This is a genomic window from Hymenobacter sp. DG25B (assembly GCF_000801315.1).
In the GTDB taxonomy this organism is placed as follows: domain Bacteria; phylum Bacteroidota; class Bacteroidia; order Cytophagales; family Hymenobacteraceae; genus Hymenobacter.
This window is the reverse complement of the sequence record NZ_CP010054.1, coordinates 2,241,919-2,357,261: the sequence shown is the minus strand read 5'-3', so window position 1 is coordinate 2,357,261 and position 115,343 is coordinate 2,241,919. Positions and strand designations below refer to the sequence as shown.

Genomic DNA, 115,343 nt, shown 5'->3' with positions numbered 1-115,343 from the left:
GTATCTGCGCCTCTCCCATGGCTTCCAGCGTAGCCACAGCCTCACCATTCAGCCGCAGCTCCCACGGGCCGGGCTTTACAGCCCCATCCAGATTGCCCACAATGAACACTTCTTTCGGAGACATTTGGATGATATCGAGGACTTGCATGGGCAGCTTTTTGGGCTTTAATTTCTATAGTAAGAGTGTGCTTTGGTGTAGTGTATATGAAATTGAACAGGCAAAAGCTCATTCATTCTCTTACAAACTTCATAAAGGCTCACTACTCTGTATTGGTAAATGTTTACAACTTTAACATCGTCTTTTTTGACGATAATAAATTGATAACTATCCAGATCAGTTGCTGTATTATAGCCCCGATAATGTTCTCGGAAGGCTGATAAATAAGTTTTGTCTAGCGGATTCAAGATTCTATTTCGTTCCGCTTTAGTGATGTTCCTATAAAACAGAGAATCTGTTGCTCCTGATTCATTTATCTTAACACGGATTGTACTATCAGTTATTACATATTTTCTATCTGAAAACATTGCTGACTCTTCTATCCGCAGCCTAGTAACACGTTGAGGTTTACGCTGCGCATAGCTATGTATATTTAACACAAGCAAAATCAGGCACATGAATAGTATTCTCATTTATTCCGGCTCTTCTGCCTTGATACGGTTATCAAAGCTAAACTCCTCCCAGGCTACAATCCGGATGCGTTTGAAATCCGGGTGGCGGGTGTGCAGAACGTAGTTGCTTTCCTGGGGGATGATGGACGAGGGCACGCGCAGCACGGCGGCTTGGCGCTGCTCATACCAGGCATCACCCAACGGCTGACACACGGAGTAGCTGCTGGCTTTTTCCCAGCCGGCGGGCAGTTGAGTGGGCTTTATTTCTTCGATGGGCAGGTCGTCGGGAATATCGATGACCAACACCCGGAACTGGTCGTTCAGGCCTTCGCCGCTCCGGTGCACTACGTTTTCCAGGCAAGCCAGGGCGCGCGTGGCGGCGGTGTACACTACAAATCTATCCTTACTGTTCCAGCGGGCCCGGCGGCCGGAGGCAAACAGGTCTTCGGCATATTTGGCCAGGCAGATGCGGTAGACGAGCATCGTTAGGCCAGGTCGCCGTAGGCAATGCGGCTCAGCTCCTCCTCTACCAGATCAATGCCGCCGCTGGTTTCCAGCAGGCGCAGCGGCACTTCGCCGTCCAGACCGTGGGCGGGCTTGCCCAGCCAGCGCAGAAACGCATCGGCTTCGCCAAACACTTCCACGCCCAGGTTGTAGAGGGCAATAATTTTCAGGGTTTTCTCGCTGCTGGCCGCGTTCAGCAGCTTTTTATCCTGCAGGTAGCTGCGCAGCGTTTTGGTAGAAAGGTCATAAATGGCCTCCAGCTGGCTGGGCTGCAGGTGCAGAGCCTCGGCTACCTCAAAAGCCGTAGCTGCCGGAATGCCCTTGCGCGCCGCCATCACCAGGGCAAACGAATCCTGGCCGGTGCGGCCCCACTGGGCCCACATGTTCTGCGGAGCGGCTTTAACTCGGGTTGCGGGGCTGGCCATGGTTTCTGGAATTGACGTTGACGAAGCTAGGGAAATTTTTCCATATAACGTGGAAATTTTTCCTTTGGTTTCTTCCTCCCGTCTACGGTCCTGGCCCGCTCGCTCCTATCTAAGCCTTCCGGCTAACGGGAATCCAGATTTCCTCTTCCGATGTTGGGTCATTGTTTCTGTACTTCGGCCCCAGGATTTCAAAATGCGGACGGTCATCTAATACATAACCAGAGGCCGGCAGCCAGGTGCCGAAAATGTACTGGAAGATGCTGGTATCCGTATTGAGCCCTCGGTAGAAGAAAACGGCGTACTGGCCGCCGGGGATTAGCACGGCTTCCATATCCGACGGCACTGTAGCAAAGTCCGTCACTTCCAGGCCGGCCCACTTTTCAAATTCTGCCGCCGAGTTAAAGTCGGTGAAAAAGCCCGGGGTATACTGCTGCATGGAGTACAGGTCCGCTCCTATTGCCTGCTGAATTTCGTGGCGCCGGGGCATAAAGCTCTTCCACAACTCCCCCGTGTGGTTATTGGCAAAAGACATGGTAAGCCGTTTGCCGATTAACTTTTTCTCAGCAATTACCTCTATTCTGGGTTGCAGCATGCAAGTCAGGTTTCATAATAAAGCCCGTCATGTCGAGCAGAGTCGAGACGTCTCGCTAGTTTGGTATACCCAGATAACGAAGCGGTAGAGATGCCTGCCTACGGCGACCTTCGGTTCGACAAGCTCAGCATGACAAATACTTTGACAACCTCAGCACGCGAGATGTCTCGACTTCGCTCGACATGACGCAATAATACTTAACGGATAAATAATTAACCGTTACGCCCCAATAGCGTGCAGCGGTACGGGGTGCAGGATCAGGAAAATCAGCTCCCGCAGGATTTCGCCATCGGTCATAGAGCCGCTTTCGATGCCTTTGCTTTGCAGGTCGGCGCGCCGGATGAGGTGCACGATGTCGCGGGTGCGCTCAAAGCTGAAGGCCTTCAGGCCGGTCTGGTAGTCGCGGCGCTGCACGGGGAAGCGCAGGCCAAATTTCAGCCAGTCAGCTTCCGAAATATTGGGAATCTGATGCAGGGCCAGCAGGCGGGAGAAATAGTTGAACAGCAGCGTGAGGTTCGGAATGAGCGGGTTGGCCTTGGGGTTGGCCTCAAAATAGAGCAGAATGCGGTTGGCCTTCAGCACGTCGCGGCGCACCAGGGCACTTTGCAGCTCGAAAATGTTGTACTCCTTACTGATGCCCACCATGCGCTGCACCAGGTCCTCATCAATAGGCTGCCCGGCCTGCAGGTTAATCAGCATTTTGTCTACCTCATTGGTGAGGCGGCCCAGCTCCGTCCCAATGTATTCGGAGAGAATAACAGTGGCCTGAGGGGTAATTTGCTGGCCTTTGCTGCGCACGTAGGCCGTGAGCCAGGCGGGTACCTGGTTATCGTAAATCTTGTTGCTCGTCATGAGCACCACGCCGGCAGGCGGGGGTGTTTTTTTGTCGCCGGTGAGCAACTTGCCCAGCTTTTTGCGGGCATCCAGCGTTTTGTGCTTGTAGCAGAACACCAGCACGGTGCTTTGCAGCGGGTTTTTGAGGTAGGCTTCCAGAAACGGCCACGATTTGTCGTTTTCCAGATCCACAATGGCCTGCGCTTCTTTGATGATGACCACCGAACGCTCCGCCATCATGGGAAAGCGCTTAGCCTGGTTCAGGATGGTGGCTACATCAACATCCTTACCATAGAGCACTACCTGGTTAAAACCCTTTTCATGCTCCTGCAGCACGGTTTTCTCCAGGATATCGGCGGCCAGATCCACATAGTACGGCTCTTCGCCCTGCAGGAAATACACGGGCGCAAACTGGCGCTGGCGCAGCTGGTTCAGAAGTTCGTCGGCGGAAACGGCGGGCATGGCGGGGTGGTCAGGGACGGATGGGTGACGCACGGGATTCGGGCTGAATCCACTGGCGTCCTTCAAAACGAAGCATAAAGGTACCGTTCCGGCGCGTTACCTTTGCTGTTCGGCCGGCGGATTTCCACGGTCAATTACAACGACTCTCTGACAACCAATACTTCCCGAATGGACCTGATTTCCGAACTGCGCTGGCGTGGAATGTTCCACGATATGATGCCCGGCACCGATGAGCACCTGCGCACCAATGCCCCCATCACCGGCTACATCGGCTTCGACCCCACGGCCGCATCCCTGCACATCGGCAACCTGGCCACCATTATGCTGCTGGTGCACCTGCAGCGCACCGGCCACCGCCCCCTGGCCCTGGTAGGCGGCGCCACCGGCATGATTGGTGACCCATCGGGCAAATCAGCTGAGCGCAACCTGCTGGACGAGGAAACCCTGCGCGCCAACCAGGCCGGCATCAAGGCGCAGTTGGAGAAGTTCCTGGATTTCACGGAAGGCCCCACCGGCGCGCTGGTGGTGAATAACTACGACTGGTTTAAGGACTTCGGGTTTCTGCAGTTCCTGCGCGAGGTAGGCAAGCACCTTACGGTGAACTACATGATGGCCAAGGACTCGGTGAAGCGCCGCATCAGCGGCAACGAGGACACCGGCGCGGAAGGCATCAGCTACACCGAGTTCAGCTACCAGCTGCTGCAGGGCTACGACTTCTTCCACCTCTACAAAAACCTAAGCTGCACCCTGCAAATGGGTGCCAGTGACCAGTGGGGCAACATCACCACCGGCACGGAGCTCATTCGCCGCATGACCGGCGGCGAAGGCAAAGCCTATGCCCTTACCGGCCAGCTCATCACCAAGGCCGATGGCACCAAGTATGGCAAGAGCGAAACCGGCACCGTGTGGCTCGACCCCACCATGACCTCGCCCTATCAGTTCTACCAGTTCTTCCTGAACGCCGCCGATGCCGACGTGCCGCGCCTCATCCGGGTGTTCACGCTGATGAGCCAGGAGGAAATTGAAGCGCTGGAAGCCGAGCATGCCCAGGCCCCGCACCTGCGGGTGCTGCAGAAAGCTTTGGCTAAAGACGTAACCACCCGCGTGCACTCCGCAGAGGCCTACGAAGCCGCCCTGGCTGCCTCGCAGGTGCTGTTTGGCGGTGGCGCCCTCTCCACCCTGGATGAAGCCACCCTGCTGGATGTATTTGCCGGCGTACCGCATATGGAAGTACCCCGGGCTCAGCTGGCCGAGCTGAATGCCGTGACCTTACTGAGCGAAGCCACTAATTCGGTCATCTTCCCTTCCAAAGGCGAAGCCAAAAAAATGATTCAGGCTGGTGGCGTAAGCCTGAACCGGGAAAAAGCCGGGCTGGAGCAGCAAGCCTCGGAAGTGCCCCTGCTGCTGGATAAGTACATGGTGGCCCAGAAAGGCAAGAAGAACTACTACCTGATTAAAGTGGTGTAACGAGCCCCAACAGGCCGGAAAGCAAAAGGGAGTCCGTCGAATGACGGACTCCCTTTTGTTTGTAAGCGGAAGCGGCAACCAAGGCCGCCCGACCTTACTTTTTCTTAGCTGGAGCAGCTTTCTTAGCAGCAGCCGGAGCAGCTTTCTTAGCAGCAGCTGGAGCAGCGGTGCCAGTAGCATCGTTCTTCATGTTCTGCACTTCCGAACGGATTTGCTGAGCCATGTTCTTCAGCTCCTGCATGCCTTTACGCACGCGGGTGCCGGCGGCCGAGTTGCTCTTGTCGTAGAACTTCTCGAAGTCGCCTTCCATAGCCATTACGAGGTCACGCAGTTTGCCAAAATTGTTCATGAGGGGGAGGGTTATGAGATGTGGAATAATGGGTTTGACCGGGCCTAATATACAGGGATTTCAAATACAAGCAATAGTTCAACTTTTTTTAAAAACCCTCTTTTCAGCCGCTATTCCCCGATTCGACCTCTAATTTGTCTAGTTAGCCTGTTCAGCTGGCTAAATCAATTCTACAGAAAGTCCTATAAAGCGCAAGCGCCGGAACCCTTGCGGGCTCCGGCGCTTGCTTAACAGCACCGGTTGCTTATACCGTTACCTGGCTTTTAGAGTACAGGCCCTTGTCGAGCTTGGCTGCCACGGCCTCAAAGGCCGTTATGGTCTCTTTCACGTCATCCAGGGAGTGAACGGCCGTTGGAATCAGGCGCAGCATAATCACGCCTTTCGGTACCACCGGATAAACCACGATAGAGCAGAAAATAGCGTGATTCTCACGCAGATCGAAGATTAGCTGCGTTGCGTCGCTGATTTCGCCGGCCAGCAGCACGGGCGTTACGGGCGAGGTGGTAGTGCCAATGTTGAAGCCTTTTTCGCGCAGGCTGCTTTGCAGGGCCCGTACCACGGTCCAGAGGTTATCCTTCAGCTCGGGTTGGGTACGCAGCAGCTCCAAACGCTTCAAAGCGCCCACCACAAGCACCATGGGCAAGGATTTGGCGAAAATCTGGCTGCGCATGTTGTAGCGCAAATATTCAATTACGTTCTCCGGTCCGGCCACGAAGGCGCCTATGCTGGCCATGCTCTTCGCAAACGTCGAAAAATAAAGGTCGATGCCGTCCTGCACGCCCTGTTCTTCGCCCGTTCCGGCGCCGGTAGCGCCCATAGTGCCGAAGCCGTGGGCATCATCCACGAACAAACGGAACTCATATTTCTCCTTCATGGCCACCACGCCGCGCAGGTCGCCCTGGTTGCCCGACATGCCGAAAACGCCCTCGGTAATGACCAGAATACCACCGCCGGTTTCATCGGTAATCCGCTTGGCACGCTCCAGCTGCTTTTCCAGGCTGGCCATGTCGTTGTGGGTATACACAAAGCGCTTGCCCTGGTGCAGGCGCACGCCATCAATGATGCAGGCATGTGACTCAGCGTCGTACACAATCACGTCGTGGCGGTTCACCATGGCGTCGATGATGGACACCACGCCCTGGTAGCCGAAGTTGAGCAGCATGCAGTCGGGCTTCTTAATGAAGTCGGCCAGCTCGCTCTCCAGCTGCTCGTGCAGGTTGGAGTTGCCGGACATCATGCGTGCGCCCATGGGCAGCGCCATGCCGTACTCAGCCGCCGCCTCGGCATCCGCCTTACGAACTTCGGGGTGGTTGGCCAGGCCCAGGTAATTATTCAGGCTCCAGGTGAGCACCTCTTTACCGCGGAAAATCATGCGGGGCTTGATTTCGCCTTCCAGCTTAGGGAATGAGAAATAACCATGTGCATAATGCGCGTGGCTGCCCAGCGGGCCGCGGTTGGCGGCAATCTTCTCAAATAGATCCACGAAGGAACAAGGTTAGATGTGAAAAGAAATCAGGGAGTTATGGACAAAATACCAGGACCCCAGAAGTACAAAGTTATGGCAAACCGCAAAGGTAACCTTCCCTCACGAGGCATCCAACTGAACCACCCGGGACTTGAAATTCAGAATACAGTTTTATAGAGCCGCTGGAATGGCGTTTCTTTGGACTACGGAACGTCCTGTTGAGTGGCGCCGAGACATCTTGCAGGCTGAGGTTGTGGTGGTAATTACTACACCAGCGAAATGTTTCGGCGCCACTCAACCGGACGGGCTTTCTACCTGTACTTTCCCCACCCTCTGCATGAAAAAAATCTCCAAGCTACTCGTTGCCAACCGGGGCGAAATTGCGCTGCGTGTGCTGCGCTCGGCTAAAGAAATGGGCCTGAAAACCGTGGCTATCTACTCGGAAGCCGACCGCAACGCCCTGCACGTGCGCTACGCCGATGAGGCCGTGTGCGTAGGCCCGCCCGCCAGCAAAGACAGCTACCTGCGCGGAGACAAAATTCTGGAAGTGTGCCGGCAGCTGGGCGTAGATGCCATTCACCCCGGCTACGGTTTCCTGTCAGAAAACGCCGAATTTGCCCGCCAGGTGAAAGAGGCCGGGCTCATTTTCGTGGGCCCCTCGCCGGAAGCCATGGAAATTATGGGCGACAAGCTCTCGGCCAAACAGGCGGTGCAGGCCTACAACATTCCGCTGGTACCCGGCACGGCCGAGGCCATCAGCGACGTGAACGAAGCCAAGCAGATTGCTCAGCAGGTGGGTTTTCCCATTCTGATTAAAGCGTCGGCCGGGGGTGGTGGCAAGGGGATGCGCCTGGTGCATAATGTGGAGGAGTTTGAGGAGCAGATGCAGCTGGCTATCAATGAGGCTGTGTCGGCCTTCGGCGACGGGGCCGTGTTTATTGAGAAGTTCGTCACCGGGCCACGCCACATCGAAATTCAGGTGCTCGGCGATGAGCACGGTAATATTGTGCATCTGTTTGAGCGGGAATGCAGTATTCAGCGCCGCCACCAGAAGGTGATTGAAGAAGCGCCCTCCTCGGTACTCACCCCTGAGCTGCGGGCCGAAATGGGCCGCTGCGCTGTAGACGTGGCCCGCGCCTGCAACTACACCGGCGCCGGTACCGTGGAGTTCCTCCTGGACGACCAGCGCAACTTTTACTTCCTGGAAATGAACACCCGCCTGCAGGTGGAGCACCCGGTAACGGAGCAAATCACGGGTCTGGATCTGGTGAAGGAGCAGATCCGCGTGGCGGAGGGCCAGCCCCTGCCCTTCCGGCAGGAAGACCTCACCATTACGGGCCACGCGCTGGAGCTGCGCGTGTACGCCGAAGACCCGCAGAACAACTTCCTCCCCGACATCGGAACCCTGACAACCTACGTGCGCCCGCAAGGCCCCGGCGTGCGGGTGGACGACGGCTTTGAGCAAGGCATGGACATCCCGATTTACTACGACCCCATGATTGCCAAGCTCGTTACCTTCGGCAAGGACCGGCAGGAGGCCATTGAGCGGATGCTGCGCGCCATTGACGAGTATCAGATTACCGGTATTGAAACTACCCTGGGCTTCGGCCGCTACGTGCTGCAGCACCCGGCTTTTGTAAGCGGCAACTTCGACACCAACTTCATCCGGGACCATTTCACGGTGGATTCTCTAAAGCCTGCCGCGGCAGATGAGGCGCTGGATAAGCTGGCCGCGGTTTTAGGCGCTATGCTGCTTTCGGAGAAGAAAGCTTCGGCCGTAACATCAGCTGATGCCCCAGCGGCCACGGGCTCAGCCTGGAAGCGGAACCGGCTGGGCGGGCGGTAACATTTGTACATTGGCCAAAAAAAGGCGGCTCCTATGCAGGAGCCGCCTTTTTTTGGCCAATGCTTTAAATCAACTCCATTACATCGCGCACGCCCAGTGGCCGTTCCCGGGTGAAGCCTTCCCCGAACTCCGCTCCTATCATGTGGCCAAACTCGCGGGCGCGAGCTTCCATGAAATTGGAGAATACGGGGGTAGAAAGATAGGTGGTAGGCTCGGTGCTTTCCGGGTCGTGGAACTGGGTGCGGTAAGCTTTAATAGACTCCCACTTTTTCGGCCAAAACTCGGTGATGTCAACTACAAAATCGGGCGCAATCTGGCGGTCCTGGATGTAGTGATACACCACGCGGGGTCGCCATTCGGGTTGGGGCAGGCCGTCGTCGCCCAGGGTTTCAATCATGCGCAGTCCGCTCAGGAAACAGGCTTCCGAAGCCAGCTGGGCGCCGCGGCCGTGGTCGGGGTGCCGGTCGTGGATGGCGTTGCAGAGTACTACTTCCGGCCGGTAGCGGCGGATGGCGGCAATAACGGGCAACTGGTGCTCCCGGTCGTTGCGGAAGAAGCCATCGGGCAGGCCCAGGTTTTCGCGCACGCTCAGGCCCAGGATTTTGCTGGCTACCTCGGCCTCGGCGGCGCGGGTGGCCGGCGTGCCTCTCGTACCTAATTCTCCCCGGGTAAAATCAACAATACCGATTTTCCTGCCCACCGCGGCCGCCGCCAGCAACGTGCCCGAACAGGACATTTCTACATCATCGGGGTGGGCACCGAATGCAAGTATATCTAACTTCATAGAAGAAAAAAGAAGAGCAGGAATAAAAGCAGTCATCCTGTAACGCTAGCTGGCAGCAGAGGCCGGGCAGCATTACAGGATGACAAATGTAACTTTCCTCTGCTTACTTAATGCGCAGCGTCCGACCCAGCTTCAGCGTGGAGGTTCCCTTGTTCAGGCGCTTGAGCTGACTAACAGACACCCCGTATTTCTGGGCAATTTCCGACAGGGTATCGCCGGAGCGGATGCGGTGCGTGACCACCCGCCGGGCTGCCGACGGCGCGCTACGGTGCGAGCTGGACGAACGAGCCCGGAGGGCGCGGCTGTAGTAATTGAAAAGCGCCGAGGTAATCTGGAAATTGTCGCCGCGCAGCTTGTAGTCCGGGAAGTCGTACATGCGTTCCGGGTCAATGGGGTTGCCCTCGTAGCGCACTTCAAAGTGCAGGTGCGAGCCGGTGCTGCGGCCGGTGCTGCCCCCTTTACCTATCAGCTGGCCGGCTTTTACAAAGGTACCCGGCGCCACCAGCGCTTTTTGTAAATGGCCATACAGGGTTTCAACGCCGTTGTAGTGGCGCACCAGCAAGTAGTTGCCGTAGCCGGAGCCGTCCCACTTGGAAATGCGCACTACCCCATCAAAAGCCGCTTTCACGGAGTCGCCGGTTTCCAGGTCCAGATCTACACCATAGTGCCAGCGGGAGCCCCGAAACCCGAAATCGGAAGTAAGCGGGGTAGATTCCAGGGGCATTTTAGCGAAGCGCTGCCGCGGCGGGTCAATCAGACGCAGGTTCAGAGTATCCTTAATCCGGCGGCCATCTACCCGGTAAGGGTTGATGTTGTGCGTATCCCAAATGGCATAGTAACCGGCCACTTTAATCCAGGAGCTATCAATCAGCACCTGTTCGGATATCTCCACAATATGCTGCCCGCCTTCGTTAAGCGAAGACGTATCCTCACTCACGATGGAAAGCTTTTTTGCCGGGTTAAAATAGATGGATTTGGCAGCTTCGGAGTCGTCGTCGGGCAAATCCTCCGTCTTGATTAGCACGGTCGTATCGGGCCGCACATACTTAATAACCGGCGACTTAAACCGAAAAAAGTCTTTCCGGTTTCCGCTGGAGCTGCCTTTAGCCCGCGTGGGGGCAGGTTTACGGCGTTGAGCCAGCGCGGAGGTGGGTGCTGCCAGCAGGGCTACCACCAAAAGCAGCGGCACCAGCCAGTATTTCACAAAGTTCAGCAACTGCAATAGGGTTAAAATTCAGGAAAGCCACGCTAGAAAGGCGAAGGGCTTTCAGCAAAGTATGCAACCAACGCACAAGCAAGCTCAACTGGTATATCGGGCCTGCTTGTGCGGGTTACTAGTGTACGCCCAGGGCGGCCAGATACCGCTCCGCGTCCAGCGCAGCCATGCAGCCGGAGCCGGCCGCGGTTACGGCCTGGCGGTAGGTGAAGTCCTGCACGTCGCCGCAGGCAAATACCCCGTCTACATTAGTTTTGGCCGTACCCGGAATGGTTTTCAGGTAGCCCATTTCGTCGTGGTGCAGGTAGGGCTGGAATATTTTGGAGTTCGGCTCGTGGCCAATAGCCACAAAAAAGCCTTTTACTTCCAGCTCGCGGGTTTCGTGGGTCAGTACATTCTTCACGCGCACGCCTTCCACGGCATGCTCGCCGAGGATTTCGTCGGTGGCGGTGTTGTATAGCACCTCAATTTTAGGGTTATCGGCTACCCGCTTCTGCATAATCTTAGAAGCGCGCATCTCCCCTTTCCGCACCAGCATGTACACCTTGTTGCAGAGGTTAGCCAAGTAAGTGGCCTCCTCGGCGGCAGTGTCACCGGCCCCCACAATGGCCACATCAAGGCCCCGGTAGAAGAAACCGTCGCACACGGCGCAGGCCGATACGCCCGAGCCATTCAGGCGTGCCTCCGACTCCAGGCCCAGCCATTTGGCCGAAGCCCCGGTAGCGATGATGACCGCATCGGCCGTAATTTCCTTGCTTTCGTCGATGGTTACTTTATGCGGGTGCTCGGAGAAATCAACGGCAGTAGCCAGGCCATAGCGAATGTCGGTACCAAAGCGGGCAGCCTGCTTTTTCAGGTCTTCCATCATCTCCGGGCCCATAATACCATCGGGGTAGCCGGGAAAATTCTCTACGTCGTTGGTAATCGTGAGCTGGCCGCCGGGCTGCAAGCCCTGGTACATCACGGGCGCCATGTTGGCGCGGGCAGCATAAATAGCGGCGGTATAACCGGCCGGGCCGGAGCCAATAATCAGACACTTTACGTGTTCCGGGGTAGTATTCTCCATGAGAAGGCAGTAGCAAAGGGCCCGCCAGGGCCCGACAAGTTGGGGTTGGGAGTGCAAAGGTAACTAGTAACACCAAGCTCAGCAGCCTGCGGCGGCTAATTGCCTTTTACAGAGCCGCCGGCCAAGCTCAAATATGCCTTAAAAGCATAAAAAAGGCGGCGGCTCAGTACTACAACAAAAAACCCCAACCGGTGGGTTGGGGTTTTTAAAGTGAGTAAAGCAATTACCCGAGGTAAGGCTTTAGGGCTTTGCTGCGCGAGGTATGGCGCAGGCGGCGAATAGCTTTTTCCTTGATCTGACGAACCCGCTCCCGGGTGAGGTTGAACTTCTCGCCAATTTCTTCCAGCGTGAGGGAATGCTCCCCATTCAGGCCGAAATACAGCGTGATAACGTCGGCTTCGCGCTTGGTGAGCGTGCTCAGGGCGCGCTGCACCTCCTTGCGGAGCGAGTCGTTCATGAGGCCCATGTCCGGGCTTTCCTCGTCCTCGTTCTCGAGCACGTCCAGCAGGCGGTTTTCTTCACCCTGCACAAACGGGGCATCCACGGATACGTGGCGGCCCGAGATTTTCAGGGTATCCACTACCTCGGAGGTCGTCAGCTCCAGAACTTCGGCAATTTCTTCGGGCGAGGGCTCCCGCTCAAATTTCTGCTCCAGCTCGGAGAAGGATTTGCTGATTTTATTCAGCGAGCCTACGCGGTTCAGCGGCAGACGCACAATGCGCGACTGCTCGGCCAAAGCCTGCAGAATCGACTGACGAATCCACCATACGGCGTAGGAGATAAACTTAAAGCCACGGGTTTCATCGAAACGCTTAGCGGCTTTGATCAGACCGAGGTTGCCCTCGTTGATCAGGTCGCCCAGCGAAAGACCCTGGTTCTGGTATTGCTTGGCCACCGACACCACGAAACGGAGGTTGGCCTTGGTCAGCTTTTCCAGCGCTTGCTGGTCGCCTTCTTTAATGCGTTGCGCCAGCGTCACCTCCTCATCGGGAGTGAGCAGATCCACTTTACCAATCTCCTGGAGGTATTTATCCAGCGACTGGCTTTCGCGGTTGGTTATCTGCTTGCTGATTTTTAACTGTCTCATTGCGGGCGCGGAAGTGAGTTGTGTTTGGTTACGTAGAACATCCGGATGGGTACGGGCGTCGGTGAGAATCAACCCGCCGACGCCCGATTAAGTTCAGCTAGCTTGGCTGCTCCTCCCCATTGCTGGCAGCGGCCTTCTCAGGCTTTGGCAGCAATACCTTGCGCGACAAGCGGTACTTACCGGTCTTCTTGTCGATATCGAGCAGTTTCACGTCAATTTCCTGCCCTACTTCCAGTACGCCTTCCAGCGTAGCCAGACGCTCGTGGGCCACTTCCGAAATGTGCAGCAGACCATCCTTACCCGGCATGATTTCTACGAAAGCGCCGTACGGTTGGATGCTGCGAACTTTGCCTTTGTAGGTCTCACCCACTTCCGGCGTGGCCGCAATAGCCCGGATCCGGTCAATAGCTGCCTGCATGTCTTCCTGGTTGGAAGCGTAGATGCTTACGTGGCCTTTCTCGTCCTTCTCCTCAATGATAACCGTAGCGTTGGTATCCTTCTGGATCTGCTGAATGACTTTACCGCCGGGTCCGATAACCGCACCGATGTACTCTTTATCGATGAGCATCTTGTGCGAGCGGGGCGTATGAGGCTTCAGCTCAGCCGCGGGCTCCGAAATGGTCTTGGCCATCTCGCGCAGGATGTGCAGGCGGCCTTCGCGGGCCTGGTGCAAGGCAGCCGTCATGATTTCGCTGCTCAGGCCCTGGATTTTGATGTCCATCTGGCAAGCCACGATACCTTTCTCAGTGCCGGTTACTTTAAAGTCCATGTCGCCGAGGTGGTCCTCATCGCCCAGGATGTCGGAAAGCACGGCGTATTCGCCGGTTTCTTTGTCCTGCACCAGGCCCATGGCAATACCCGAAACGGCCGCGCGCACTTTAATGCCCGCGTCCATCAGGGCCATAGAGCCCGCGCATACCGTCGCCATCGACGAGGAGCCGTTCGACTCCAGGATGTCCGACACGATACGGATGGTATATGGATTCTCGTCATCGGAAGGCAAAACCTTCTTCAAGGAGCGCATAGCCAAGTTGCCGTGGCCAATTTCCCGACGGCCGGGGCCGCGGTTAGGCTTTACTTCACCCGTAGAGAAAGCGGGGAAGTTGTAGTGCAGCATGAACTTGCTGTAACCCGAAGTCATGGCCGTATCGATGATTTGCTCATCGAGCTTGGTGCCGAGGGCCACCGTAGTCAGCGACTGGGTTTCGCCGCGGGTGAACAGGGCCGAGCCGTGGGCACCGGGCAGGTAGTTCACCTCGCTCCAGATGGGGCGAATTTCGGTCAGAGCGCGGCCATCGAGGCGGGTGCGCTCCTTAATCATCATGTCGCGGATGGCTTTCTTCTCTGCTGAAGAGTAGTAGCGGCCGAACATCTTCATGTCCAGCTCCGGCTGATCCTCAAGGATTTTCTCGCTCAAGGACTTCTTCACCTCACCAAAAGCCTCCTTGCGGCCGGCTTTGCTGGTGTTGCCCGACTGCGCGATTTTGTAGGCGTGCTGGTACACTCCTTCGTGAATGCGCTGCTTCAGGTCTTCGTTTTCGTCATACTTCGGATACTCGCGCTTCACGTGGGATTTCTCCACGGCGGCGGCCAGCTCCTGCTGCACGCGTACCTGCTCTTTAATGGCTTCGTGGGCGTAGGCAATGGCTTCTACCATTTCCTCTTCGCTCACTTCGTCCATTTCACCTTCCACCATGGCCACTGAGTCGGCGGTAGCACCTACAATCAGGTCCATGTCGGCGCGGGCAATATCGGCGGTGAGGGGGTTGATCTGCAGCTTGCCGTCGATACGGGCTACGCGTACTTCCGAAATCGGACCAGCGAAGGGAATATCGGAAATCGACAGGGCAGCGGAAGCAGCCAGGGCAGCCAGGGCATCCGGCTGCACGGTTTTATCGGCTGAAATCAGCGTAATCATCACCTGCACCTCGTAGTGATAGTCCTTGGGGAACATGGGGCGCAGGATGCGGTCTACAAGGCGGCAAACCAGGATTTCCTGGTCCGACAGGCGGCCTTCGCGACGCTGGAATGAGCCGGGAATGTTGCCGGCACCGCCGAATTTCTCCTGATAGTCTACCGACAGGGGCAGGAAATCCACGCCTTCGCGCTGGCTGGGCTGGGAAACAACCGTGGCCAGCAGCATGGCATCGCCCAGGCGCACCACTACGGCGCCATCAGCGAATTTGGCCAGCTTGCCGGTTTCAATGGAAATCTGCCGACCATCGGGCAGGGTAATGTGTTTGGTAACCGCGTTGTAGTTGGGCATCGTGTGGGTTTGCTTGAAAAAGCGACAGCGGGCGAGCAGCCGTAAAACCAGGGCTACAGTAGCTCTGATTTGCTCTGAAGAAAGTTCTTTGGAAAGCTAACAGCCCGAGACGCTTAAAAAGTGACCGGGCTGCACAAAAAAAGAGCAGGGAACCTTCGTTGAAAGGCTCCCTGCTCCGGCGGGGCGGGTTACTTGCGGATACCCAGCTCCTTAATGATAGCGCGGTAGCGGTTGATTTCGCGGTGCTGCAGATAATCCAGCATGCGACGACGCTTACCAACCAGCTTCAGCAGACCCAGGCGGGTCGAGAAGTCCTTCTTGTTCACCTTCAGGTGCTCGGTCAGGTGGGTAATGCGGTGCGTGAACAGCGCAATTTGGGCTTCAGCAGAACCGGTATCGGTGGCTACTTTTTGCAGGCTGTTCTTTTCAAAGATGGCCTGTTTTGCTTCGGTAGTAAGTTTCATCGGCAGATAGGTTTCCCCGTCTTGGATTAAAAGTGAGAAAGAAATTTCACCCCGCACCTCGGGGTGGCCGCAAAGGTAAGCTTTTTTGAATGGGATTCACAGAAAAAAGCCCAAAGAATATGAGAAGCAGCCATAAGCTAACACCTGCCCTCGGCCCCAAAGCTTTCCTTTTTAGAGGGCTTTCTTATACCCACGAAAGGGCCAGCGGATTTTGGCCGGCAGCCGGCGCCAGAACTCTACGTCCAGCAGGCCGGAGTCGTGGCGGGCCTGGTAGAGGAAAAATAAGCCAATGGGCAGCAAAATGGCGTTGGCCATCCACATACCCGCCCCTACCGGCAGTACGTCCTCCCGCCCGTACTTCTCCCCAATGATGGACAGCACATAGTAGACAATGAAGAACAGGATGGAAATTAGCACGGGCACGCCCAGGCCGCCTTTTTTAATAATAGCGCCCAGCGGTGCCCCAATCAGGAACATAATGAGCACGGCAATGGACTGGGTGTATTTTCGGAAAATCTCAATCCGGTAGTTATTCGTGTCGCGCTGCAGGTTGGTAAGGCTTTCCGCGGAGCTGGCGGCAAAGGAGCGCACGTTGCGGGCCCGGTCGGTGGCGCTGCTCACGGTTATATCCGTGGAGGGCGGCAATACCGACTGCGGAATGTGCTTCCAACTCTTGACCCGCTGCCGGGTTTTCTGCCCCACGGTATCAAAGCGCAGGTAAGTGTAGTACACGCTCAGTTCCCGGCCCAACCGCGTGCGCTGTGTATTAAGCTGGTCGTGCAGCGAATCGGTGTAGGCGTGCAGCTGCGGAATGTTCTTCATCATCTTGTTTTCCGAAAACAGCTCTTCCTTGGTGCGGTCCAGGGAAAAGGAGGCCAGCGAAAACGTAATGGTATTCTTATCAAAAGCCTGCCGGGCAAAGCCGGTTTCGTTCTGGCCCCGGGCCTCGGGCTGTTCCAGGTACATGGTACCGCGGAACAGCTCCAGGCTCAGGTATTGCCCGCCGTAGCGGGTAAACATGCGGCCGGAATCAGCCAGGATTACGGCCGCGCTGCCATTGTTGCGGGTATGATCATAAATGATGACCCCTTTCAACAAGTCGCCATTCTCCCCTTCTTTCTTATCTACTTTGATGGTGTAACCCGGAATGCCATTGTAGAAAATACCCTCCCGGATGTCCAGGGCCAGTTTTTGTTGGCGCACATCCCAGAGCAGACTAAAAGCTTTCAGATTAGCGGTGGGTACGATGTTGTTATTAAACCAGAAAGCCAGCCCGGCCAGCACCAGGCTCACCAGAAATACGGGGCGTAGAATGCGAGTGAGCGAAATGCCGGACGTTTTAATGGCCGTGAGCTCCTGATGCTCGCCCAGGTTGCCGTAAGTCATCAGGGAAGACAGCAGCACGGCCAGCGGCAGGGAAATAGGCACAATCAGCACGCTGAAATAAAACAGCAGCTGCAGAAGAACCCCCGCACCCAGGTCTTTGCCGATGATATCATCGAGATACTTCAGCATGTATTGCGTGAGCAGGATAAATTCTACCACGGCAAACGTGAGCACAAAAGGTCCCACAAAAGCCCGTAAAATCAGTTTATCCAGTTTCTTCATATAGCAAAAGGTCCCGGTAGATCGGGTAAACAAAGGAGGGAAAGCCACACGAAGGTACTACTCGTGTGGCTTTCCCTCCCGGGGTAAGAAAACGCGGCCGGCTAGCCGCCTACCTGTTCCCGCAGATTCTGAATCAGACTATCCCACATTTCCTGCAGCTCAATCTCATCGGTTTCCTCGGAGTAGTCTACCACGCGCAGGAATACTTCCTGGGTCAGCTCCGAAGAGTCGATGGTGAAGTCCAGATAGTTGGCATCCGGGGTGTGGCGATGATTTTTATCCAGAAACACGAACCGAACCGAGCGATTGGTGCGGTGCGAGTTCATCTCGGCGAAGTGGTCCTGGTTGTCCCAGGTAAAAATGAACTGGTGATTATCAATGGTGCGCACCCGCTGGCAGAACCACTGACTAAGCCCCGTAGCGGAGGCTAAGTACGGATAGAGGATCTTGGGCGACGCATTTACTGGATATTCTACCGTAAAACGGTGCTTGGAGCGAGTAGCGGAAAGCGGCATAAGCGTGTGAAAGACGGAACATTAGGCCTCAGCAACAAAAGACGTTCAGCAGGCTGCGGCAAGATACAGTGGTTTTTTTTTGCACCAAGGGTTGCGCCCTGACAAATCTTGTAGCTACCTTTGCCCCACCAAAAACCCGGCGGGGTAGCTCAGTTGGTTAGAGCACAGGATTCATAACCCTGAGGTCACGAGTTCAACTCTCGTCCCCGCTACTTAGAAAAACCGCATTAGCCACTTGCTGATGCGGTTTTTTTATTGAAATTTAGCCTGAAACCTTTCCCGCCTCTCCCTCCGGGACGCCATGCAGCAATTCACCAACTCATTTGGCAAGCTCTTTCTGACCGTGCGCCACGATGCCCATCACCAGTGGATATACAATGAGTGGCAGGGGCTCTTATCCACGGATGCAGGGCTGTGTGGGCGTGCTGGAGGTGCTCCGGCAAACCAAGTGCCCCCATATGCTCAATGACAACCGCGCTGTGGTGGGCTCCTGGAACCAGGCCAACGACTGGATAGCGCAGGAATGGATGCCGCAGGCCCTGGCGGCCGGCCTCACCCGCTTTGCCCACGTAGTAGCGCCCGGCATCTTTGGGCAGTCATCGGCGGAGGAAATGCATCAGCGTGTGGGCAAACAGTTTGAAATGCGCCTGTTTCAGGACATTCACCAGGCCCGGCAATGGCTACAGGAGGCAGCTACATTTACGGTATAAGCAATTTAAATTCTAGCCTATACAGGGCGCTGAGGCCGCTACTAAAAACAAAAGAAGCCTGACCATACGGTCAGGCTTCTTTTGTTTTTAGTAAGCCGGAAGCTTACTTGATTTTCTCCACAATGCCTTTGAAAGCCTCGGGGTGGTTCAGAGCCAGATCAGCCAAAACTTTGCGGTTCAGCTCGATGCCCGCCTTTTTCAGGCCGCCCATCAGCTGCGAGTACGACATGCCGTACTGACGCGCGCCAGCGTTGATACGCTGAATCCAGAGGGCACGGAACTCGCGCTTCTTGGTCTTACGGTCACGGTAAGCATACAGCAAACCTTTCTCAACCGCGTTTTTAGCAACGGTCCATACGTTCTTGCGACGGCCGAAATAGCCTTTCGCCAAACGCATTACTTTTTTCCGACGGTGGCGCGAAGCCACGTGGTTTACACTTCTTGGCATAACCTACTTTGTTTTTGGTGGCCGGTGCTGCCCTTGGGGCAGCTTATGTACCGGATACCGGGTGAATGTTTGGTATTGATTTCTGGCGTTTCCTCCACTGGTAGTAAGCGCTTAAGCTGAAACCGGAAAGGATAACCGAAAAATCAATTACAGATTCAGCATGTCCTTTACGCGGTTCATGTCTGCCGAGCTAACCAGGGTAGCGTGCGTGAGGTTACGCTTCTGCTTGGTGGTCTTCTTGGTCAGAATGTGCGACTTGAAGGCGTGCTTACGCTTGATTTTACCGGTGCCGGTGAGCGTAAAACGCTTTTTGGCGCCGGATTTGGTTTTCATTTTCGGCATTGTGTGGGGGTTAAGAAAGGTAAAAACTGCGGCGGCCGGCTGCCTATGGCCGGTTCGCCTGGGAAAAATCAGTTAGCAGAAACCTGCTTATTCAGTTGCTTCTTTGGGAGCCGGAGCAGTCTTGGGAGTTGCTTCTTTCGCACCGTTCTCTTTGCCGGCAGCCGGTTTAGCCGCGGCAGGAGCGGCGGTTTTGGGCTTGGCAATTACCTTGGGAGCCAGGTATAGAAACATGCGCTTGCCTTCCAGCTTGGGCAGCTGCTCTACTTTGGCCAGATCTTCCAGGGCCTGAGCAAACTTCAGCAGCAGAATCTCACCACGCTCTTTGAACACGATGGAACGGCCTACGAAGTGCACATACGCCTTGATTTTGGCGCCTTCCTTCAGGAATTCCTGGGCGTGTTTCAGCTTGAAAGCAAAGTCGTGGTCATCGGTATTAGGTCCGAAACGAATTTCTTTCAACACCACTTTCGTGGCTTTGGCTTTCAGCTCACGGGTGCGCTTCTTCTGCTCATACTTGAACTTGGAGTAGTCAATAACGCGGCACACGGGCGGAACGGCCGTGGGCGAAATTTCCACCAGATCCAGATTCTGCTCCTGCGCGAAGCGACGAGCCTGATCAATCGAGTAAACACCTACTTCCACGTTTTCGCCTACCAGGCGCACTTCGCGGGCAGTAATTTTCTGATTGATTTTAAACGGCTCCTCCACCTGCTGGCGGGGTACGTAGCGGCGATTTGGGGTAGCTATGAGTTGGTCCTCCTTACTAAGTGAGAGATATGGCTAGTTGGTGTTGATGACGCCCGTCCGGGTAGGCCGGGCGGGCGTCTTCAGCAGGCAAATATCCGGTTTTTTTTCTATTCTAAAAAAGAAATGGGCAGAATAGCAGTTCCAGGTGGGCCATCTAAATGGCTTGCGTCATTTCATTTACCTGATCCTGGAAGTTCCGGATGAAGGCTTCAATAGGCATGCTGCCCATGTCTCCTTCGCCGTGGCGGCGAACGGAAACAATGCCGTTTTCCTGCTCTTTCTCCCCTACAATGAGCATATAGGGCACTTTGGCCATTTCCGCATCCCGGATTTTGCGGCCAATCTTCTCGTCGCGGCTGTCCAGGGAACCGCGCAGTTCGGCCTGCATCAGGCGGTCATAAACCTGCTGGGCGTAATCCTGATATTTCTCCGAAATAGGCAGCACGGCAAACTGCTCGGGCGAGAGCCAGAGCGGGAAGTTGCCGCCACAGTGCTCAATCAGCACCGCCACGAAGCGTTCCAGCGAGCCAAACGGCGCCCGGTGAATCATAACGGGGCGCTGCCGGGAGTTATCCGGAGCCACATATTCCAGGTCGAAGCGCTCGGGCAGGTTGTAGTCTACCTGAATAGTGCCCAGCTGCCACTTGCGACCAATAGCGTCGCGCACCATAAAGTCCAGTTTAGGGCCGTAGAAGGCGGCTTCGCCTAGCTCGGTTACCGTTTTAAGACCTTTTTCGGTAGCGGCTTCAATGATGGCCCGCTCGGCTTTCTCCCAGTTTTCATCGGAGCCGATGTACTTGGTCTTATTTTCCGGGTCACGGAGGGAAATCTGGGCCGTGAAGTCAGGGAAGTCCAAGGCTTTCAACACGTACAGCACAATGTCAATCACCTTTAGGAACTCCTCCTTCACCTGATCCGGGCGGCAGAAGATGTGGGCGTCGTCCTGCGTAAAGCCCCGGACGCGGGTCAGGCCGTGCAGCTCACCACTTTGCTCGTAGCGATACACGGTACCAAACTCGGCCAGGCGCAAGGGCAGGTCGCGGTACGAGCGGGGCTTGGTTTTATAGATTTCGCAGTGGTGGGGGCAGTTCATGGGTTTGAGGAAGAATTCCTCACCCGGATTTGGCGTTTTAATGGGCTGGAACGAGTCGGCGCCGTATTTCTCGTAGTGGCCGCTGGTTACATATAGCTCTTTGGAGCCGATATGGGGCGTAACGACCGGCAAGTAGCCAGCTTTTACCTGCGCGCGGCGCAGGAACTGCTCCAGGCGCTCACGCAGGGCCGTTCCTTTGGGCAGCCACAGGGGCAGCCCCGCTCCCACTTTATCGGAAAAAGCGAATAGCTCCAGCTCCTTGCCCAGCTTGCGGTGGTCACGGCGCTTGGCTTCTTCCAGCCGCTCCAGGTACTCGGCCAGCTCCTTGGCTTTGGGGAAGGTGATGCCGTAGATGCGCGTGAGCTGCTTGCTTTTTTCGTCGCCGCGCCAGTAGGCGCCGGCCACATTCATCAGCTTTACCGCTTTAATGGGGCTGGTATCAGGAATGTGCGGGCCACGGCAGAGGTCCGTGAATCCACCCTGCGTGTAGAAAGTAATAGTACCATCTTCCAGGCCCTGCAGCAGGTCCAGCTTATAAGGGTCAGCTTTTTCTTCGAAATAGGCAATGGCTTCTGCTTTGGGAACGTCGCGGCGCACGTACTGGCTTTTGTTTTTGGCCAGCTCCAGCATCTTTTTCTCGATGGCAACAAAATCATCAGAAGAGATGCTGCGGCCTTCGCCGAAATCTACATCATAGTAAAAACCATTCTCAATGCTGGGGCCGATGCCCAGCTTAACGCCGGGGTACAGGGCTTCCAGCGCTTCCGCCATTAAGTGAGCGGATGAGTGCCAGAAGGTAGCTTTGCCGGCCTGGTCGTTCCAGGTCAGGATTTCGAGGTTGGCATTCTGCTCAATGGGGCGGTGCAGGTCGCGCACTTCGCCGTTGACGCGCACACCGAGGGCATTGCGGGCGAGGCCTTCGCTAATGCTGGCGGCTACGTCGTAGCCCGTGGCGCCATCTACAAACTGGCGCACCGAACCGTCGGGGAGGGTGATATCAATCATGGGGTTGGGTTGATAATGGCTATACAAACAGCCGTGAGGCCGCAAGTTAGCGGGAATGGCCGGAAAAAGGAACCATCCGCCTCAGGAAGTGGCAAGCCAGCCAGCAGTTTTTCCCCGGAATTCTCCTACTCCAATTTCCAACAAACAGCCCCAAAGGCATCAACGCCATGCGGTGCCTTTACTTGGGCAGCGCTACCGGCTCCCGCTGCAGCATGGGCTCAATGGGCGCTATACGCCGGCGCGTGGTAGTATCAGTAGATTCTCCGCGGGCTTTGGCAGCGGCTTTCCAGGCCATATAGCTCCAGTGTTTGTTTCCTGGATTTTCCCGCACCAGCTGTTGGTATTGGGCAGCGGCTTCTTCCGGGCGCCGCAGGGCTTCGTAGCTCTCGGCCAGCATCTGGCGGGCATTGAGGAGCAACGTAGAGCGGCGCAGCGCCCGCTGCAGGTGGGGCAAGGCCTCGGCGTGGCGGCGCTGCTTTACATAGGCAATACCCAGCCGGTAGTCGGCGCGGTAGAGCGTAGTGTCATAGCGCAGGGCCCGCAGGTAATTTTGCCGGGCACTATCGGTTTGGCCCTGCAAGTCGTACTGCCGACCGTTGTCATACCACAGGGGGCCGTAAGTGGGGGCCAGCGCCAGGCCCCGCGCCGCGAAAATGGCGCCCTCTTTGGGCTGGTGGCGGGCATTACTCAGAAAAGCCAGCTGATGCAGGATTTCGGCCTGCCGCGGGTCGCGGGCTACACTGGCCCGCAGAAAGTCAAAAGCCTGCACAGTATCCTGCAGGCCCAGGTAGGCCATGCCTTTGTAGAAAAGCGCGGCCGCATTCTCAGGTTCCTGCTGCAGGGTCCGGTCCAGGTGGTCAAGGGCATCCTGGTAGCGCCGGGCGGCCAGGTTGGTTTCGCCTACCAGCAGGCTTAGCTGGGGGGAGGCAAATCCGTGCCGGGAGGCGGCTTCGGTAGCTTTCAGCGTGCTTTGCAGCTGGCCGATTCCGCGCCGGGCCCGGGCCTGAAGAAAGTAGTACTCCCCGGGGCCATCATCCAGCCGCAAAGCCTCCTCTATGTCCCGGAGGGCCCGCTCCGGCTGCCCGGCATCAAGCCGAAACGCAGCCCGCCGCGCATACAAACTGGCATTCCGAGGCTGGCGGGCAATGGCGCCTTCCAGATCCTGGGCCTGAATGGCGGGGCCGCTTTGTACCGTGGCCAGATTCACCATTACATCGGGCTGCTCCTGGGCAGAGGTGCCGCAGGCGGAGCAGGCCAAAGCCAGTGCTGGAGCCAGAAAAGAGGAAAGCGCGCGCCGAAACATAAGGCAAAGGTACGGAAGGGGCCACCGAAAATGGGCACATGCCACTCTGCTAACCACCGGTACCGGGAGATTGGGGCGGGTGCTTGCGCTGCAGCCGCGTGAGCAGACTGCGGCAGCGCCGGCTTATTTCGAGTTCTTCGGTGGTGATAGGTGTCAGGGTAGCCGCTTCCTGCAATACTTTAATGGCTTTATCATCCTGCTTTTGAGTATCGTAAACCCGCGCCAGATCATAATACACCTGAATGCGCTTGGGGTCGAGCTGCTGCGCTTTGAGGAGTGCATCAATAGCCTGCCGGCTACTGGCCCCGCTGGGTACTCCCCCCAAAAAAAGCCCGCTGAATATTCTTTCCAAGAGGTTATAATGGTCTACGCGGTAGTGCCAGCGCCCCAGCAGCTGCCAGGCTTCCGACCAGGTAGGGCGGCGGGCCACGGCTTTAAACACGTAAGGCTTCATGTCGCGGTACGTTTGCAGGCGGCCTTTGGCATGCAGCAAAAGCGCCTGGTTGGCCAGTACCAGGGCTACGACGTAGTTCGGTTCGGCGGCTTCCGGCTGCAGGGCCCAGGACCGTTCCGCATAGCCGCGGGCGGCCGTGTAATAGAGGCTTTTGCGGGTTTCATCGGTGTAGCGGGAGCCGATGCGTACGCTGAGTAGAGCCGCCTGCCATAAGGCTTCCACGTTCTTGCCATCCCGCCAGATGACTTCCTCATACTTCGCCAGCGCCTCAGACTCACGGTACTGACGCTGCAGGCTGCGCGCATCGGCCATCAGCTTTTTAATGCTGGGCTTGGGAGGACTTACTGCCGTAGCCGGGGCCGCAACCTGGGCATAGGCAGGCACTGGTGCACACGCAAGCGCAGCAGCCAGCATTACCCAAACAAAAAACGGCCACCGGTGCATCGTGCAATCAAAGCTTTGCGCAAAGCTGCGTTTTTCCGCGCTTCGTACCGAAACCTGAGCAAAGAAACTTTCCGGAAGTGGCTAACGCGTGGTCAACAGGAAAATAAGGCCCCAAAAAAGCCCTGACCTTTCAGATCAGGGCTTTTCGGCTTTCATCCAGCTTAGAACAACTTCAGTTGGGACTTAGGGCGGCGTAGCACGGCCTGGGCCTGGGCTATGTCTTCCGCCGAAATATCCACCGGACCGTTTTGCTCCGGCAAAGGGGCTTCGGCAGCGCCCATACCACCCTGCGGGCGCGGCAGCGTAGCCGGACCACGTTTTTTGGCTACTTCGCGGCGCTCCGGCTCGGGGCCTTCGTCGGTGAGCAGCGTAATGCCGTGCACTTTGAAGTAGTTGAGCTTGTTGCCCATGGCCTTCCACCCTTTCACGTCAATAAACTCGTGGAGGCGGATGGTTTCGGCTTCCTTATCGGCTTTTTTGTCGCGCTGCAGCTTTACTTCCACGGCGGGTTCGGGGTTGGCCGTAACAGCCAACAGCTTGGAGCCTTTAGTTTCTGAGATGAAAATAAAGCGCTTTTCCAGCGTGCTGGTTTCAATTTTGAAACGCTTCACGTAATGGATTTTCGTTTCGCCGTCCATGTACACCGCGCTTAGCACCGTGTCGGGCTCCAGCTTGCGCAGCAATACGATGTTGGGCACATCAAAATGGAGCGCCGGGTCGGGCGACTTCAACTCGTAACTGCCATCCTTGTACACCACCAGCACCGTGTTATCGGTATCGAAGGTACCGAGGTAGCGGCCATGGCCGGCGGTATTCAGGCGGCCTACCACAGCATCAAAGAACACTTCGCGGCCACCCAGCGTGGAGTCGCCGAGGCTTTTCTGGGTGATTTTCTTGATGGGCTGCTTGGTCACGATGTTGCCCATGGAACCCTTGCCTTTGATGGCCAGCTCGGCAAAATCGAAATCAAACTGCTTCACGCGGGCCGGGGCTTTATCCGAGAGCTGCACACTCACAATTTCCGACTCCGAGTTGGGATTGGCGGTGAGGTAAAGCGTTTTGGTGCCCTTGGTGCCTTTGGTCAGGTCGTAGGATTTGTCGCGGGTGATGCCCGTTACCAGGAAGCGTTTGGCGAAGCTGATGCCGGAGGCGCCATCCTGGTAAATCATGTTGTACACCAGCCGGTCGTCGTTCTTGTTGTAGACGCCGGCGTGCAGAATATCTTTGCCCACGAAGGTCTTTTCGGCAATGCGCGTGACCATGAACGTGCCGTCGCGCTTGATGGCAATGATGTCGTCCAGATCGGAGCAGTCGCAGATGTACTCCACCAACTCGTCCTTTTTGAGGCCGTAGCCTACAAAGCCGTCCTTGCGGTTCACGTAGAGCTTCTGGTTGGCCACGGCTACTTTTTGGGCCGTTACCACATCGAAGGTACGGAGCTGGGTTTTCCGCTCGCGGCCCGTGCCGTACTTCTTCAGCAGCCCTTCGAAGTAGTTGATGGCGTAGCGGGTGAGGTTGGCCATGTGGTCGGCAACTTCCGCCAGCTCGGCTTCCAGGCGCTGGATGTACTCATCGGCCTTAAACCCATCGAACTTGGAAATGCGCTTGATGCGGATTTCGGTCAGGCGGGTGAGGTCGTCTTCCGTGATGGCGCGGCGCAGCACAATGCGCTGGTCATCGGTTTTGGCCTTCTCCCCTTGCACGCGCACAAACTTCTTGAGCCCCTTATCAATGGTCTCCAGAATTTCGGCCCAGGTCTCGCACTCCTCAATTTTGCGGTAGATACGGTTCTCGATGAAAATCTTCTCCAGCGAAGCCGAGTGCCACTTTTCCTGCAACTCATCTTCCCTGATTTCCAGCTCCCGCTCCAGCAGCCGCACCGTTTTCTGAGTGCTCAGGCGCAGCATGTCCTCCACGCCCACAAAACGGGGCTTGTCCTCAATGATAACGCAGGTGTTGGGCGAGATACTGATTTCGCAGTCGGTGAAGGCGTAGAGCGCATCCATGGTCAGATCCGGCGACACGCCCGTGGGCAGATGCACCTGAATTTCCACTTCGGCCGCCGTGTTATCGACTACCTTTTTGATCTTGATTTTATTCGCTTCCGAGGCCTTCACGATGCTTTCCATCAGCGCCGTGGTGGTGGTGCCGTAGGGAATGTCGCGAATGATGAGCATGGTCTTGTCGGCCTTCTCAATGGTGGCGCGCAGGCGGATTTTAGCCCCGCGCAGGCCCCCATTGTAGTTGGTGACGTCGCATAGACCGCCCGTGGGGAAGTCGGGGAACAACTGAATATCACGGCCCTTCAGCACGTCGATGCTGGCTTTGCACAGCTCGCGGAAGTTGTGGGGCATGATCTTGGTGCTCAAACCCACGGCAATTCCTTCCACGCCCTGCGCCAGCAGCAGCGGAAACTTCACGGGCAGCGTGGTCGGCTCGCGCTTGCGGCCGTCGTAGCTCATCTGCCACTCCGTAGTATCGGGGTTGAAGACCACATCCAGGGCAAACTTGCTCAGGCGGGCTTCAATGTAACGGGGAGCAGCCGCGCCGTCGCCGGTGCGGATGTCGCCCCAGTTACCCTGGGTTTCAATCAGCAGGTCTTTCTGGCCCAGGTTCACCATGGCGTCGCCGATGGAGGCGTCGCCGTGGGGGTGGTACTGCATGGTCTGGCCGATGACGTTGGCTACTTTATTGAAGCGGCCATCGTCCATTTCCTTCATGGCGTGCAGAATCCGGCGCTGTACGGGCTTCAGGCCATCCTCGATGGCGGGCACGGCCCGCTCCAGAATTACGTAGCTGGCGTAGTCCAGAAACCAGTTCTGGTACATGCCGCGCACGGAAGACATATCGTGCACGGCCTCGCCGGGCGCAAACTTGGTATCTGTCTCGGCTTCCTCCGGCTCGGTTTCCAGCGCCGCGCTTTCTTCCGAATCTAAAGCCGATTCTGGCACCAGCTCGCCGGTTTCACTTACGACCAGCTTCACTTCCTCAGCAGATGAATTTTCCTCAGCCGAATTGTTAGACTCGGCCCCAAACTCAAAGGAGTCGCCGGCGCTGAACAGGTTGTCCTGCTCATCCTGATTGGGGTCGTGGGGGTTGTTCTCTTCTGACACAGTAGGGTTGTGGCGCTTGCCACGGTTATTGTTCTTGTACCTCTCTCCTGCCTTCCATTGCGGGAAAGCAGAAGGTTAAAAACTAAGCTAAATCAGCCTCCGCCACTTCTTCCACCGGCAGCACATCAGAAGTTACCAGGTCTTTTTCCAGACGCAGGTTGTCGATGATGAAGTTCTGCCGGTCGGGGGTGTTTTTGCCCATGTAGTAGGTGAGCACCTGGTGGATGCTGCGCTCCGACTGCAAGATGACGGGTTCCAGGCGAATATTCTCGCCAATGAATTTACCGAATTCTTCGGGCGAGATTTCGCCCAGGCCTTTAAAGCGGGTGATTTCGGGGTTGCGGCCCAGCTGGCGCATAGCCTGCTGCTTTTCCTGCTCGTTGTAGCAGTAAATGGTGGTTTTCTTATTCCGCACCCGGAAAAGCGGCGTTTCCAGGATATAAACGTGCCCGTTGCGGACCAGATCCGGAAAGAACTGCAGGAAGAACGTGAGCAGCAGCAGGCGAATGTGCATGCCATCCACGTCGGCATCAGTAGCAATGACCACGCGGTTGTAGCGCAGGTTTTCAATGCCTTCTTCAATGTTGAGGGCGTGCTGCAGCAGGTTCAGCTCCTCGTTTTCGTAGACAATCTTCTTCTTTAGCCCGAAGCAGTTCAGAGGCTTACCACGCAGGGAGAAAACGGCTTCCGTTTCCACGTTGCGGCTCTTGGTGATGGAGCCCGATGCGGAGTCACCCTCGGTAATGAACAAGGTAGCCAGCTCTCCCTGCCCGGGCTTGCCCTCACCCAGGTGGAAGCGGCAGTCGCGCAGCTTACGGTTGTGCAGGTTGGCTTTTTTGGCGCGCTGGTTGGCCAGCTTTTTCACGCCGGCCATGTCCTTCCGCTCCCGCTCGCTCTGCATAATGCGCTTTAGCAGCGCCTCGGCCGTAGCCGGATTCTTGTGCAGGTAGTTATCGAGGTGCTCCTTAACGTAGTCCAGAATGAAGCCGCGCACCGTGGGGCCATCGGGGCCCATGTTCATGGAGCCCAGCTTGGTTTTCGTCTGACTTTCAAACACGGGCTCCTGCACACGCACCGAAATAGCGGCCACAATGGAGCCGCGAATGTCGGCAGCATCAAATTCCTTTTTATAGAACTCTCGAATGGTTTTCACCACCGCCTCGCGGAAGGCGGCCAGGTGGGTACCGCCCTGAGTAGTGTACTGGCCGTTGACGAAGCTGTAGTACTCCTCGCCGTAGTCGTTGCCGTGCGTGAGGGCCAGCTCAATGTCCTCGCCCTTCAGGTGAATAATGGGGTAGCGCAGGCTCTCCGGGTCGGCTTTGCGGGCCAGCAGGTCCAGCAGGCCATTTTCGGAGTAAAACTTTTGGCCGTTGAAGTTGATGGTGAGGCCCGCGTTCAGGTAAACGTAGTTCCAGATCTGGCTTTCCAGAAACTCCGGGATAAAGCGGTAGTTGCGGAAGATGGACTCGTCGGGCTGGAAGGTGATTTGCGTGCCGTTGCGCTGGCTGGTTTTCTGGGGCTTGGGGTCCTGAACCAGCTGGCCCTGGGTAAACTCCGCCGACTTCATCACGCCTTCCCGGACGCTCTGCACCAGAAAATAATTGCTCAGCGCGTTAACCGCTTTGGTACCCACGCCGTTCAAGCCCACAGATTTCTGAAAGACTTTGCTGTCGTACTTACCGCCCGTGTTAATCTTGCTGACAACATCTACTACCTTACCCAGCGGAATGCCCCGGCCGTAGTCGCGCACCTGCACCCGGTGGTCGGAAATCTTGATATCGATAGTGCGGCCGTGACCCATCACGTGCTCATCAATCGAGTTATCAATCACTTCCTTTACCAGCACGTAGATACCATCATCGTAGGCGGAGCCGTCGCCGAGCTTGCCGATGTACATGCCGGGCCGCAGACGGATATGCTCGCGCCAGTCCAGGGAGCGGATACTATCCTCATTGTAGCCGTGGTCAGGAGTAGTGCGGGGAGAGAGTTCTTCGGCTGCCATGTGGTAATCAGAATTCAAATTTGAGGTAAAATAACGCAGAAAATTGAGTTTTTCCGCGTTTCATGCAAGCTATATTTTTTAGCAAATTCAACTCTTCCGAACTTCATTTTTTTAGTAAAAGTTCCTGCATAAAGGGCAAAATAAGCTCTAAACTCTTCTCCAACCTCCTTTTGCCATCCCAATAAACTTAGCAAATGCTTCCTCCCTCTACCCAACCCCGCTTGCCCAGCACTGCGCACAAGCCTACTTCGGAGGTCAGGCAGACTCCCATTGTGCAGTATGCTTTTCTGCTGATAGCCGCTGTGCTCACGGTGTATTCGCTTAAAGTACTGGATGATGTACTCCTGCCCCTGCTGTTTTCGGCTCTGTTTACGCTGTTGCTACTGCCCATCAGCCGGTGGCTGGAGGGCCGCGGGGTACCCCGCATTCTGGCCATTATTCTATGCCTGTTGTTGATGGCTTTGATTTTCGCCGGCATCATAGTAGGGTTTGCATCACAGCTGACGCAGTTTAAGAGCGAGTTGCCCAAACTTCAGGGAAAGCTCATGCAGGTTTTCCACCAATTCCAGGACTGGGCCAGCCAGCGCTTCGGCATCGACCCTATTTCCGACGAGGAGTTGAAGGAAAATACCATGAAGTCGCTGAAAAAGGACAGCGGCAGCTACCTCAACACCACTTTCAAAACCACCTCGGCGGTGGTCAGCAACCTGTTGCAGGTGCCCATCTACATCTTCTGCTTTCTGTATTACCGCGACCATCTGCGGCAGTTCATGTTCCGGTTTGTGTCGCCGGACAAGCGCACCACCGTTCTTAATACCGTGGATAACATCCAGACGGTAGTGCAGGCGTACATATCCGGTCTGTTTAAGGTAATTGTGGTAGTGGCCGTACTCAATGGCATTGGTCTGCTGGTGCTGGATGTGAAGTTTGCCATCTTCTTCGCCATTTTTGCCTCGGTGCTGGCCGTTATACCCTACATCGGCATTATGATTGGGGCCAGCGTGCCGGCTATTATTACGCTGGTGGAAACCGGCTCCCCGCTGCACGCGGCCGGGGTAGTGGGCGTATTTGCCTTTGTGCAGTTTCTGGAAGGTAATTTTATCACGCCCATGATTACCGGTTCCCAGGTCAGCATTAACCCCATGGCCGCCATTATTGCGCTGGTTTTGGGGGCTGAGCTATGGGGCACGCCGGGCATGATTCTCAGCATTCCGCTGATTGCGGTAGTGAAGGTGATTCTGGATGCCAGTAAAATAACCGAGCCCTGGGGTTTTCTGCTGGGCGATACGGCCGAGGGCGAGGACAATATTAAAAGTGTGGCCGCCGGCGAGCCGGGCTTCTTCAAAAAGCTGTGGCAGCGGGTGCGGGGGCAGGAATCGTAACCCCCTCACCTATCAGCCAGTATAAGAAAGCACCTGCGCGCCGGACAATCCCGGGGCGCAGGTGCTTTCAATTTTTATCCCACACTAAACTATTCTCATATGTCTGCTTTCACTGAACCTGCCGCCCGGGCCTTTAATGACTTGGTTGAAATTAATAAAACTGCCACCAAAGGTTACCAGGAGGCTGCTGAAGGGGTAAACGACCCCAAGCTGCGTTCTGAGCTGAGTAAGCTAAGCCAGCAGCGCGCCCAATTTGCCTCTGAGCTGGAACAGAAAGCCCGCCAGTGGGGTGTTGACACCCGGCACGAAGGCACCGTAGAAGGCGCCCTGACCGATGCCGCCGCCGCACTGCACCGGGGCTGGATCAACGTTAAATCAGCCGTAACGGGCCACAACGACTCTGCCATTCTGGGTGAGTGCGAAACCGGTGATGCTACTGCCCTGCAGGCTTACGAAACGGCGCTGCGCTCCAGTGAGTTGCCCGTAGAAGCCCGCACCGTTATTCAGAAGCAGCACGGCGACATTCTCTCGGCTAAAAACTGGGTAACCCAGCAGAAAGGCCGCGTGAGCTAAGCCGTCCACTTTAGAATCTGCATATAAAAAGCCGGCCCCTTGGGCGGGCTTTTTTGCTTTACAGCCAGCTCTTTAAGCTTGGCGCTCCTGAACAAAAATGGCTGCAACCTTTGGATGGGTTATCTTTGTTACCAATCTGCTTAGCATTGTTCATTACCCGTTACCGCGCCGCTTTTGTACGCTATTATCGACCTTGAAACTACCGGCGGACAGCCTGCCCAGGACCGGATTACGGAAATAGCCATCTTCATTCATGATGGTGAAAAAGTAGTGGATCAGTTTGATACCCTGCTGAATCCCGGGCGGCCTATCCCCTTCTTCATCTCCCAACTCACGGGCATTACCGACGATATGGTGCGGGATGCGCCCAAGTTTCATGAGGTGGCGCGCAAGGTGGTGGAAATGACAGAAGGCTGCGTGTTTGTGGCCCACAACGTGCGCTTTGATTACTCCTTCATGAAAAAGGAGTTTGCCGATTTAGGCTTTAACTACTCGCGCAAAACCCTGTGCACTGTGCGCCTGAGCCGCTCCCTGATACCGGGGCAGCCCAGCTATAGCCTGGGCAAGCTGTGCCAGAACATTGGCATTCCGCTCAACGGCCGCCACCGCGCCGCCGGCGACGCCGCCGCCACCGCTATTCTCTTCGACCGGCTGCTGAAAATTACCCAGCAGGAAGAAGCCCTCACCAACCCCGCCATCAGCCCCGCTGATACCCTGGCGGCTCTGGATGTTACGGCCCCGGCCGGCAACCGCCCCGCCACCAAGCAGCCCTCGCCCCGCAAAGTAAAGGCCGTGCAGGATGCCATTAAAACGGCCCTGCTACCTCCCAACATCACCCCGCAAAAGGTGGCCTCGCTGCCCCAGGAAGCGGGCGTGTACTACTTCCACAATGAGCAGGGCGAGGTGATTTATGTGGGCAAGAGCATCAACATTTATAAGCGCATACAACAGCATTTCGCCGTCGATTACAAGTCGCGCAAGAGCATTGAATTTAAAAATTCGATATCGGACATCACCTGGGAGCTGACGGGCTCAGAGCTGGTGGCGCTGCTGTACGAGTCGCACGAAATCAAGCGCATGAAGCCCCTTTACAACCGCCAGCAGCGGCGCTCGGTGTTTCCGGCGGGTATTTTCCTGCGCACCGATGAGCAGGGTTATAAGCACCTGTACTACGGCCGCGCCGATGACCACGCGGAATCACACCCGCTGATTGCGCTGGGCAACCAGTTCAAAGCCAAAGGCTTTCTATTTCATAAAGTAGCCAAGTTCAACCTTTGCCAGAAGCTCTGCGACCTGTATAAAACCCAGGGCTCCTGCTTTGACTACCAGGTGCACCGCTGCAAGGGTGCCTGCCTGGGCCTGGAGCCGCCGGAAGAATACAACCAGCGCGTGGAGAAAGCCATTGAGTCGTTTACCTACGAGCACGGCTCTTTTGTGGTGATGGGTCAGGGCCGGCGCGAGGGCGAGAAAAGCCTGGTGGTGGTAGAGAATGGGCGCTACCTGGGCTTTGGCTACGTGGACGAAACCTTCACGGCCCGCCGCCTCGATGATTTTAAGCTCGCCATCACCCGCTACAACGATAACAAGGACGTGCAGCAGATTATCCGGCAATATCTGCGCACCAAGCACAGGGATAAAGTGAAGGTATTTCGCTAATCTTTTATTAATCAAACGGTAAAGCAACCTTTTCAGGCAATTGGGTATCCTTACTCCGGCGTCATAGCGCAAGTTAGAGCCGGCGAAAAAAAATTGGTATCTTCCTGGGCCAACTCTGGCCTGGCTGGTCCGCACACCTAATTGCATTGGTTATGTCGGTTCTTTACAACACCACGTATCTGCGCCTCTATTACGATGGATTCGCGCACGCGCTGGAAACAGAGTGGTTACGCCGACCAACCAGCGAGGAGTTGCGTGCAGGCTTGCAGATTGGGCTGGAAATGGCCCGCGAATACCATGTACGGGCCTGGGTCAGCAATCTGCGACGGATGCCGGGCATTAGTCAGGAAGATGAAATATGGGTGCGCACAGTATGGTTTGCGCAGTTTATTCAGCTTGATATCACCCACATAGCCGTGGTGGAGTCCCGCAGCCGGCTAATTCGCTCGGGAGTAGTGGAGCTGCTGGAGCGGGCCGGGCAGCTAGGTCCGCTTAGCACCGGATATTTTGCCAGCCGGGCCGCCGCCCGTACCTGGATAATGGGCGGCCAGCTTATTCCCGGGCAAAGGCCTTTTCTCCCCTCGGCCAACTCTGACCTGACCGATATCCGGGCCGGACTGTAACTACGGGATTCTGCCATTTCAGCTTGCCTGCTAATAAAGCCATTACGGCAGCCTCCGCAGCAAATTCATTTCAATGCCCGCTACTACTCCTGTTTCAGGCTTTTCATCCGATTACCTGACCATTGATTACCGTCCGGATTTACACCTTCTCACGCTCCGGTGGCTGCGGGATGTAACGTTTAGCGAGCTGCAGGCCGGCTTTCAGGCGGCTCACGCAGCGGCCCGCACCGCCGGTGCCACGCGCTGGCTGATAGATGTGCGCCGCCGCCTGGAAATGGATGCCGTTCCTTCTACCTGGGTAGCCAACCAGCTTTTGCCGGTAGTAGCCGCCGAGCTGCCCGGCACGCTGCAGGTGGCCTACCTGTTAGCCCCGGCCCGCCATGAGGCTATTCAAACTGTGCCTAATCTAAAGAATGCCGTGCTGCAGGCGCAGGCTCCTTCCCAGCCCTACCGCTTGCAGGTTTTTATTGATGAAGGGGAGGCTGTGCGCTGGGCTTGCTCTCTGTAGCACGTTAGCGCCTTAATAAAGCCGGTGCCGCAGCAGCCACCCGGCGCCATCAAACTCCCGGGCAGCCGGTTGGTAGCTCTCTACTTCCACGCTTTTGGGGGCTACCAGCACATTCCCGTCGCCACTGTCGTACACCGTAAGGCGGGTTTTGTCCAGGTGGGTGGCGGTAGCTATTTGCAGCATATCCTGGCCGGCGCCATCGTACATTCCCACCGGCACATCAAAATCCGGGGTGCCGCGCACTTCAAAAACATCATTGCCCCCTAAGCCAAAAAGTTTGAGGGAACGGGTTTCAGTGGCCCGGAAGGTGCGCTGGCCTATTAAACTATCCCCTGCTGCTTGGGCAGGCAGCCGCTGATACACGCTGAGGCGTATCTGGCCCGGGCCGGCGGGCTCCAGCAGGAAGCGTTCTGCCTCATCAGTACCTGGCACTTCTACCTCCCGGGCCAGCAGCTCGTAGAATTTGTTGGCCACGGCGGGCAGCTGGTCGCGGCGGTGGCGCAGCTTGCGCCGAAACTCATCCTGCGACAACGCCAGAATTTCCGGCGGCCACTGGCCAATGGCGCGGTCAATTACCTCATTGGTGAGCTGCAGGCGCAGGGTATCGGCTACTTCCCGCACGTCCTGCCGGCTAAGGTACACCAGCAGCGACTTATCCATGGGCAGGGCTGCCTTGTTCAGGCCTTCCACATCGGAAAGGCGAATATCCTCGTGAAAGCTCTGGTAGTTGCTTTTCACCCAAGCCACAATGTGGGTCAGCAGGCCGTCATCAAACTTAAAAAAGGCGTGGTCCCGGTCGCGCGGAATGGCTTCGTAGCGCACTCCCCCACCGGTGGCAGGAAAGCTGGCCCAGCGCCACTGGTCTTCGCGCCGGCTCCAGTCGCCTACGTACATATCAAACAGGCGGGCGCGCAGGTACTGGCGGGCGGCCACCCGGTGATTGGCGTGAGCCAGCAGCTGGGTAAACACTTTGCGGGAGCTTTCTACCCTGGCCGAGCGGCCAAAGCTGGCCACCGTGCTCTGGTTGCCGTCCGGGCGCTCCTCCAGCAGATAGAGGGCATTGGCATAGTCCTTTTGGAAGGAGCCCAGCGCCGGGTCATCCCCTACATACACCAGCCGGGGGTTGGTATGAAACACGCCCGCGGCCTGGGCCAGCGTGGGTACAATGTAGGCGCCATAGGGGTGAATTACGCTGGTCTGGTCTTTCATCAGGCGCGCTACCGGGCCGTTCTGCAGCCGCTCGGGCAAGGCTTTGGTGGCATCCTTATCCACGGAGCGCAGCACAAACTCTCTGCCTTGCGCATCTACCAGCCGCAGGTTTTTAGTCTGGAAGCTGCCGCCAGCCTGCAAGGGCGTGAGGCCGCCGGGCATCACGGTGCGCAGGCTGATAACCGGCACCCGCACCGGCTGTGCCCATACCTTGCGGTAGTGCCGCCCCCAGAAAAACTGATGGATAGAACCGCGTGCGTATTGCGGCCCGGCCGCTATGGTTACTACCGAATCGGCGGGCACTACGGGCGGCACCTGGGCCTTGGCAGCCGGAGAAGTGCAGGCTACTAAGGGCAGACCCAGAATCAAAAGGCAATGAAACAAAGGCCGGAGCCCTGAACTGGCGGCAAACACTAGGATGAATTTAAGCGAGAAAAGCAGCTGATAAGAAGGCCGCTGAGTGTATACCGTAACAAGGGCACGGCGGTTGTGCCAACTGTTGAGGTTTACTTTTCGGCCGGAGTTGCGTTAGAGGATACCAACTGCGCTTTTCGCTTTCTATGCCTTTTACCGACCGTGTTTCTCTGTTTTCTTTTTTGATGTTGATGGGCTGTGCTCGTCAGCCCTATTTTCAGCCGGACGCGCGCGTAGCCAACCCCACCGGCCGGCGCCCGCTAGGGCCGGATAGTGCCTGGGTTACTGCCGGCCGCCACTATCAGCGGGGCGGGCTGCACAATGCGTTTCTGGGCAAGCACTACCGGCCCGTGTGGGCTACGCAGGTAGCTATGCCCGTGCTGGGTTTGCGCACGGCCGTGCCGGGCACTACCCTGAAGCCAGGAAAAATGGGCGGCGGCTTTCAAACTTCCAGCCTCACGCTGGATGCCGCCAATGGCCGCAGCTACGTACTGCGCACACTGGATAAGGACCCTTTCAAGACCTTACCCAAAGTGATGCGGAAAACGTTTCTCCTCACGCTGGTGCGCGACCAGACCTCGGCTGGCAACCCTTACGCGGCGTTTGTGGTGCCCCCGCTGGCCCAGGCCGCCGGCGTACTGCACACCACCCCGCTTCCTTTTTACGTAGCCGCCTCCGATACCACGCTGGGGCCCTACTCCGAGCGGTTTCAGGGCAAAGTAACTTTACTGGAGGAAAGGCAGGACGGCAAAGAAAACCTGGACCCCAGCTTCGGAAAAGCTACCGATTTAGTAGACTCTGAGGATATGCTGGAAGAGCGCTACGCTGACCCTACGCATCAGATAGATGAAGTACAGTTTGCCCGCGCCCGCCTGTTTGATATTTGGCTGGGTGACTGGGACCGGCACGAGGGCCAGTGGCAATGGGCCGTGTATGAAGAGAATGGCCGCACCCGTTATGAGCCCGTACCCAAAGACCGGGACCAGGTTTTTTATCGTTTCAGTGATGGCCTGCTGCCCTGGCTGGCCAGTCGGCGCTGGGCCATTCGTAAGTTCCGCACGTTTAAGCCGCATTACGAGGACCTGGAGGGGCTGGTAAAAAACGCCCGTTTTATTGATGCCCGCGCCCTGCATGCCGTAACCCGCAGTCAGTTTCAGCAACAGGCGGCTTATCTGCAGCAGCACCTGACCGACTCCGTTATCAGCACCGCCCTGCGCCGCTTCCCGGCCCCGGTATATGCGCTGGAAGGCCCCCGCACGCAGCAGGCCCTGCAGGCACGCCGGGCAGCATTGCCCCAGGCTGCCAATACCTTTTACAAGCTACTGGCCAAGCACGTCACCATTCCCGGCACTGATAAAGATGAGCGGTTTCTGGTGGAACGCCTCTCAGACACCACTACCCGCGTGAGCATGTACCGCATTACGGACAAAGATGATAAGTACCGCGCCGACAGCCTTTGCTACCAGCGCACGTTCCGCACTGATGAAACCCAGCGCCTGACCCTGCATGGCTTGGGTGGCCAGGATGTTTTTGAGCTCAGTGGCGACGTGAACCGCGGCATCCGGGTAGACATATTTGGCGGCCCCAAGCCCGATGTGGTCATTGATAAATCGAGGGTGCGGGGCTGGGGCAAGAAAACCTTCTACTACGACACCAAGCGGGACAATGCGCTGACCAAAGGCCCCAGCACCCGCGACAAAACCACCAAAGGCGTAAAAATGCACGCCTATGACCGGGAGGGTTCCTGAAGAGGTGAGATGGTGAAATAGTGAGATGGTGAGTTTGATGTTTAAGAGGCGCGGTTTGCGCAAATAGAACATCAAACTCACCATCTCACTAATTCACCATCTCCCGCAGCATGTGCAGCACCATGTGCTCGGTGGGCGTGAGTAGGTCGTTTTCCGCGGGGTCGGCATCGTGGCGGCGCAGGTAATCCAGGAGCTTATCGGAGTTAAACAGGTCTATCACCTGCGGATGGATATAGTATTTAGAGCACACGGTGGGCGTATTGCCCAGGTTTTGGGCTACTTCCTTTACGGCGTGTTTTAAGGATTTGGGCTTGGGAAACTCCGGGTGTTCGTTTATTACCGTTTCCAGGCATTCCACCATTTTAACGGTACCGCCCCAGGTGCGGAAGTCCTTGGCGGAGAGGCTCAGGCCGGTTACTTCGCGTAGGTAGTCGTTCACGTCGCCGGATTCTATTTCCACGTGGTTGCCTTCCTTATCATAGTACTGAAACAGGTGTTGGCCGGGAATTTCCTTGCACTTCTGCACCAGGCGGGCCAGCTTTCGGTCCTGAATCAGGACATCGTGGGCTACGCCTTTCTTACCTACAAATTTAAAGCGCACATCGGCGCCCGCCACCTGCACGTGCCGGTCGCGGAGGGTGGTGAGGCCGTAGCTTTTGTTTTTGCGGGCATACTCGCGGCTGCCAATCCGGATGAAGGACTGATCCATGAGCGACAGCACCAGGGCAATAACCTTGCGCTTGTCCAGCTGCGGGCGGGCCAGGTCTTTGTGTAGCTGCTGGCGCAGGTCGGCCAGCTTTTCGCCGAAGGCCTGCAAGCGGCTGAACTTGGTAAAGCTGCGCGCATGGTCCCAGGCCGGATGGTAAATGTACTGTTTCCGGCCCTTGGCATCGCGCCCGGTTACCTGCAGGTGGGCCGTGGCGGTGGGCGCAATCCAGATATCCGTCCAGGCCTGGGGAATTACAAAGCCGTTGATGCGGGCCAGCGTCTTCTCATCCGTAATCTTCTGGCCCCTGGCATCATGGTAAGTGAAATTACCGGCGCGCGTGGTGCGGCGGGTAAGGCCGGGGTGCGTATCGTTGTAATAGCGCAGCCCGGCCAATTCTGCCTGCCGGGCCGGGTTTTTATAGAGTACATGGGCCTCTTCCTCGGCCAGAAGATGCTTTTTTTTGATTTTCAGCCGGGGTTGGGCAGCAGTGGTAGGCATAGAGCAAAGGATAAAACCAGCGCGGGAGAAAAGGAAAGCGCGGCTCCTGCTGTACGCAAACAGCCCTGAAAAGTAACGGCGGGCCGGGTTCCTAAGAGTTGACCAGTGGCATAACCCCGAATTTGATGCTTGAGGCAGATGACTTAGCCACTTTCACTGAGCGCCGTGCTTGCCACTTCAAGGCCTCAAACGCCCGGCATGTAAAATTTAGCAGCCGGAGAATCAGCCCACTGCGCCGCTGCGGGTGGTAAAACCTGGCTTTCGGCAACATGGCACCGCAGCTGGCCGTATCGAAGCCCGTTGTTTCTGGCACCGTTTTTTCATCTGCGCCCCGAACCGACTGATCCTTCCCCTTACCCTATTGTACCATGCTTAAAATATTGCGTACCCCATATTTAATGCTGGCCCTGGCAGCTTCCCTGGGTGCCTCGTCCTGCTCGAAGGATGCCAACGGCGACCGGCTGTTTTTCTCCGTGGAAGACGACAAGGCCCTGGGCGAAAAAGTAGCGCACGAAACCGACTCTACTTATACTGCCAAAGGCCAGCTGCTGCTGCGCACCGATACCAAGAATCAGCGGGCCTATCAGCTGCTGGATGGGGTTGTAAACCGGGTATTGAACTCCGGCGAGCTGACTTACCGGAACGAGTTTCCCTGGGATGTTAAAATCATCAAAGACGATAACATCCAGAATGCCTTTGCTACTCCCGGCGGCCATATTTACGTGTACACCGGCCTGATTAAATTCCTGGATAATGAAAGCCAGCTGGCCGGCGTGCTGGGCCACGAAATTGCCCACGCCGACCGTCGCCACACCTCTAAAGCACTGCAGCAGCAATACGGCATTTCGGTGCTGCTGAGCCTGGTGCTGGGCGAAAACCCCAACCAGCTGGCTGAAATTGCCGCCGGTCTGGGCCAGCTGAAATTCAGCCGCGACTATGAGCGGGAAGCCGACGACTACTCCGTGGTGTACCTGAACAAAACCACCTACGCCTGCGACGGCGCCGCCGGCTTCTTTATTAAGGCGCAAGCTGAGGGCACGGCCAGTCAGCCGGAGTTCCTGAGCACCCACCCCGACCCCGGCAGCCGCATTGAGGCCATTGAAACCAAAGCCGACCAGCTGAACTGCAAAGGCCGCACCGTAGACAACAACAACTTTGAAGAGCTGAAGCGCATACTGTAAGCCTGCCCTCCCCTCTTTTGCCAAACTATAAAAGACTGGCGGACTGCATAGCGCAGGCCGCCAGTCCTTTTTTTGCAACCCCGGGTTTGCTGCTCCGCGTATCTGCTTTATTGTAACCCCTGAATATTCCTGGAATGGCCTCTTTTCTGAACCGTATTGGCAACCTGGCTGAGCATATTGACGATCTGGCCCTGACGGCGCGCATCCGGCTGGGTTTGCTGGACCCATTGCAGCTGGTGCCCTACCGCAGCTACGGCACCCAGGAGCGCCTGTATGTGAAAGGCCGGATGCTGGCTGATAAATCCCTGGCGGAGCCTACCGATACCGATTCCCGGTGGCGCAACCTGGTGAACATGTACCAGCGCTTTGAAAGCACCGAAATACCCGGCGCCCAGCTCAGCGTAGAGCCCGGCGACGGCACCGCCCATACCATAGTTACGGATGATGAAGGGTACTTTTCCTTGAACCTGACACTCAAAAGCCTGCGGGAGCCGGAAAATTATTTGTGGTACCCGGTCGATATTCGTCTGGTAGCGCCGCCAACCCGCATTGCAGCGCCGCCGGGTGGCCTCCGGGCTACGGCCCGGGTGCTCATTCCCCCGCCCGATGCGGAATATGGCATCATCAGCGACCTGGACGACACCGTTATTCAGACCTCCGCTACCGATATTCTGCGCATGGCGCGCATCGTGCTGCTGCGCAATGCCCGCTCACGCATGCCCTTTGAGGGCGTGGCGGAGTTCTACCGGGCGCTGCAGCTGGGACGCAATGGCAAGCGCAACAACCCGTTTTTTTACGTGAGCAGCAGCCCCTGGAATTTATACGATTTACTGGATGACTTTCTGGAGCTTAACGAAATTCCGGCCGGGCCTATTCTGCTGCGCGATATGGCCCTGGCGGGCAAGCAGCCCGGTGAGGCATCCTCCCACCACGGCCATAAACTGAAGGAAATTGATAACCTGCTGCTGACTTACCCCACCCTGCCTTTTGTGCTGGTAGGCGACAGTGGGCAGGAAGACGCCAATATTTACCGCGAGGTGGTACGCCGGCACCCGGGCCGCATTCTGGCCATCTACATCCGGGACGTGCAGCGCCCCGACCGCGCCGCCATTGTGGAAAAAGTATCCGAAGAATTGCGCGGCGACAAGGTGGAAATGCTCCTGGTAAAAGATACCGTGCAGGCCGCCCAACACGCGGCCAGCGCCGGCCTCATCTTCACCGAAACCATAGCTGCCGTGCAGGAAGAGAAAGAAAAAGACCAGGCTACGTCTGAAGATCCTACGGAAGCGCAGGACCAGGGCGGCACCAAACCAGCGCCTACTGTGGAGAAAGGCTAGCTGGAGTGGTCGGCTACCACCACCCAGCGCCCATGTATGCGGCGCATCACCAGTAGGAAATGGCCTTCCAGGTCGCCGAGGCTGGGGCGCGCTAAATGCCACTTGCCGATTACGTGGGCTGCGGTGCTGCTCAGGGGCTGAATATGCAGGTTGCTGAACGTCAGCTGGCCCATGGCCGCGGCATCGGGGTAGCTGCGGCGGTAGTTATCCAGGGTGGGCTGCCAGCCGTACGTAAGGCCTTTTTTGCCGATGAACACCAGAGAATCAGACTGCCAGTAGCCCTGCATAAAGCCCGCTACGTCGCCCCGGTTCCAGGCGGCGGTTTGGGTGCTGAGCACTTTCGCAATATCCTGCCGCATGGCCGCCGGGCGGCTGGTAATGCAGGCGGAGACCAGGCTGAGCAGCAAGGCAAAAAGCAGTACACGATTCTTCATAGAAGCAGACGTAGGGGGTTATCTATTCGGTACCGAAATCTACGGCACTTCTCCACTTTCTCCGGAGTGAAAGTTTTGGTCATAGCAATGCCGGGTGCGATTAATCTTCCAGCACCGGCTGCACAAAGCGTGTCCCGCCCAGCCGGCTCATATTGCGCATCACCCGGTATTGCTTGGCGCGGGCCGCCGGGCCGGGGTTGCTGGCCCTAAAGCGTAAGGGATTCGGCAGAATACCCGCCAGTAGCGCCGCCTCGGCCTTATTCAGCTGGGCTGCCGATTTGTGAAAGTAGCGCTGCGCAGCGGCTTCAACCCCAAAAGTACAGTCGCCCATTTCGGCCACGTTCAGGTACATTTCCAGAATGCGGCGCTTGCTCCACAGCACCTCAATCAGCACCGTGAAATAGGCTTCGGCGCCTTTACGCAGGTAGCTGCGCCCATTCCATAGAAACACATTCTTGGCTACCTGCTGCGTAATGGTGCTGCCGCCTACCAGACGCTTGCCGTTGCCCATATTGCGCTTGGCGGCTTTGGTAATGGCATCCATATCAAACCCATGATGCTGCAGGAAACGCTGGTCCTCGGCGGCCACCATGGCCAGCGGCACCTGCGGCGACACTTCCTCCATGGAAACAAACGAGTAGCGAATTTTCCGATCCTCTACCAGGCCCTGGTAGTTACCGGCGGGGCGGTGGGCCCGGCGCTCCAGCATAAGCCAGGTGGCCGGAGGCGCTACCCAGCGGTACAGCAGCACCCACACCACCGTGGTCAGCAAGATGGAGGCGGCTACCTGCAGGCCAATACGCAGGGCCTGCCGCCATTTTTTTGAAAACTCAGTCAAGGTCCGTCGGTTTACTATTCTCCGGCACGCAAAGTACGCCAGCGGCGAAATTAGCGCATTTACCGGACCCGCTGCTGGTTTACATACATTTCGCTTGTTCTTCTTTGCCGCCTTCCTATGCCTCGTTTGCTTCCTCTTTTTCCGCTGAACCTCGTCGTTTTCCCCGGCGAAAAGCTTAACCTCCATATTTTCGAGCCCCGGTACCGGGAGCTGGTGCACGACTGCCTGCAGGAGAACATCACCTTTGGTATTCCGCCTTTCCTGGACAACCAGGTACAGGAGCTAGGTACCGAAATGCGCCTGCTGGACGTGGAAAAAGTGTATCTGAATGGCGAAATGGATATCCGCACCCAGGCGCTGGGGCTATTCCGGGTGCGGGAGTTTTACCGCCAGGCCCCGGGCAAGCTCTACGCCGCCGGTAAAGTGGAGGACCTGCTAGATGACCCCACCCCCGACGAGTTCCTGAAAACGCGAATTACCGCCCATATAAAACAGCTGTACCACGCCCTGGGCCTGCACCGCATGTTCTTGGATTTGCCCGGTGGGTACCGCACCTATGATATTGGGCACCATGTAGGCTTTAGCACGGAGCAGGAGTACCAGCTGCTGAGCTCTACCAGTGAGCAGGAGCGGCAGGAGTTGCTGCTGGAACACCTGGAGCAGATTGTACCCGTGGTGCTGGAAACCGAGCGGCTGAAGGAGCGCGTCAAGCTCAATGGCCATTTCAAAAACCTGACGCCGCCTAATTTCTAATCAGCGCCAGCCCATACTGGCCGTATCGCGGGCCGACTGCGTATAGCCTTTGTACTCACTTCGTTTATCTGTGCAATCAGTTGCTGCTTATGTATTGCTGGCCGTCGTCACGCTGTTGCTGGTCTGGCTGATGCTGCGCTTCCGCCAGGAGCGCCGGTTCCGGCGTCGGCCTTTTGTAAGCCCGCTTTTCCGCGCCTGGCAGCAGCATATACCTCCTACTGAAGAGCCGGTATACCGGGTAGCGCTGGTAGGTGATATGGGCGCCGTAGCCACCGATGGCACCGACCCGGTGTTGCGCCTGCTGCAGAGCTGGGTGCATACGGCCGGCCCGGCCAGCGCGGTAGTGGTGCTGGGCGACAATGTGTACCCCACCGGCATTCCGCCCCAGCACACGCCCGCCCGGCCCGCCGCTGAGCGACGCCTGACCAGCCAGCTGGAGGTTTTTAAGGGATACGGCGGCCAGATTGTGTACCTCAGTGGCAACCACGACTGGAACAAAGGCCGCCCCAATGGCTATGAATATCTGCTCCGGCAGGAAGAATTGATAGCCGAATGGCTGCCCCAGGCCCAATATCTGCCCCCACGGGGCTGCCAGGGGCCGGTTACCCTACAGCTGGCGCCGCACCTGCTTCTGGTAGTATTAAACACCCAGTGGTGGGTGCAGCATGGCCGCCGCCCCGAGGGCGCGCAGGATGGCTGCCCTACCGATGAGCGTACGCCCTTCCAGCAGCTGCTGCATATTCTGCGGGAAAATCAGCACCAGCGCATTATTGTGGCCGGGCATCATCCTTTGTATTCTAATGCCCAGCACGGCGGCAATTTCACTACCCGCCAGCACATGTTTCCGCTGACGGCGCTGCACAAGAAAGCCTATATTCCCCTACCCATTCTGGGCTCTCTCTTCCCCCTCTACCGCTCCCTCATTGGTGCCGAGGAAGATATGGCGCACCCCCGCTACCGCCACATGCGGCGGCGCTTGCTGCGCGTACTGCGCCAGTTTCCTAACCTGGTGTATGCCGCCGGCCACGACCACAACCTGCAGTATTTTCAGCGCTACGGCAGCCATTATCTGGTAAGTGGCGCGGGCAGTAAAACCGCTTTCGTTCAGCCCGGGGGCCAGGCTGCCTTTACACACGAGCACAAAGGTTTTTTTGCGTTGGAGTACTATCAAAATGGTGAGGTATGGCTACGCACGCTGGAGCCCGGCGCGGCCACCGATAACAGGGCAGAAAAGCCGGAACCGTTCCGCTGGCAGCTTCTGGCCGCCGGGTCGTTGCCTATATATGCTCCGCCGGCACAGGCGTCAGTACACGCAGGCTCCGCGGAATAATTTCAATTTCGATGGGAGTAGGCAGGCTCATGGCCTCCCCGTCTATCTGCACCAGGGCTTCCGTCTGGCCGGGCAGCCACACCCGGGCCCGGCGGCAGCTCAGGCGGCGGGTATACACTGAAGCATCAAAGCTGTCGGTGTACAGCCGGTAGAGAATACCGGGGGCGGCGGCGGCCGGAAAAGGCTCAATTACACAGATTTCGAACTGCCCATCGTCCATGCGGCGGTCGGGGTTGATGACCACATTGCTACCGAACGTATTGGCATTGGCTACCGTCAGCATAAAAGCCTTGCCTGCAAAAGATTCCTGGTCGGTTTCAATAACAAACTCCGCTGGCTCATAGCTCAGGTACTCCTGCATGGCAATGCGCACATAAGCACCCGGGCCGCGGGTGTCGCCGCTGGAAAAGCGCTCCACTACCAGCGCGTTAAACCCTAAATCAGCCAAGTGCGCGGAGAAGTGCCCGCCAACCCGCAGCGTATCTATCACCCGCACCTCATGCGCCCAGATAAGGCGCAGGGCCAGCTCGGGGTCCTGCGGAATCTGCAGGTCTTTGGAAAGGCCGTTTCCGGAACCCAGGGGCAGTATCCCCAATGGGGTATCCGTACCGGTCAGGGCTTCGGCTACCAGGCTGACGGTACCATCGCCGCCGGCGGCAAATACGGCTCCGGGCTTTTGCTGCTGCAGGTGCCGGCGAAGTTCCGCCAGGTCGTTCTGACCACGGGTATGGAAGAAGCTGGCTTCGCGGCCATGCGCCGTGCAGTAAGCAGTAATTTTCTGCTCCAGTCCCTCCTTTTCAATATCCCCGGAAATGGGATTGAGCACAAACAGCACGGACTTAAATAGCACGGGAAATCAACTAAAAAGGTAACGTAAGAAAAGGTAATAAGGGCCGCTGATACCCGCAAACCAAAACGGCCAACCCGGAAGGTCGGCCGCTGGTGTTTGCGGGGTGTTGTTAGGGCTTCAGGCCAGCGGGCACGCCGCTGGGGAAGTGCTCCTGAATTTCCTGCTGAATTTCCTGCTCCCGGTTGCCGGGGTTAGGGTGGGTTTGCATGAACTCGGGGCCGCTGCCGCCGCCGGCCTGCTCCAGCACCTGCATTACCTGCAGCATGGCGCGGGGGTCGTAGCCGGCATCACTCACGTAATCTACACCTACCCGGTCGGCTTCCAGTTCATCTTCCCGGCTAAAGCGTAGAGAAACTACCTTGGCAATAGCGGCGGCAATGGCCGCATTGGCTATGGAGCCGCCGGGGCGGTCGGGGTCGTAGGCGGCAATGCCGGCGGCCCCAGCCAGGCCCTGCGTAAGCTGCGATTTGGCCAGCTGCTCCGCCGAGTGGCGCTGAATCACGTGGCCTACTTCGTGGGCCAATACACCGGCCACCTGTCCTTCCGATTTCAGGTTTTTCAGCAGACCCGCCGTCAGGAAAACCTGCCCGCCGGGCAGTGCAAAGGCATTAATGGTTTGCTCATCGGCCAGCAGGTAAAAGTTGAACTTGTAGGGCGAGCGGGAAGCCGGCGAACCTTGCACTATAGCCTGCCCAATGCGGCTGACGGCTTCCTGGGCCTGCTTATCCGGGTGCAGGCCGCCGTATTGCTGCGCCATTTCCGGGGCGGCTTTCAGGCCGAGGGCAATTTCATCCTCGGTACTCATATTCACGTGTTGCTCCTCCCCGGTTACGGGGTTGGTTTGCCGGTTGCAGTAGTAGGTGATAAATGAGAACCCCGCAAGAACCAGGGCTATCAGATATCGAAGGTTTCCTCTCATGATTTTGTGGTGGTGAGTGGCAAAAAAAGGTTGACTCCGCACAGCGCTAAAGTGCGGTTATGCCCAGTGTAACGAGAAGCCTGCAACAGGGTTGCCGGGGCTGTAGCGCATTTTCAGGGCAGCCAGACAGCCAAAATTTCAGCATTATCGTATCAGGCTTACCCTAAGGCCGGATACCCTCCGGCCCATCCTCTCTCCTTCTTTCACAAAACACGAAGCAGCATATGAACCAGAAACGCACCTTTGGCGCTATTCTCACAATTCTGGGAATTGTGGGCATTATTTATGGCGCGCTGGGTTTCCTGCAAATTGCCGGAGTAGCCCTTGGTAAGCTTAACTCTATTGTTCCCTTTGTCATTGGCCTGATTTTCTTCTTTGCCGGTATTAATCTGGTGAAAGCCACCGGAGACCGAGCATAGCCGGGCTGCCAGGCTAAATCAGCATCCATCAAAAAAGCCCCTGACACTGTGTCAGGGGCTTTTTTGATGGATGCTGATATTACTGATTAACTGCCGGTTGCCAGGCCACGCTGCTGCGCGTAAAAGGAAAGGGCAGAATCTATGGTGAGCCAGTTGGAGCTATACTCTACCTGCTCCGGCGCATGGGCGTAGATAACCGTACCCCGCTTGATATCCTGAATAATAGCCGAGGACTGGTTGGCCGGCAAGGCCGGGCATCCCTGGCTGCGGCCCAGGCGGCCGTGCTGCCGCACAAACTGCTCGCTTACATAGTCGGCGCCGTGCACTACTACTGCCCGCTCCGTTACGTTGGAATTGTAGGCGGCATCCATGCCGCGCAACTTGAGGGAAAGGCCGTGCTTGCCGGTGTAGGTAGGGCCCGTAAGAAAAAAACCCACGCTGCTCATCTCCGAGCCTGGCCGGTTGGAGAAGGTGCGGGCCATGTTTTCGCCGGTATTCTTGCCGTGCGCTACCAAGGTATGGTGTAGCAGGCGGTTGTGCTCCAGGTCAATTACCCACAGGCGCTTTTGCGAGCTGGGGCGGCTGAAATCAATTATTGTTAGTACCGGCCGGATGGGAGAAGCCGGGTTGCGCTGCCGCAAATTGTAGTATCCCAATAATGCTTTGCGGTATACTGCGGGCTGCAGACCAGTAACAGTTAAGCCTGCGGCAGCATAGCTGCGCACCATATCCTCCTCAAAAGCGGCCAGATACAGCATACGCCGGGCGTCGCTCAGGTCGCCTTTGTTGCCCCGGGAGGGCTTGTAAAAGGCTGTTTCCGTAGCCGTAACCGATACGGAAGTAGACAGCGAAAGCAGCGAGAAAAACAGGCTGGCGAAGACAGTGGGCATGGAGCGCATAAACGGCAGAGCTTCGGAAGTCAGGGTTAGAACGGAGCGCAGGGAATACAAAAATAGTATTTTAGCGCCGCATGGCTCCCCAACGTCGGGGAAACTGTTCTTGGTTCCCTATGGCCTATCGGTTCGTTTTTGCTTTTGTGATGCTAAGCACCTTTCTGCTGAGCGGGTGCGGACACGGAATTTCGACTATTGCCGGTTTTGACGCGGCAGCCTGGCGCCAGGATGCTTTTGCCTGCCAGGACCAGCGGCGCGCCCAATTGGCGGCGCTGGATAAAGGACGGGATGAGCTCTATGGAGCCCGCACGGCCGCCGTAGAGCAGCTCCTGGGCCGGCCCGACCGACTGGAGCTTTCCACTCAAACGGAGAAAGTATACTTTTATTATGTGCAGCCGGGGGCGCAATGTGCCCCCAACCGCCCCACCGGAAACGGTGCGCAGGTTATGTTGCGTTTTGACCCCCTGGGCCGGGTTTCTGAGGTCATTATTCCCACGGCTGCTGTTCAGTAAACCAGCCTGGTTATGCATAAAAAAAGGCGGCTCCAATAGGGAGCCGCCTTTTTTGTTTTTAGCCGAGGCCATTCTCGTGAGGGTCAGTTTCGGGCTCGGCGGGTTGTTGTACCTGAATGAACTGGTCCAGCTGGGCCGGCGTGAGAATACGGCGGCACTGCTGCTCATAGTAGAGGTCCAGCTCCGATAAACGGGCCCGCTGCTGCGCGGGGTCATCCTGATAAAGCCACAGAATCTCATCCTGCCGGGCCAGGCGCGTTTGGTTAATCACGCGCAAACGCTCATACTGAGTGTCGTTCAGCTGGAGAGTGCGGCTCATGTCCCGGGTCAGAATAATGGCACGCAGGTGCAGCATGCGGTTATTGGCCGGGGTGGGCAGCTCCGCGAGCCGGTCGCTGGATTGAGCCGAAACCTGACCGGTGGCGCTCCAGATCAGCACCAGGAAACTCAAAAGGGATTTCATAACGGTGGTAGAAAGAGCGGAAAGAATTGGATGCAAAAGGTGTTTAGTAAAGCGGCTAGCGGGCAGATTAGTTCCGAAACTCAGCCTTAACCCGACAACTAAAAATATAAACAAAATATAAAATAAACAAATTTAAATCATATTAATTTTTACGACTGTTTAGGCGGGAAAAGCACGAAAAAAGCCGCTTCCCGGTAGGAAGCGGCTTTGAAATCAAACTTTTGAACCCTTATTCCACGCCTTCCATGGGCATGTGGTCGGGGCTCTTGAAATACTGCATGGCAATCAGGGAGATGATAACCCCTGACATGGCACCCTGCAGGATAATAGCCAGGAAAGCTATGGTCACCGACAAATCAAAGCCGAACAGGTCGCTGGCCCGCAGCTGATCCATGAGGCCTGGGTTGATGATGACGTAGATGATAAAGCAAAACCCAAAAGCCACGGACGCCACAATGGCTGTGAGAATGCCCGTTCCAAATCCCTGCAGATAGGCAATACGCCCATCACGCGCCCGTTTAAAGCGCGCAATAGCGGCACAGATGCCCACGGCCATTATCAGCGCGTTCAGGTAGCTTAGCTCAATCCGGTCGGCATACCCCAGCAAGGTGGCTATGAGGAAGTAAACCAGCATGGCCGCAGCCGTGTACAGGCCATATCGAATTCCATTGTTTTCCGGTGTAATCCGAACGTCGCTCATAACAGGGAAGTGTAAACGGATGGAAGGGTCAAGAAAACGCGCCTGCCACCGATACCTCACCTATTCCGGGCAACAGCGCGTTGGCAATAAAGGCTTTTTACTATACTACTTTCACTGTGTGGTTGTTGTGTTAGCGCCCTAGAATTTTCCGCGGTTGCGGCCTGCCCCCCGCCTGATAGCAAACACTTGACACTGAGGGAGCCAAAAAACAGAAAGCAGTGTTTCTTAGCACCTGAAGCTGGGCTGGTTAGCTCAGCAGCGGGCATTTTTTCGTACCTTTGCGGGCCGTTAAGCGCCACCAGGCTCACCGGACCATTTTTCTGCTTTTAGTCTTTCCCATTATATGATCAGTACCACGAATGTGAGCTTGCGCTATGGAAAGCGCGTATTGTTTGAAGATGTAACCATCAAATTCATGCCCGGCAACGTGTATGGCCTCATTGGGGCTAACGGCGCGGGTAAGTCTACCTTTCTGAAGATTCTTTCCGGCGAAATTGAGCCTAACACCGGCTCCGTGGACATGCCGAAGGGCGCGCGTTTGTCGGTACTGAAGCAGAACCAGTTTGCCTACGATGCCTTCCCCGTACTCCAGACCGTGATTATGGGCCACACGCGCCTATGGAAGGTAATGGAGGAGAAAGACGCCCTCTACGCCAAAGCCGACTTCTCCGACGCCGACGGCGAGCGGGCTGCCGTGCTGGAAGGCGAGTTTGCTGACCTGGAAGGCTGGAATGCCGAGTACGAAGCGGCCGAACTGCTGTCCGGCCTGGGCATTGGCGAAGACAAGCACCACACCTTAATGAGCGACCTGGGCACCTCCGATAAGGTGCGCGTGCTGTTGGCCCAGGCCCTGTTCGGCAACCCCGACGTGCTGCTGCTGGACGAACCCACCAACGGCCTGGACGCCGAAACGGTGCTCTGGCTGGAGAACTTCCTGGACTCGTTCCAGAACACGGTAATTGTGGTCAGCCACGACCGCCACTTCCTGGATGCCGTGTGTAACTACATGGCCGACCTGGACTTCTCGAAAATCACGATGTACCCCGGCAACTACTCGTTCTGGTACGAGTCGTCGCAGCTGGCTTTGCGTCAGCGCCAGGACATCAATAAAAAGACCGAAGACAAGCGCAAGGAACTGGAAGAATTTGTGCGCCGGTTCTCGGCCAACGCTTCCAAGTCCAAGCAGGCTACTTCGCGCCAGAAATTGCTGCAGAAGCTTACGCTGGAGGAAATCAAGCCTTCGTCGCGCAAGTACCCTTACATAGCCTTCAAGCCTGAGCGCGAAGCCGGCAACCAGCTGCTCACGGTGGAAAACCTGAGCGCCTCGGTAGACGGACAAACGATTTTCCGCAACGTGTCTTTCTCCCTCGATAAGAAAGACAAAGTGGCCATCATCAGCCGCGACGACCGGGCTGCATCCCTCCTGTTCGACATCCTGTTTGAGCAGACCCAGCCCAAAACCGGCACTTTTAAGTGGGGCACCACCATCACGCCCAGCTATTTCCCCAAGGAAAACGAAAAGTTTTTCGATACCGACCTGAACCTGGTGGACTGGCTGCGCCAGTATAGCGTGGAGAAGGACGAATCCTTTATCCGGGGCTTCCTGGGTCGCATGCTATTCTCGGGGGAAGAGTCTCAGAAGAAATCCAATGTGCTGAGCGGTGGCGAGAAAGTGCGCTGCATGCTGTCCAAAATGATGATGGAAGGCGGCAACGTGCTGGTAATGGACGACCCCACGAACCACCTGGACCTGGAAAGCATCACGGCCCTGAACAACTCCCTTCAGGAGTTTAATGGCTCGCTGATCTTTGCCTCGCACGACTTACAGGTGGTGGAAACCGTAGCTAATCGTATTATTGAGTTGACGCCGGATGGCATCATCGACCGCCGCATGCATTATGAAGAGTACCTGGCCGATGAAAACATAAAGGTGCAGCGTCAGCGCATGTATCAACTCGTATCCTAAGCCCGTTATCCGGTTATGAAACATCTTCTGCTTACGGCTTTGTGCAGCGGCTTTGTGCTGCTGGCGGCGCCCACCGTTCAGGCGCAGCGTACGGATAGCACCCGTACGGTAAAGCCCCAGTTGAATACGGCCCCGCCGGCGGCTCCTGTGCAAGTGCCACAACCGCAGCCTCAACAGCCGCAGCCCCAGCAGCAGGTGCCCGTACCAGCTCCCACAGAGCAATTTCCCCAGCCCAGCAAGGACAGTCCATCCGGATTGGAATTGCCGCCCCAGCCCAAGCAAGCCGAGGCGCCCAAGAGCAAATACTTCCTGTACTCTAACTTTGGTTTAGGCTTCAGCAGCAACCCCTACGAGGGTAGCCAGTTCAGCCTGAGCCTGGCGCCGGCCATTGGCTACCGGGTAACGGAGCGGTTGGCCGTGGGTCCCGGCCTCAGCTACAGCTTCAATAACTACTCGTTTCCGGATTATGCGGTGCGCCAGTACGGCTACCCCAACAGTGTGCAGCTGCATAATATTGGCGTGAAAGGCTTTGCGCAGTTCATCGTGTTCCGGGAGTTTTTCCTGCACGGTGAGTATGAAGTAACCCGGGCCGAGCAGCTCTACCAGGATAATATGACCGGGCAGCTGTACACCGGCAAAAAGACGATAACCACGCCCCTGCTGGGCGCCGGCTACCGCCAGCAGTTCGGCAACCGGGCCGCCGGCGACATTACGGTGCTTTATAACTTCAATGATGGGCTGGATGATATCTATGGCCAGCCCGTTATTCGTTTCAGCTTCCTGTTTGATCTGAGATAAGCAGACTGCAATACCCAACAAAAAGGGCCGCTCAGTTGAGCGGCCCTTTTTGTTGGTGGCTTATCCTAAGATAAGCCCGGGTAAGCGGTAGCTTCGGTTACACCGTGCCGCCACGAATCAAACGCAGCACAATGGCGATAATGGCAATAACCAGCAGAATGTGAATCAGGTTGCCCATGCCGAAGCTGTTGAAGCCAAGGAAGCCAAGGGCCCAGATGATGATCAGAATCACCGCGATGATATACAGGAGATTTCCCATGATGATAAAATGTGGTTGGAAGTGGAAGGGAGAGAACCACCATCATTAGGCACTTTTTCCGGATGAAAATGTGCTTTAAGGATGATATGCGGATTTGTACGGGGCTATGGGTAAAAGGATATAATTGAGGCATAAAAATATTCAGCAATAATTCTATATATCTCTTAAACAAGCTAAAAAGCAGCCATTTATAAACAATTTGGGCGTTAATGAATTTTTAATCAAGCGTGCCTCTGCACTTGCTATCAGGGTTGGGTGAGCAGGATTTCGGGTTAGCTTTGTGCCCCTGAAAGGGCATTTCTCTTTCGAATACCCACCCAAAATCCCCACTCCTCCATGATGAATGTTGCCGTAATTGGCTCTGGCACCATGGGCAATGGCATTGCCCACGTGTTTGCGCAGCACGGATTTCCGGTTGCTCTGATTGATATTAACCAGGCTGCGCTGGACCGGGCGCTGGGCACTATTGCCAAAAACCTGGACCGCCAGGTGGCGAAAGGCTCGCTTAGCGAGGCCGACAAAGCCACTACCCTGGGCAATATCACCACCTATACCTCGGTGGCCGAAGGCGTGCGCAACGTGGAGCTGGTAGTAGAAGCAGCCACGGAAAACGTGGAGCTGAAGCTGCAGATCTTCCGCGACCTGGACCAGCACGCGCCCCAGGGCGCTATTCTGGCCTCCAACACCTCTTCCATCTCCATTACCAAAATAGCCGCGGTAACCAAGCGCCCGGAGCAGGTAATTGGCATGCACTTCATGAACCCCGTGCCCGTGATGAAGCTGGTGGAGGTAATCCGCGGGTATGCCACATCCGATGCCGTAACGCAAAAGGTAATGGACCTCTCGCGGCAGTTGGGCAAAACCCCCACGGAGGTGAATGACTACCCCGGCTTTGTGGCCAACCGCATTCTGATGCCCATGATCAACGAGGCTATCTATACCTTATTTGAAGGTGTGGCGGGCGTAGAGGAAATTGACACGGTGATGAAGCTGGGTATGGCCCACCCCATGGGCCCCCTGCAGCTTGCTGACTTTATTGGCCTGGATGTATGCCTGGCTATTCTGCGCGTGTTGCACGAGGGCCTGGGCAACCCGAAATATGCTCCCTGCCCCCTGCTGGTAAACATGGTAATGGCCGGTCGCCTGGGCGCAAAATCGGGCGAGGGATTCTATTCCTGGACGCACGGCACTAAAGAGCTGGTGCTGGCTGACCGGTTTAAGAAAAGCTAATCTACCGGCCTGCTGGCTGCATTATATAATAGGACCAAAGCAAAAGGCCTCGCACCATGCGAGGCCTTTTGCTTGCCAGGATGTTTGAGCCCGGCAAACCTTAACGTAGGGTTTGCGTGTTTAGCTGACAAAGCATGTATCTGCGGCTTTGGCATATTGCCTGCAGCTTGGCAGATGCATGACTCAGTATTTACACTTCAGCTACTTATACATAGAATGGAACAAGCAACGTTTGGTGCCGGGTGCTTCTGGTGCGTAGAAGCCGTTTTTCAGAATTTAAAAGGGGTAGAAAAAGTAGTATCCGGCTATACCGGGGGCCGCATTCCCAACCCTACCTATAAAGAGGTGTGCAGTGGGCTGACAGGTCATAACGAAGTAACGCAGATTACTTTCGACCCGACCCAGATCAGCTTTGAGGAGCTGCTGGAGGTGTTTTGGAAAACCCACGACCCTACCACGCTTAACCGCCAGGGTAATGATGTGGGCACCCAGTACCGCTCCGGCATTTACTACCACAACGAGGAGCAGAAACGCCTGGCCGAAGCCTACAAGCAAAAGCTGAACGAGGCCCATGCTTTCGAAAGCCCCATTGTGACGGAAATAGAGCCGTTAAAAGTATTCTACCCTGCCGAAGACTACCACCAGAACTACTTCAACCTGAATGGCACGCAGCCCTACTGCCAGTTTGTAGTAAAGCCGAAAGTAGATAAAGTGAAAGCAGTATTTGGTGAGAAGCTCAAAGCATAAAAAAGGATTCCTTTGAATGCCGTAAGGTCTTTCAAGCATATCAACTCAAAGAAAAAGCCTCGCAGATTGCGAGGCTTTTTCTTTGAGTTGATAGCATCTACAAAATCCGAAGAATCTGTGATTTAAACGGCTACGCCATGCTCGCGCAGGGCATCATTCAGGGAAGTTTTCAGATCCGTGCTGGGCTTGCGCTGGCCAATGATAAGGGCGCAGGGCACGTGGTACTCACCGGCGGCAAATTGCTTGGCATAGGAGCCGGGAATGACTACGGAGCGGGCCGGTACAAAGCCTTTATATTCCTTGGGCTCCGGGCCCGTTACGTCAATAATCTTGGTACTGCCGGTGATGGTGACGCCGGCCCCGATTACGGCTTCCTTGCCCACGCGGCAGCCCTCTACCAGAATGCTGCGCGAGCCAATGAAGGCGCCATCTTCAATGATAACCGGGGCAGCCTGCACGGGCTCCAGCACCCCGCCAATGCCCACGCCGCCGCTCAGGTGCACGCCGGAGCCAATCTGGGCGCAGGAGCCTACCGTGGCCCAGGTATCTACCATCGTGCCTTCGCCTACCCAGGCGCCAATGTTCACGTAGCTGGGCATCATGATAACACCGGGAGCCAGATAAGCACCGTAGCGGGCCACGGCCGGCGGCACCACGCGCACACCCTGCTGCTCGTAGTCGGTTTTGAGGCGCATTTTGTCGCGGAACTCAAATGGGCCGACTTCGATGGTTTCCATCTGGCGGATGGGGAAATAGAGGATAACGGCCTTTTTCACCCAGTCATTCACCTGCCAGTCCTCGCCCACGGGCTGGGCCACGCGCAGGCGGCCTTTATCCAGCTCTTCTATTACGTGGTGAATGGCATCGGTGGTGGCGGATTGCTGCAGCAGGCTACGGTCGTTCCAGGCCGCTTCTATAAGGGTTTGCAAATCAGACATGCAAAAAATGGTCAGAGTGAATGGGCGGCAAAGCTAGTCCTTGTTGCTGTATGGCTGAAATAACCAGCTCATTATCTCAGCAGAAAAATGGCGAAATAATATTTGTGGAACTTTTTTACACAAAATGTTAAACAAAATAATGTAGCAACATGTATAGTAAACCGAGGGTGAAAAAGTCCAATCAGAAAAAATTATTACAAATTTTTCTACCTCTAAATCCAGTTACCTAAACCATGGCGTAGGTAGCGCCAATCGGGATTTATCCTTCTGCCGCGCCCTACTACTACCCTCCTGCCTTTGCAATGAACCGCTACTCTTTCTCCCTACTTGCCCTGCTGCTTTCCGGTTGCGCCTATGATGTGGCCGACAAGGTAAGTGACCCGCAGCCCGTGTGCGTTACGCCTGCTCTGGTGAGCTACTCGCAGAATATTCAGCCCCTGCTAACCCGCAACTGCCTAAGCTGCCACAGCGCGGCCCTGCGCTCCGGCGCGGTTAATCTGGAAGATTATACGGAGCTCAGCCAGCGGGCGGCCAGCGGCCAGCTGCTGGGCGTGGTAAAGCACTCCCCCGGCTACCTCCAGATGCCCAAAGACGGCGCCAAGCTCTCGGCCTGCGACATTGCCCTGCTGGAAAAGTGGGTAGATGCCGGCGCCCCCCAGAATTAACTTTTCTCCTCTTTCCCGCACCCATGAAACACTGCTACTCCTGGCTGTGCATGGCGTTGCTTTTGGGGGTTTCTTCTTCGGCCTCCGCCCAACGCTATTCTACCCGTACCGGTACGGTAAGCTTCTTTTCCGTGAGCATCATGGAAGATATTGAAGCCAAAACCTCACAGGCCGCCGCTTTACTGGATATGCAAACGGCCCAGGTAGCTTTTGCTATTCCCATTCGCTCGTTCGAGTTCAAGCGCACCCTGATGCAGGAGCACTTCAACGAAAACTATATGGAGTCGGACCGCTTCCCGAAAGCCACTTTCAAGGGGCGCGTAACCAACCTGAATGTAGACCAGCTGCACAAAGGCGGGGCCCAGCGAGTGGCCGTGGAAGGCGACCTGACCCTGCACGGTATTACCCGCAAGGTGCAAACCACGGGCTCCTTGGAAGTGGCCAGCGGCCGCCTGCTGGTACACACCCTGTTCAGCGTAGCCCCCGCCGATTACGGCATTGACGTGCCCCTGCTGGTGCGGGAGCACATTGCCAAAGTAGTCACCATCCGCGTGTCCATGGCCTGCGACCCTGTCTCTCCTGTTACTCTTGCCCAACCTTAACCTATTACGCAATGCGTAAACTCTACACTTTTCTGCCCGGCTCCCTGGCCGCGCTTCTGCTTGTACTGGGCGCTCTGGTAGCTACCCCGGCCCAGGCCCAGGATGATTTGCTGAACCAGCTGGAAGAGCAGACGCCACCCCCTACCGGCTCCTCGGTGGTAGATGCCACCTTCAAAAGCTCCCGCCTCATCAACGGCCATACCATTCAAACGCCCGGCCAGGGCACTATGGTGTTTCTGATTTCGCACCGGTTTGGCACTCTGAACAGCGGCGCTTACAACTTCTTTGGACTCGATCAGGCTACTATTCGGCTGGGACTGGAATATGGCTTCACTGACCGGCTCACAATTGGCGTAGGGCGCAGCTCCCTGGAAAAAACCCTCGACAGCTTTGTGAAATACAAGGCCCTGCGCCAAACCACCGGCGCACATCCAATGCCGGTTTCCGTGACGCTGTTTGCCAGCTCGGCCCTCACCACCCTGAAATACAACGACCAGGTAGAGCGCACCCTCACGCGGCGCATGACCTACTCCTACCAGGCCCTGATTGCGCGCAAGTTTAGCCCGGAGCTATCCCTGCAGCTCATGCCTACGCTTATTCACCGCAACCTGGTGGCCACCGAGCAGGACCAGCACGATGTGTATGCCATTGGTTTCGGTGGGCGCCAGAAACTCACCAAGCGCACCTCGCTCAATCTGGAATACTACTATCTGGTGCCCGCCAACAAGCCCAGTGAAGTGCGCAACTCCCTGGCCGTGGGCTTTGATATTGAAACCGGTGGCCACGTGTTCCAGCTGCACGTGACCAACTCCCAGGGCATGATTGAAAAGTTCTTCGTGGCAGGCACGCAGGGCAATTTCTTCAAAGGCGACCTGTATTTCGGCTTCAACGTGAACCGCAACTTTACCCTGCGTCCGCAGGATAAATTCCGCAAATAACCCTTTTCACTTTTTCCCCTTTTTAACCATTTACCTATTATGAAAAAGCTTTCCTCTTCTCTGCTGGCTGTGTTGTTGATGGGCGCCGTGGCATTCACCGGCTGCAAAAAAGACGATGATGATGACGCTGCTCCCAGCACTACTAAACTGGAAGCCACTATTAATGGCCAGCAGGAAGTGCCCGCCGTTACCTCCGCCGGCTCAGGCAATTTTACCGGCACTTATGATAAAATGAGCCGCGTACTGACCTACACCGTTACCTACCAGGGTTTCACGCCCAGCGCCGGCCATATTCATGCGGCCGCTCCCGGCTCCAACGGCCCGGTTGTAGTGCCTTTCTCCAGCGTAACCTCGCCCATCACAGGCACGGCAACCCTGTCGGAAGCTGATGCTGCTGAGTTGCTGAAGGGCAATTTTTACGTGAACTTCCATACTTCTGCCAACCCTAGCGGCGAAATCCGCGGCAACATTATGGTAAAGTAATTCCCTGTTTAGAAAGCACCAGGTAAAACCACCTTGCCAGCTGGCAAGGTGGTTTTCGTGTATCTTACCGGCTGGTATGGTGGCCTGTTTTGCCCGCCCGCATCATTTCTATTTTGCCTGTTTCTCCTGTGTCCCGCCGAATCCGCACGATTTTACTGGCCTCGGTGCTCAAGCCACTGGACGACACGCGCATGTATGAGAAGTTTGGCCGCACCCTGGCCGAGCACCCCAATATGCGGGTGCACGTAGCCGGGCGCGCCGCGCCCATGCCCCCCCATGCCCCTGCTAATCTGCACGCACATATACTGCTGTCCGGCACTCGCCTAAGCCTGGCCCGGCTGCAGGCGCAGCGCCGGTACTGGCAACTCCTGCAGCACCTCCAACCTGATTTGTGCATAGTACATGCCCCGGAGTTGCTACCGCTCACGCTGCTCTGGCGGGCCCTGGGTCACAACCGACGCTTTATATATGATGTGCGGGAGAATTATGCCCTCAATATAAAAACACAACGCGTGTATCCGGCCTGGCTGCGGGGTCTGCTGGCCGCGGCCGTGCGCGGAATGGAGACCCTGGCCGCCCGCTTTGCCGCCCGCATTATTCTGGCCGAACGCAGCTACGCCGAAGAGCTGCCGTTTGCCCGCCCGGACCGTACCATCGTGCTGGAAAACAAATACCAGCCGCTGGGCCAGGTGCTGACGCGCGCCACGCCGGTGCGGTTAGTGCCCGGGCAGACGCTGGAGCTTCTGTACTCCGGTACTATCTCCGAGCTGAATGGGGTATTTGAGGCCATAGCTTTTACCTTGTCTCTGCGCAAGGTTTGGCCAGAAGCACACCTGACCATCATCGGCTATGCCCAGCAACAGGAGCTTCTGCTGCGCTTGCAGGCAGCCATTGCCGCAACCCATGGTGCTGTTACCTTGGTGGGTGGCGCTACGCCCGTACCGCACGCTCAGGTTGTGGCGGCTATTGGCCGCAGCCAGGTAGGTTTGCTACCCTATCACTCGCACCCCAGCTCCTGGCGCTGTATCCCAACCAAGCTGTTTGAGTACCTGGCATTGGGACTACCGGTAGCTATTCCTAACAATGCGTTGTGGGGGGCGCTGGTTGCCAGGCATCAGGCAGGTATTGTGGTTGATTTCACGGATGCCTCCAAGGCGGCCGAAGTGCGTAACCAGCTACTGAGCGGTGTTTTTTATCCGGCGGGCGTTCCAGCAGATGCCTTTTGGGCAGCCGAAGGAGCTAAATTGTGGTCCATAGTGGAAACTATAGAGTAACTACCGACCTTTGCGCCCCGTTTACGGGGCAGATAGGCGAAATTCTTTACATTCGTTTCATTCCTTCGCCCTTCCTGCCCCGCAAATCCCTCCCCTTTTATGAACACTCTCCGACATTCAGAAATTGCCGGCGTAGGTCACTACGTGCCCGACCGGGTTGTGACCAACGCCGACATCACGCAAATCATGGAAACCACCGATGAGTGGATTCAGGAGCGCACCGGCATCCGGGAGCGGCGCTGGTTTGTGGAAGGCAAAGACACCACGGCCAACATGGGCGCCAATGCCTCGCGCAAGGCCCTGGAAATGGCCGGCCTCACCCCCGATGATGTGCAGCTGATTGTTTTCGCGACTCTCTCGCCCGACTATGTTTTCCCGGGTTCGGGCGTGCTCATGCAGCGGGAGTTGGGTATCAAGGCTACTATTCCGGCTCTGGATGTCCGCAACCAGTGCTCCGGCTTCATCTATGCCCTGTCGGTGGCCGACCAGTTCGTGAAAACCGGCATGTATGATACCGTGCTGGTAGTAGGCTCTGAGATTCACTCCTCCGGGCTGGATAAGTCCACCCGCGGGCGGGCCGTTTCGGTCATTTTTGGGGATGGTGCCGGTGCGGTAGTGCTGCGCCCCACCACCGAAGAAGGCCGCGGCATTCTGAGCACGCACCTGCACTCCCAGGGCGAGTATGCCGAGGAGTTGATTGTGAAGGAGCCTGGCTCCAACTTTGAGAACCGCGTGCAGCGCTCCATTGATAACCCGCTGGAGATGTACCCTTACATGAACGGCCAGAACGTGTTTAAGCACGCCGTAGTCCGCTTCCCGCAGGTCATCAAAGAAGCCCTTGACCAGAACGGCTATCAGTCTACCGATATTGATATGCTGATTCCGCACCAGGCCAACCTGCGCATTACACAATACGTGCAGCAGAAAATGGGCCTACCCGATGATAAAGTGTACAGCAACGTGCAGCGTTACGGCAATACCACGGCCGCCTCCGTGCCCATTGCCCTGAGTGAAGCCGTGCAGGAAGGCCGCATTAAGCGCGGCGACCTGGTGTGCCTGGCCGCCTTCGGCTCCGGCTTCACCTGGGCCTCCGCCCTGATTCGCTGGTAGCCTTATCCTGCTAAAAGAGGCCCTTACTGATTTCTGGAAGAGACGAGGCAGGTGATTTTCGCCTGCCTCGCTTTTTTTCAGACCTTTGTCTACGCCTGAGCGCCAAACATACCACAAGAACTTGCCAAGCTTCACCGAGGAAAATTACCTGAAGGCCATCTATAAGCTTTCGGAAGCAGCACCGGGCACCGATGTTAGCACCAACAGCATTGCAGAGGCCCTGCAGACGCGGCCCGCTTCCGTAACGGATATGCTCCGGCGGCTGGGTGAAAAAGGCCTGCTACACTACCAGCGCTACCGCGGCGTCTCGCTTTCGGAGGAAGGCCGGCGGCTGGCTTTGCTCACTATCCGGAAGCACCGGCTGTGGGAAGTATTTCTGGTAGAAAAGCTGGGCTTCACCTGGGATGAGGTGCACGATGTGGCCGAGGAAATGGAACACCTGCAGTCCCCCTTGCTTATTCGCCGCCTGGATGAATACCTGGGCTTCCCACAAACCGACCCCCACGGCGACCCAATCCCCGCTGAAGATGGCTCCGTGCACCACCCGCGCCACCGCCTGGTGGCCGACCTGCACGCCGGGGAGCACGGCACCGTAGTAGCGGTAGGCAACACCAACGTAGCTTTCCTGCAGTACCTGGATAAGATTGGCTTGCGCCTGGGTTGTCAAGTTGAAGTAATAGATAAGATTCACTTCGATAACTCTCTGCAAATCAAAATAAACCACACTTCAACTCAATTACTTTCTGCGGAGGTAAGCCGCAATTTGTACGTGGCCGGTTAAGCAACAACATTCGGTTTTTCTGCTGATGGCACCGCGTGGACTTTGCTTCCTTTTTCTTCTGATTTTATATTCTTCCTGCCGTGGCCAGCTTGTTGCCCCCTTCGCTTTCTGATACCATTGTGGCGCTGTCCACGCCGCCCGGCGCGGGTGCTATTGCGCTGGTGCGCCTCTCCGGTCCGCAGGCCGTTGCCCTGACCGATGAGGTGTTTGCCGGGAAGAACTTGGCCGCCCAGCCTTCGCACACCCTGCACTTTGGCACAGTGCGCGACCAGGGCCGCATTCTGGATGAGGTGGTAGTTTCCCTGTTTCGGGCGCCGCACTCCTACACCCGCGAAGACGTGGTGGAAATCAGCTGCCATGGCTCCGACTACATTGTGCAGGAACTGCTGGCACTGCTGACCCGCAACGGCGCGCGCCTGGCCGAAGCCGGCGAGTTTACCAAGCGCGCTTTCCTGAATGGCGCCTTCGATCTGGCCCAGGCCGAAGCCGTGGCCGACCTCATTGCCGCCGACTCTGCTCTTTCCCACCAGGTGGCCATGCAGCAGATGCGCGGCGGCTTCTCCCAGGAATTGAAAGCCCTGCGCGGCCGCCTGGTGCAGTTTGCCGCCCTGCTGGAGCTGGAGCTGGATTTTGGGGAAGAAGATGTGGAGTTTGCTGACCGCTCCGGTATGCTGCGCCTGCTGCAGGAGCTGCAAACCATTATCCGGCAGCTGCTCCGCTCCTTTGAGCTGGGCAACGTTATTAAAAACGGCGTAACCACCGTAATTGCCGGCAAGCCCAACGCCGGAAAATCCACCCTACTGAATGCGTTGCTCAATGAAGAGCGCGCCATTGTATCGGCGGTGCCGGGCACTACCCGCGACTTTATTGAGGACGAAGTAAGCATTGAGGGTATTCGGTTTCGGTTTGTGGATACGGCCGGACTGCGCGAAACCACGGATGTAGTGGAGTCTATTGGTGTGGAGCGCACGCTGCAGCGCGTGCAGAAGGCCGCCCTGCTTATTTACCTGTTTGATCTTTCCACCACCACGCCCGAGGAACTAACGGCCGAGCTGCAGGCGCTAAACCCTCAGGAAAGGATACCGGTGCTGGCCGTGGCCAATAAAGCCGATATAGCTACTTCGGATGCCTTGGCTGCCTTTGCGAACCTGCCCTACGTGCTGCCGATAGCCGCCGCTACCGGGGCCGGGCTGGAGGAGCTAAAGGAAGCGCTGCTGCAAAAAGTGCGTGGGGCAGGCCTGGATCGTACCGGCACCGCTACTATTGTAACCAACCTGCGCCATGCCCGCAGTCTGGAAGCCTCCCTGGATTCTTTGGATGCGGTACTGCAGGGGTTGGCCAACAACCAGGGCACGGAGCTGCTGGCCGCGGACCTGCGGCGGGCCCTGGCATCGTTAGGAGAAATTACCGGCGAAATATCCTCTGATGACCTGCTAACGAGCATTTTCACCCAGTTCTGCATTGGCAAATAGCAGGTTATCGAGTGGTATTTTTCAGAAATCTTTGCAGAAACAGCTCAACTATTACGGTATTGTCGGCATAGCGAATATTTTTGCAACCTTCGCTGAACAACCGCCGGGCTGGTTTGTAGTATAACGTGCAACTGACCACCGGGCTTTCCGGCTTGCCGGTAATTCTTTAGTTTCGCCCCGCATCCACCCAAATTCACGCTTATGGCAGAGTCTGCTGAGATTATCCTCGACGGGAAATCCTACCCTTTCCCCGTTATTGAAGGCACCGAGCACGAAAAGGCAATTGATATCGCCAAACTGCGTGACCTGACCGGTTACGTAACCCTTGACTCGGGCTATAAAAATACCGGCGCCACCAAAAGCGCCATTACGTTTCTGGACGGCGAAGAAGGTATTCTGCGCTACCGCGGCTACCCCATTGAGCAGCTGGCGGAGCAGTCGAGCTTCATTGAAGTAGCCTACCTGCTGATTTACGGCAAGCTGCCTACCCAGGCCGAGCTGGACGACTTCAGCCACCAGATTACCAAGCACACGCTGGTGCACGAGGATGTGCGCAAGATTTTTGACGGTTTCCCGTCGGCGGCGCACCCCATGGCAATTCTGAGCAGCCTGATCTGCTCGCTCACCGCTTTCTATCCTGAGAGCGTAGCTCCAGACCTGAGCAAAGAGGAAATTGACCTGAACGTAATCCGTCTCATGGCCAAAATCTCCACTATTGCGGCCTGGACGTACAAGAACAACATGGGTCACCCGCTGAATTATCCGCGCAACGACCTCGACTATTGCTCTAACTTCCTGTACATGATGTTCAGCTTCCCCACGGAGAAGTATGAAATCGACACTCGGATTGTTAGCGCCCTCAACAAGCTGCTCATCCTGCACGCCGACCACGAGCAGAACTGCTCTACCTCTACTGTGCGCCTCGTAGGCTCGGCCAATGCCTCCCTCTACGGCTCGGTTTCGGCGGGTATCAACGCCCTGTGGGGCCCGTTGCACGGCGGCGCCAACCAGGAGGTGCTGGAGATGCTGCAGGCCATTCAGAGAGACGGTGGCGACACCAGCAAATTCATTGCGAAAGCCAAGGATAAGAACGACTCGTTCCGTCTCATGGGCTTTGGCCACCGCGTGTACAAGAACTTTGACCCGCGCGCCAAAATCATCAAGAAGGCCGCCGACGAAGTGCTGGCCGCCCTGGGCATTGATGACCCACTGCTGAAAATTGCCCAGGAGCTGGAGCAGGCCGCTCTGACTGATCAGTACTTCATTGAGCGGAAGCTGTATCCGAACGTAGACTTCTACTCCGGCATCATCTACCGCGCTATTGGTATTCCTACTGAGATGTTCACGGTGATGTTTGCTCTGGGCCGCCTGCCCGGCTGGATTGCCCAGTGGAAAGAGATGCGCGAGAACAAGGAGCCTATTGGCCGTCCGCGTCAGATCTACACCGGCGAAACGGAGCGTAACTACGTTGCCATCGACCAGCGCTAGTATCGTTTAAACCAAGCATAAAAAAGCCGGCCTGCTATCAGGCCGGCTTTTTATTTATAGGCTTTCAGCTTCCGTCTGGCCGGTGCTTTCCACCAGCCGGGCCGTAAACTCACTCTGGTAGGGTTCCAGTAAGGCTACCTGCTCCGGGAGTAGAATGGTGGCCAGCTCCCATTCATATAGAGTCCGTACTTCTTCAAGCCGGTTTTGCAGCAGAATAGGCTGATGAACCAGTTGCTTCTTAAGCCGCTTCACTTCCGCCAGCTGATGCATATGCAGCTTTCTCACCCGGTCATACTGCCCTTCCGTCAGGCGGGCCTTATCGGCCATTTGCCGGGTGAGCGAGGTAGCAAAATCTGGCAGACTGGCCTTGGTAGAGGGCGTAGCACAGCTGCTGAGGTAAACAAACAGCCCCAATGCCCATAACACCTGGAGTATATTTCGTTTCATATTAAAAGAGCTGAGGAAGTGATACCAACTGCCTAACTGAATACTGATTGCAAAAGCATCTTTTGCAAACCTTTCAATTAAGTTATATTTTTTATAAAAATAAATATAATAATGACTTTAACAAAGTATTACTTAAATTATTCTCAATTGAATATATTCCATTGCTTCTAACAGCGGCACTACGTCATAGGACATAAAAAAAGCCCGCTTTTGGCGGGCTCATTTTAAGATGATATTCGGAGCGTTTAGCGAGTAATGCTGAGGGCCGTCATGTTTTCACGGGCTTCATGATACACGGCTATCTGGCGGGGGCGCAGCAGCGCGGTCAGCTCCATTTCATAACGGAACTGGGCTTCGGCCATGTGCTGGTCCAACAGTTCCGGATCGGCGGAGAAGCGGGCCTTCAAATCTTCCACAGCCGTGAGCATGCGGGTATTCAGCTGCTTTATCTTCAAATACTGGCCTTCGTCCAGCTGCACCGTTTGGGCCATAGTGCGGGTGAGTGCCGTAGCGCGGGCGCTGATAGCTGCGCCATGATCCGGCACCACGGCCTTGCCGTTATTGGAAGCAAAAGCCTGGGTTCCCATCAACAGACAGGCATACACGAAGAGGTTTTTCATAAAGGGTGAAGGTTGAACGGTGAGGAGAGAATTGTACAAGACACGTGAGAGAAAAAGACTAACCAGATAAGGCTTCTGGTTTTAGCAGATTCTTAAGGAACCAGCCGAAACAAATATAGGAGAATATTTAATAATAAAAAGAATTTTTATAAGTATACTCCTGTATCACTTTTTAGCACTTGTATTAATATATTCATTATCAGCTTATTAATAGACTTCTGCAGAAGCATTAGTATACGCTAATATTCTTTGTATAAGACAATAAAAAACCCTGATAGAACAACTACCAGGGCCACTGCAACTAATACTTTAAGTGCTGTTATAAGATTTCGAACTCAATTCGGCGGTTTTGCTGACGGTTGCTTTCGGAATCGTTGGCGACTAAAGGCTTGTTTTCGCCGTAGCCTTTATACCGCAGGCGGCTTGCCGGTATGCCGTTGGCCACCAAATAGCTGTACACCGATTTGGCCCGGTTCAGAGAAAGTTTCTCATTGTCGGCCTCGGCGCCTACGTCATCGGTGTGGCCGGCAATCTGCACCTGCACGTCTTTGTACTGGCGCATAAACTGAATCAGCCGGTCCAGCTCCGTACGGGAAGTGGGCTTTAGCTTATACTCGTTGGTTTCGAAAAACAGGTTGTTGAGCACCATGGTGCGGCCGGTTTTCACGGGCTCCAGGTACATATCCAGGGTCAGCGGGTCGAAGGTGTGTTGGTTGGTGTAGTCGAAGCTGAGGCTCTTGAGCAGGTAGCCATTGGCAGAGGCATACATGGCGTATTGCCGGCCCTCATTCAGAACCACGGTATAGTCGCCATTTACCGGGTCGGAGGTAACGTATTGCACCAGTTGATTCGTAACCAGGTCGTAGAGCTGTACATCCGCCTGCAGAGGCTTTTTGGTGGTAGCATCATACACCCGCCCCTGCGTGTAGGTGCTGGCCTCGCGGGAGCGTACTTCTTTGGGCACTTCAAAAGAAAACAGATCCACGGCCCGGTCGCGCTCCATCACGCCGGCCTCTGCCGGGCGGGTGCGCGAGCAAAAGCCCCGCACGTTATCGGAGGCAATGTACAGGGAGGCTTCGTTTTCATGCGTGTTCAGCGGGTAGCCCAGGTTCATGGGCTCCGACCATTTCCCGTTTTCGATAGTACACTTATAGATGTCGAGGCCGCCCATGCCCACGAGTCCATCGGTGACATAATACAGCGTACTGCCGCTGGCGTGGATAAAAGGGGCCATATCCTTGCCGGCTGTGTTCACGGGCGCCCCCAGGTTGCGCGCCGGGCTCCAGGTGCCATCGGGCTGCAGGGCAGTAACGTAGATATCCTCCAAGCCCTGGCCGCCGCGGCGGTCAGATGTGAAATACAGCGTGCGGCCATCAGCCGACAGGGCCGGTTGCGAGTCCCAGTTGGCGGAATTCACGGCGCGACCCAGATTGCGGGGTTTGCTCCAGGCATTGCCGGTGCGGCGGGAAATATACAAGTCACAGTTTCCCATGGAGCCCGGCCGGTCGCAGGAAGCAAAAACGAGGGTTTTGCCGTCGCCGGAAATGGTGCCCGCGCCCTCGTTAAGCTCGGTATTAATGGTGGCAGAAATGGAAGTTGGCGGGCCCATTGTGCCATCGGGGTTCTGCTGACTCAGGTATAGGTCTTCGTCGCTCTGCGCCGTGGTGCGGCCCGTGAAGAGCAGGAAACGGTTGTCGGCGGTGAGGGACGGAAAATACTGAAATCGGAAGGTATTCAGGGGCTCAGGCATGCGCTGCGGCGCAACGCCCACTGGTTTCGAAATGGCCGCCTTGGCAAATTCGCAGTTCTGCAATTGGCGCTGCGCTTTGGGTATGTTGCGCTGGCCTTTGGCGGCCGTTTTCAGGTAGTTGTTATAATTGTCAGCAGCCACAGCATACTCCCCGTAGCTTAGCGCTAACTCGCCCAGCGTAAAATAATCCAGAGAGCGGGCCGGGCTAAAAGGCAGCAGCTGCAGCCCGGCGCGGTAAGATTCAAAAGCGCCGCGATTATCCCCCAGCGCTTTCTGTAAGGAGCCCTTTACCAGGAATGGCTCACCCAAAGAAGGAAACTTCTGGTTTAATTGATCCAGGGTTTCAATGGCCTTGGCAAAGTCCCGGCTTTTTGCCTGACTTACTGCCTTTTCAAACAGGTTGCGGGCTTTGGTATTGGTGGAAGAAAGCCGTACCTGCGCCTGTAGCGGCAAAGTACCTCCCATCGTCAGCAAACCGAAAAGCAAAAACAGACCAAAGAAACGCATAGCGGGCGGTTACGGTATATCGAGGTATTTGTGCGTTTGCAGCGAAATCTGCCACTGCGGATGCGCCTTCACATACTCAATGATAAGGGGCGTCATGATAGCGGCTTTGCTCCACTCCGGCTGCAGATACAGGCGCGTCTGCGGCCCGGCCATTGCGGCGTGTTGCTCGGCCCAGACAAAGTCGCTCTTATGGAAGACCACCACTTTCAACTCGTGGGCCTGCGCTACCACTTCCGGCAGCGGGGCTTTAAACTTCTTGGGTGACACGCATATCCAGTCCCAGATGCCGGAAAGTGGGTAGGCCCCGGAGGTTTCTATCCAATTTTGGCAGCCGGCTTCTTTCAGCGCCGTAGTCAGCGAGGTCAGGTCGTGCATCAGCGGCTCGCCGCCGGTAATAACCACGTTGCGGCCGGCATTTGCCGTAGCGGCCGCCACCATGTCAGAAATGGCTACCCGGGGGTGCTGGTCTGCATCCCAGGACTCTTTTACATCGCACCACACACAGCCCACGTCACAGCCGCCCAGACGGAGGAAATAGGCGGCGCGGCCGGCATTATATCCCTCACCCTGAATAGTATAAAACTGTTCCATTAGGGGCAGGGCCGCACCGGCTTCGGGGTGCAGAGAATTCAGGACGGGCAGAGAAGGAAAGGAGTGTGTCAAAGCGTAAGCAAAACAAAAAAGGCCGGTTCCCGAATGGAAACCAGCCTGGCATGCCAGCCGGTTCCACATCCGGGGCCCGACCTTAAAAGTAGTAAAATTCGACTGTAAATGAAAGCTACAACGGCTTAAAATTGCACTCTACCGTGTATACACCTCTTGTTTGGCTGCTTTCAGGGTGTTTTGCAGCAACATAGCAATAGTCATGGGACCCACACCGCCGGGAACCGGGGTAATGTAGGAGGTCAGCGGAGCCACCTCATCAAAGCATACATCACCTCTCAGGGCATAGCCCGACTTCTTCGTGGCATCGGCTACCCGGGAGGTGCCCACATCAATTACCACCGCACCGGGCTTTACCATATCAGCCCGCACAAACTCCGGGCGGCCCAGAGCCGCTACCAGAATATCAGCCGTGCGGGTAATTTCCGCCAGGTTTTGCGTGTGCGAGTGACATAAAGTAACCGTACAGTTACCAGGGTCTAAGTTCTTAGCCAGCAATATACTAACCGGCGTGCCTACAATGTTGCTCCGCCCAATAATCACGCAGTGCTTGCCATCCGTAGGCAGCTCATAGCGGCGCAGCAGCTCTACAATCCCCGAAGGCGTAGCGGGCAGCAAGGCTGGCAGCCCGGCCACCATCCGGCCTATGTTCATGGGATGAAAACCATCCACATCCTTTTCCGGCCGGATAGCTTCAATTACCTTCTCGGCGGAGATGTGGCGCGGCAGCGGCAGCTGAACAATAAAGCCATCAATGTTGGCGTCCTGATTCAGCTCTTCCACTTTGGCCAGCAGCTCAGCTTCCGTAATATCATCCTCGTAACGAATGAGGGTGCTTTCGAACCCTACCCGCTCACAGGCCAGCACTTTGTTGCGCACGTAGGTTTCCGAGCCGCCATCGTGGCCTACCAGAACGGCGGCCAGGTGGGGCACTTTGTGGCCGGCCACTTTTAGAGCCTGCACTTCAGCAGCAATTTCCTCTTTAATGGCCTCGGCGGTCTGCTTGCCGTCAATGAGGCGGTAGGTAGTGGCTTCGGGAGCGGTAGTCATGCTGATGGTATGGTTGGTTTATGCCGTGGTAGTACTGGTTTGATGGCGGCTGATGGCAGCAGCGCCTTCCGTCTGAATATCAACTTGCAGCGTGGGCCATTCGTCGCGCCAGGCATAGCTTTTCTTGGCGTGGGCCAGGATTTTCAGGAGCTGTCCTTCACTGGAACAATTGCGGGTGAGTTTGCGGGCTACTTCGGGGCAATTCATCATGAGATTTACTGTTTAGATTTGATTGAAATGCACCTTGCACCGCAAAAAAAAACGCGTCCGGCGGGGACGCGTTTCTGATACTAATCGATTTTAAGGACGGCCAAAAAGGCTTCCTGGGGTATTTCTACGGAGCCCACCTGGCGCATCCGCTTCTTACCTTCTTTCTGTTTTTCCAGCAGCTTGCGCTTCCGGCTGATGTCGCCGCCGTAGCACTTGGCAATTACGTTTTTGCGCAAAGCCTTTACGGTCTCACGGGAAATAATCTTCTGCCCAATACTGGCCTGAATGGCAATTTCAAACTGCTGACGGGGCAGCAGCTCCCGGAGCTTTTCGCAGAGGCGGCGTCCCCACTCGTAGCTCTTGCTGCGGTGCACAATAGCCGACAGCGCATCCACCTTCTCCCCGTTCAGCATGATGTCCAGCTTCACCATATCGGCGGCGCGGAATCCAATCAGCTCGTAGTCTAGGGAGGCATAGCCGCGCGAGAGGGTTTTGAGCTTATCAAAGAAGTCGAATACAATTTCCGACAAGGGCAGCTCAAACGACAGCTCCACCCGCTCAGAGGTCAGGTAGCTCTGGCCTTTGATGATGCCGCGCTTATCCATGCACAGTGTGATGATGGCACCTACGTATTCCGAGGCCGTGATAATCTGGGCCTTGATATAGGGTTCCTCAATCAGCTTGATCATGTTAGGATCAGGCATTTCGGAGGGCGCATTGATGGTCAGGAGCTGGTCCTTGGTACCAATGGCGTGGAACTGCACGGAAGGCACGGTGGTAATCACCGTCATGTTGAACTCCCGCTCCAGGCGCTCCTGCACAATTTCCATGTGCAGCATGCCCAGGAAGCCGCACCGGAAGCCGAAGCCAAGGGCCACGGAGGTTTCCGGCTCCCATACCAGGGAGGCATCGTTCAGCTGCAGTTTTTCCATGGCGCCGCGCAGCTCCTCGTACTCGCTGGTTTCTACGGGGTAGATACCGGCAAATACCATCGGCTTCACATCGGCAAAGCCCTGAATGGCTTCCGGCGTGGGCCGGGCTACGTGGGTGATGGTGTCACCTACTTTTACTTCGCGGGCTTCTTTAATGCCGGAAATCAGGTAGCCTACGTTGCCGGCACTCATTTCCTGGCGGGGCTCCTGGTTCAGGCCCAGAATACCAATTTCATCGGCGCCGTATTCCTTGCCGGTAGCCATGAAGCGGAGCTTGTCGCCCTTGCGCATGGTGCCGTTCTTGATGCGGAACAGGACTTCGATGCCCCGGTAGGAGTTGAATACCGAGTCAAAGATCAGAGCCTGCAGGGGAGCTTCCGGGTCGCCTTTGGGGGCGGGCACCCGCTCGCAGATGGCGTGCAGAATGTCTTCGATGCCGATGCCGGTTTTGCCGGAGGCATGAATAATATCTTCCGGGGCGCAGCCAATGAGGTCGACGATTTCGTCGGTTACCTCCTCCGGCATGGCGTGCGGCAGGTCTATTTTATTGAGCACCGGAATGATTTCCAGATCGGCCCCAATAGCCAGATACAGGTTGGAAATCGTCTGGGCTTCGATGCCCTGGGAGGCATCCACAATCAGCAGGGCACCTTCGCAGGCAGCAATGCTGCGGCTTACTTCGTAGCTAAAGTCAACGTGGCCGGGGGTATCAATCAGGTTCAGCGTGTAGGTTTCGCCTTTGTAGGGAAACTGCATCTGAATGGCGTGGCTCTTGATGGTGATGCCCCGCTCCCGCTCCAGGTCCATGTTGTCGAGCAGCTGGGCTTGCATGTCCCGCTTGGCCACGGTGCTGGTAAATTCCAGCAGGCGGTCGGCCAGCGTGCTTTTGCCGTGGTCGATGTGGGCGATGATGCAGAAATTGCGGATGTTCTTCACTAGAGGCGGTTTTTTCCAGTGGCAAAGGTAGGCAAAAGGGGCTGAAAATGCTAAAACCGGCGGGTTTGCCAGCAGTATACTTGGTTATTTAAACCAGCCCCGCTCCTTGTCAACTTCTGCTGTTTTCCGGCGTATCACTTATACCTAACCCATATTACACTAACCCTTTAGCCCCTACTAATATGAGTATGCAGTTAAATAACGATGCCGTAAAATTTGCCAAACAGCTGATTCAGGATGGCAAACTCAAGAACGACCAGGGCCACTGGGGCCAGCACAACCCCGACAGCAGCGCCGAAAATAAGTTTTTAGAGAAGCACGAAATAACCGAGTACGGCCAGTGGCACCTGGGCATCGATAAAAGCAAAGGCGAAGACACCAAAGGCCGCTACCACTTCCCCTACGGCGACTTCAAAACCGTGCACCGCGACGGCCTGATTGCCGCCAAAGAGCGCGCCGCCCAGCAAGGGTATTCGGATATTGAGAAGGCTGCTGATGAGTTGCTGCAGGCGCTGGAGAAGAAGGCGGCGAAGTAGCAACCAGGAAGCAACAGGATGAAGGTAAACTCATCTTGTATATATAATAAACTCCGGTCATGTCGAGCGGAGCCGAGACATCTCGCGTGCTGACGTTGTTGGATAAAGAACATCTTTCAAATAGAACGAGTCATGCTGAGCTGGCCGAAGCATCTCTACCGCTTCGTTGGAATACTATTTACCACACTAGCGAGATGTCTCGACTTCGCTCGACATGACCGTATGGTTTGGAAAACGCTTTTTAATTAGATATTCACTTCTTCCCATTCCCAAATCAGCCCCGGCCTTACCCGCCGGGGCTTTTTTCTTACCTTCGCTCCCTATAATTCCACCCAACTCCCCCGTGCTATGCATCCAGCTCCCGTAGCTCCGTATAAGCCCAAGAATCACATCCGCATTGTAACGGCTGCGGCCCTCTTTGATGGGCACGATGCCGCCATCAATATCATGCGCCGCATTATCCAGAGCAGTGGCGCCGAGGTTATTCACCTGGGCCACAACCGCTCGGTGCAGGAAATTGTAGACTGCGCCATTCAGGAAGATGCCCAGGCCATTGCCATTACCTCCTACCAGGGCGGCCACAACGAGTATTTTAAGTACATGCACGACCTGCTCAAAGAGCGCGGGGCGGGCCATGTGAAGATATTTGGCGGCGGCGGCGGCGTAATTCTGCCCACCGAAATTGCGGAGCTGCAGAAGCACGGCATCACGCGCATCTACTCGCCCGACGACGGCCGCGCCATGGGCCTGCAGGGCATGATTAATGACCTGCTCAAGCAGTCTGACTTCCCCACCGGCCAGCATCTGAACGGCGAAGTAGAGCACGTAAAAGAGAAAGATGCCCGCAGCATTGGCCGCCTGATTTCAGCCGCCGAGAACTTCCCCCAGGAGTTTGAGCGGGTGAAAGGCCAGCTGATTTCCGATTTCCAGCAGGCCGAGGGCGGCGCCGACCAGCGCGTGAATCCTTCTGCCTCCGTTAAGAAAGCCCCTATTCTGGGCATCACCGGCACCGGCGGGGCCGGTAAGTCTTCCCTGGTAGATGAACTGGTGCGCCGCTTCCTGCTCGACTTCCCGGACAAGACCATTGCCATTATTTCCGTAGACCCCAGCAAGCGCAAAACCGGTGGGGCCCTGCTCGGCGACCGGATCCGGATGAACGCCATCAACTCGCCGCGGGTGTATATGCGCAGCCTGGCCACGCGCCAGAGCAACCTGGCCTTGAGCAAGTACGTGCAGGACGCCGTGGACGTGGTACGCGCCGCCGACTTCGACCTCATCATCCTCGAAACCTCCGGCATTGGCCAGTCCGATACCGAAATCATTGAGCACTCCGATGCCAGCCTGTATGTGATGACGCCCGAGTACGGCGCGGCCACGCAGCTGGAGAAAATCGACATGCTCGATTTTGCCGACGTTATTGCCCTCAATAAGTTTGACAAGCGCGGCGCCCTGGATGCTCTCCGCGACGTGCGCAAGCAGTACCAGCGCAACCACCAGCTCTGGAATCAGCCGCTGGACGAAATGCCCGTGTTCGGTACCATTGCCTCCCAGTTCAACGACCCCGGCATGAACCGCCTCTACCGCGCTATTCTGGCAACGGTAGAAGCCAAAACGGGCGTACCGTTTGCCTCTCACCTGGAAACCAGCAAGGAGGACTCGGAGAAGATTTACATCATTCCGCCTCACCGCACGCGTTACCTTTCAGAAATAGCCGAAACCAACCGCCAATATGACCAGTGGGTTCAAAAACAAGCTGACACTGCTCAGCAGCTCTTCGGAATCCGGCAAGCCATTGGAGCCGTCCAAAGCCTCGGCAACACCGCCGTTGGAGGATCTGGCACCGGGAGCAGCAGCCATGGACTCGGATCAGGAGCACTCGTGGCCGGCCTGGAGAGCACCTTCGAGGAGGTCAAGCTCCGTTTGGATGGGCAAAATTGGAAGCTCCTGGAGACCTGGCCGCAAAAGGTAAAATCCTACCGCGACCCGGAGTTCATCTTTAAGGTGCGCGACAAGGAAATCCGCATTAAAACGCACACCGAAAGCCTCTCCCACCTCCAGATTCCGAAAGTAAGCCTGCCGCGCTACACCGCCTGGGGCGATTTGCTGAAATGGCAGCTGCAGGAAAATGTGCCCGGCGAATTCCCCTACACAGCCGGCGTATTCCCCTTCAAGCGCGAAGGCGAAGACCCTACCCGCATGTTTGCCGGCGAAGGTGGCCCTGAGCGTACCAACCGCCGCTTCCACTATGTATCGGCGGGCCTGCCGGCCAAGCGCCTGAGTACGGCCTTCGACTCGGTGACGCTGTACGGCGAGGACCCCGACCACCGGCCTGATATCTATGGTAAAATTGGCAACGCCGGCGTGAGCGTTTGCTGCCTCGATGATGCCAAGAAGCTGTATTCCGGCTTCAACCTGGCCAACCCGATGACGTCGGTGTCCATGACCATCAACGGTCCGGCCGCCACCATTGCCGCGTTCTACATGAATGCCGCCATTGATCAGCAGTGCGAACTATATATAAAGGAGCACGGGCTGGAAGATGAGGTCAGCCAGAAGATTGACCAGATCTACGCCGCGAAAGGCGTGGGCCGCCCCTTCTACCAGGGCGAGCTGCCGGCAGGCAACGACGGCCTCGGCTTGATGCTGCTCGGCGTAACCGGCGACCAGGTGCTGCCCGCCGAGGTGTACGAAACCATCAAAAAACGTACGCTGGCGCAGGTGCGCGGCACCGTGCAGGCCGATATCCTGAAGGAAGATCAGGCCCAGAACACCTGCATCTTCTCCACGGAGTTTGCCCTGCGCCTGATGGGCGACGTGCAGGAATACTTCATTAAGGAGAAGGTTCGCAACTTCTACTCGGTGTCTATTTCGGGCTACCACATTGCGGAGGCGGGCGCCAACCCCATTACGCAGCTGGCCCTCACGCTCAGCAATGGCTTCACGTTTGTGGAGTACTACGTGAGCCGCGGCATGAGCGTGAATGACTTCGCGCCCAACCTGTCGTTCTTCTTCTCCAACGGCATCGACCCTGAGTACGCGGTAATTGGCCGGGTGGCGCGCCGCATCTGGGCCAAGGCCATGAAGCTGAGGTATAACGCCGATGCCCGCTCCCAGATGTTGAAATACCACATCCAGACCAGCGGCCGCAGCCTGCACGCCCAGGAAATTGACTTCAACGATATTCGCACCACGCTGCAGGCCCTTTACGCCATCTACGACAACTGCAACTCCCTGCACACCAACGCCTACGACGAGGCCATTACCACGCCCACCGAGGAATCGGTGCGCCGGGCTATGGCCATTCAGCTCATCATCAACCGGGAGCTGGGCCTGGCCAAGAACGAAAACCCGCTGCAGGGTTCATTCATCATCGAGGAGCTGACGGACCTGGTGGAAGAAGCCGTGCTGCTGGAGTTTGACCGCATCACGGAGCGCGGCGGCGTGCTGGGCGCCATGGAAACCATGTACCAGCGCGGCAAGATTCAGGAAGAAAGCCTCTACTACGAGACCCTGAAGCACACCGGCGAGTTTCCCATCATCGGCGTGAATACCTTCCTCTCTTCCAAAGGCTCCCCCACGGTCATCCCGGCCGAGGTAATCCGCGCCACGGAGGAGGAAAAGCAATTCCAAATCACGCAGCTCCAGACCCTGCACGCACGCAATGAGGGCACTGCGGAGCAGCGCCTGAAGCAGCTGCAGCAAGTAGCCGTGGCCAATGGCAACCTATTTGAGGAGTTGATGGAAACAGTGAAGTTCTGCTCACTCGGGCAGGTGACCAATGCCTTGTTTGAAGTTGGTGGGCAGTATCGGCGGAATATGTAGAGTTTGAATTCCTTTTGTTAATAAAAGGGCACTATCTTTCTGAGATAGTGCCCTTTTCATTTTACACTTTTCTTTACAAATGAATATATATTTTTCCGATTTCTTCGGCATCGAGCCAGAAACTCTTGAAGCCTATGGAGCTTTTAATATCTCATTGATAAATGACCTTCCGGTTTTTATTGATCCATTTTTGTTATTTGGAAGCAAAGACCCAGTGTATCAAAAGTTACATGAGGATATCTTACGTTACTTAGCTTTCTTAAAACAAAAATCTGAAAATGGGCAAGTAACAGAAGCACAAATATTAGCGTGGTATGTATTTCGAGAAGTCAAACAAAACTGGCTCGGCTATAGTCAAATAGGAAACAATGGAAGTGGCTTAGGTCCTAAATTTGGAAAGACTTTTTCCTCCTCAATAAATATTGTATTTGATGATTTGGGAAAAGAAATAATCACTGAATCATCCCACTTGGAAAAAGCCGGTCTGTTTCAAACAGGTATAGGCAAAGACAATATAAGTGACTTCACCACAAACCTTACAAAGGAATTTTTACTCAATTACACTGAAAAGTTTGCTTTAGAGCACATGCTGCCCACTAATGTAAAAATTGTTAAAGTTGATAAAGTTTATTTTGACTACACTCTTCAAAGATGGATGCCAAAGGAATTTACACTTCCTTTTATCTTTAATGACTATGTACTTTTGACACCCAAAAATATTTTAACTAAGGATGATAACTGGATAAATTCTCACGATTTACGAGGAGACTTTGAAAGAATATGCAATAGCATACCCAATAGCCAACTCAGAGCTGAAATCTTTAACTACTTCGCAGAAAAACTACCAAGCAAGCCTGTAGATGAGAAAATTTCACAGAAGGAACGTGCTGCTGCAATCCAGGCAACAATAATGCAGTTTCCAGATATTATTAAACTTTATCTAAAAAGCAAAGAAGAGAACAAACAGGGCGCTAAAAATATTTCAAAGCAAAAAGTTGAAGAGGTTGAATCTTTCTTCATAAGAAATATCAAGGCTTTAGTTGAACGCCTTCTTGACAACAGCAATTTCTATGATATCAAGCCAATATCTTCTTACGAACAATCACTTAATAGACTTAATTATTTAAAGGACGTCATTGAAAAAAATGATGGATACAGGCTATTTTACATGAATGGTCAACCAATCAAAAGAGAGGAAGATTTGCAAATCATCTACCGACTGACTTGGTTTGCGAGTGATTTTGACGTTAATAGGGAAACTAACAATGGTAGAGGCCCTGTTGACTATGCTGTTTCAAAAGGCTCGGCTGACAAAACACTTATAGAGTTCAAACTGGCTTCCAATTCCAAGCTGAAGCAGAATCTTGCGAAGCAAGTTGAAGTATATGAAGAAGCCAATTATACCAAGAGTTCTATTAAAGTAATTATGTACTTCAACCAAAGTGAATACATGCATTTAACGTCTGTATTAAAGGAACTGAAGCTAGAGGATAAGGAAAATATTATCTTGATAGATGCAAGTCCAAAAGCTTCTGCTTCTAATGTCACTTTGTAACTTGTAGCGCCCCACTGGCGCGAGTTTAGACGCAGCCATACCTCGTGACCAGCTTTGAGGTGTAGTTTGTACCTGCACTGCTGCATTGCAACAAATCCGAAACCACGCCGCCTGGAGCAATCCGGGCGGCGTTTTCTATGCTTCACTCCTGCGAAACACGCTAGCTACCCCTCCCCCCAGAACTTTCGCCCCCGTCCCGGGTTAGCAACCCGGTCCCCTTCACCCACCAACAAAAACTCGATGAAATCTACCCTTATCCTCGCGGCGGCCTTTGCGGCGGTTACTACGCAGGCACTGGCCCAAACTGCCCCCGCGCCGCGGGCGGCGGCCGACCAGATTGCCACCAAGAAAGGCCCGCTCACGGTGCAGCCCATCACCCACGGCAGCGTGGTGCTAACCTGGAGCGGCAAGACCATTTACGTGGACCCCTACGGCGGAGCCGCCGCCTACGCCGGCCTGGCCGCCCCCGATGTGGTCCTCATCACCGACATTCATGGCGACCACCTCGACCCGCAGACACTCTCAGGCCTCTCCGTGGGCAAGGCCCTAATGATTGTGCCCCAGGCCGTGGCCGATAAGCTGCCCGCCGAGTACAAAGGCCAGGTCCGCATCCTGGGCAACGGGCAGAAGCTCGACACGCTGGGCATGCGCGTGTCGGCCATTCCGATGTACAACCTGCCCGAAGCCCCCGACGCCATGCACACCAAGGGCCGGGGCAACGGCTACGTGCTCAGCCTGGGCGGCAAAAACGTGTACCTCTCCGGTGATACCGAAGACATACCCGAGATGCGCGCCCTCAAGAATATCGACGTGGCCTTTGTATGCATGAACCTGCCCTACACCATGGATGTGCCGCAGGCCGCGCAGGGCGTATTGGCCTTCAGGCCACGCATTGTGTATCCGTATCACTATCGGGGCCAGAACGGCCTGAGCGACGTGGAGAGCTTCAAGAAAACCGTGAACCAGGCCAATAAAAAAATCGACGTTCGGCTGCGCAACTGGTATCCGGCGGCCCAGTAAGTTAACCAGATACTGGTCCCAAACTGGCGCGAGTTTAGGCGCAGCCGTAACTCGTGACCAGCTTTGAGGTGGAGGTTGTACCTCCACTGCCGCAACGCGGCAAACCGGAACCACGCCGCCTGGAGCAATCCGGGCGGCGTTTTGGTGAGCGACATCGGCGGATGTAGAGAAGCCTATTTGCGTCTCTACACCCAAGCCGCCAAAACTTTGCTCCAACTGGCGCAGGTTAAGCGCAGCAATATCTCCGGTTTACCAGCCAACTTAGCCCAACACCCAACAATTGCCTAGCTTTACCTCATGCGTACGGCTATCAATTGTTGGGGAAAGAGTCTACTAGCCCTGCTCGTAGTAGCAGCCGCCTGCTCCTCCCCCGACCAGCAAAGCGGCGGACCCACCCAGGACCAGGACGTGCGCGTACGCTACACCGCCCGCCGCGTCATCGTGCCTGACGTGCCGCAGCGGGGCCGCGTGCTGGACCGCTACGACTCCGTGCTGGTAGACACCCGCCCCCAGTTCCTGCTGAAGTTGCCGCGCCGCCCCCCGCTTGATACCCTGGCGTTGGGTCAGCTGCTGGGCTGGGACTCCGTTACGGTGCGGCGGCGCATCACTGATGCGCTGCCCTACCCCAAAGCGCCGGCCGGCTATCCGGTCCAACTCAGCCTCACGGCGGCCGAAGTTAAGCGGGTGCGCCAGGATAGCGCTGCCTGGCCCACATTGACCTTAACCCAGCGACGCCAGCGCGTTTATACCACCCGTGCGGGCGCCCCCTTACTAGGTTATCGGTATGCTGAGGCACAGCCTTTCCTCCGCCAGGCCAAACGCACCGTGCGCGGCCGCTTCTACCGCCTGCGCAACGGCGGCGTGGAAACGTATTATAACGGTCTGCTCAACGGCCACCGCGGCTACCTGCACCCCTTGGTAGATGCCAAAGGCAAAGAGCACGGCACCTGGGCCAAAGACACCGCCTTTCAGCAGGGCCAGGACCTGCACCTGACTATTGATGTGAAACTGCAGGCCTACGCCGAGAAGCTGCTGGGCGGCCGCAAGGGCTACCTCGTGGCCCTGGACCCGCGCACCGGGGAAATCCTGGCCTTTGTATCAGCCCCCGTGTATCCGGCCACCACCATCACCGCACCCGACCAGGCTGGGGTGCGGGCCAAGCTGCTGGAACATGAGGATATGCCGCTGCTGAACCGGCCGGCCATGCTGGCTAACCCGCCCGGCTCAGTATTTAAGCTGGTGAATGCCGCTATAGCCTTACAAATGGGTACCATCAGCCCCACCACGGGTTTCCGCTGCGACCAGTCGCTGGTGAGCTGTGTGCACGAGCACCCTCAGGCGAAAACCCTCACGGCCGGGCTGAAATACAGCTGCAACCCCTACTTCTATCAGGTGATGCAGGGCCTGATAAATTACACGCCCGATAGCCTGGCTACCGATTCGGTGGCTGCCCGCCATGCCAACCTGGCCCAGTGGCGCCGCTACGCCCGCTCGTTTGGGCTGGACTCCGTGCTGGGTGTGGATGTGCCCCGTGAGGCGCCCGGTTTCCTACCTACCCCGGCATATTACGACAAGGCCCGCCGCACGCGCGCCTGGACGTACCGCTCCATTTACTCGCTCAGCATCGGGCAGGGCGAAATCAACCTTACCGGCCTGCAGATGGCTAATATGGCGGCCATTATTGCCAACCGCGGCTGGTATTATACGCCGCATCTGGTGCGTGGTATTGGCGCCGGCGGGCCACTCCACCGCTTCCGGGTAAAGCACCGCACCCTCATCGACAGTGTAAATTTTGAAGCCCTGGTGCCCGGCATGGTAGCCGTGATGCGCAGCGGTACGGCCGCCAGCTCCAGCCTGGCCGATGTTGGTATTTCGGTGGCCGGCAAAACCGGTACGGTGCAGAACGATGAGGGCGACGACCATGCCGCCTTTGTTGGTTTCGCGCCGGCTAATAACCCCAAAATTGCCGTGGCGGTGTACTTGGAAAACGCCGGCTTCGGGGCTGAGTCTGCCGCGCCGGCTGCTGTGCTGGTAATGGAGAAATACCTGCGCGGCAGCATAGCACCCCGGCGCAAACGCGGGGAAGCCCGCATGCAGAAAGCAGCCCGGCGCGAGGAGTAAACAGCTCTACTTAGTAGAACTGCGGTATTTGTTCTTCTGCCCTTATTTTCACGAAATTATTCGTGAGTAGAATGTTTAGAGCCTTATGGGTTAGCCTGCTGGCCCTGGTACTGGCCAGGGAAGGGAAAAGCCAGTCGTTAGCGGGCGTGTGGCAGGGAGCGGAATGGGACGACCAGCGCCCGGGCTTAGCCTGGCCTACCATTCTGCGCCTGCAGCCGGGCGAGGGAACAGCCATGTTTGGGGTTTTGTATCAGGAGCTTCTGCACGATGCCAGCTCTTCGGTATCATTTCAGCTGCAGGGTACCCAGTTGGGTAACCAGCTGCGGATAAATGAAACCCGGATTTTGTATGAGCGTTACCGCGACCCGGATTTCTTTTGGTGCCAGGGCTCCGTTACGTTCACCTACGACCCCGCCGAGGAGAAGCTGACCGGCCGGGCCAGCTACCGCCCCGTGGGCAACTGCGAAACGGGTGAGTTTCACCTTTACCGCATCAAGCTAAAATCGGCCGCTACGGTGCCGGCGGGCAGGTCTGCCACTATTCAGGTAACGGGGCGTGATGTACAGTGGTACACCGATGCGGCGCTAACCCGGCGTGTAAACCAGGGCACTAGCTACCGCACCATTCTAAGCAAAACCACCACGTTTTATCTCACGCAGGGCTTTTACCCTACTTCCCAGCAAACTGCGGTGTCGGTTACCATTCAGGTAGTTCCGTCCCGCAGCGCACCCCAACCGCTAGCCACCCGGCCGCTGGCTAAGCGGGCCGATGCGGCAGTAGGCCGGCAAGCCAAAAACTCCACCGCTTTAGTAACGAATACCCCCGTAGTGCTGCCAAAAGTGTTATTTTTCCAGGGAACAGCGGAGCTTTTGCCTGCAGCCGATGCCTCTCTGCATCAGCTGGTGCGGGAGCTGCAGGCCCGTCCTAGGCTTCGGATCCGTTTGGCAGGCCATACCGACCAGGTAGGCGAAGATCAGAAGAACCTGACTCTCTCGGAGAAACGAGCCACCGCCGTTAAGGCCTTTTTGGTGAAGTCCGGCATCGAATCAGCCCGCATCAGCACCATTGGGTATGGCGGGGCTCGCCCGTTATTTCCTTCGCCCGATGCCCGCAACCGGCGCGTGGAAGTAGAGGAGATGCGGGACTGAGAAACTGCCTGGACTTCTCTTGACCACCTGTTCCTGCTATTAATAGCACATTTTTCATTGCAAAGCTTTGTGGAGGCTGACCAGCATTACTGTGGTATTAATTTTATATCATTTCAGATAAAAGCCGGAAGAAATAAAGCAAGCATTACGTTTTATCTATATAGATTGACCCCGATTTCAGCCCTGCCATTAACTCAGGCTGAAGTTGAGTAGTGTCTCTTCCCTTTTTTCAAACCGCTCATGCGTAACCCTCGTCCGCTTGCTTTTGCCATGGTACCCGTTGCTGCGCTGTTAACTGCGGCCGGTTTTTCTTCTAATACGGCCGTGGCGCCGGCCACTTTCACCCAAGGGATTATCACTACCAAAGTATCATTGCCGGGCAACCCCTACGATAAGCTCCTCAGCCAGATTGACCCCACCAAGGGCAACGTGCAGGCGCAGATGCAGCAGCTGGCCATGCGCATGACGCCGGCGGAACAACAGCAGTTTCAGGCCGAGGCTGCTAAGCTGAGTCCTGCTCTAGTGATGGGCGCCATGATGCTGCCGCGCAAAGGCACCATCTACTACCGTGGCCAGGAAGCCCGCGTCAGCACCGACGGTCTTTCCTACCACCTCGAAAATTACTTCGACGGGGCTAAAAACACCGGCCTATTCCTCCTGGCTGCCCACGCCAGCCCTGAGCGGGTAGCCTACACCTACAATGCTGCCACGCTGAAAAAGAGTTGGCAGAGCATTGTGGTTACAGAGGAAGACTACACGCTAAAAATCTTCCCCGAAACCAGTCTGGTGGCCGGCTACCCCAGCCAGAAAACCACTTATACGCTGAAGCCAGGCGCCGCGGCCCCAGCCAACAACCCCGGAGAAATGAGCCAGAAGCCGGTAGCCCTGGACGTGTGGACCTCCGCCCAGATTCCGCAGATGCTGAATTTCGCCCACCCCGTGTACGTTAAGGAGAAGAATGGCATCACCAAACTGATAGTATACTTTGACAAGGAGCGCCGCCAGAAAATGGTGTATGAGTTTGCTAGCGTGCAGCTAAAGCCCATTTCGCCCCAGGACTTGCAGATTAAAGCCAACACCCCTATTCTCGACTACGCCAAAGACGAGCTGCAAATCGGGATGAAGTCGTTAGCTATTATGATGGGCGGTGGCCCTAAGCAAACGGAGCAAGCTTCTGACGAGGAATAGCCACTTTCTATCTTTCCTCAGCTTATACAACGGCCCGTTCCTGCTCCCGGAACGGGCCGTTTGTATCTCCGGCGTCCGGGGCTGCGTTACTCATCCCCGGCTCTTTTTCTGAGTTGATTGTTCTGCTATTCCTAAATACATACCCTTACTCCTGCTGCCCATGACCATTACCATCGCCAAAAACTCGGCTCAGCCCCTCACTGTTTCCCGCCTGGGCTACGGCACCATGCGCCTCACCGGCCCGGAAATCTGGGGAGAGCCTGCCAACCGCCCGGAGGCGCTGCAGATTCTGCGCACCGCCGTGGAGCAGGGCGTAAATTTCCTGGACACCGCCGACTACTACGGCGAGGATGTGACCAACCGCCTGATTAGGGAAGCCCTGTACCCATACCCCGCTGACCTGGTGATTTGCACCAAAGTAGGCGCCACGCGCCGCCCCGATAAAAGCTGGGTGCCCTTCATCAGGCCCGAAAACCTGCGCACCAGCATCGAAAACAACCTGCGCACCCTGCGGCAGGAGCAGATTCAGCTGGTGCATCTGCGCACCATGGGCCACAGGGAGGTGCCATTTGATGAGTCGCTGGGGGCTATGTTTGACATGCAGCAGGAAGGCCTGATTCTGCATGTGGGTCTGAGCAACGTGAGCCGGACTGAGTTAGAAACCGGTTTGCAGATGGGCCCTATTGCTACCGTGGAAAATATGTACGGCTATGGGCAGCGCACCACCCTAAAGCTGCCCTACGGAGAAAACCGGGGCGGCGAGGAAGTGCTGGACCTGTGCGAACAGCATAGCATTCCACTTATCCCCTATTTTTCCCTACTCAACTCCCTACCCAAGGCCGACACTAAAATGGCCGAAATGGCCCGCAAGCATAATGCTACCGAAGCCCAGCTGAACCTAGCCTGGCTGCTGCATAAGTCGCCGTGGCTGTTGCCCATTCCGGGTACTTCGTCCTTGGCGCATTTGCGGGAAAATCTGGCCTCCGTAAATATCCGCCTAAGCCCGGAGGATATGGCCTACCTGGGCTAGCTGGGGCGCGTGGGTGCATTCGCAGCAAGCCGAAAATTTAACAACCAGCCGCTGCTTAAGCCATAAAAAAGGGCTGCCTTTATCGGGCAGCCCTTTTTGATTTACTTTTCCGAGAATGCTAAAGGATAAGCGCAGAGGCTTATTTCAACACGCCAATTTCTACGCGGCGGTTTTCCTGACGACCGGCGGCCGTAGCGTTGGTAGCAACCGGAGCGGTTTCGCCCATGGGTTCCACGCTGATGCGGTCGGCGGCAATGTTGGCATTTTTAGTGAGCCAGGTTTTCACGGCCTCGGCCCGCTTCTCGCTAAGCTCCCGGTTATAGCTTTTTTCGCCGCGGGAATCGGCAAAGCCCATGACGCGCACCTGGTTTTTGCCGTAACGCTTGCTGATAGAAGCGCCAATCTGCTTCAAAGCATTAGTAGCGGAAGGCTTGATTTCGGCTTTATCTGTATCAAAAAGCACTTTTTCTTCGATGCCGTATACGCTGTACCGGTCGTCGCCTCGCACCGTAATTTCGGGCATATTGACTTCCTCGTACGTTTCGTTGGCCAGCTTAGCCTTGGTCATGTCCCAGGCCGATTCGGCGGAATTACCGGCGGAGTCAGCCAGGCCAGCGGCCGTGGTGCCATCCCGGTATACTACGGCCGTGTCGGCGGTGGCTTCCTGCGGCTGGTCTTTTTCCTGGGGCTTTTTCAGGTCGTTACAAGCGGAGGAGAGCAGGGCCGTCAGCGCAAGGGCGCTTAGCAAGTGCTTTTTCATAAAGAGAATGTTTGGATGGGAAGAGGAGAATGGGACCTGTGTACGTGACTATTCGAGCTTAGTTAATTTTTTCAAGGAATTAGCATATCCCAGGTATCCAGCGCCCATCCACTTTCCCTTTTGATTTTTACGCCTCCACAAACTGCCGGAATTGTAGGTTATTTGTGCGGCTCATTTCCCTAATCCACCTGCATGCCCATCCCTGACCTTTCTCTTAGAACCGTTGACGTGACGCGCTACGTTACCCCACTGCGCGAAGGCGGCTCTTTGCCGGGCCTGGTGGAGGCTGATGACGGCTTCCTCTACGTGGTGAAGTTTCGGGGGGCGGGCCAGGGCTTGAAGGCGCTGATTGCCGAGCTGATTGTGGGCGAGCTGGCGCGGGCTCTGGGTTTGCACATGCCGGAGCTAGTGTTTATCCGGCTGGATGAAGCCTTTGGCCGCACCGAGCCCGACGAGGAAATTCAGGACCTGCTGCGCTTCAGCACCGGCCTTAACCTAGCGCTGCACTACCTCTCCGGCGCCATTACCTACGACCCGTTGGTGAATACCATTGAGCCCCGGCTGGCCTCGCAAATTGTGTGGCTGGACTGCCTCACGCTGAACGTAGACCGTACCGCCCGCAACACCAATATGCTGATGTGGCACCGGGAGTTGTGGCTTATTGACCACGGCGCCGCTCTCTACGTGCACCACACCGGCCCGGATTGGGCCCAGAACACGCGCCGCCCCTTCCCGCAGGTGAAAGACCACGTGCTCCTGCCCCAGGCCAGCGAGCTGGAAGCTGTGGACGCGGCCAGCCGTGCCCTCCTCACTTCCGACGTGCTCCAGGCCATTCTGGCCCTGGTGCCCGATGAATGGCTGACCTCCGATCAGTCTACCACGCTGTCGGCGGCGGAGCAGCGCCAGAATTACGTGCGCTTCCTGGAAGCCCGCCTGTCCGCATCAGAAACCTTTGTTCAGGAAGCGCAGCATGCCCGAAAAGCACTTATTTGAGTATGCCGTTCTGCGCGTAGTTCCCCGCGTGGAGCGCGAGGAATTCCTCAACGTAGGCGTTATTCTGTACTGCGCTTCAGAAGGATTTCTGCAGGTGCGGTGCGCGGTGCCGGAGGCCCGGTTGCGCGCCTTTGGCTGCGCCGAGCTGGACCTGCAGGACCTGGCTCAGCGCCTGCGGGCGTTTGAGCGAATCTGCCATGGCCGCCGGGAAGGCGGCCCCATTGGCCAGCTGCCCGTGGCGTCCCGTTTTCGCTGGCTCACGGCGCAGCGCAGCACCATAGTGCAGACCTCTCCGGTGCACCCCGGCCTGTGCGAGAATGCCGCCGATACCCTGAACCGTCTGTATGCGCAGCTGGTAGAATAGCAGTTGGTAAAGCTGTTTAGCAAAACCGGGCTTTCAGTGCGCTACCACGCTTATGCGGCCAGTTAACATATTAGTAAAGTATGCTTGCATAACATTTTAGGTATATCTCCGTATCTTTGCCCGCACAAACCAGTAAGAGAGAAGTTGATATGAAAAAGACCACCGCGTTTTCGTCGTTGTTGCTGTTGGGTGGCCTGGGTTCATTCCGTTACCTGTCGGCCCAACTAAAAGACCTTGATTTGAATTTTGACCTGCGGGGCGAGGATAGCTGCTTTTACTGCTAACCGGCCCGTATACCTGAAAGAAGAAGCCCTGCTACTTGTTGGCGGGGCTTTTTTACGTCTTAGGCCGTGATTTTAGGGCTCATTCTCAGGGGTTTCCTGCCCCTGCGGAAGAAAAGCACATCCATTCCCATTGGATTTCGGTACTTCACGGTATGGTACGTAGTAGGCGTATCGCAGCCGTTTCTCACTCTCTGTTCCCTACCCTTATGAACCTCAACAGCTTAAAAGAACAAATCAGCTACATCATTGGCCGCGACCTGGCCCGCAACTTCGCCCAGCAGGGCCTGGATCTGGATATTGATGTGCTGGCCGCCAGTATGAAGGAAGGCTTGGCCGGTGAGCCCAGCCGCCTCACGCAGGATCAGATGAAAGAAGCCATGGGCAAGCTGCAGCAGCAGATGGAAGCCCAGGAAGATGGCGAGGGCGACGGTGCCGGCAGCACCAGCGGCAGCGAGAACCAGGCCGAAGGGCTGGCTTTCCTGGCCGCCAACAAAGACAAAGCCGGGGTGCACACGCTGCCCAGCGGCCTGCAGTACGAGGTGCTGCAGGAGGGCTCGGGCAAGAAGCCTACGCTTAACTCCTCGGTTACCACGCACTACCACGGCACGCTCATCAATGGTAATGTGTTTGATAGCAGCTACCAGCGCGGCCAGCCCGCCACTTTCCCCGTGAACGGTGTAATTGCCGGCTGGACAGAAGCCCTGCAGCTGATGCCCGAAGGCTCTAAGTGGCGCCTATATATTCCCTCCGAGCTGGCCTATGGCAAGCGCGGCGCCGGCCGTGACATCGGTCCCGATTCCACGCTCATCTTCGACGTGGAGCTGCTGAAAGTAAATAACTAACGATGCCTGACACCGGGCCGCTGGGAACCTCCTCGACTGCCGTGCCCCGCTGGAGCGCGGGCAGCCGCAGTACCAGCGGCCCGGTGCCGGCTTTTACGTTGTCCCGGCCCGCCATTGACGCTACCCTACCTCCTGCCGTAATGGATGAACCCTTACCAACTCCGCCACCGCCTGCTCCCCCCGAGCCTGTTGTTCGCAGCGAAGATGGCCGGCTGGAGCTTACGGCTACTACCCTAACAGTAAATGGGCGGGTATTCAGCCTGCTGGAGCTGGAGGCTATTGAAGTAAAGCCGGTGCGCTGGCTACTCTGGTACCTGCTGGGTGGCCTCACGCTGGCTATTTTCACCATGGCCTTTCTGCAGAACTGGCTGCGCACCATGCCCGCCGCCATGGGCATGACGGTGGGGGCGCTCCTGCTACTCATTGGGCACCGGGGTGCCAAACGCCTGCGCATCCTGCGGCTGGGACAGGAAGATTTGTTTTACACGCTTTCCGGCGAACTGGCCCCGTGGCAAAGCCTGGTTTCCCAGGTAAACCGGCGCATTCAGCAGCGCCACGATGAGCAGGCTGCTATACTTTTTCAGGCAGTTTCTGCCTGGCAGTCACCTCCGGAAGACGGGGCACCGCCGGTGCAATAAGTCAAGCAGGCGCGGGTTTTCCCATTTGCCTTACCTTTGGCCCTGCTAAAAACATAGCAGCTACTATCTCTTTTTACCATTTTCATGGACGCCAAACACCAGCACACAGCCATATCCACGGCGGGCCTGCTTATTGCGCTCGGCATTATTTACGGGGATATTGGCACATCACCGCTGTACGTGATGAAGGCCATTGTGCCGGAAACCATTACCCAGGATTTGGTTTACGGAGGCATCTCCTGCGTGCTCTGGACGCTCACGCTGCAAACTACCATTAAGTACGTCCTGCTCACGCTCAACGCCGATAACAACGGGGAGGGTGGTATTTTCTCCCTGTTTGCGCTGGTGCGCCGCCGCGGCACCTGGCTTTCGGCCGTGGCCATTGTGGGCGGCGCCGCGCTACTGGCCGATGGTGTTATTACGCCCCCCATTTCGGTTTCTTCGGCTATAGAAGGACTTAAAACGGTGTACCCGCATCTGGAACAAACCACGATTGTCTACATCGTAATTGCTATTCTGTGCGGGCTGTTTTTTCTGCAAAGCTTTGGAACGCAGATTGTGGGTAAAGCCTTCGGGCCCATCATGTTTCTGTGGTTTTCCATGCTGGCCGTACTGGGTGTTTACAGCATCTCGCAGCACCCCGAAATTCTGAAAGCCGCTAATCCCTACTATGCCTACAATCTGCTGGTGAACACGCCGGGCGGTTTCTGGCTACTGGGCGCCGTTTTCCTGTGTACGACCGGGGCCGAGGCTCTGTACTCCGACCTGGGCCACTGTGGCAAAGGCAACATCCGCATCAGCTGGGGATTTGTGAAGCTTTGCCTGCTGCTCAATTACTTTGGGCAGGGTGCCTGGCTGATGACGCAGGTGGGCCAGCACCTGAGCGGCCGCAACCCATTCTATGAGCTGATGCCGTCCTGGTTTCTGCTGATTGGTATCGGTATTGCTACCATTGCGGCCATTATTGCTTCTCAGGCCCTGATTACGGGTTCCTTCACACTGGTGGCGGAAGCCATTCGGCTGAATATGTGGCCGAAAGTGCGTCTCAACTACCCTACCAATGTAAAAGGCCAGTTGTATGTGCCCAGCATGAACCGTCTGCTGCTGCTGGGCTGTATTGCGGTGGTGCTGTACTTCCGGGAGTCAAGTGCCATGGAAGCGGCTTATGGTCTGGCTATTACCATCACCATGCTCATGACCACGCTGCTGCTCTCTATGTGGCTGCGCACCAAGCGGGTGCCTGCCGGGCTGGTAGCGCTTTTCCTGCTGCTGTATGGCGCCATTGAGGGCGCCTTCCTTGTGGCTAACCTCATCAAGTTTCCGCACGGCGGCTGGGTATCCGTGGCTATCAGCCTGGTTCTGATTTCGGTGATGTATGTGTGGCTGCGGGCTTTCTACATCAAACGCCGCCTGACGGAGTTTGTGAAGATAGACCCTTACATGGACGCTCTGAAGCAGCTGAGCGCCGACGAATCCGTACCGAAGTACTCCACGCACCTGGTATTCATGACCTCGGCGGAGCGGCAAACGGAAATCGAGTCCAAAATCATTTACTCCATTTTCCAGAAGCGCCCCAAGCGGGCCGATATTTACTGGTTTGTGCACGTAGATACCACCGACCAGCCCTACACCATGGAGTACAAAGTGGTGGAGCTGGCCCCCGATGATGCCTTCCGCATTACTTTCCGTCTGGGCTTCCGGGTAGAGCAGAAAATCAACCTCTACTTCCGCAAAGTAATTGAGGACCTGGTGCGCAACAAGGAAGTGGATATCACCTCCCGCTACGAGTCGCTGAGCAAGCAGCACGTAACCGGCGACTTCCGCTTTGTGGTGCTGGAGAAGTTCCTCTCGGTAGAAAACGACTTCCCCTGGGTGGAGCGCCTGGTGATGCAGGCCTACTTCTACATCAAGCAGTTCATTGCTTCCGAGGACAAGTATTTTGGGCTGGATACTAGCTCTGTAAAAGTGGAAAAGGTGCCGCTGGTTATTGCCCCGGTTCGGGAAGTTTCCCTGGAACGCGTGTATTAAGTGCTGGCTGGTCAGCCAGTGAAAACGCCCCGCCTGGTTTGTTCCAGGCGGGGCGTTTAGGTTTTAAGATGTTCAACCTTAACCGTCTTACAGAGCGCAGTCCAAGTATCTCAGGTAGGGCCTTGCCATGGCAACTTCATTTTCTTCCCTCCTATTCCATTTGTCATCCTGAGCTTGCGAAGGACCTTATCCCGCCAGCACGAGTCCTTGGGACGAGTATCGTTCAGCCGTGGGAAGGTCCTTCGCAAGCTCAGGATGACAAGTAGAGCAGCAACGACTCACACTAGATATGCTTCTTGATTTTTTCCATAAAAAAGCCGCCCGATCTACTGACCGGGCGGCTTTTTTATGAGTGTTATACCAACTACGCTTTACGCTCGGGTAGCCATTTGCGCAGTACTTTCTGCTGGGCTTCGGTGGGGTTAGGCATCATCTCGATGCGGTACTTCTGCGTGGTGGCGGGCAGCAGCGGCAGGATCAGCTCGCGGGTCTGGCCGTCGCGCACGATGAGCAGGCGGATAGGCGTGCCGGGTGCGCGGGCGGTGAGCAGCTTGTTGGGGTCGTCGGTGAGGCGGATGCCGTCCAAGGCCAGCAGCTCGTCGTTCACGCTCAGGCCGCCCTGCCAGGCGCTGCCGTTGCGCACTACGCTGGAAACGGTGTATTTGCCGCCCGTGGTGCTTACGTTAGCGCCCAGCACGCCTTCACCCGAGGAGGGCGTGGCGCTGAGCTGCAGGCCGGCATAGCCCAGGTTGGTGGCATAATCCAGGGTTTTGGTGCCGTACACATTGTCGCGGAAGAACGCATCAAAGCGGCGGCCGGCTACTTTGGCTACGGCATCCTGGTACTCGGCATCGGTGAAGCCGCGGCCCAGCTGCTGGTAATACCGCTCGTAGAGGTAGCGCATCACGTCATCGAGGTTCTTCTCGCCCTTGGTTTCGTTGATGATCATCAGATCCAGCATGGCCCCAATCAGCTCGCCTTTATCATAATAGCTGATGCCGGTGTTGCTGGAATTCTCGTTGGGGCGGTAGTACTTAATCCAGGCATCAAAGCTGGATTCCGCCGCCGACTGCACTTTGTTGCCGGGCGTATTTTCTACGCGGGTAATGCCGTTGGCCAGGGCATCGAGGTAGCGCTGGGGCGTGTAGTAACCGGCCCGCTGGGTAATCAGGTTGGAGAAATACTCCGTGCCGCCTTCGCTCACCCACAGCATGTGCGTGTAGTTTTCCCGGTCGTAATCAAACGGCCCCAGGGCTACCGGGCGGATGCGCTTCACGTTCCAGAGGTGGAAGTACTCGTGGGCCACCAGGCCCAGGAAGTTCAGGTAACCGGCTTCCGTAGAATAGGCATTGCGCGATACCGACAGCGTGGTGGAGAACAGGTGCTCCAAGCCGCCGGTGCCGCGGTCAATGTTATGAATGATAAAGACGTAGCGGTCCAAGGGGTTTTTGCCAACTACGCGGTGGGCTTCCTCGCACACGCGCTTCATGTCCGTGAGCAGGCGCTGCTCGTCAAAGCGGGGGTTGCCGTACATGGCAATGGTGTGCGGGGTGCCGTTAGCCTCAAACTGCAATACCTGGTGGGTACCAATTTCAATGGGCGAATCGGCCAGCTCATCATAAGAAGCAGAGCGGAACGTGAAGGGCGCACCGCCGGCTACCGGCTTCAGGCTGGTGGTTACCTGCGTCCAGCCGTTGGCAGGCACTACCGTGAGGGTGCTGGCCAGCCCCTTCTCCTCGGCGGGGTACATAAACACGCTGGAGCCGTTCAGGTAGCCGTGCGAGGCATCAATAAAGCTGGTGCGCACGGAAAGCTCGAAAGCATAAACCCGATAGTGTACCGCAAAATCCTGGGCTTTGGGGTGATAAATGCGCCAGGTGTTCTTATCAATTTTTTCGGTACGCAGCTCCGAGGAGCCGGCTTTGGCTTCCAGGCTTTCTACGTTTTTGGAGAACTCCCGCACCAGGTAAGAACCGGGGGCCCAAACGGGCATTTTCACATCGGTGTAAGCCTTGCGGAAGCCTGAGAGGCGCATATCTACTTCAAAATAGTGCGTCTGAGGGGCGGGCATCAGCAGCGTGTACTGCAGCTTGGGGGCTGCCCACGCCGGGGCGGCCTGCACGGTAAGCCAAAGCAGCAAGCCGGCCAGAAGGAAACGGAAACGGTGGTGAAGCATGGAAAAGAGTAAGTGAGAAATGCTGGGTAGCGGACACAGCTATCCGCCAGGAGTTGCAAGATACTGGTGAAAATTAAGTGACGAAGCGCCCGCGGCCACTTAAACCCACCGGAACCCCTCTCCCGGTCCTGCCGTTAGGAGAATACCTTTCCGCTTATATTCCGGGAAGTCCTGCATTGTCATGCGTTATGTCTGGCTGAGTTTCTTTGTTATTGCGGCTTTCATTGTGGGCGTCACCATCCGCAACCACCAGCAAGCCGCGCCCCTGGCGCTGGCGGATAATGAGGCGCCGGAAGCCATTTTGCGCCCCACCGTAAACGCCAACCGCACGCCGGCTCGCCCAGCGGTTTGGAAGGTGGAGGAGCCCGCCACCGCTCCCAATGTGGCCCGCGCCGACAGCGTTATCCGGTTTGCCATGCGCCAGCTGGGCACCAACTACTGCTATGCCGGCGCCACGCCCGAAACCGGGTTTGACTGCTCTGGCTTTGTAAACTACGTTTTTGCCCGCTTCGGCGTGCCGGTTCCGCACTCCACGGCCCTACTTATTAATACAGGCCGGGAAGTGCCCCGCAGCAGCGCCCGTCCCGGCGACATTGTGGTGTTTACCGGCACTGCCGCAACCGCCACCACCCCCGGCCACGCCGGCATTGTAATTTCCAACCCCGGCGAGCCGCTCCGTTTTATCCATTCCTCCTCTGCTAGAAAAGAATCCGGCGTGAAAATCAGCACGGTGGAAAAGACGGATTACGAGCGCCGCTTTATGGCCGTGCGCCGCGTGCTGTAAATGGCGAATTGACAAGTGGGTGAAATGGGGAGTTTGATGTTCTATTAGCGCCGTCGGTGCTGCCAGAACATCAAACTCACCACCTCACTATATCACCAACTCACCACTGGTATAAACGAACGATGCCCGGGTAGCCTATGCAGTCCTGACGTACAGGCTGCTGGGCTAACCGGGCATCTAATCCTTCAAATCTTACCAAGCGACGAGTCTGGGGTTCAGCCCCGACATCTTTCGAGTAAGACCTTGCCAGAATGCGGGAACCCGCCCTGAGGGGCTAACAGAGGTTCCGCGCGAAAGCTGTTGTTAAGCGCGTACGGCGGTGAAGCGTACTACATTCGACAGGCTTGGCAGGATTTGTTTGGGACTACTAGACATTTTGTACCTCCTTTCTTTAGATCCAACATAACCCAGGCTTTGCTTCCCAGCACCTTAGGGCGGCTTGGCGGGGGCTGTAGCACTCGCTACGGTTGGTAAAGTTAAAACTCGGGCTGAAGGTTCAAAATGGAAAAGGCTTTTTTTAGTAGATCAGTCCAATTTTGAGGACATACCGCTGACTGTCAGCCGCTTTTTTTTCGGCGCAAAAAACCCGTCGGCAAATCATGGTACTATCCTTGCCTTTGGGGTGCACAGCATTCGTCTTCCGATATTGACATTCTCGGGAGTTTGCCTATATTTTCCACTCAAACCCTTCTTTCCATCTATTTCAATGAAAAAAGTTCTGTTTCTCTGTCTGGCCCTCGTGCTGGGACTAGCTTCCGTGGCCTCCGCGCAAAAACTATCACCTCTGGGGGTGTGGACCAATGCTGAGAAGAAGGCTACGTTTGAGATTTACCAGTGCGGCAAGAAACTCTGCGGACGGATTGTTTCCCTCACGGTGCCGAACGACCCTAAAACCGGTAAGCCGAAAACCGACTCGCAAAACCCCGACCCCAAGCTCCGCTCCCGCCCGCGCTTAGGCCTGGTCTTCATGCAGGACTTTGAGTACGATGAAGACAACAAGTGGGATGATGGCAAAATCTATGACCCGGAAAGCGGCAAAACGTATTCCTGCTACATGAAATTACTGAGCCCTAATACCATGGAAGTGAAAGGCTACATTGGCTTCTCGCTGATTGGCCGCTCCCAGACCTGGACCCGCGTACGCTAGGCTCCGGCTAATTCAAAAAGAAACGACGCCCGATTTCGGGCGTCGTTTCTTTTTGAAGGGGTAGCGCCGCTTTTAGTACACTGCTTTGATGTGGTAGCTGCGCCCTCTGAATTGGAACGTGTCGCCGGCGCGGTGGTTGGCCATGGCCAGAAATAAGGGCGAGAAGGCGGAAATAGCGCAATACGGCTGGCCATCTACCGTAAACTCGCCAATGCTCACGGAAATGAAGTACGTGTGCACGTCGGTTTCCACCACCGAGCCCAGCCCAGGCACGCCGGCCAGCACGTGGGCATCGCGCAGGCGCTGCAGCACTGCCAGGCCGCGCTCCGCCTCTTCCAGCTGGTGCGCAAACAGCTCCCGCTGGATGTGGCAGGCCTCCCGAAACGACTCAAACTTATCTTCGATGGAACCCTGATGCTCATTGGCGCTTTCCTGCACATCCAGCATAGCCTGCCGGGCGTTATCGGCTTTGCACTGCTGAATACGCAGACACTCAGCTAGTAATGCCTGTTTTAGCCGGCCGGGGCTTTTTACAGCCGTTCTCATCGTCTTCATCGTCTTCATCGTCAATCAAGTAAAGGGCTTGGGAGGAGGCGGTAATTGGAAACTATTTGGGGAGCACTGTGTTTTTCCGGCGTACTGATTTTTTATTGTTCTTGTTCGATTTTCTAAAGCGTGCTCTTGCTTTCCGTTCCGGGCCGGCTGCTGACAGCGTGGCCTGGCGCCCGCTTATGCGCACGCCGGCGCAGCGGCGCCGGCATACCCAATGGGTAGCCGAGCAGGTGTACCTGAACTGGCTGGGGCCTTATTTTAAGGCGTATCATTTCAAAAAGACCAATGTAACCGGCCAAGGTTTTCGCGTGCAACTGCTGCGGGAAAGCGGCCGGCAGGGCCTGTTGCTCTTCTATGACCCCAGTATTGGGCCGGGCAACTTTCAGCACCTGTTTGATTTCATTGCCGAGCAAACCCAGCAGCTGGGTTATAATCTCTCTACCTCTGACCAGCGTACCGCCGAGCACCCCCGCTACCGCGAAACGATTTATAAACATTTCCTGAAGCCCAAGCCCAAGACGTGCACGGCTACCGGCCGCTGCCAGCAGCACTACGGCAACGTAACGGTGGATTTAGTCTGCATCAATGACCAGCCGGGGTTTATCCGCTTTTTCAGCAATCCGTTTGATGACAGCATCTTCACCCCGGCCCATACCTTTGATGAGCTGCTGAGTAAGATATTCAATCAGCCCCCCGCCGATGAGGTCATTCAAAATCGGATAAAAGCTTACTATAAGAGGTAGGAACGCAGCCAGTACGTGGCCTGTCTCCTCCTATTCGTATAACTGCCGGCAGTTGCCCTCGCTTGATTCACTTATCGGCGCACAAAGCGCAAACGACGTACCTCACCGGAGGGAAAAGAAAGCTGCAGATGATAGAGTCCGGCAGCCAATGAGCTGGTGTTAAGCCGCCCAGGCGTGCTTACGAAGGTTTGCTCCCGCACTTTCCGCCCAAGCGCATCCCGCACTTCGGCCACGCCACCGGGCTCTGGCAAATTGGCCAGCTCCAGGTACTCGGCGCAGGGATTGGGATAGGCCACTACCTTTGGTAATTCTGCGGTGGCACTGCCCTGCAGCACTTCTGCGTTATTGAGCACCCATTGGTCAGGATCCAGCTCCACGTTGAGTACGGTGCCTGTAACCGGCACTTCAGCCAGCATATTGGGCTCATTCTGCCATAAGCGCACGGTTTGGGTGCCGGTAGTAGTGGTAATACGATAATCTAGCTCGGTGCGAAAAAAGGGCGTTACGCTGGGCATGGAGGCCGTTTCCGTAGTCTGCAGCTGCACGCTGCTGCCTTGCTGACTCCACTGCACTTTAAAGGTGGGAAAGCCTTCCCCCTCAAACCACTGCTGAAAGAAGTAATTGAGGGAGGTACCGGCCGCATTTTCAAAAATGCGCTGCAGATCCCGGGTGCGGGCCGTGCGGCCGGCATAGGTTTCCTGGTAGGTGCGCAGGGCGGCAAAAAATTTAGTGTCGTCGTGCAGCAGGTAGCGCAGCATATGCACTACGGCGGCGCCTTTTTTGTAAGTGAGGCGCGAGCTGAAGATGCGATTTACATTGGTGGTATCCAGCACCTGCACGGAGCCGCCCGGGATAATCTGCTTATTGTTATCAAACATCACCCGGCGGTGGGCCTCATTCATCCAGCCTACTTCGCCGCCCGGGTTAAACTTAGCCTGGGAGAGGTATTCGCCATAGGAAGCAAAGCCCTCATTCAGCCAGATATCCTTCCAGGACGCGCAGGTAACATTATCACCAAACCACTGGTGGAATAGCTCGTGGGCGGTCAGATTAAAGGAGAAGCTGTCCTGGGTGGTCATGGTCTGGTGCTCCATGCCTCCGCCAATGGGCGCCATGGAGTGGCCGTACTTCTCGCGCGCAAAGGGATAGGGCCCTACCAATTGGCTATAATTTAGAATAAAGCCGGGCGTACGGTCTATTTCGGCGCGGTAGAAATCCAGCGTAGCCTGGTTATAAACGTAATTGACGAGCGGAATAGTAGGTCCGCCCTCCAGCGTAACGCTGGAGGTGTATTCCAGATACGGAGCCACGGCCACGGAAATGAGGTAGTAGGCTATGGGGTAGCGCGACTTCCACTCATACCGGTGCTTTTCTTCTGAAATTGGTGTGATGCGCTGCAGCAGCCCGTTGGAGCCCACTTTATTCTGGCGCGCTGTAGTAACCCAAACATCCGAGGAATCGGCTTTATCGGTGAGAACCTGCTTGCAGGGAAACCACTCGTAGGCGTGGAAAGGCTCGCTCAGGCTCCAGGTTACGCTTATGCCGGAGGTGGGCTCCACCTTGGTATCCAGGGCATTGCCGATGGCGGCGGAGTTGCCGTTGGGGGCGGTACCGTGGTAGTACACCACCATATCAAACAGCTGATTGGCAGCCACGGGCTGCGCGAGCCGGGCAGTAACGTTGCCGGAGCGGCGGTGCAAACCGGGGCATTTTTGCCGGTTTACCAGTACGGAGTCAATGGTATAGGTTTCAAACAGCTCAAAGGCTACCGAATCCAGGGCCTGCCGGCCTACCCGCGCCCGCATCCAGCCGGAGCCGCTTACCTGCCGGGAGTTATTTTCCAGGGCCAGGTCCAGCTTATAGTAAGTAACGTCGTACCGGTCCATCTTTTCCCGGTGGGCCACTGTGGTAGCCGGGCGGGCTTTGGCATTCTGGGTACGCGCCGCAGCGCATTGGTCAGCGGCAGGAAGCACGCCGACCGCGGGCTGTTGGGCCTGGCTTTGAAAACCGATGAAACAGGCCGCCAAAGCCCCTACTAGCCTCTTTATCATACAAATGACACCTATTCCGAAAATAAAGCGGCAAGGTAGTCAGGAGCGTTTAATCAGCCTCTGGTTTATGCAATATTGGAGGCAGATTTCCCTCTGTGAGGTAGTGCACTGGCTTGCCCGCTGCCTTTGCCGGTGCCAGCCGATGTCAGCCTCCAGCCTAATAAAAGAACAGGAACACCGTAAACATCAGCACCCATAAAGCACCCATGAAGTGCCAGTACCTGCTGAGCATACGCAGCTGCAGGCGCCGGTAGGGGTTGCGGATAAAAAGCAGCGTGCGGACTCCATCCCGGGAAATATGCAGCACCCGCAGAAACAGGCCGGCCATAAACAGCATACCGGCCAACAGGTGCGCTACGTGCAGCGCGGAAATCAGGTAAACATACGTGCCGCTGGCATCACCCCGGAAATAAATACCCTGGTCCATCAATTCGCGCCAGCCCATTACCTGTAAGCCGGCAAAAATAAGCCCCAGGACAAAAGTGGCGCCCAGGCAGCGCGCCAGGTTACGGATATCGTCCTCGCGGTATAAGCGGGCAGTCTGCGCCAGCGTGTAGCTGCTGCTGAGCAGCACAATGGTGCTGAGGGAGAAAAAACGCGGAAAGCTATACAGCCCGGTGGGTACCCCGCTCTGCACACGGGTATGGATGTAGGCGCCCAGCAAAATCAGAAACAAAACCCCGATTCCCGCAATGCCCAGATACAAGAGCATTAGAAGCGGCGGCACCCGCTCCATGCGGGTAAAGGTAGAGGTGGGCCGGCCTGCTCCTACCTTGTCTTTGCGTTCTTTATCGGAGTTCATTGCGCTGGGGCTGATTGCTAGTAGCTAACCAATCCAGCAAGCATTAGTTCCACCCGAAACCCCTCACTGCCAGATTAGATACACCTTCCAAGATACGGAAAAACCCAAGTGCCGGCCAGCAAATGCGCGACTAATTGTCAGCGAAAAAAAGAGCCGATTTTACCCAGAACGGCATTGAAGGTTATCTTCGGACTCCGGCCCGTGCCAAAGGTGACGTAGGTTTTGCCGGCCACGCGCAGGTCCAGCACCAGGCCCAGCTGCAAAGCCAGCATATTCAGCTGCTGCAAGGCATTGGGCGCGCCCGGTGCCTTGGTTTTTTCAGGGCCGTTGCTGCTGGTCAGTTCATCCAGCACCCGCTGACTGGGAATATTCACAATGAGGTAAGTGCCGGATGCGGCTATCTGAATATCGTCGCCATTCCGGGAAATAACCAGCCGGGCTTCCAGATCCAGCCCGCTAGCCAAGCTGCTGAGGCGTGGGGTTAGCAATGGGAGCCGCCGGGCTTTCGCCCCGGGTACGGATGCGGATGGAGCCGTTGATGCGCCAGGTGCTGGGAGCGGCGGCCGGGTTCTGCATGTTTGGCACCTGCACTTCCATCTGATCGAAGGCCAGGTTCATTTCTACCCCACCCGAGAGCTTGGACAACAGAGAAGCGGCCGTATCGGCCCAGTTAGCGGAAGAATCAGCCATAGGAGAAAAGAAAGTGAATGCCGGTGAGAGGAAAGAATGGAGGTCTGAGGCTGTTTGCTGACGGCGGAGCTGCCCAGCCAGGGCGAAAACTACCGCTCTCCGTTGGCAAACGCAATTTCGGCGCCTAAGTTATGCGGCGGGCCCCATCCAAAAAACCGGACTTGCGTATGTGGGCGCAGGCCCCATCTGGTGTTCTGCCCTTTGCCACACTCTATGCACCGTACTTTTTTCCCCCTCGCCTGGCTTGTGCTGCCTTCTCTGGCGCTGGCGGCCTGTTCACGGCCTGTTTCTTCGGCCGGCCCGGAGGCCGTAGCACCGGTGGCTAATACGGCGGTAACTACCCCGCCCAGCACGGCCGCCCCCACGCCCACCGCCCCCGACTGTGCCCACCCCTTTGGGCTTTATGATAATATGGAGCTGATTTATAAGCTGGCCGATGCCAATGGGAAACCTCAGGGTGAAATCCGGAAGCGGGTGGTTTCACTGGGCACTAAAACCAATAAAAAGGGTGACCTGCAAATAAACACCGTGCTGCTCAAAAGCGGCTACTATGGCCCCGACAACCAGCTCATCCGGCAGCAGGACCTTACTTTCCATTGCCAGCGCGACACGGCCTTTACCGATGGCCTGCAGGAAATGGACTACGATAACCTGAAATCCTTCCGCGACCGGTATTTTGACTTTACGCCCACTTCCCTGGCCTGGCCGCACCAGGCGCAGGCCGGCAGCAGCTTGCCCCAGGGCGGCATTCTGGTAGATGTGCATAGCTCCGCCGTAGATATTGCCAAAGTATACACTACGGTTCGGAACCGGCGCGTGGTAGGCGGCCCACAAAACGTAACCACTCCGGCCGGCACCTTCCTGTGCTACAAAGTAGAATCAGAGCGGGAATCGGCTATAAAGCCAAAGCCCGATATCATCCGGCGCACGATTTCGTATGCCGTTGACTACTATTCGCCTACGGTTGGCATCGTGCGTACGGAGCTGTATGATAAAGGCCATAAGTTGCAGCAAACCCAGGTACTGGCTACGCGGCAGCTACGCTAAGCGGCCGCCATGGGCTCATGGCTATGTAGAATAGTATCTTATTTGCTGCAGTGCGTGGCCTGTTTCTGAAACGGGCCACGCTTTTTTATGCACGTCCGGGCGGCATGTTTTAGCTTGCAGTATTGTTTGGCAGGCTATTTTGTAGCTTCTGCCGCCCCCGGCACCCGTAATCACGCCTTTCGCATGTCCGATTTCAGCGCTATTCAGCTTCAGATACAGACCCTTACCGAACGCCTGCATCATCTTAACTACCAATATTACCAGCGGGATATTTCGGAAATACCGGATCAGGAGTTCGACCATATGCTGGCCGAGCTGCAGCAGCTGGAAAAGCAATACCCCGAGCTGGCCCTGCCCAACTCCCCTACTCAGCGCGTAGGCGGCACCATTACCAAGCAGTTTCCTACGGCGGTGCACAAGTACCCCATGCTGTCGTTGGGCAACACCTATTCCGAGGCCGACCTGCGGGATTTTGATGAGCGGGTGCGCCGGGGCCTGGAAGGCGCGGACGTGACGTATGTCTGCGAGCTGAAGTTTGATGGCATAGCCATGAGCCTGAGCTACACCGACGGCCAGCTCAGCCAGGGCGTCACCCGGGGCGACGGCACCCGCGGCGACGTAGTCACCAGCAACGTGCGCACCATCAAAAACCTGCCACTACACCTGCAGCCGGCCCCAAATCAGCCCAAGGAATTTGAGGTACGGGGCGAGATATTTATGCCGCTGCCGGTATTTGAGGAGCTGAACGCCGAGCGGGAAGCCAACGGCGAAGCTTTGCTGGCCAACCCCCGCAATGCCGCCAGCGGCGCGCTTAAGCTGCAAAACTCTGCTTTGGTGGCTGCCCGGCGCCTGCGCTTTTTTGCTTATAACTACCTCAGCAGCCACCGGGATTTTCCCACGCACAGCGCGGCGCTGGAAGCTATGCAAAGCTGGGGTCTGCCCGTATCGGACACCTGGCGGCGGTGCTCATCTATAGAGGAAGTGCTGGCGTTTATTCATCAGTGGGAAAAGCAGCGTTTTTCGCTGCCGGTGGCTACCGATGGCATCGTTATAAAAGTAGACGACCTGCGGCAGCAGGAAATGCTGGGCTTCACGGCCAAAAGCCCCCGCTGGGCTATTGCTTATAAATACCCCGCCGAGGCCGCCCGCACCCGCCTCAACCATATTCAGTACCAGATAGGCCGCACGGGCGCCGTTACGCCGGTTGCGCTGCTGAACCCGGTCCCGCTGGCCGGCACCGTGGTAAAACGGGCCTCCGTGCACAACGCCAACCAGATAGCGGCCCTGGACCTACGCCTGGGCGACATGGTATTTGTGGAGAAAGGCGGCGAAATCATTCCCAAAATCACGGGCGTAGACCTCTCTGCCCGCCCCGCCGACAGCGTCCCAATTGTGTATCCCACGGAATGCCCCGCCTGCGGTACTCCGCTTATCCGGCCCGAAGGCGAAGCGCATTTCCGCTGCCCCAATGAGCGCGGCTGCCCGCCCCAGCGCAAAGCCAAGCTGGAGCACTACGTATCGCGCAAGGCCCTGAATATTGATGGCTTGGGCGCGGAAACCGTGGGCCGCCTGTTTGACCTGGGCCTGGTGACGGATGCCGCCAGCCTTTATGATCTGCCCCTGCATGCCACGGAGCTGGCGCAGCTGGAGCGCATGGGCGAGAAATCGGTGCAGCGCCTGCTGACGGGCCTGGAGCAAAGTAAAGCGGTGCCGTTTGAGCGGGTGCTTTTTGGATTAGGTATTCGTTACGTGGGCGAAACCGTGGCCGAAAAGCTGGCGGCTCATTACCGCTCTATTGATGCCATTGCAGCCGCTTCCGTGCTGGAGCTGGCGGCCGTGCCGGAAGTGGGCGGCGTTATTGCGGAGTCGGTGGCAGCGTGGTTTCAGGAACCGGATAACCGCCACCTGATAGAGCGCCTGCGCGCGGCCGGCGTGCAGCTGGCCCTCACCGGCGAAGCACCCCAGGCTAAAAGCAACCGGCTGGAAGGCCTCACCTTTGTATTATCCGGCGTGTTTGAGCGCTACAGCCGCGACGAGCTGCAGCAGCTTATTCAGCAGCACGGCGGCAAGCTGACGGGCTCCATCTCCAAAAAACTGAGCTACCTGGTAGCCGGCGACAAGATGGGCCCCGCCAAGCGCGAGAAGGCCACGGAGCTGAAAGTGCCCATCATTGGCGAAAACGACCTACTGGCTATGCTACCTGAGGAAGACCCGGAATCTTCAGCAGAAAATGTCTCCTCGCCTACCACCGCCGCGGCTCCTGCTATGCCAGCTTCTTCTTCCGCGGGCAAGGCAGCCGGCACCCAAGGCAGTTTGTTTTAATAGGGCAGCGGGCATCAGCCGGGCGGCACTTTTCAGCGCATTGCCTTTGTTACTTCAGCACCCACCTTTTCTTGTTCCTGACTATGCGCACTTCCCTCTCGCACAAACTGCTGCTTTTACTCTTGCCAGCTGGCTTCGTTTTTGGATCTGTCTTGGCCCAGGGCACCGTCCCTCCCCCCGCTGATGTGGCCCCAGAGCGGCCGTAAAGCTGGTGAAGAAGCATAAGGTAAAGGTGCTGGATGTGCGCACGCCCGAGGAGTTCAACGCCGGCCACGTACGCGGGGCGCAGAATCTGGATGTAAAGTCGCCGGAGTTTGTCAGCCAGCTGGCGCAGCTGGACACGGCCCAGACCTACCTGGTGTATTGCGCCAGCGGCAACCGCAGCAGCAAGGCTTCTATTCTGATGCGGGAGCATGGGCTGCGCCACGTAGTAAACGCTGGAGCGTATCCTAAGCTCAAGGAAGCCGGCGCGAAAACGGAATAACCACCACCAGTACTGTACTTGCGTAACACAGGCATCAGCTGAGTGCCTTTACCGGAGGCTGGCCACCAGCTTAGGGCGCGGCCGGGCGGTAACCATAAACGGCAGGTTGGCCATGGCGGCGCTGCCTTTGCCATCGGAAACTATTACGCTAAGCCGGTAAAAGCCCGGGGTGCGCGGCGCAACCACCTCGGCCTGCAGCCCGGTGGCCTGCCGGATAGCATGGGGCAGCGGCTCGGTGGGCGTACTCCGTTCCTCGTACCGTTCCGTGATTTGCTTATCCGGGCGTACCTCCCAGCGGGCCGTCAGCGTGTCGCCTTCCGCATCGGTGGCACCTACGTAGGCCATAGCCCGGGAACCGGCCGGAATACTTACACTACTGGAATCCTGCTGCTTGTTCAGCACCAGCCACTCCAGCCTGGGAGAGGTATTGGCGGGTTTATGACCGGTCCATAGCTCCTGCAGCACATCAATCATGGCCGTTTTTTCGCCTTCTGGCGTGAACAAGCCAAACCAGGTGTTGGTAAACTCAAACTTCTGCCCCCAATAGAAAGCATAGGCCCCAATGCATTGCGCCCGGGCGGCCTGAATAGTGCCTACGTAGGCTTTGCGCAGGTTTTCGGCTTTGTTGGTACTGGATTGCTCCAGTGGGGCCATCCAGGTGGTAGTAGGAGATTCCCAGTAGCCCAGGCCCCCATATTCGGTTACAATGTAGGGCTTGGTCCAGCCGTAGCCGCGTAAATCTTCCGGCAGCACATCCAGACTACCGAAAGCATTTATGGAAAGGATATCAATAGCCGGGCACCAGGCTTTCACGTTCCGGATCATGCCCAGGTTGCCGGAAAGCGTGGTGGTTACGGGGTGGTAAGGGTCCAGTTCGTGCACCATCACGGCCAGGTTGTTGATGGCCTCATACACCTTTGGGTTCTTGGCGTTCAGGTCCATCTCATTGCCCAGGTTCCACATCAGCAGGGCCGGGTGGCGCCGATACCGCAATACCTGCTTGCGTACGTACTCGCGCTGGCGCAGCACCTGCGCTTCATCATAGTAGTCAAACCCTTCCTGTTCCCGCTCCAGCCAGATGCCCAGCATTACGGAAATATTATTCTGATGTGCGGCATTCATTAATGTATCCGCAAAATCCGTGGTCCAGAGCCGCACGGAGTTGCCGCCGGCTTCCCGAATCGCCTCATAGTGCTGCAGGCCGGCGGCTCCCTTTATATAATAAGGTTTGCCACCGCGCAGCAGCTGCGCCTGCCCCTGCTGCTGCACCACCTGCACCGGAATAACTCCGGCCGGGGCTACCAGCGCCTGCGTAACATCTGAGGAAACCGATGTACGCTGACAGCCAACGAGCGGCAGTATTCCCAAACCGACCAGATAAATCAAAGCGAATAGGTGGCTGGCCCCTGACGAAGAGTAGTTAGAACCCATAAATAGTATTTGTATATATTTTTGAAGGTACTGCACTTAAGGAGCAATGAAAAGGATAGACACCTAAGATAGTAAAATATTTACGTAAATAAATTATATTTAATATTAGTTAAGTGGTATCGGTTTCCTATATTAGATCCATATGTCATCAGGTTAATATTCTGGGTTAGCCGAAGCTCCAGCTTGGTTTAGCACACCCTATATCCGGTAGTTTTTATGCCCGACCTCTCCTCCACCGCACCTATTACCCAAAATCTTCCTATCCAGGCGGCAGACAGCCGCATTCAGTATCGGCTGGTGGCTGGCACGCGCCAAATGCGCTGGCTGGTTTTCCTGGGGGTACTCTGTCTGGTACAGTTTGTTTATTGGTTTGCCAACCCCGACCATATAGGCTACGCCCCGCTTTTCTGGCTGTTGGTGTTCTCAGTAGGTTTTAAGCTGCTGCGTTTAGGACATGAGTGGTACCACTATGTAAATGTGCGGGAGCCACTGCTGCCCCCGGCCCCGGCCCAGCAGCGTACTGTGGATATCCTTACCACGGCCTGCCCCGGCGAGCCACGCGCTATGATTGTACACACGCTGGAAGCCATGCAGGCCATTACCTACCCGCATACCAGCTACCTCTGCGACGAAGGTAACGACCCCTACCTGCGCCAGGTGTGTGATTTGCTGGGCGTAGTACATGTGACGCGGCAAGTGAAAGTGGATGCCAAGGCCGGCAACATCAATAACGCCCTGCGCCAGGCCACCGGCGAGTTTTGCGTGGTACTGGACCCCGACCACGCCCCTACCCCCGATTTTCTGGATAAGGTGATGGCCTACTTTGAGAATCCGGAAATAGGCTTTGTGCAGGTGGTGCAAGCGTACGGCAATCAGCAGGAAAGCCTGGTGGCGCGGGGCGCCGCCGAGCAGACCTACCATTTTTATGGTCCCCTGATGATGGGCATGAACAGCTACGGCACGGCCCAGGCCATTGGGGCCAACTGCACCTTCCGGCGGGCGGCGCTGGATTCTATTGGTGGCCACGCCGCCGGGCTGACGGAGGATATGCACACGGCCATGCGCCTGCATGCCCAGGGCTGGAAATCGGTGTATGCGCCGGTGGTAGTGAGCCGGGGGCTGGCGCCCTCCTCGCTGGGCGCTTATTACTCACAGCAGCTGAAGTGGTCCAGGGGTTGTTTTGACCTGCTTTTCCACGTGTATCCGCGCCTGTTCTCCAAATTTACCTGGCGCCAGCGCCTGCACTACTTTACCCTGCCGCTTTATTTCCTTTCCGGTATTGTAGCCCTTATTGATTTATTTGTACCGCTGTTGGGGCTCTGGCTCAGCAAATTTCCCTGGCACGTATCCATAGCCAGCTTTGTGGCGCACATGATGCCCCTGATGGGCGTGAGCCTGCTTATCCGCCTTTCGGCGCAGCGCTGGCTGCGGGAGCCGCATGAAGCGGGGCTACACCTCACCGGGGGCCTGCTGCGGGTAGGCACCTGGTGGATCTACTCCCTGGGCTTTCTGTACACGCTGCTCAATGTAAAAGTACCCTACATTCCCACTCCCAAAGAAGGCGAAGAGCGCAACGAGTGGCGCATTGCGTTGCCTAACATTCTAATGCTGGTGGCGTCCTTGGCGCTGGCGGCCTATGGGCTGCGCCTGATGCACGATGCCTATGGCTGGATGCTGGCCGGCCTGGCCGCCCTGAATGCGGGCATTATGATTGCGGCCGTTCTGATGGGCCAGCAGGCTCTTCTTCGAAACCTAAAAAATCTTTTAGTAAGAACACATAGGACCCGGGCTATATCCCTACGCGTGCAGCAGGCATACACCTGGATTCACCGTATCCTGCTGCCATCCTTTAGCAGAGTAGCCGTTCCGCTGGCCTTATTCCTGGTATTTTTGGGAGCTGCCGGCCAGTGGAAGGCAGCTTCCTGGATGCTCCAGCGCCAGCGTTATAACAGTGAGCTTTGGCTGCTGACGGGGGATGACCAGGTACGCACCGGCCATATACTAAGCGCCCCCGAAGATCCTACCACGCTGGCCAGCTACTATTCTTTCGCGCCGAAGGCTGCAAGCCGGGAAGACTTTCCCCTGGCCACGGAAATTATCGGGCTGGATTTTCCGGCCACGGCTTTCCCCACGGTTTCTCCCCAGCAGTTGGTGAACTACCTGCGGGATGGCCAAATGCCCCTACTCAGCTGGGCCGTGCCCGAAGGGGCCCTGAGGGACACGGCCTGGCTGGCGAAAGTGCGGATATTAGCCCGCTTCCCCCGGCCGCTCATGTTTCGTCCCCAGATTCAGGCCCGCAGTGCCCGGGGCTACCGCCGGGCCTGGCAAAAGCTGGTGGATGGCCTCCGGAAAGCCGGCGTGGAAAAAACCATTTGGGTATGGACGCCCCCCGCCTCCGATTCGCTGGCGGCCTATTACCCGGGCATTGCCAGCGTAGACTGGCTTTGCGTAGATGGCACCCCGGTAAGCGCGGCCCAACGCCCCACGGCTACCTATGCTTCTTTCCGGCACCAGGTGGCCACCCGCGCCGAGTTTCACCAAACCCCGGTTATGGTGATTTTGCCGGCCCCAATCAATGAAATGCCCGCTCAACAGATAGAACGACTCTCGGAACGTTACCCCGAAATAAAAGCAGTGGTATTCAGCACGCCTGGGCCAAATACCACTGCTCCCTTAGAACAGAAAGCCAGTCTAAGCCGCCCTACCAGTGCTAATAAGCGGTTGGCCGGCCTTATTAGCAGTAGCCCCAAAGTGCTTTCGGGATTATAAATGACACTTAGATATGTGGGTTAACTGCGTAAAAAGGCATCTTATAATATACAGATTTATAAATATTATATCATAATTTTATCCCTTAAGTAATAAGTGCTTTTTTCAGATGAAGAGTATTCTTGTTCACCTAAAAGTTCAAACATTTCTATTTCATATCTAATCAGTAAGTATAGTTATAGAGTCCTAAACACACAGAGGTACAGCTTTAGGGAATCTGATAATTGGTAAGCGGATAAATGCTTTTTCCTTACGAACCCAAGAAGAAAATCATTCTTAAAGACATGGATAAAAGCCCTACTCATGCATGAGTAGGGCTTTTTATATCAGTCTAGAGTTCAATAGCACGGTAGGCAAGAGTACTAAATAAAGTAGCATTATATGACACAACCGAATAAATAATACACCTAAAACGCCAGTCTAATATAAAATAACCAATATAAGTACTGGTGAAAATAATTAGAAAAACATTCCTATTTTTATATTTAGAACAATGCTATAATATTGAGCCGTAAACGTTTAACGGCTCGTGCATGAAGGCAAAATTTATACTTTTTTTACTTGTAGTATGTCTTAGTCCTCAAATCCTGTTTGCATCAACTTATTATGTCAGTAGCGCTGGCAATGATGCAAATGAGGGCACTTCCCAAACTACCGCTTGGAAAACAATTGCCCGGGTAAACAAAACCCGCTTTCAGCCGGGTGATAAAATTTTGTTTGAAGGAAGTAGCACCTTTAGTGGCGGTATCTACCTGCGTGCCAGCACAGCGGGAACTAGCAGTAAGCCTATTATATTTTCCTCTTTCGGCAAGGGCAGGGCTACCATTACCAGTGGTGACTCCTATGGCTTTTATGCATATAACACGGCTGGTATTGAGCTGCGCAGGCTCTCCTTTGCCGGCTCGGGCAGACTAAGTAATACCAACTCAGGCATCATTTTTTATACTGACTCGCTTAATACCCATTTACAATACCTGCGCCTGGATAGCGTAGAAGCAAGTGGATACCGGGCCTCGGGTATCAATATTGGAAGTTGGAAAGGTACCAGCGGTTACGCTGATGTCCGTATCACCAATTCCCAAGCGCATGATAACGGAGAAGCCGGAATCAGCTCTTACGCTGAAAGCCTGAAAGCACATAGCAATTGGTACATTGCTGATACTAAGGCGTACAATAATTCGGGCAGAGCCGATATAACTACTACCCACACGGGCAACGGAATTGTTGTCTCAGGCATTAATGGTGTACTAATTGAGCGTTGCGAGGCGTATAACAATGGTTGGCTAAATGCGAACCCAAGCGGTGGACCGGTGGGTATCTGGGGTTGGTGCTGCAACAACCTAGTGATTCAAAACTCTGAATCCCACCATAACCGGTCCGGCCTTGCTCATGACGGCGGCGGGTTTGACATTGATGGCGGCTGCACAAACTCCACCATGCAGTATAACTACTCCCATGATAATGATGGAGCTGGCTATCTGATTGCACAGTATCCGGGTGCCCCGCCCTTAACGGATGTTATTATCCGTTACAATATCAGTGAGAATGATGCCCGTCGCTATGGCCAGGGAGCTATTGCCGTCTGGTCGTCGGGGTCGAACGGGGGAATTCAGCGGGCAGCCATTTACAATAACATTGTCTACCTCACACCTACTACTGTTGAGAATACCGCTCAGCCAAAAGCAGTATATCTCAGTAGCAATGGCATCAGTGCTGTAACGTTCCGCAACAACATTTTTCAGACTACCGGCGGCATTGAACTGGTATCAGCCCCGTACGCCAGTGGGGCATTGTTCCAAGGGAATTGCTACTGGAGCTCAGAAGCGACCTTTAAAATCAAATGGGGAAGTACAACCTACTCCAGCCTAGCTGGCTGGCAGGCCGCTACCACCCAGGAAAAATTGAACACGGTTTTATGTGGAGTAAGTGAAGATCCAAAGCTTGTGCTACCAAGTACCTCCTTTGGAACTAGTAGCCTAAGAAGCAGCCTTACCACTTCTGACACGGAGCCTTACCAGTTACAACCTACCTCCACCCTGACAGGCAAAGGTCTAAACCTAATCAAGGAATTTGGCTGGAGTATAGGCACGCGTGATTTTTTTGGTAATGCAACTCCCTTAGTTAATCAGCCGGTGAACATAGGCGCGTGGGAAGGTAAAATCCAGGTTAGCTCCCCCCCTTTGCCTGTGGAACTTACGCATTGGCAGGCCGCACTTTGTCCAACGGGCGTAATGCTTACCTGGAATACTGCCTCCGAGCGAAACAGCAGCCACTTTCAGATCGAACGGGCACTCAGCACCAGCCCAGATCAGTTTGTGGCATTAGGACGGGTAGAAGCGGCGGGAAATAGTACGCAGGTGCTGGCTTATAAATTTACGGATGCAGCTCCTATTGGCACAACGGTGTTTTACCGGCTCCGGCAAGTAGACAGAGATGGGAAAGAAAGCTTATCAAGTGTCCAGGTTGCTAAAATCGGCTCGCGCACTAAAGCAGCAATATCGGTTTACCCAAATCCGGCACGGGAGATGGTACAGGTAGCTTGTAATCAGTCTACAGGATCTACTGTGGCACTCCGCCTCTATTCTATACAAGGAAAAATGTGCCGGAGTCAAATATTCAGCCCTCAAATGCAAATGACAAATTCATTGAAACTGCCTGTGGCTGATTTACCATCCGGCCACTATATGCTGCAGGTACAGGAAGGAACCAATATACACTGGCAACCTATTATCCTTACCACCGGCCGCTAGCATATTTCAATCAGTTGATTTTATACGGCTATAGAAGGGAGCATTGGCGGTGGCAATGCTCCCTTTTCCATCATATATCGTCACAAAAAGCCGGTAAGGACCTGGTTTCTTTGGAACCCTTACCATTGCGTGCAACCCGTGGGCAGCTATAATAGAGTTGGGTATTTCTTCCGGGGCTATATCCTTCTTCTTATTTCTACCCAGTAGATTATTATCGGGAAATACCTGCCATACTACGTGTAGAGAATCTCCTTCTATATCTGAAGCAGTAACGCTAGCATCCTGCAGGCTGCCAGCCTGCGGTTGAAGGTTATTAGTACCGTACCCACCAGCGAAGCGGAGGCGGCCAATTTCGGGGGCCCGATTCCTAGGGTACTTACCTGTCCACAGGTATTGCATCAGGTCTACAGTAGCAGTCTTTTCCCCTTTAGCACCGAAAAGGCTGAACCAGGTAGTGGTCTGTTCATATTTTGTACCCCAGAAGAAAACATATCCACCTAAACAGTGAGCAGTATCTGTTGCAATACTCGCACGGTACCGAGGAAGTATAAAGCCTGCCTTAGCGGTACTGGTTTGTTCCAGGGGAGCTTTCCATGCAGTATAGGGAGCCTCCCAATGTCCTTTGGCCCCAAACTCCGTTACTATGTAAGGTTTAGTTAATCCGTGTTTGTCTAACAACCTTGGAAAATAATCTAGCCCTGCAAATACGTTGATGGATAGAATATCAACGTCAGAACACAAATTAATAAAGTGGTCAACTGAGTTAGGATTCGCGAGAATAGTTGTTGTTACCGGATGATTAGGGTCTAACTCATGGATCATTTTTGCTATAGCATTAACTGCTTGAAAAACTTTGGGACTGGGAGCTTCAATGTCATATTCGTTTCCAACATTCCACATAAGAAGGGCGGGATGATTGCGGTAACGAAGGATTTGTTCACGGATGCTTGCCTGTTGAGTTTGTAGTGCTTCGGGATCATAGTAATCAATACCCTCTCGCGCTGGCTTTATCCATAATCCAAGCATCACTACTAATCCTTGCTGGTGTGCAGCATTAAGGACCTCATCAGCATACTCCGTAGTCCAGATACGAATTGAATTGCCTCCGGCAGCCTTTAGCTTATCGAAGTGCTGTAATCCGGCCCCTCCTTTGATAAAAAAAGGTTTACTGTTCCGAGTCAATCGATACCCGCTACCGGATTGTTCCAACCTTACAACGTTGGTTGGATTTGATACAAGACCATTTTCCGAACCTCTATTTTGGTTACAAGATATCAATCCCAAAAGGGTAACTGCAGCTAGAACCCTGAATGTAAAACCCATTCTTTAATTAGTTTTTTTCAGTCATAAGAAAGTAACCCACTCCAAGAACCGCTTGAAACAAATACATCCATTAGAAAGTGGGTAAGCCTTCTATATCACTCCATCACTAACCCTAAATAGAAATTAAATTATTTTATTATAATAAAAGCAATATTAAATACAATTACTATAGAGCTATCTGAACCTTTTTACCCTGTTTTTCGGTATTAGCCTTCATTGCTGTATAAGTGATTATGGCTAAAACCAGCTAAAGGGGACTGACTGTGCAGACACTATTAGATACGCAAGATTCGAAGGCAAGTACTTATTCAACACCATTAAACAAAACTAAAAAAGCCAAAAGCCACCCCGTCACCGTTACCTATAAGCCGGCCAAAGGGTTGCGGAAGATGCAGGTTTTGATACTGCTAGGTATCTTTTTCACTGGGCATTTCCTTTGGTGGTTTGCTGACGAGAAACATATTGGCTTTGCTCCCTTATTCTGGCTCCTGGTCATTTCTCTGGGCTTTAAGATGCTTCGAATGCTGCATGAGTGGTATCACTACATGCGGGTAGCAATACCAAACCCGTTACCAGCCCCATCAGGAACATACTCTACCGTCGATATTTTAACGACGGCCTGCCCCGGCGAGCCACGGGAAATGATTGTGCGCACGCTGCAGGCCATACAGGCTATTACTTACCCGCACACGAGCTACCTCTGCGACGAAGGCAACGACCCCTACCTGCGCGAGGTCTGTGCCAAGCTGGGCGTAGTCCACGTCACGCGCCAGGTTAAGGTCGACGCCAAAGCCGGCAACATCAATAACGCCCTGCGCCAGGCCACGGGCGAGTTCTGCGTCGTGCTCGACCCCGACCACGTGCCCACCCCCAATTTTCTGGACCAGGTACTGCCGTATTTCCAGGATCCGGCCATCGGCTTTGTGCAGGTGGTGCAGGCGTACGGCAATCAGCAGGAAAGCCTGGTGGCGCGGGGCGCCGCCGAGCAGACCTACCATTTTTATGGTCCCCTGATGATGGGCATGAACAGCTACGGCACGGCCCAGGCCATTGGGGCCAACTGCACGTTTCGGCGGGCGGCCCTGGATTCTATTGGCGGGCATGCGGCCGGGCTGACGGAGGATATGCACACGGCCATGCGCCTGCATGCCCAGGGCTGGAAATCGGTGTATGCCCCCGTCATTGTTAGCCGCGGACTAGTACCTTCTTCGCTCGCAGCGTATTATGCGCAGCAGCTGAAGTGGTCCAGGGGTTGCTTTGATCTGCTTTTCCACGTGTATCCGCGCCTGTTCTCCAAATTTACCTGGCGCCAGCGCCTGCATTACTTCACCCTACCCCTCCATTTCTTCTCCGGTGTAGTGGCGTTGATTGATATTCTGGTGCCAATACTGGCGCTGGTAATGGCTCAGATTCCCTGGCATGTCCCAATTTTGGAATTTGTCTGGTATTTATTCCCGGTCACTATTATTTCTTTACTGATTCGGCTTTATGCACAGCGCTGGCTACGCGACCCACAGGAGAAGGGACTTCACTTGGCAGGTGGTTTACTAAGGGTTGGAACTTGGTGGATTTACACTTTGGGTTTCTTATATGCTATTTTTCGAATAAAAGTACCTTACATTCCTACGCCTAAAGAGGGGGAAGAACGTAACGAATGGCGCATTGCCCTGCCTAATATCCTGGTAGCGCTCATTTCCATTGCCGCTGCCAAATATGGCATGATACTGATTCGAGATCCATACACCCGGATCATGTTCTGCTTTGCCATACTAAACGCGTGCATTTTGCTGATGGCTGCTTTCATGGGGCAGCATATCATGGTGCATAATTTAATCCGGGATATAACTGCTACCCGGCTCATGCGCAGGGCATTACTGCAATGGCAGCAAATAGAGTTTAAAATAGGGCATCTAATACCCCGCATTCGGGCAGTATCTCTACAGCTGGCTTTTCTTCTGGTTACTTTAGTTGCTGGAGGCAATATTGTAATACAGCACCTTGATAATTCACAACGGGATATGATGGCTGGCTGGGCAGCACGTTCTGCCAACTTGTTGCCAGGTAATAGTCCTGTTGCAGTAGTTTCCCCGGTCCCTAATTCTCCTCTGGAGAGAGATAGACAACTGGTGGGCAATAATCGGTTAACTAAAATCAGTATTGTAAGCTTTAACTACAAAAGTGGCACGGATGAGGCGTTGCCCGTAGCAGGCCTGCGGGCTATTATGGCTTTTGGGCAGGTGCCGCTGGTAACTCTAGACCTTTCTTCCGGAGCTATGACGGAGGCAGCTGTCAGAAAAATGGCACGGCAGGCAGCTGCTTTACCTGGTCCTATCTTGTTGCGGCCTATTCTGGCCTCTGCTACCCCAGCTGAATATCGGCAGCGCTGGCGCTACATGGTTGAGCTTTTCACCCAACAAAAAGCCACTAATGTAAATTGGGTATGGACCCCGCCTTATCAGGATTCGGTAGCCACCTACTCGCCAGGAGCCCCCTATATCGATTGGATTGCGGCTGAAGTACAGGTAGCTAATGCAAGCAGGGTCGTTATACCTTCTTCTAAAAAGCCTTATACCATACTACGGCGCAATCTGGCCTCTCGTATCGATTTGCACTACAAACCGGTGCTGCTGATTAATCAGCCTATTGTTACGAAGGAAATCAGTGCCACCTCTCAATATTTGATGCGGCAGTATCCGGAAGTACGCGCTGTAATTGGCTATGCCGGTTTTGGGCAACTCGTAACGCCCGATGCCAGCGAACTTATGGCTCGCGCTATTTCATCTAAAAAAGAAAAGGGCCTTCTGTAATTCTTACAGAAGGCCCTTACTGTAAACGCTTTTAAAGTATTAACACTCCTTAAAAGCTGTTTACCATGCTGTTGTGCAGGGTGCGGGGGCTCCAGTAGCCGCTGGCAATAATGCGGCGGATGGTGAAGAGCGGGTCCTGCTGGTCGCGCTTTTCCGCCAGCACGAAGGCCGCTACCATGCCGCGCTTTTTCAGCTCGGGAATGGCCTGCGTGTTCCAGAGGCCGAAGGGGAAAGCAAAATACTTGATGTCTTTGCCCGTAATTTCCTCCAGCGTTTTGGTGGGCTTCTCGATTTGCGTTACCCAGTCCTGGCCCTGGTATTTCTTCACGTTATGGTGGTCCCAGGTGTGCGAGCCGATAACGTGGCCTTCATCGGAAAGCTGCTTTACCATGGCCTTGGTCATGTAGTTGGGGCGGCCCAGGCTAACGGTCATCACGAAAAACACGCCTTTAAAGCCGTGCTTATCCATTTCGGGCTTGGCAATGGTAAACTGGTCCAGGTCGGTGTCGTCGAAGGTGAGCATGACGGGCTTGCTGGGCAGCTTGGCACCAGTAGTGAGGTAGGCGTACAGCTGGTCGGGCAGAATGGTATGGTAGCCGCTATCGGCCAGCATTTTAATCTGCTTTTTAAACTCAGCTACCGGCACAATGTAATCTTTGGCGGCTTTGGAGTCTTTGGCGCGCCAGTCCCGGATTTGGTGGTAGCACAGAATAGGAACCTGCGGGCGGGCCGTAATGGCGGCCGCATTAGCAATATTACTGGCCGGAATGCTGCTGGGGTCCGGGGCTTGTGTAGTAGATGCGCTGGCGGCCGCGGTGGTATCGGCGGCGGGCGTGCTTACGGGTTGCTCCGTAGCGGCAGCCGGTTTGGTTTCACAGCTGCTGAGCGAGAGGCCGGCAGCGAAAGTGGCCGAAGCCAGGAGAAGCGGGGTACGAAAACGAAACATGTAAGCAAAAAGCGACCTGACAGAGCTGCCCGGCCATTTGGAAGGAAAAAAAGCGAGGAAGCCCGGGCTTTCTGTACCTTCGCCCCGGCTCGTCCACTTTACAAATCAACAGCTTATTTGCCGCATGGACAAACTTGATTCGCGTCTTCCTTCCGGTAACACCCTGCGCACCGCTCTCCGGGGCACGGGCGTGGCCCTGGTTACTCCCTTTACCGCTGCCCCCGACCATTCCATTGACTACGCTGCCCTGCGCCGCCTGGTAGATTTCACCATTGAAGGCGGGGTAGAATACCTTGTAATTAATGGCACCACTGCGGAGTCGCCGACGTTGACGGAGGATGAGCGCAAAGGCATTCTGGACGTGGTGCGCCAGCAGACCAAAAACCGCGTACCCTTGGTATACGGCATTGGGGGCAACAATACCGCCGCTGTAGAAGAGCAACTCCGCACCACCGAGCTGGCCGGTGTATCGGCTATTCTTTCCGTGAGCCCGGCTTACAATAAACCCTCTCAGGCGGGTATTGTGCAGCACTATCTGCGCCTGGCGGAAGCCTCTCCCCTGCCCATTCTCCTGTATAACGTGCCCGGCCGCACCATGTCTAACATGACGGCGGCTACCACCCTGCGGCTGGCGCAGCACCCCAACATTATCGGTATTAAAGAAGCCAGCGGCAACCTGGAGCAATGCATGGCCATTGCGGCCGGCAAGCCCAAAAACTTTATGCTCATCAGCGGCGAAGATACCTTCACTACCTCCATGATTTCTTTTGGAGCCGAAGGCGTTATTTCCGTGCTGGCCAATGCCTTCCCCCACCGCTTCACCGATATGGTGCGGCAGGCGCTGGCCGGCAACTACGCGGCCGCCAGCAAACTGCTTTTCGGCTTTCTGGATATCAACCCGCTGATGTATGAGGAAAGCAACCCCGTGGGCGTGAAAGCGGCCCTGGAAGGGCTGGGCTTATGCTCCGGGGCTGTGCGCCTGCCGCTTATAGAAGCCTCCTCGGGCTTGAAAGAACGAATTCAGAAGCTGCTGTAAGCGTTAACGGCGAGTGTCATTGCGAGCGAAGCGACGCAATCCTTCCTCTGGGATGAAGCAAGCCCTGAGATGTGAAAAGCCCTTGACGTGGATTACGTCAAGGGCTTTCTGATAAAAGG

101 protein-coding genes, 1 tRNA gene and 2 pseudogenes (1 of these 104 running past the window's edge) are annotated in these 115,343 nt (G+C 55.9%); 53 read left to right on the top strand and 51 right to left on the bottom strand.

Annotated features, from left to right (window positions below):
* The 5 genes from PK28_RS10020 to holA all read right to left on the bottom strand — a co-directional run.
* On the bottom strand, positions 1–124 hold the 5' portion of the coding sequence (locus PK28_RS10020) for a hypothetical protein (protein WP_044513590.1). It extends 113 nt beyond the left edge of the window; only the first 124 of its 237 coding nucleotides appear in the window; its start codon is at positions 122–124; its stop codon lies beyond the left edge, outside the window.
* A 506-nt stretch (positions 125–630) separates the two neighbouring features.
* On the bottom strand, positions 631–1,092 hold the full coding sequence (locus tag PK28_RS10010) for an RES family NAD+ phosphorylase (RefSeq protein ID WP_044513588.1): 462 nt from the start codon (positions 1,090–1,092) through the stop codon (positions 631–633).
* Between the two features lie 2 nt (positions 1,093–1,094).
* On the bottom strand, positions 1,095–1,538 hold the full coding sequence (locus tag PK28_RS10005) for an Xre family toxin-antitoxin system antitoxin (protein WP_231576133.1): 444 nt from the start codon (positions 1,536–1,538) through the stop codon (positions 1,095–1,097).
* 109 nt (positions 1,539–1,647) lie between these two features.
* A complete protein-coding gene (locus PK28_RS10000; protein ID WP_231576132.1) occupies positions 1,648–2,070 on the bottom strand; it encodes a GyrI-like domain-containing protein in 423 nt (140 codons plus the stop codon).
* Between the two features lie 279 nt (positions 2,071–2,349).
* On the bottom strand, positions 2,350–3,426 hold the full coding sequence (holA, locus tag PK28_RS09995) for a DNA polymerase III subunit delta (protein WP_044513585.1): 1,077 nt from the start codon (positions 3,424–3,426) through the stop codon (positions 2,350–2,352).
* A gap of 168 nt (positions 3,427–3,594) precedes the next feature.
* Here holA and tyrS point away from each other — a divergent pair, with 168 nt between their 5' ends.
* Positions 3,595–4,893 (top strand): tyrosine--tRNA ligase, encoded by a 1,299-nt coding sequence (gene tyrS, locus PK28_RS09990; protein ID WP_044513584.1) that lies wholly within the window; start codon positions 3,595–3,597, stop codon positions 4,891–4,893.
* Between the two features lie 178 nt (positions 4,894–5,071).
* Here the strand turns inward: tyrS and PK28_RS09985 are convergent.
* Both PK28_RS09985 and PK28_RS09980 read right to left on the bottom strand, forming a co-directional pair.
* A pseudogene (locus tag PK28_RS09985) lies at positions 5,072–5,242 on the bottom strand (BF3379 family histone-like protein); the annotation flags it as partial.
* Between the two features lie 244 nt (positions 5,243–5,486).
* Positions 5,487–6,725 carry an aminotransferase class I/II-fold pyridoxal phosphate-dependent enzyme gene (locus PK28_RS09980; RefSeq protein ID WP_044513583.1) on the bottom strand — a complete coding sequence of 413 codons (1,239 nt, stop codon included), beginning with the start codon at positions 6,723–6,725 and terminating at the stop codon, positions 5,487–5,489.
* Positions 6,726–7,044: 319 nt separating this feature from the next.
* Here PK28_RS09980 and accC point away from each other — a divergent pair, with 319 nt between their 5' ends.
* Positions 7,045–8,553, top strand: coding sequence for an acetyl-CoA carboxylase biotin carboxylase subunit (gene accC, locus PK28_RS09975; RefSeq protein ID WP_044513582.1), 1,509 nt, complete (start codon positions 7,045–7,047; stop codon positions 8,551–8,553).
* A 64-nt stretch (positions 8,554–8,617) separates the two neighbouring features.
* Here the strand turns inward: accC and bshB1 are convergent, their stop codons facing one another.
* The 8 genes from bshB1 to PK28_RS09935 all read right to left on the bottom strand — a co-directional run bounded on the left by bshB1 (position 8,618) and on the right by PK28_RS09935 (position 17,559).
* The gene (gene bshB1, locus PK28_RS09970; RefSeq protein WP_044516792.1) at positions 8,618–9,337 is read right to left on the bottom strand and encodes a bacillithiol biosynthesis deacetylase BshB1; all 720 of its coding nucleotides are present in this window, start codon (positions 9,335–9,337) and stop codon (positions 8,618–8,620) included.
* Between the two features lie 103 nt (positions 9,338–9,440).
* Positions 9,441–10,553 (bottom strand): M23 family metallopeptidase, encoded by a 1,113-nt coding sequence (locus PK28_RS09965; protein WP_231576131.1) that lies wholly within the window; start codon positions 10,551–10,553, stop codon positions 9,441–9,443.
* A 118-nt stretch (positions 10,554–10,671) separates the two neighbouring features.
* A complete protein-coding gene (gene trxB, locus PK28_RS09960) occupies positions 10,672–11,619 on the bottom strand; it encodes a thioredoxin-disulfide reductase (protein ID WP_044513581.1) in 948 nt (315 codons plus the stop codon).
* A gap of 223 nt (positions 11,620–11,842) precedes the next feature.
* Entirely contained in the window at positions 11,843–12,706 is an 864-nt protein-coding gene (locus PK28_RS09955; protein WP_044513580.1) for a sigma-70 family RNA polymerase sigma factor, read from the bottom strand.
* A 97-nt stretch (positions 12,707–12,803) separates the two neighbouring features.
* Positions 12,804–14,972: a polyribonucleotide nucleotidyltransferase gene (gene pnp / locus PK28_RS09950; protein WP_044513579.1), complete on the bottom strand. Its 2,169-nt coding sequence runs from the start codon at positions 14,970–14,972 to the stop codon at positions 12,804–12,806.
* Between the two features lie 188 nt (positions 14,973–15,160).
* Positions 15,161–15,436 (bottom strand): 30S ribosomal protein S15, encoded by a 276-nt coding sequence (gene rpsO / locus PK28_RS09945; RefSeq protein ID WP_022823754.1) that lies wholly within the window; start codon positions 15,434–15,436, stop codon positions 15,161–15,163.
* Between the two features lie 171 nt (positions 15,437–15,607).
* Positions 15,608–17,044, bottom strand: coding sequence for an LptF/LptG family permease (locus PK28_RS09940; protein WP_044513578.1), 1,437 nt, complete (start codon positions 17,042–17,044; stop codon positions 15,608–15,610).
* Between the two features lie 101 nt (positions 17,045–17,145).
* A complete protein-coding gene (locus PK28_RS09935) occupies positions 17,146–17,559 on the bottom strand; it encodes an START-like domain-containing protein (protein ID WP_044513577.1) in 414 nt (137 codons plus the stop codon).
* A gap of 138 nt (positions 17,560–17,697) precedes the next feature.
* On the opposite strand from PK28_RS09935, the gene PK28_RS09930 reads away from it, so the two are divergent.
* Positions 17,698–17,771: transfer RNA gene (locus tag PK28_RS09930), tRNA-Met, on the top strand.
* 192 nt (positions 17,772–17,963) lie between these two features.
* Positions 17,964–18,269: a hypothetical protein gene (locus PK28_RS09925; protein WP_048825846.1), complete on the top strand. Its 306-nt coding sequence runs from the start codon at positions 17,964–17,966 to the stop codon at positions 18,267–18,269.
* Positions 18,270–18,372: 103 nt separating this feature from the next.
* On the opposite strand, the gene rplT is transcribed toward PK28_RS09925, so the two are convergent.
* The 8 genes and pseudogenes from rplT to PK28_RS09885 form a co-directional block, all read right to left on the bottom strand.
* Complete coding sequence (gene rplT, locus PK28_RS09920) at positions 18,373–18,717, bottom strand: 50S ribosomal protein L20 (protein WP_044513576.1); 345 nt, start codon at positions 18,715–18,717, stop codon at positions 18,373–18,375.
* A 147-nt stretch (positions 18,718–18,864) separates the two neighbouring features.
* Complete coding sequence (gene rpmI / locus PK28_RS09915; RefSeq protein WP_044513575.1) at positions 18,865–19,059, bottom strand: 50S ribosomal protein L35; 195 nt, start codon at positions 19,057–19,059, stop codon at positions 18,865–18,867.
* Between the two features lie 189 nt (positions 19,060–19,248).
* A pseudogene (gene infC, locus PK28_RS09910) lies at positions 19,249–19,806 on the bottom strand (translation initiation factor IF-3); the annotation flags it as partial.
* Between the two features lie 154 nt (positions 19,807–19,960).
* Positions 19,961–21,904: a threonine--tRNA ligase gene (thrS, locus tag PK28_RS09905; RefSeq protein WP_044513573.1), complete on the bottom strand. Its 1,944-nt coding sequence runs from the start codon at positions 21,902–21,904 to the stop codon at positions 19,961–19,963.
* 178 nt (positions 21,905–22,082) lie between these two features.
* Positions 22,083–23,207, bottom strand: coding sequence for a tetratricopeptide repeat protein (locus tag PK28_RS09900; protein WP_044513572.1), 1,125 nt, complete (start codon positions 23,205–23,207; stop codon positions 22,083–22,085).
* A 49-nt stretch (positions 23,208–23,256) separates the two neighbouring features.
* A complete protein-coding gene (locus PK28_RS09895) occupies positions 23,257–24,045 on the bottom strand; it encodes a tetratricopeptide repeat protein (protein ID WP_044513571.1) in 789 nt (262 codons plus the stop codon).
* 221 nt (positions 24,046–24,266) lie between these two features.
* Positions 24,267–26,951: a DNA gyrase/topoisomerase IV subunit A gene (locus PK28_RS09890; RefSeq protein ID WP_071885172.1), complete on the bottom strand. Its 2,685-nt coding sequence runs from the start codon at positions 26,949–26,951 to the stop codon at positions 24,267–24,269.
* A 349-nt stretch (positions 26,952–27,300) separates the two neighbouring features.
* Entirely contained in the window at positions 27,301–29,220 is a 1,920-nt protein-coding gene (locus tag PK28_RS09885) for a DNA topoisomerase IV subunit B (protein ID WP_044513570.1), read from the bottom strand.
* A 194-nt stretch (positions 29,221–29,414) separates the two neighbouring features.
* Between PK28_RS09885 and PK28_RS09880 the strand changes: the two genes are divergently transcribed.
* The 5 genes from PK28_RS09880 (at position 29,415) to PK28_RS09860 (ending at position 33,962) form a co-directional block, all read left to right on the top strand.
* Positions 29,415–30,602, top strand: coding sequence for an AI-2E family transporter (locus PK28_RS09880; RefSeq protein WP_082017059.1), 1,188 nt, complete (start codon positions 29,415–29,417; stop codon positions 30,600–30,602).
* Positions 30,603–30,701: 99 nt separating this feature from the next.
* Complete coding sequence (locus PK28_RS09875; protein WP_044513569.1) at positions 30,702–31,175, top strand: ferritin-like domain-containing protein; 474 nt, start codon at positions 30,702–30,704, stop codon at positions 31,173–31,175.
* Between the two features lie 174 nt (positions 31,176–31,349).
* Entirely contained in the window at positions 31,350–32,831 is a 1,482-nt protein-coding gene (locus PK28_RS09870) for an exonuclease domain-containing protein (protein WP_044513568.1), read from the top strand.
* 152 nt (positions 32,832–32,983) lie between these two features.
* Positions 32,984–33,454: a hypothetical protein gene (locus tag PK28_RS09865; protein ID WP_156126335.1), complete on the top strand. Its 471-nt coding sequence runs from the start codon at positions 32,984–32,986 to the stop codon at positions 33,452–33,454.
* Between the two features lie 73 nt (positions 33,455–33,527).
* The gene (locus PK28_RS09860) at positions 33,528–33,962 is read left to right on the top strand and encodes a hypothetical protein (protein ID WP_044513566.1); all 435 of its coding nucleotides are present in this window, start codon (positions 33,528–33,530) and stop codon (positions 33,960–33,962) included.
* A gap of 12 nt (positions 33,963–33,974) precedes the next feature.
* Here the strand turns inward: PK28_RS09860 and PK28_RS09855 are convergent, their stop codons facing one another.
* A complete protein-coding gene (locus PK28_RS09855; protein ID WP_048825844.1) occupies positions 33,975–35,540 on the bottom strand; it encodes a hypothetical protein in 1,566 nt (521 codons plus the stop codon).
* 191 nt (positions 35,541–35,731) lie between these two features.
* Between PK28_RS09855 and PK28_RS09850 the strand changes: the two genes are divergently transcribed.
* The gene (locus PK28_RS09850; RefSeq protein WP_044513565.1) at positions 35,732–37,333 is read left to right on the top strand and encodes a hypothetical protein; all 1,602 of its coding nucleotides are present in this window, start codon (positions 35,732–35,734) and stop codon (positions 37,331–37,333) included.
* Between the two features lie 88 nt (positions 37,334–37,421).
* On the opposite strand, the gene PK28_RS09845 is transcribed toward PK28_RS09850, so the two are convergent.
* Positions 37,422–38,540, bottom strand: coding sequence for a DNA topoisomerase IB (locus tag PK28_RS09845; RefSeq protein ID WP_048825841.1), 1,119 nt, complete (start codon positions 38,538–38,540; stop codon positions 37,422–37,424).
* Between the two features lie 368 nt (positions 38,541–38,908).
* Between PK28_RS09845 and PK28_RS09840 the strand changes: the two genes are divergently transcribed.
* Both PK28_RS09840 and PK28_RS09835 read left to right on the top strand, forming a co-directional pair.
* Complete coding sequence (locus tag PK28_RS09840; protein ID WP_044513564.1) at positions 38,909–39,721, top strand: M48 family metalloprotease; 813 nt, start codon at positions 38,909–38,911, stop codon at positions 39,719–39,721.
* 134 nt (positions 39,722–39,855) lie between these two features.
* Complete coding sequence (locus PK28_RS09835; RefSeq protein WP_044513563.1) at positions 39,856–41,058, top strand: App1 family protein phosphatidate phosphatase; 1,203 nt, start codon at positions 39,856–39,858, stop codon at positions 41,056–41,058.
* Here PK28_RS09835 and PK28_RS09830 read toward each other — a convergent pair.
* Both PK28_RS09830 and mtgA read right to left on the bottom strand, forming a co-directional pair.
* Positions 41,055–41,492, bottom strand: coding sequence for a YybH family protein (locus PK28_RS09830; protein WP_044513562.1), 438 nt, complete (start codon positions 41,490–41,492; stop codon positions 41,055–41,057). The genes PK28_RS09835 and PK28_RS09830 overlap by 4 nt on opposite strands.
* 100 nt (positions 41,493–41,592) lie before the next feature.
* A complete protein-coding gene (mtgA, locus tag PK28_RS09825; protein WP_231576130.1) occupies positions 41,593–42,330 on the bottom strand; it encodes a monofunctional biosynthetic peptidoglycan transglycosylase in 738 nt (245 codons plus the stop codon).
* Between the two features lie 117 nt (positions 42,331–42,447).
* Between mtgA and PK28_RS09820 the strand changes: the two genes are divergently transcribed.
* Both PK28_RS09820 and PK28_RS09815 read left to right on the top strand, forming a co-directional pair.
* Positions 42,448–43,083, top strand: coding sequence for an LON peptidase substrate-binding domain-containing protein (locus PK28_RS09820; RefSeq protein ID WP_044513561.1), 636 nt, complete (start codon positions 42,448–42,450; stop codon positions 43,081–43,083).
* A 70-nt stretch (positions 43,084–43,153) separates the two neighbouring features.
* A complete protein-coding gene (locus PK28_RS09815) occupies positions 43,154–44,413 on the top strand; it encodes a metallophosphoesterase (protein ID WP_044513560.1) in 1,260 nt (419 codons plus the stop codon).
* Here PK28_RS09815 and PK28_RS09810 read toward each other — a convergent pair.
* Both PK28_RS09810 and PK28_RS09805 read right to left on the bottom strand, forming a co-directional pair.
* A complete protein-coding gene (locus PK28_RS09810) occupies positions 44,361–45,263 on the bottom strand; it encodes a diacylglycerol/lipid kinase family protein (RefSeq protein WP_044513559.1) in 903 nt (300 codons plus the stop codon). The two genes, PK28_RS09815 and PK28_RS09810, sit on opposite strands and share 53 nt — an antisense overlap.
* Before the next feature lie 109 nt (positions 45,264–45,372).
* Complete coding sequence (locus PK28_RS09805; protein ID WP_044513558.1) at positions 45,373–46,182, bottom strand: M48 family metalloprotease; 810 nt, start codon at positions 46,180–46,182, stop codon at positions 45,373–45,375.
* Between the two features lie 224 nt (positions 46,183–46,406).
* On the opposite strand from PK28_RS09805, the gene PK28_RS09800 reads away from it, so the two are divergent.
* Positions 46,407–46,601, top strand: coding sequence for a hypothetical protein (locus PK28_RS09800; protein WP_044513557.1), 195 nt, complete (start codon positions 46,407–46,409; stop codon positions 46,599–46,601).
* An 86-nt stretch (positions 46,602–46,687) separates the two neighbouring features.
* On the opposite strand, the gene PK28_RS09795 is transcribed toward PK28_RS09800, so the two are convergent.
* A complete protein-coding gene (locus PK28_RS09795) occupies positions 46,688–47,491 on the bottom strand; it encodes a murein L,D-transpeptidase catalytic domain family protein (protein WP_048826367.1) in 804 nt (267 codons plus the stop codon).
* A gap of 119 nt (positions 47,492–47,610) precedes the next feature.
* On the opposite strand from PK28_RS09795, the gene PK28_RS09790 reads away from it, so the two are divergent.
* Positions 47,611–48,006 (top strand): hypothetical protein, encoded by a 396-nt coding sequence (locus tag PK28_RS09790; protein ID WP_044513556.1) that lies wholly within the window; start codon positions 47,611–47,613, stop codon positions 48,004–48,006.
* 58 nt (positions 48,007–48,064) lie between these two features.
* On the opposite strand, the gene PK28_RS09785 is transcribed toward PK28_RS09790, so the two are convergent.
* Both PK28_RS09785 and PK28_RS09780 read right to left on the bottom strand, forming a co-directional pair.
* On the bottom strand, positions 48,065–48,469 hold the full coding sequence (locus tag PK28_RS09785; protein WP_044513555.1) for a hypothetical protein: 405 nt from the start codon (positions 48,467–48,469) through the stop codon (positions 48,065–48,067).
* Between the two features lie 229 nt (positions 48,470–48,698).
* Positions 48,699–49,169 (bottom strand): DUF4199 domain-containing protein, encoded by a 471-nt coding sequence (locus tag PK28_RS09780; RefSeq protein ID WP_082017057.1) that lies wholly within the window; start codon positions 49,167–49,169, stop codon positions 48,699–48,701.
* A 343-nt stretch (positions 49,170–49,512) separates the two neighbouring features.
* Here PK28_RS09780 and PK28_RS09775 point away from each other — a divergent pair, with 343 nt between their 5' ends.
* Together PK28_RS09775 and PK28_RS09770 are read left to right on the top strand one after the other, a co-directional pair.
* Positions 49,513–51,135, top strand: a complete 1,623-nt coding sequence (locus PK28_RS09775) for an ABC-F family ATP-binding cassette domain-containing protein (RefSeq protein ID WP_044513553.1) — start codon at positions 49,513–49,515, stop codon at positions 51,133–51,135.
* A gap of 15 nt (positions 51,136–51,150) precedes the next feature.
* The gene (locus PK28_RS09770) at positions 51,151–51,933 is read left to right on the top strand and encodes a hypothetical protein (protein ID WP_156126333.1); all 783 of its coding nucleotides are present in this window, start codon (positions 51,151–51,153) and stop codon (positions 51,931–51,933) included.
* Positions 51,934–52,030: 97 nt separating this feature from the next.
* Here PK28_RS09770 and PK28_RS20435 read toward each other — a convergent pair whose 3' ends face one another.
* Complete coding sequence (locus tag PK28_RS20435) at positions 52,031–52,192, bottom strand: lmo0937 family membrane protein (protein WP_121237170.1); 162 nt, start codon at positions 52,190–52,192, stop codon at positions 52,031–52,033.
* Positions 52,193–52,528: 336 nt separating this feature from the next.
* Here PK28_RS20435 and PK28_RS09765 point away from each other — a divergent pair, with 336 nt between their 5' ends.
* The gene (locus PK28_RS09765) at positions 52,529–53,422 is read left to right on the top strand and encodes a 3-hydroxyacyl-CoA dehydrogenase family protein (protein WP_044513551.1); all 894 of its coding nucleotides are present in this window, start codon (positions 52,529–52,531) and stop codon (positions 53,420–53,422) included.
* 216 nt (positions 53,423–53,638) lie between these two features.
* Positions 53,639–54,169, top strand: coding sequence for a peptide-methionine (S)-S-oxide reductase MsrA (gene msrA, locus PK28_RS09760; RefSeq protein WP_044513550.1), 531 nt, complete (start codon positions 53,639–53,641; stop codon positions 54,167–54,169).
* Positions 54,170–54,291: 122 nt separating this feature from the next.
* On the opposite strand, the gene PK28_RS09755 is transcribed toward msrA, so the two are convergent.
* Positions 54,292–55,107 (bottom strand): 2,3,4,5-tetrahydropyridine-2,6-dicarboxylate N-succinyltransferase, encoded by an 816-nt coding sequence (locus tag PK28_RS09755; RefSeq protein WP_044513549.1) that lies wholly within the window; start codon positions 55,105–55,107, stop codon positions 54,292–54,294.
* 302 nt (positions 55,108–55,409) lie between these two features.
* Here PK28_RS09755 and PK28_RS09750 point away from each other — a divergent pair, with 302 nt between their 5' ends.
* The 9 genes from PK28_RS09750 to PK28_RS09710 all read left to right on the top strand — a co-directional run bounded on the left by PK28_RS09750 (position 55,410) and on the right by PK28_RS09710 (position 63,920).
* Positions 55,410–55,772 carry a hypothetical protein gene (locus tag PK28_RS09750; RefSeq protein ID WP_048825839.1) on the top strand — a complete coding sequence of 121 codons (363 nt, stop codon included), beginning with the start codon at positions 55,410–55,412 and terminating at the stop codon, positions 55,770–55,772.
* A 23-nt stretch (positions 55,773–55,795) separates the two neighbouring features.
* Positions 55,796–56,374, top strand: a complete 579-nt coding sequence (locus PK28_RS09745) for a YceI family protein (protein ID WP_044513548.1) — start codon at positions 55,796–55,798, stop codon at positions 56,372–56,374.
* Between the two features lie 11 nt (positions 56,375–56,385).
* Positions 56,386–57,312: a DUF5777 family beta-barrel protein gene (locus tag PK28_RS09740; protein ID WP_044513547.1), complete on the top strand. Its 927-nt coding sequence runs from the start codon at positions 56,386–56,388 to the stop codon at positions 57,310–57,312.
* Between the two features lie 39 nt (positions 57,313–57,351).
* The gene (locus PK28_RS09735; RefSeq protein ID WP_044513546.1) at positions 57,352–57,795 is read left to right on the top strand and encodes a CHRD domain-containing protein; all 444 of its coding nucleotides are present in this window, start codon (positions 57,352–57,354) and stop codon (positions 57,793–57,795) included.
* 128 nt (positions 57,796–57,923) lie between these two features.
* Positions 57,924–59,069 carry a glycosyltransferase gene (locus PK28_RS09730; RefSeq protein WP_048825835.1) on the top strand — a complete coding sequence of 382 codons (1,146 nt, stop codon included), beginning with the start codon at positions 57,924–57,926 and terminating at the stop codon, positions 59,067–59,069.
* Positions 59,070–59,168: 99 nt separating this feature from the next.
* The gene (locus PK28_RS09725) at positions 59,169–60,179 is read left to right on the top strand and encodes a 3-oxoacyl-ACP synthase III family protein (RefSeq protein ID WP_044513545.1); all 1,011 of its coding nucleotides are present in this window, start codon (positions 59,169–59,171) and stop codon (positions 60,177–60,179) included.
* Positions 60,180–60,300: 121 nt separating this feature from the next.
* Positions 60,301–60,960: a metal-dependent transcriptional regulator gene (locus PK28_RS09720; protein ID WP_044516769.1), complete on the top strand. Its 660-nt coding sequence runs from the start codon at positions 60,301–60,303 to the stop codon at positions 60,958–60,960.
* A gap of 80 nt (positions 60,961–61,040) precedes the next feature.
* On the top strand, positions 61,041–62,432 hold the full coding sequence (gene mnmE / locus PK28_RS09715) for a tRNA uridine-5-carboxymethylaminomethyl(34) synthesis GTPase MnmE (RefSeq protein ID WP_082017056.1): 1,392 nt from the start codon (positions 61,041–61,043) through the stop codon (positions 62,430–62,432).
* A 201-nt stretch (positions 62,433–62,633) separates the two neighbouring features.
* Positions 62,634–63,920 carry a citrate synthase gene (locus tag PK28_RS09710; RefSeq protein ID WP_044513544.1) on the top strand — a complete coding sequence of 429 codons (1,287 nt, stop codon included), beginning with the start codon at positions 62,634–62,636 and terminating at the stop codon, positions 63,918–63,920.
* A 54-nt stretch (positions 63,921–63,974) separates the two neighbouring features.
* On the opposite strand, the gene PK28_RS09705 is transcribed toward PK28_RS09710, so the two are convergent.
* From PK28_RS09705 to lepA, 7 genes are all read right to left on the bottom strand, one after another.
* Positions 63,975–64,367, bottom strand: a complete 393-nt coding sequence (locus PK28_RS09705; protein ID WP_156126332.1) for a hypothetical protein — start codon at positions 64,365–64,367, stop codon at positions 63,975–63,977.
* Between the two features lie 245 nt (positions 64,368–64,612).
* Positions 64,613–64,987, bottom strand: coding sequence for a hypothetical protein (locus tag PK28_RS09700; protein WP_044513542.1), 375 nt, complete (start codon positions 64,985–64,987; stop codon positions 64,613–64,615).
* 319 nt (positions 64,988–65,306) lie between these two features.
* Positions 65,307–67,244: an OmpA family protein gene (locus PK28_RS09695; protein WP_231576129.1), complete on the bottom strand. Its 1,938-nt coding sequence runs from the start codon at positions 67,242–67,244 to the stop codon at positions 65,307–65,309.
* A 9-nt stretch (positions 67,245–67,253) separates the two neighbouring features.
* Entirely contained in the window at positions 67,254–67,835 is a 582-nt protein-coding gene (locus PK28_RS09690) for a 7-carboxy-7-deazaguanine synthase QueE (protein ID WP_197070511.1), read from the bottom strand.
* A gap of 210 nt (positions 67,836–68,045) precedes the next feature.
* A complete protein-coding gene (locus PK28_RS09685; RefSeq protein WP_044513541.1) occupies positions 68,046–68,957 on the bottom strand; it encodes a bifunctional 5,10-methylenetetrahydrofolate dehydrogenase/5,10-methenyltetrahydrofolate cyclohydrolase in 912 nt (303 codons plus the stop codon).
* A gap of 18 nt (positions 68,958–68,975) precedes the next feature.
* Positions 68,976–69,167 carry a hypothetical protein gene (locus PK28_RS09680; RefSeq protein WP_044513540.1) on the bottom strand — a complete coding sequence of 64 codons (192 nt, stop codon included), beginning with the start codon at positions 69,165–69,167 and terminating at the stop codon, positions 68,976–68,978.
* A gap of 80 nt (positions 69,168–69,247) precedes the next feature.
* Positions 69,248–71,035 carry a translation elongation factor 4 gene (lepA, locus tag PK28_RS09675; protein ID WP_044513539.1) on the bottom strand — a complete coding sequence of 596 codons (1,788 nt, stop codon included), beginning with the start codon at positions 71,033–71,035 and terminating at the stop codon, positions 69,248–69,250.
* 188 nt (positions 71,036–71,223) lie between these two features.
* Between lepA and PK28_RS09670 the strand changes: the two genes are divergently transcribed.
* The 8 genes from PK28_RS09670 (at position 71,224) to PK28_RS09635 (ending at position 83,455) form a co-directional block, all read left to right on the top strand.
* Complete coding sequence (locus PK28_RS09670) at positions 71,224–71,571, top strand: hypothetical protein (protein WP_231576128.1); 348 nt, start codon at positions 71,224–71,226, stop codon at positions 71,569–71,571.
* A gap of 348 nt (positions 71,572–71,919) precedes the next feature.
* Positions 71,920–75,393 (top strand): methylmalonyl-CoA mutase family protein, encoded by a 3,474-nt coding sequence (locus PK28_RS09665; RefSeq protein WP_044513537.1) that lies wholly within the window; start codon positions 71,920–71,922, stop codon positions 75,391–75,393.
* Between the two features lie 79 nt (positions 75,394–75,472).
* Complete coding sequence (locus PK28_RS09660; RefSeq protein ID WP_044513536.1) at positions 75,473–76,948, top strand: DUF8370 family protein; 1,476 nt, start codon at positions 75,473–75,475, stop codon at positions 76,946–76,948.
* A 240-nt stretch (positions 76,949–77,188) separates the two neighbouring features.
* The gene (locus PK28_RS09655) at positions 77,189–77,968 is read left to right on the top strand and encodes an MBL fold metallo-hydrolase (RefSeq protein ID WP_044513535.1); all 780 of its coding nucleotides are present in this window, start codon (positions 77,189–77,191) and stop codon (positions 77,966–77,968) included.
* A 297-nt stretch (positions 77,969–78,265) separates the two neighbouring features.
* Complete coding sequence (locus PK28_RS09650) at positions 78,266–80,089, top strand: peptidoglycan D,D-transpeptidase FtsI family protein (RefSeq protein ID WP_048825832.1); 1,824 nt, start codon at positions 78,266–78,268, stop codon at positions 80,087–80,089.
* A 71-nt stretch (positions 80,090–80,160) separates the two neighbouring features.
* A complete protein-coding gene (locus tag PK28_RS18995; protein WP_048825830.1) occupies positions 80,161–81,237 on the top strand; it encodes an OmpA family protein in 1,077 nt (358 codons plus the stop codon).
* Positions 81,238–81,477: 240 nt separating this feature from the next.
* The gene (locus PK28_RS09640; protein ID WP_156126331.1) at positions 81,478–82,425 is read left to right on the top strand and encodes a hypothetical protein; all 948 of its coding nucleotides are present in this window, start codon (positions 81,478–81,480) and stop codon (positions 82,423–82,425) included.
* Between the two features lie 160 nt (positions 82,426–82,585).
* Positions 82,586–83,455: an aldo/keto reductase gene (locus tag PK28_RS09635; protein ID WP_044513533.1), complete on the top strand. Its 870-nt coding sequence runs from the start codon at positions 82,586–82,588 to the stop codon at positions 83,453–83,455.
* 139 nt (positions 83,456–83,594) lie between these two features.
* Here the strand turns inward: PK28_RS09635 and PK28_RS09630 are convergent, their stop codons facing one another.
* Positions 83,595–84,215, bottom strand: coding sequence for an OmpA family protein (locus PK28_RS09630; protein WP_044513532.1), 621 nt, complete (start codon positions 84,213–84,215; stop codon positions 83,595–83,597).
* Positions 84,216–84,407: 192 nt separating this feature from the next.
* Between PK28_RS09630 and PK28_RS09625 the strand changes: the two genes are divergently transcribed.
* The 6 genes from PK28_RS09625 to PK28_RS09605 all read left to right on the top strand — a co-directional run bounded on the left by PK28_RS09625 (position 84,408) and on the right by PK28_RS09605 (position 89,364).
* Positions 84,408–85,208 (top strand): HipA family kinase, encoded by an 801-nt coding sequence (locus tag PK28_RS09625; protein WP_044513531.1) that lies wholly within the window; start codon positions 84,408–84,410, stop codon positions 85,206–85,208.
* Positions 85,186–85,572, top strand: coding sequence for a DUF3037 domain-containing protein (locus PK28_RS09620; RefSeq protein WP_044513530.1), 387 nt, complete (start codon positions 85,186–85,188; stop codon positions 85,570–85,572). Before PK28_RS09625 ends, PK28_RS09620 begins: the two co-directional genes overlap by 23 nt.
* A 149-nt stretch (positions 85,573–85,721) precedes the next feature.
* Positions 85,722–85,856: a hypothetical protein gene (locus PK28_RS21140; protein WP_262489735.1), complete on the top strand. Its 135-nt coding sequence runs from the start codon at positions 85,722–85,724 to the stop codon at positions 85,854–85,856.
* Between the two features lie 206 nt (positions 85,857–86,062).
* Positions 86,063–86,698, top strand: a complete 636-nt coding sequence (bamJ, locus tag PK28_RS09615) for a BamJ family beta-barrel-assembly machinery protein (RefSeq protein ID WP_052430551.1) — start codon at positions 86,063–86,065, stop codon at positions 86,696–86,698.
* A 2-nt stretch (positions 86,699–86,700) separates the two neighbouring features.
* On the top strand, positions 86,701–87,336 hold the full coding sequence (locus PK28_RS09610; protein WP_044513528.1) for a hypothetical protein: 636 nt from the start codon (positions 86,701–86,703) through the stop codon (positions 87,334–87,336).
* Positions 87,337–87,420: 84 nt separating this feature from the next.
* The gene (locus tag PK28_RS09605; RefSeq protein ID WP_044513527.1) at positions 87,421–89,364 is read left to right on the top strand and encodes a KUP/HAK/KT family potassium transporter; all 1,944 of its coding nucleotides are present in this window, start codon (positions 87,421–87,423) and stop codon (positions 89,362–89,364) included.
* Positions 89,365–89,728: 364 nt separating this feature from the next.
* Here PK28_RS09605 and PK28_RS09600 read toward each other — a convergent pair whose 3' ends face one another.
* The gene (locus PK28_RS09600; protein WP_231576127.1) at positions 89,729–91,540 is read right to left on the bottom strand and encodes a M61 family metallopeptidase; all 1,812 of its coding nucleotides are present in this window, start codon (positions 91,538–91,540) and stop codon (positions 89,729–89,731) included.
* Between the two features lie 181 nt (positions 91,541–91,721).
* On the opposite strand from PK28_RS09600, the gene PK28_RS19555 reads away from it, so the two are divergent.
* Both PK28_RS19555 and PK28_RS09590 read left to right on the top strand, forming a co-directional pair.
* Positions 91,722–92,324 carry a C40 family peptidase gene (locus PK28_RS19555; protein WP_052430550.1) on the top strand — a complete coding sequence of 201 codons (603 nt, stop codon included), beginning with the start codon at positions 91,722–91,724 and terminating at the stop codon, positions 92,322–92,324.
* A 706-nt stretch (positions 92,325–93,030) separates the two neighbouring features.
* Entirely contained in the window at positions 93,031–93,471 is a 441-nt protein-coding gene (locus tag PK28_RS09590; protein ID WP_044513526.1) for a DUF2147 domain-containing protein, read from the top strand.
* Between the two features lie 72 nt (positions 93,472–93,543).
* Here PK28_RS09590 and PK28_RS09585 read toward each other — a convergent pair whose 3' ends face one another.
* On the bottom strand, positions 93,544–94,035 hold the full coding sequence (locus PK28_RS09585; RefSeq protein ID WP_156126330.1) for a hypothetical protein: 492 nt from the start codon (positions 94,033–94,035) through the stop codon (positions 93,544–93,546).
* Between the two features lie 92 nt (positions 94,036–94,127).
* Here PK28_RS09585 and PK28_RS09580 point away from each other — a divergent pair, with 92 nt between their 5' ends.
* Positions 94,128–94,766 carry a hypothetical protein gene (locus PK28_RS09580; protein ID WP_156126329.1) on the top strand — a complete coding sequence of 213 codons (639 nt, stop codon included), beginning with the start codon at positions 94,128–94,130 and terminating at the stop codon, positions 94,764–94,766.
* A 71-nt stretch (positions 94,767–94,837) separates the two neighbouring features.
* Here the strand turns inward: PK28_RS09580 and PK28_RS09575 are convergent, their stop codons facing one another.
* The 4 genes from PK28_RS09575 to PK28_RS09560 all read right to left on the bottom strand — a co-directional run bounded on the left by PK28_RS09575 (position 94,838) and on the right by PK28_RS09560 (position 98,309).
* Positions 94,838–96,739 carry a M1 family aminopeptidase gene (locus PK28_RS09575; RefSeq protein WP_197070397.1) on the bottom strand — a complete coding sequence of 634 codons (1,902 nt, stop codon included), beginning with the start codon at positions 96,737–96,739 and terminating at the stop codon, positions 94,838–94,840.
* A 235-nt stretch (positions 96,740–96,974) separates the two neighbouring features.
* On the bottom strand, positions 96,975–97,619 hold the full coding sequence (locus PK28_RS09570; RefSeq protein WP_044513523.1) for a cytochrome c oxidase subunit 3: 645 nt from the start codon (positions 97,617–97,619) through the stop codon (positions 96,975–96,977).
* Positions 97,620–97,756: 137 nt separating this feature from the next.
* Complete coding sequence (locus PK28_RS09565; RefSeq protein WP_044513522.1) at positions 97,757–98,083, bottom strand: hypothetical protein; 327 nt, start codon at positions 98,081–98,083, stop codon at positions 97,757–97,759.
* Positions 98,076–98,309 (bottom strand): hypothetical protein, encoded by a 234-nt coding sequence (locus tag PK28_RS09560; RefSeq protein ID WP_044513521.1) that lies wholly within the window; start codon positions 98,307–98,309, stop codon positions 98,076–98,078. The genes PK28_RS09565 and PK28_RS09560 overlap by 8 nt, the downstream gene beginning before the upstream one ends.
* Positions 98,310–98,522: 213 nt before the next feature.
* Between PK28_RS09560 and PK28_RS09555 the strand changes: the two genes are divergently transcribed.
* From PK28_RS09555 to PK28_RS09545, 3 genes are all read left to right on the top strand, one after another.
* Complete coding sequence (locus PK28_RS09555; RefSeq protein ID WP_044513520.1) at positions 98,523–99,356, top strand: TapB family protein; 834 nt, start codon at positions 98,523–98,525, stop codon at positions 99,354–99,356.
* 183 nt (positions 99,357–99,539) lie between these two features.
* Complete coding sequence (ligA, locus tag PK28_RS09550; RefSeq protein WP_044513519.1) at positions 99,540–101,678, top strand: NAD-dependent DNA ligase LigA; 2,139 nt, start codon at positions 99,540–99,542, stop codon at positions 101,676–101,678.
* 211 nt (positions 101,679–101,889) lie between these two features.
* Positions 101,890–102,162 (top strand): rhodanese-like domain-containing protein, encoded by a 273-nt coding sequence (locus tag PK28_RS09545; protein ID WP_052430549.1) that lies wholly within the window; start codon positions 101,890–101,892, stop codon positions 102,160–102,162.
* 48 nt (positions 102,163–102,210) lie between these two features.
* On the opposite strand, the gene PK28_RS09540 is transcribed toward PK28_RS09545, so the two are convergent.
* Entirely contained in the window at positions 102,211–103,593 is a 1,383-nt protein-coding gene (locus PK28_RS09540; protein ID WP_156126328.1) for a glycoside hydrolase family 2 TIM barrel-domain containing protein, read from the bottom strand.
* 216 nt (positions 103,594–103,809) lie between these two features.
* On the opposite strand from PK28_RS09540, the gene PK28_RS19550 reads away from it, so the two are divergent.
* Both PK28_RS19550 and PK28_RS19925 read left to right on the top strand, forming a co-directional pair.
* Positions 103,810–106,362: a glycosyltransferase gene (locus PK28_RS19550; protein ID WP_052430548.1), complete on the top strand. Its 2,553-nt coding sequence runs from the start codon at positions 103,810–103,812 to the stop codon at positions 106,360–106,362.
* A gap of 533 nt (positions 106,363–106,895) precedes the next feature.
* The gene (locus PK28_RS19925; protein WP_082017052.1) at positions 106,896–109,112 is read left to right on the top strand and encodes a T9SS type A sorting domain-containing protein; all 2,217 of its coding nucleotides are present in this window, start codon (positions 106,896–106,898) and stop codon (positions 109,110–109,112) included.
* Between the two features lie 6 nt (positions 109,113–109,118).
* Here PK28_RS19925 and PK28_RS09525 read toward each other — a convergent pair whose 3' ends face one another.
* Complete coding sequence (locus PK28_RS09525; protein WP_044513517.1) at positions 109,119–110,435, bottom strand: glycoside hydrolase family 2 TIM barrel-domain containing protein; 1,317 nt, start codon at positions 110,433–110,435, stop codon at positions 109,119–109,121.
* A 263-nt stretch (positions 110,436–110,698) separates the two neighbouring features.
* On the opposite strand from PK28_RS09525, the gene PK28_RS19545 reads away from it, so the two are divergent.
* Complete coding sequence (locus PK28_RS19545) at positions 110,699–113,242, top strand: glycosyltransferase (RefSeq protein WP_156126327.1); 2,544 nt, start codon at positions 110,699–110,701, stop codon at positions 113,240–113,242.
* A 49-nt stretch (positions 113,243–113,291) separates the two neighbouring features.
* Here the strand turns inward: PK28_RS19545 and PK28_RS09515 are convergent, their stop codons facing one another.
* Complete coding sequence (locus PK28_RS09515; protein ID WP_044513516.1) at positions 113,292–114,188, bottom strand: polysaccharide deacetylase family protein; 897 nt, start codon at positions 114,186–114,188, stop codon at positions 113,292–113,294.
* A gap of 124 nt (positions 114,189–114,312) precedes the next feature.
* Here PK28_RS09515 and dapA point away from each other — a divergent pair, with 124 nt between their 5' ends.
* Positions 114,313–115,224 (top strand): 4-hydroxy-tetrahydrodipicolinate synthase, encoded by a 912-nt coding sequence (gene dapA, locus PK28_RS09510; protein ID WP_044513515.1) that lies wholly within the window; start codon positions 114,313–114,315, stop codon positions 115,222–115,224.
* Positions 115,225–115,343: the final 119 nt, after the last annotated feature.

What these genes read in the sequence shown, in the direction of transcription:
- PK28_RS09925 (WP_048825846.1), top strand. Translation starts at nt 17,964, where the DNA reads ATGCAGGGCTGTGTGGGCGTGCTGGAGGTGCTCCGGCAAACCAAGTGC.
- PK28_RS09600 (WP_231576127.1), bottom strand. Translation starts at nt 91,540, where the DNA reads ATGCTTCACCACCGTTTCCGTTTCCTTCTGGCCGGCTTGCTGCTTTGG.
- PK28_RS09800 (WP_044513557.1), top strand. Translation starts at nt 46,407, where the DNA reads ATGAACCAGAAACGCACCTTTGGCGCTATTCTCACAATTCTGGGAATT.
- PK28_RS09625 (WP_044513531.1), top strand. Translation starts at nt 84,408, where the DNA reads ATGCCCATCCCTGACCTTTCTCTTAGAACCGTTGACGTGACGCGCTAC.
- PK28_RS09850 (WP_044513565.1), top strand. Translation starts at nt 35,732, where the DNA reads ATGCCTTTTACCGACCGTGTTTCTCTGTTTTCTTTTTTGATGTTGATG.
- PK28_RS09860 (WP_044513566.1), top strand. Translation starts at nt 33,528, where the DNA reads ATGCCCGCTACTACTCCTGTTTCAGGCTTTTCATCCGATTACCTGACC.
- PK28_RS09640 (WP_156126331.1), top strand. Translation starts at nt 81,478, where the DNA reads ATGCGTAACCCTCGTCCGCTTGCTTTTGCCATGGTACCCGTTGCTGCG.
- trxB (WP_044513581.1), bottom strand. Translation starts at nt 11,619, where the DNA reads ATGGAGAATACTACCCCGGAACACGTAAAGTGTCTGATTATTGGCTCC.
- tyrS (WP_044513584.1), top strand. Translation starts at nt 3,595, where the DNA reads ATGGACCTGATTTCCGAACTGCGCTGGCGTGGAATGTTCCACGATATG.
- PK28_RS09655 (WP_044513535.1), top strand. Translation starts at nt 77,189, where the DNA reads ATGAAATCTACCCTTATCCTCGCGGCGGCCTTTGCGGCGGTTACTACG.
- thrS (WP_044513573.1), bottom strand. Translation starts at nt 21,904, where the DNA reads ATGATTGATATCACCCTCCCCGACGGTTCGGTGCGCCAGTTTGTAGAT.
- PK28_RS09680 (WP_044513540.1), bottom strand. Translation starts at nt 69,167, where the DNA reads ATGATGAATTGCCCCGAAGTAGCCCGCAAACTCACCCGCAATTGTTCC.
- PK28_RS09650 (WP_048825832.1), top strand. Translation starts at nt 78,266, where the DNA reads ATGCGTACGGCTATCAATTGTTGGGGAAAGAGTCTACTAGCCCTGCTC.
- PK28_RS09795 (WP_048826367.1), bottom strand. Translation starts at nt 47,491, where the DNA reads ATGCCCACTGTCTTCGCCAGCCTGTTTTTCTCGCTGCTTTCGCTGTCT.
- PK28_RS09750 (WP_048825839.1), top strand. Translation starts at nt 55,410, where the DNA reads ATGAACCGCTACTCTTTCTCCCTACTTGCCCTGCTGCTTTCCGGTTGC.
- PK28_RS09735 (WP_044513546.1), top strand. Translation starts at nt 57,352, where the DNA reads ATGAAAAAGCTTTCCTCTTCTCTGCTGGCTGTGTTGTTGATGGGCGCC.
- PK28_RS09805 (WP_044513558.1), bottom strand. Translation starts at nt 46,182, where the DNA reads ATGAGAGGAAACCTTCGATATCTGATAGCCCTGGTTCTTGCGGGGTTC.
- PK28_RS18995 (WP_048825830.1), top strand. Translation starts at nt 80,161, where the DNA reads ATGTTTAGAGCCTTATGGGTTAGCCTGCTGGCCCTGGTACTGGCCAGG.
- PK28_RS19925 (WP_082017052.1), top strand. Translation starts at nt 106,896, where the DNA reads ATGAAGGCAAAATTTATACTTTTTTTACTTGTAGTATGTCTTAGTCCT.
- PK28_RS09560 (WP_044513521.1), bottom strand. Translation starts at nt 98,309, where the DNA reads ATGGCTGATTCTTCCGCTAACTGGGCCGATACGGCCGCTTCTCTGTTG.
- PK28_RS20435 (WP_121237170.1), bottom strand. Translation starts at nt 52,192, where the DNA reads ATGGGAAATCTCCTGTATATCATCGCGGTGATTCTGATCATCATCTGG.
- bshB1 (WP_044516792.1), bottom strand. Translation starts at nt 9,337, where the DNA reads ATGAAGTTAGATATACTTGCATTCGGTGCCCACCCCGATGATGTAGAA.
- PK28_RS19550 (WP_052430548.1), top strand. Translation starts at nt 103,810, where the DNA reads ATGCCCGACCTCTCCTCCACCGCACCTATTACCCAAAATCTTCCTATC.
- PK28_RS09555 (WP_044513520.1), top strand. Translation starts at nt 98,523, where the DNA reads ATGCACCGTACTTTTTTCCCCCTCGCCTGGCTTGTGCTGCCTTCTCTG.
- PK28_RS09585 (WP_156126330.1), bottom strand. Translation starts at nt 94,035, where the DNA reads ATGAAGACGATGAAGACGATGAGAACGGCTGTAAAAAGCCCCGGCCGG.
- rplT (WP_044513576.1), bottom strand. Translation starts at nt 18,717, where the DNA reads ATGCCAAGAAGTGTAAACCACGTGGCTTCGCGCCACCGTCGGAAAAAA.
- PK28_RS09840 (WP_044513564.1), top strand. Translation starts at nt 38,909, where the DNA reads ATGCTTAAAATATTGCGTACCCCATATTTAATGCTGGCCCTGGCAGCT.
- PK28_RS09695 (WP_231576129.1), bottom strand. Translation starts at nt 67,244, where the DNA reads ATGCGTTTCTTTGGTCTGTTTTTGCTTTTCGGTTTGCTGACGATGGGA.
- PK28_RS09765 (WP_044513551.1), top strand. Translation starts at nt 52,529, where the DNA reads ATGATGAATGTTGCCGTAATTGGCTCTGGCACCATGGGCAATGGCATT.
- ligA (WP_044513519.1), top strand. Translation starts at nt 99,540, where the DNA reads ATGTCCGATTTCAGCGCTATTCAGCTTCAGATACAGACCCTTACCGAA.
- PK28_RS09835 (WP_044513563.1), top strand. Translation starts at nt 39,856, where the DNA reads ATGGCCTCTTTTCTGAACCGTATTGGCAACCTGGCTGAGCATATTGAC.
- PK28_RS09865 (WP_156126335.1), top strand. Translation starts at nt 32,984, where the DNA reads ATGTCGGTTCTTTACAACACCACGTATCTGCGCCTCTATTACGATGGA.
- PK28_RS09935 (WP_044513577.1), bottom strand. Translation starts at nt 17,559, where the DNA reads ATGCCGCTTTCCGCTACTCGCTCCAAGCACCGTTTTACGGTAGAATAT.
- PK28_RS09745 (WP_044513548.1), top strand. Translation starts at nt 55,796, where the DNA reads ATGAAACACTGCTACTCCTGGCTGTGCATGGCGTTGCTTTTGGGGGTT.
- rpmI (WP_044513575.1), bottom strand. Translation starts at nt 19,059, where the DNA reads ATGCCGAAAATGAAAACCAAATCCGGCGCCAAAAAGCGTTTTACGCTC.
- holA (WP_044513585.1), bottom strand. Translation starts at nt 3,426, where the DNA reads ATGCCCGCCGTTTCCGCCGACGAACTTCTGAACCAGCTGCGCCAGCGC.
- PK28_RS09770 (WP_156126333.1), top strand. Translation starts at nt 51,151, where the DNA reads ATGAAACATCTTCTGCTTACGGCTTTGTGCAGCGGCTTTGTGCTGCTG.
- PK28_RS09540 (WP_156126328.1), bottom strand. Translation starts at nt 103,593, where the DNA reads ATGGGTTCTAACTACTCTTCGTCAGGGGCCAGCCACCTATTCGCTTTG.
- PK28_RS09525 (WP_044513517.1), bottom strand. Translation starts at nt 110,435, where the DNA reads ATGGGTTTTACATTCAGGGTTCTAGCTGCAGTTACCCTTTTGGGATTG.
- PK28_RS10000 (WP_231576132.1), bottom strand. Translation starts at nt 2,070, where the DNA reads ATGTCTTTTGCCAATAACCACACGGGGGAGTTGTGGAAGAGCTTTATG.
- PK28_RS09875 (WP_044513569.1), top strand. Translation starts at nt 30,702, where the DNA reads ATGTCTGCTTTCACTGAACCTGCCGCCCGGGCCTTTAATGACTTGGTT.
- msrA (WP_044513550.1), top strand. Translation starts at nt 53,639, where the DNA reads ATGGAACAAGCAACGTTTGGTGCCGGGTGCTTCTGGTGCGTAGAAGCC.
- PK28_RS09705 (WP_156126332.1), bottom strand. Translation starts at nt 64,367, where the DNA reads ATGAAACGAAATATACTCCAGGTGTTATGGGCATTGGGGCTGTTTGTT.
- PK28_RS09610 (WP_044513528.1), top strand. Translation starts at nt 86,701, where the DNA reads ATGCCTGACACCGGGCCGCTGGGAACCTCCTCGACTGCCGTGCCCCGC.
- PK28_RS09635 (WP_044513533.1), top strand. Translation starts at nt 82,586, where the DNA reads ATGACCATTACCATCGCCAAAAACTCGGCTCAGCCCCTCACTGTTTCC.
- PK28_RS10005 (WP_231576133.1), bottom strand. Translation starts at nt 1,538, where the DNA reads ATGGCCAGCCCCGCAACCCGAGTTAAAGCCGCTCCGCAGAACATGTGG.
- PK28_RS09570 (WP_044513523.1), bottom strand. Translation starts at nt 97,619, where the DNA reads ATGAACTCCGATAAAGAACGCAAAGACAAGGTAGGAGCAGGCCGGCCC.
- PK28_RS09775 (WP_044513553.1), top strand. Translation starts at nt 49,513, where the DNA reads ATGATCAGTACCACGAATGTGAGCTTGCGCTATGGAAAGCGCGTATTG.
- bamJ (WP_052430551.1), top strand. Translation starts at nt 86,063, where the DNA reads ATGAACCTCAACAGCTTAAAAGAACAAATCAGCTACATCATTGGCCGC.
- PK28_RS09890 (WP_071885172.1), bottom strand. Translation starts at nt 26,951, where the DNA reads ATGTCTTCCGTGCGCGGCATGTACCAGAACTGGTTTCTGGACTACGCC.
- PK28_RS09670 (WP_231576128.1), top strand. Translation starts at nt 71,224, where the DNA reads ATGCAGTTAAATAACGATGCCGTAAAATTTGCCAAACAGCTGATTCAG.
- PK28_RS09940 (WP_044513578.1), bottom strand. Translation starts at nt 17,044, where the DNA reads ATGAAGAAACTGGATAAACTGATTTTACGGGCTTTTGTGGGACCTTTT.
- PK28_RS09785 (WP_044513555.1), bottom strand. Translation starts at nt 48,469, where the DNA reads ATGAAATCCCTTTTGAGTTTCCTGGTGCTGATCTGGAGCGCCACCGGT.
- PK28_RS09685 (WP_044513541.1), bottom strand. Translation starts at nt 68,957, where the DNA reads ATGACTACCGCTCCCGAAGCCACTACCTACCGCCTCATTGACGGCAAG.
- PK28_RS09830 (WP_044513562.1), bottom strand. Translation starts at nt 41,492, where the DNA reads ATGAAGAATCGTGTACTGCTTTTTGCCTTGCTGCTCAGCCTGGTCTCC.
- PK28_RS09900 (WP_044513572.1), bottom strand. Translation starts at nt 23,207, where the DNA reads ATGTTTCGGCGCGCGCTTTCCTCTTTTCTGGCTCCAGCACTGGCTTTG.
- PK28_RS21140 (WP_262489735.1), top strand. Translation starts at nt 85,722, where the DNA reads ATGAAAAAGACCACCGCGTTTTCGTCGTTGTTGCTGTTGGGTGGCCTG.
- PK28_RS09590 (WP_044513526.1), top strand. Translation starts at nt 93,031, where the DNA reads ATGAAAAAAGTTCTGTTTCTCTGTCTGGCCCTCGTGCTGGGACTAGCT.
- PK28_RS09755 (WP_044513549.1), bottom strand. Translation starts at nt 55,107, where the DNA reads ATGTCTGATTTGCAAACCCTTATAGAAGCGGCCTGGAACGACCGTAGC.
- PK28_RS09620 (WP_044513530.1), top strand. Translation starts at nt 85,186, where the DNA reads ATGCCCGAAAAGCACTTATTTGAGTATGCCGTTCTGCGCGTAGTTCCC.
- PK28_RS09820 (WP_044513561.1), top strand. Translation starts at nt 42,448, where the DNA reads ATGCCTCGTTTGCTTCCTCTTTTTCCGCTGAACCTCGTCGTTTTCCCC.
- PK28_RS09725 (WP_044513545.1), top strand. Translation starts at nt 59,169, where the DNA reads ATGAACACTCTCCGACATTCAGAAATTGCCGGCGTAGGTCACTACGTG.
- PK28_RS19555 (WP_052430550.1), top strand. Translation starts at nt 91,722, where the DNA reads ATGCGTTATGTCTGGCTGAGTTTCTTTGTTATTGCGGCTTTCATTGTG.
- PK28_RS09790 (WP_044513556.1), top strand. Translation starts at nt 47,611, where the DNA reads ATGGCCTATCGGTTCGTTTTTGCTTTTGTGATGCTAAGCACCTTTCTG.
- PK28_RS09740 (WP_044513547.1), top strand. Translation starts at nt 56,386, where the DNA reads ATGCGTAAACTCTACACTTTTCTGCCCGGCTCCCTGGCCGCGCTTCTG.
- pnp (WP_044513579.1), bottom strand. Translation starts at nt 14,972, where the DNA reads ATGCCCAACTACAACGCGGTTACCAAACACATTACCCTGCCCGATGGT.
- PK28_RS09710 (WP_044513544.1), top strand. Translation starts at nt 62,634, where the DNA reads ATGGCAGAGTCTGCTGAGATTATCCTCGACGGGAAATCCTACCCTTTC.
- rpsO (WP_022823754.1), bottom strand. Translation starts at nt 15,436, where the DNA reads ATGAAACTTACTACCGAAGCAAAACAGGCCATCTTTGAAAAGAACAGC.
- PK28_RS09605 (WP_044513527.1), top strand. Translation starts at nt 87,421, where the DNA reads ATGGACGCCAAACACCAGCACACAGCCATATCCACGGCGGGCCTGCTT.
- PK28_RS09630 (WP_044513532.1), bottom strand. Translation starts at nt 84,215, where the DNA reads ATGAAAAAGCACTTGCTAAGCGCCCTTGCGCTGACGGCCCTGCTCTCC.
- PK28_RS09515 (WP_044513516.1), bottom strand. Translation starts at nt 114,188, where the DNA reads ATGTTTCGTTTTCGTACCCCGCTTCTCCTGGCTTCGGCCACTTTCGCT.
- PK28_RS09665 (WP_044513537.1), top strand. Translation starts at nt 71,920, where the DNA reads ATGCATCCAGCTCCCGTAGCTCCGTATAAGCCCAAGAATCACATCCGC.
- PK28_RS09690 (WP_197070511.1), bottom strand. Translation starts at nt 67,835, where the DNA reads ATGGAACAGTTTTATACTATTCAGGGTGAGGGATATAATGCCGGCCGC.
- PK28_RS09780 (WP_082017057.1), bottom strand. Translation starts at nt 49,169, where the DNA reads ATGAGCGACGTTCGGATTACACCGGAAAACAATGGAATTCGATATGGC.
- PK28_RS10010 (WP_044513588.1), bottom strand. Translation starts at nt 1,092, where the DNA reads ATGCTCGTCTACCGCATCTGCCTGGCCAAATATGCCGAAGACCTGTTT.
- PK28_RS09880 (WP_082017059.1), top strand. Translation starts at nt 29,415, where the DNA reads ATGCTTCCTCCCTCTACCCAACCCCGCTTGCCCAGCACTGCGCACAAG.
- PK28_RS09955 (WP_044513580.1), bottom strand. Translation starts at nt 12,706, where the DNA reads ATGAGACAGTTAAAAATCAGCAAGCAGATAACCAACCGCGAAAGCCAG.
- dapA (WP_044513515.1), top strand. Translation starts at nt 114,313, where the DNA reads ATGGACAAACTTGATTCGCGTCTTCCTTCCGGTAACACCCTGCGCACC.
- PK28_RS09885 (WP_044513570.1), bottom strand. Translation starts at nt 29,220, where the DNA reads ATGGCAGCCGAAGAACTCTCTCCCCGCACTACTCCTGACCACGGCTAC.
- accC (WP_044513582.1), top strand. Translation starts at nt 7,045, where the DNA reads ATGAAAAAAATCTCCAAGCTACTCGTTGCCAACCGGGGCGAAATTGCG.
- PK28_RS09660 (WP_044513536.1), top strand. Translation starts at nt 75,473, where the DNA reads ATGAATATATATTTTTCCGATTTCTTCGGCATCGAGCCAGAAACTCTT.
- PK28_RS09700 (WP_044513542.1), bottom strand. Translation starts at nt 64,987, where the DNA reads ATGAAAAACCTCTTCGTGTATGCCTGTCTGTTGATGGGAACCCAGGCT.
- PK28_RS09845 (WP_048825841.1), bottom strand. Translation starts at nt 38,540, where the DNA reads ATGCCTACCACTGCTGCCCAACCCCGGCTGAAAATCAAAAAAAAGCAT.